Annotated in this window: 103 protein-coding genes and 1 tRNA gene (2 of these 104 cut by a window edge); 49 read left to right on the forward strand and 55 right to left on the reverse strand. The window is 63.2% G+C overall.

The genetic code is table 11. From position 1 onward, the window contains the following. The 5 genes from EJ079_RS14790 to EJ079_RS14810 form a co-directional block, all read right to left on the reverse strand. Positions 1-444, reverse strand: partial view of a DUF992 domain-containing protein gene (locus EJ079_RS14790; RefSeq protein ID WP_127290636.1) — the 5' portion only. 33 nt of this gene lie to the left of the window's left edge; 444 of the gene's 477 nt are visible here — the first part of the coding sequence; the start codon lies at positions 442-444; the stop codon falls past the left edge of the window. 203 nt (positions 445-647) lie between these two features. After that, complete coding sequence (locus EJ079_RS14795; RefSeq protein ID WP_127267752.1) at positions 648-1,490, reverse strand: tetratricopeptide repeat protein; 843 nt, start codon at positions 1,488-1,490, stop codon at positions 648-650. A gap of 138 nt (positions 1,491-1,628) precedes the next feature. Then, positions 1,629-1,907, reverse strand: coding sequence for a 30S ribosomal protein S21 (rpsU, locus tag EJ079_RS14800; RefSeq protein WP_023810129.1), 279 nt, complete (start codon positions 1,905-1,907; stop codon positions 1,629-1,631). A gap of 201 nt (positions 1,908-2,108) precedes the next feature. Further along, a complete protein-coding gene (locus EJ079_RS14805; RefSeq protein ID WP_127395264.1) occupies positions 2,109-2,495 on the reverse strand; it encodes an SET domain-containing protein-lysine N-methyltransferase in 387 nt (128 codons plus the stop codon). A gap of 108 nt (positions 2,496-2,603) precedes the next feature. After that, positions 2,604-3,362 (reverse strand): SDR family oxidoreductase, encoded by a 759-nt coding sequence (locus EJ079_RS14810; protein ID WP_127809351.1) that lies wholly within the window; start codon positions 3,360-3,362, stop codon positions 2,604-2,606. A 268-nt stretch (positions 3,363-3,630) separates the two neighbouring features. On the opposite strand from EJ079_RS14810, the gene EJ079_RS14815 reads away from it, so the two are divergent. From EJ079_RS14815 to EJ079_RS14850, 8 genes are all read left to right on the forward strand, one after another. After that, positions 3,631-4,884, forward strand: coding sequence for a sarcosine oxidase subunit beta (locus EJ079_RS14815; RefSeq protein ID WP_127809352.1), 1,254 nt, complete (start codon positions 3,631-3,633; stop codon positions 4,882-4,884). Then, positions 4,884-5,324: a hypothetical protein gene (locus EJ079_RS14820; protein ID WP_127395266.1), complete on the forward strand. Its 441-nt coding sequence runs from the start codon at positions 4,884-4,886 to the stop codon at positions 5,322-5,324. Before EJ079_RS14815 ends, EJ079_RS14820 begins: the two co-directional genes overlap by 1 nt. 11 nt (positions 5,325-5,335) lie before the next feature. Beyond that, positions 5,336-5,632, forward strand: a complete 297-nt coding sequence (locus EJ079_RS14825) for a sarcosine oxidase subunit delta (protein WP_015315781.1) — start codon at positions 5,336-5,338, stop codon at positions 5,630-5,632. Further along, entirely contained in the window at positions 5,629-8,622 is a 2,994-nt protein-coding gene (locus EJ079_RS14830) for a sarcosine oxidase subunit alpha (protein WP_127809353.1), read from the forward strand. The genes EJ079_RS14825 and EJ079_RS14830 overlap by 4 nt, the downstream gene beginning before the upstream one ends. After that, complete coding sequence (locus EJ079_RS14835) at positions 8,615-9,199, forward strand: sarcosine oxidase subunit gamma (protein WP_127809354.1); 585 nt, start codon at positions 8,615-8,617, stop codon at positions 9,197-9,199. The genes EJ079_RS14830 and EJ079_RS14835 overlap by 8 nt, the downstream gene beginning before the upstream one ends. A gap of 59 nt (positions 9,200-9,258) precedes the next feature. Next, complete coding sequence (locus EJ079_RS14840) at positions 9,259-9,489, forward strand: hypothetical protein (protein WP_127809355.1); 231 nt, start codon at positions 9,259-9,261, stop codon at positions 9,487-9,489. A gap of 78 nt (positions 9,490-9,567) precedes the next feature. After that, entirely contained in the window at positions 9,568-10,353 is a 786-nt protein-coding gene (locus EJ079_RS14845) for a ThuA domain-containing protein (protein ID WP_127809356.1), read from the forward strand. Positions 10,354-10,401: 48 nt separating this feature from the next. Further along, complete coding sequence (locus EJ079_RS14850; protein WP_127809357.1) at positions 10,402-11,451, forward strand: Gfo/Idh/MocA family oxidoreductase; 1,050 nt, start codon at positions 10,402-10,404, stop codon at positions 11,449-11,451. A 42-nt stretch (positions 11,452-11,493) separates the two neighbouring features. Here EJ079_RS14850 and EJ079_RS14855 read toward each other — a convergent pair whose 3' ends face one another. From EJ079_RS14855 to EJ079_RS14875, 5 genes are all read right to left on the reverse strand, one after another. Continuing rightward, positions 11,494-11,742 carry a DUF680 domain-containing protein gene (locus EJ079_RS14855; protein ID WP_127268964.1) on the reverse strand — a complete coding sequence of 83 codons (249 nt, stop codon included), beginning with the start codon at positions 11,740-11,742 and terminating at the stop codon, positions 11,494-11,496. Positions 11,743-11,935: 193 nt separating this feature from the next. Beyond that, positions 11,936-12,574 carry a TetR/AcrR family transcriptional regulator gene (locus tag EJ079_RS14860; protein ID WP_127268963.1) on the reverse strand — a complete coding sequence of 213 codons (639 nt, stop codon included), beginning with the start codon at positions 12,572-12,574 and terminating at the stop codon, positions 11,936-11,938. A gap of 164 nt (positions 12,575-12,738) precedes the next feature. Next, positions 12,739-13,770 (reverse strand): phosphotransferase family protein, encoded by a 1,032-nt coding sequence (locus EJ079_RS14865; protein ID WP_127809358.1) that lies wholly within the window; start codon positions 13,768-13,770, stop codon positions 12,739-12,741. Beyond that, the gene (locus EJ079_RS14870; RefSeq protein WP_023810115.1) at positions 13,767-14,252 is read right to left on the reverse strand and encodes a MaoC family dehydratase; all 486 of its coding nucleotides are present in this window, start codon (positions 14,250-14,252) and stop codon (positions 13,767-13,769) included. The genes EJ079_RS14865 and EJ079_RS14870 overlap by 4 nt, the downstream gene beginning before the upstream one ends. 39 nt (positions 14,253-14,291) lie before the next feature. Beyond that, a complete protein-coding gene (locus tag EJ079_RS14875) occupies positions 14,292-15,107 on the reverse strand; it encodes an SDR family oxidoreductase (protein WP_127398842.1) in 816 nt (271 codons plus the stop codon). A 115-nt stretch (positions 15,108-15,222) separates the two neighbouring features. Between EJ079_RS14875 and EJ079_RS14880 the strand changes: the two genes are divergently transcribed. The 6 genes from EJ079_RS14880 (at position 15,223) to EJ079_RS14905 (ending at position 21,128) form a co-directional block, all read left to right on the forward strand. Further along, positions 15,223-16,464, forward strand: a complete 1,242-nt coding sequence (locus EJ079_RS14880) for an acyl-CoA dehydrogenase family protein (protein ID WP_127809359.1) — start codon at positions 15,223-15,225, stop codon at positions 16,462-16,464. A gap of 52 nt (positions 16,465-16,516) precedes the next feature. Continuing rightward, a complete protein-coding gene (locus EJ079_RS14885; protein WP_127809360.1) occupies positions 16,517-17,554 on the forward strand; it encodes a zinc-binding dehydrogenase in 1,038 nt (345 codons plus the stop codon). A gap of 215 nt (positions 17,555-17,769) precedes the next feature. Then, positions 17,770-18,933, forward strand: coding sequence for a glycosyltransferase 87 family protein (locus tag EJ079_RS14890; protein ID WP_127809361.1), 1,164 nt, complete (start codon positions 17,770-17,772; stop codon positions 18,931-18,933). Then, a complete protein-coding gene (locus EJ079_RS14895; RefSeq protein ID WP_127329411.1) occupies positions 18,926-19,915 on the forward strand; it encodes a glycosyltransferase family 2 protein in 990 nt (329 codons plus the stop codon). The genes EJ079_RS14890 and EJ079_RS14895 overlap by 8 nt, the downstream gene beginning before the upstream one ends. After that, the gene (locus EJ079_RS14900; protein WP_127809362.1) at positions 19,912-20,721 is read left to right on the forward strand and encodes a ChbG/HpnK family deacetylase; all 810 of its coding nucleotides are present in this window, start codon (positions 19,912-19,914) and stop codon (positions 20,719-20,721) included. Before EJ079_RS14895 ends, EJ079_RS14900 begins: the two co-directional genes overlap by 4 nt. Then, positions 20,718-21,128 (forward strand): GtrA family protein, encoded by a 411-nt coding sequence (locus EJ079_RS14905; protein ID WP_127809363.1) that lies wholly within the window; start codon positions 20,718-20,720, stop codon positions 21,126-21,128. The genes EJ079_RS14900 and EJ079_RS14905 overlap by 4 nt, the downstream gene beginning before the upstream one ends. A 62-nt stretch (positions 21,129-21,190) precedes the next feature. On the opposite strand, the gene EJ079_RS14910 is transcribed toward EJ079_RS14905, so the two are convergent. From EJ079_RS14910 to EJ079_RS14920, 3 genes are all read right to left on the reverse strand, one after another. Next, complete coding sequence (locus EJ079_RS14910) at positions 21,191-24,322, reverse strand: efflux RND transporter permease subunit (protein WP_127809364.1); 3,132 nt, start codon at positions 24,320-24,322, stop codon at positions 21,191-21,193. Further along, entirely contained in the window at positions 24,319-25,482 is a 1,164-nt protein-coding gene (locus EJ079_RS14915; protein WP_127809365.1) for an efflux RND transporter periplasmic adaptor subunit, read from the reverse strand. Before EJ079_RS14915 ends, EJ079_RS14910 begins: the two co-directional genes overlap by 4 nt. Before the next feature lie 193 nt (positions 25,483-25,675). After that, a complete protein-coding gene (locus EJ079_RS14920) occupies positions 25,676-26,503 on the reverse strand; it encodes a MurR/RpiR family transcriptional regulator (RefSeq protein WP_127398961.1) in 828 nt (275 codons plus the stop codon). Between the two features lie 143 nt (positions 26,504-26,646). On the opposite strand from EJ079_RS14920, the gene EJ079_RS14925 reads away from it, so the two are divergent. The 13 genes from EJ079_RS14925 (at position 26,647) to EJ079_RS14985 (ending at position 41,413) form a co-directional block, all read left to right on the forward strand. Further along, on the forward strand, positions 26,647-27,465 hold the full coding sequence (locus EJ079_RS14925) for an N-formylglutamate amidohydrolase (protein ID WP_127809366.1): 819 nt from the start codon (positions 26,647-26,649) through the stop codon (positions 27,463-27,465). A 21-nt stretch (positions 27,466-27,486) separates the two neighbouring features. Beyond that, positions 27,487-29,049 (forward strand): amino acid permease, encoded by a 1,563-nt coding sequence (locus EJ079_RS14930; protein WP_127809367.1) that lies wholly within the window; start codon positions 27,487-27,489, stop codon positions 29,047-29,049. 86 nt (positions 29,050-29,135) lie between these two features. Then, the gene (locus EJ079_RS14935; protein ID WP_127809368.1) at positions 29,136-30,506 is read left to right on the forward strand and encodes a glutamine synthetase family protein; all 1,371 of its coding nucleotides are present in this window, start codon (positions 29,136-29,138) and stop codon (positions 30,504-30,506) included. Positions 30,507-30,508: 2 nt separating this feature from the next. Continuing rightward, positions 30,509-30,871, forward strand: coding sequence for a hypothetical protein (locus tag EJ079_RS14940; RefSeq protein ID WP_127809369.1), 363 nt, complete (start codon positions 30,509-30,511; stop codon positions 30,869-30,871). A gap of 17 nt (positions 30,872-30,888) precedes the next feature. Beyond that, on the forward strand, positions 30,889-32,274 hold the full coding sequence (locus tag EJ079_RS14945) for an aldehyde dehydrogenase family protein (RefSeq protein WP_127809370.1): 1,386 nt from the start codon (positions 30,889-30,891) through the stop codon (positions 32,272-32,274). A gap of 17 nt (positions 32,275-32,291) precedes the next feature. Further along, positions 32,292-33,464: an iron-containing alcohol dehydrogenase gene (locus EJ079_RS14950; RefSeq protein WP_127809371.1), complete on the forward strand. Its 1,173-nt coding sequence runs from the start codon at positions 32,292-32,294 to the stop codon at positions 33,462-33,464. A gap of 242 nt (positions 33,465-33,706) precedes the next feature. Then, a complete protein-coding gene (locus tag EJ079_RS14955; RefSeq protein WP_127809372.1) occupies positions 33,707-34,813 on the forward strand; it encodes an ABC transporter substrate-binding protein in 1,107 nt (368 codons plus the stop codon). 63 nt (positions 34,814-34,876) lie between these two features. Then, the gene (locus EJ079_RS14960) at positions 34,877-35,791 is read left to right on the forward strand and encodes an ABC transporter permease subunit (protein WP_023810098.1); all 915 of its coding nucleotides are present in this window, start codon (positions 34,877-34,879) and stop codon (positions 35,789-35,791) included. Next, complete coding sequence (locus EJ079_RS14965; RefSeq protein ID WP_027037623.1) at positions 35,788-36,579, forward strand: ABC transporter permease; 792 nt, start codon at positions 35,788-35,790, stop codon at positions 36,577-36,579. Before EJ079_RS14960 ends, EJ079_RS14965 begins: the two co-directional genes overlap by 4 nt. A gap of 16 nt (positions 36,580-36,595) precedes the next feature. Beyond that, the gene (locus tag EJ079_RS14970) at positions 36,596-37,660 is read left to right on the forward strand and encodes an ABC transporter ATP-binding protein (protein ID WP_023810097.1); all 1,065 of its coding nucleotides are present in this window, start codon (positions 36,596-36,598) and stop codon (positions 37,658-37,660) included. 282 nt (positions 37,661-37,942) lie between these two features. After that, positions 37,943-39,493 carry a sodium:proton antiporter gene (locus EJ079_RS14975; RefSeq protein ID WP_127809373.1) on the forward strand — a complete coding sequence of 517 codons (1,551 nt, stop codon included), beginning with the start codon at positions 37,943-37,945 and terminating at the stop codon, positions 39,491-39,493. A 164-nt stretch (positions 39,494-39,657) separates the two neighbouring features. Continuing rightward, positions 39,658-40,560 (forward strand): endonuclease/exonuclease/phosphatase family protein, encoded by a 903-nt coding sequence (locus EJ079_RS14980; RefSeq protein ID WP_127809374.1) that lies wholly within the window; start codon positions 39,658-39,660, stop codon positions 40,558-40,560. A gap of 7 nt (positions 40,561-40,567) precedes the next feature. Beyond that, positions 40,568-41,413, forward strand: a complete 846-nt coding sequence (locus EJ079_RS14985; protein WP_127329389.1) for an EamA family transporter — start codon at positions 40,568-40,570, stop codon at positions 41,411-41,413. Between the two features lie 7 nt (positions 41,414-41,420). On the opposite strand, the gene EJ079_RS14990 is transcribed toward EJ079_RS14985, so the two are convergent. The 13 genes from EJ079_RS14990 to EJ079_RS15060 form a co-directional block, all read right to left on the reverse strand. Next, positions 41,421-42,638, reverse strand: coding sequence for an MFS transporter (locus EJ079_RS14990; RefSeq protein WP_027037618.1), 1,218 nt, complete (start codon positions 42,636-42,638; stop codon positions 41,421-41,423). 171 nt (positions 42,639-42,809) lie between these two features. Then, entirely contained in the window at positions 42,810-43,118 is a 309-nt protein-coding gene (locus EJ079_RS14995; RefSeq protein ID WP_127809375.1) for a Dabb family protein, read from the reverse strand. Between the two features lie 17 nt (positions 43,119-43,135). Then, a complete protein-coding gene (locus EJ079_RS15000) occupies positions 43,136-44,764 on the reverse strand; it encodes a choline dehydrogenase (RefSeq protein WP_127809376.1) in 1,629 nt (542 codons plus the stop codon). Between the two features lie 12 nt (positions 44,765-44,776). Next, on the reverse strand, positions 44,777-45,538 hold the full coding sequence (locus EJ079_RS15005) for a 3-ketoacyl-ACP reductase (RefSeq protein ID WP_127809377.1): 762 nt from the start codon (positions 45,536-45,538) through the stop codon (positions 44,777-44,779). Positions 45,539-45,737: 199 nt separating this feature from the next. Then, positions 45,738-47,240, reverse strand: coding sequence for a GMC family oxidoreductase (locus EJ079_RS15015; RefSeq protein ID WP_127809378.1), 1,503 nt, complete (start codon positions 47,238-47,240; stop codon positions 45,738-45,740). An 88-nt stretch (positions 47,241-47,328) separates the two neighbouring features. Further along, positions 47,329-48,444 (reverse strand): ABC transporter ATP-binding protein, encoded by a 1,116-nt coding sequence (locus tag EJ079_RS15025; RefSeq protein WP_023810089.1) that lies wholly within the window; start codon positions 48,442-48,444, stop codon positions 47,329-47,331. A gap of 4 nt (positions 48,445-48,448) precedes the next feature. Further along, positions 48,449-49,393 (reverse strand): carbohydrate ABC transporter permease, encoded by a 945-nt coding sequence (locus EJ079_RS15030; protein WP_127319170.1) that lies wholly within the window; start codon positions 49,391-49,393, stop codon positions 48,449-48,451. Then, entirely contained in the window at positions 49,390-50,346 is a 957-nt protein-coding gene (locus EJ079_RS15035) for a sugar ABC transporter permease (RefSeq protein WP_024502750.1), read from the reverse strand. Before EJ079_RS15035 ends, EJ079_RS15030 begins: the two co-directional genes overlap by 4 nt. 103 nt (positions 50,347-50,449) lie before the next feature. Beyond that, entirely contained in the window at positions 50,450-51,703 is a 1,254-nt protein-coding gene (locus EJ079_RS15040; protein ID WP_127267247.1) for an ABC transporter substrate-binding protein, read from the reverse strand. A 57-nt stretch (positions 51,704-51,760) separates the two neighbouring features. Then, complete coding sequence (locus tag EJ079_RS15045; protein ID WP_127809379.1) at positions 51,761-53,272, reverse strand: aldehyde dehydrogenase family protein; 1,512 nt, start codon at positions 53,270-53,272, stop codon at positions 51,761-51,763. A 10-nt stretch (positions 53,273-53,282) separates the two neighbouring features. Beyond that, positions 53,283-54,059, reverse strand: coding sequence for an enoyl-CoA hydratase/isomerase family protein (locus tag EJ079_RS15050; protein ID WP_127809380.1), 777 nt, complete (start codon positions 54,057-54,059; stop codon positions 53,283-53,285). Next, the gene (locus EJ079_RS15055) at positions 54,052-55,653 is read right to left on the reverse strand and encodes an acyl CoA:acetate/3-ketoacid CoA transferase (RefSeq protein WP_127809381.1); all 1,602 of its coding nucleotides are present in this window, start codon (positions 55,651-55,653) and stop codon (positions 54,052-54,054) included. The genes EJ079_RS15050 and EJ079_RS15055 overlap by 8 nt, the downstream gene beginning before the upstream one ends. Continuing rightward, positions 55,650-56,708: a LacI family DNA-binding transcriptional regulator gene (locus EJ079_RS15060; protein ID WP_027037607.1), complete on the reverse strand. Its 1,059-nt coding sequence runs from the start codon at positions 56,706-56,708 to the stop codon at positions 55,650-55,652. The genes EJ079_RS15055 and EJ079_RS15060 overlap by 4 nt, the downstream gene beginning before the upstream one ends. Before the next feature lie 239 nt (positions 56,709-56,947). Between EJ079_RS15060 and EJ079_RS15065 the strand changes: the two genes are divergently transcribed. Next, entirely contained in the window at positions 56,948-58,102 is a 1,155-nt protein-coding gene (locus EJ079_RS15065; protein WP_127809382.1) for a dihydrodipicolinate synthase family protein, read from the forward strand. 157 nt (positions 58,103-58,259) lie between these two features. On the opposite strand, the gene EJ079_RS15070 is transcribed toward EJ079_RS15065, so the two are convergent. Then, positions 58,260-60,527 (reverse strand): alginate lyase family protein, encoded by a 2,268-nt coding sequence (locus EJ079_RS15070; protein ID WP_127809383.1) that lies wholly within the window; start codon positions 60,525-60,527, stop codon positions 58,260-58,262. A gap of 407 nt (positions 60,528-60,934) precedes the next feature. Here EJ079_RS15070 and EJ079_RS15075 point away from each other — a divergent pair, with 407 nt between their 5' ends. The 3 genes from EJ079_RS15075 to EJ079_RS15085 all read left to right on the forward strand — a co-directional run bounded on the left by EJ079_RS15075 (position 60,935) and on the right by EJ079_RS15085 (position 62,222). Continuing rightward, complete coding sequence (locus EJ079_RS15075) at positions 60,935-61,141, forward strand: hypothetical protein (RefSeq protein WP_127267240.1); 207 nt, start codon at positions 60,935-60,937, stop codon at positions 61,139-61,141. Positions 61,142-61,452: 311 nt separating this feature from the next. Continuing rightward, on the forward strand, positions 61,453-61,812 hold the full coding sequence (locus EJ079_RS15080; RefSeq protein WP_127272393.1) for a lysozyme inhibitor LprI family protein: 360 nt from the start codon (positions 61,453-61,455) through the stop codon (positions 61,810-61,812). Positions 61,813-61,826: 14 nt separating this feature from the next. Continuing rightward, positions 61,827-62,222: a hypothetical protein gene (locus tag EJ079_RS15085; protein ID WP_127270519.1), complete on the forward strand. Its 396-nt coding sequence runs from the start codon at positions 61,827-61,829 to the stop codon at positions 62,220-62,222. A 194-nt stretch (positions 62,223-62,416) separates the two neighbouring features. On the opposite strand, the gene EJ079_RS15090 is transcribed toward EJ079_RS15085, so the two are convergent. Next, positions 62,417-62,491 (reverse strand) — tRNA-Val (locus EJ079_RS15090). 116 nt (positions 62,492-62,607) lie between these two features. Beyond that, positions 62,608-62,970, reverse strand: a complete 363-nt coding sequence (locus EJ079_RS15095; RefSeq protein ID WP_006199474.1) for a response regulator — start codon at positions 62,968-62,970, stop codon at positions 62,608-62,610. Positions 62,971-63,133: 163 nt separating this feature from the next. Between EJ079_RS15095 and EJ079_RS15100 the strand changes: the two genes are divergently transcribed. Next, positions 63,134-64,075, forward strand: a complete 942-nt coding sequence (locus EJ079_RS15100) for an N-formylglutamate amidohydrolase (protein WP_127329367.1) — start codon at positions 63,134-63,136, stop codon at positions 64,073-64,075. A gap of 325 nt (positions 64,076-64,400) precedes the next feature. Further along, entirely contained in the window at positions 64,401-65,174 is a 774-nt protein-coding gene (gene hisN / locus EJ079_RS15105; RefSeq protein ID WP_127290528.1) for a histidinol-phosphatase, read from the forward strand. 98 nt (positions 65,175-65,272) lie between these two features. On the opposite strand, the gene EJ079_RS15110 is transcribed toward hisN, so the two are convergent. After that, positions 65,273-66,250 carry an alpha/beta hydrolase gene (locus tag EJ079_RS15110; protein WP_127809384.1) on the reverse strand — a complete coding sequence of 326 codons (978 nt, stop codon included), beginning with the start codon at positions 66,248-66,250 and terminating at the stop codon, positions 65,273-65,275. A gap of 480 nt (positions 66,251-66,730) precedes the next feature. On the opposite strand from EJ079_RS15110, the gene EJ079_RS15115 reads away from it, so the two are divergent. Beyond that, positions 66,731-67,198, forward strand: coding sequence for an Hsp20 family protein (locus EJ079_RS15115; RefSeq protein ID WP_013529716.1), 468 nt, complete (start codon positions 66,731-66,733; stop codon positions 67,196-67,198). A gap of 72 nt (positions 67,199-67,270) precedes the next feature. Here EJ079_RS15115 and EJ079_RS15120 read toward each other — a convergent pair whose 3' ends face one another. Next, a complete protein-coding gene (locus EJ079_RS15120; RefSeq protein WP_127329363.1) occupies positions 67,271-68,320 on the reverse strand; it encodes a low specificity L-threonine aldolase in 1,050 nt (349 codons plus the stop codon). A gap of 509 nt (positions 68,321-68,829) precedes the next feature. Here EJ079_RS15120 and gltB point away from each other — a divergent pair. Then, positions 68,830-73,566, forward strand: a complete 4,737-nt coding sequence (gene gltB, locus EJ079_RS15125) for a glutamate synthase large subunit (RefSeq protein WP_127809385.1) — start codon at positions 68,830-68,832, stop codon at positions 73,564-73,566. A gap of 141 nt (positions 73,567-73,707) precedes the next feature. Beyond that, positions 73,708-75,249, forward strand: a complete 1,542-nt coding sequence (locus tag EJ079_RS15130; RefSeq protein WP_127809386.1) for a glutamate synthase subunit beta — start codon at positions 73,708-73,710, stop codon at positions 75,247-75,249. Between the two features lie 21 nt (positions 75,250-75,270). Here the strand turns inward: EJ079_RS15130 and EJ079_RS15135 are convergent, their stop codons facing one another. Continuing rightward, positions 75,271-76,479 (reverse strand): DUF459 domain-containing protein, encoded by a 1,209-nt coding sequence (locus tag EJ079_RS15135; protein WP_127809387.1) that lies wholly within the window; start codon positions 76,477-76,479, stop codon positions 75,271-75,273. 98 nt (positions 76,480-76,577) lie between these two features. Continuing rightward, entirely contained in the window at positions 76,578-77,798 is a 1,221-nt protein-coding gene (locus tag EJ079_RS15140) for a lytic murein transglycosylase (protein ID WP_127381663.1), read from the reverse strand. 208 nt (positions 77,799-78,006) lie between these two features. Between EJ079_RS15140 and galU the strand changes: the two genes are divergently transcribed. Then, positions 78,007-78,912: a UTP--glucose-1-phosphate uridylyltransferase GalU gene (gene galU, locus EJ079_RS15145; RefSeq protein WP_127270261.1), complete on the forward strand. Its 906-nt coding sequence runs from the start codon at positions 78,007-78,009 to the stop codon at positions 78,910-78,912. Between the two features lie 71 nt (positions 78,913-78,983). On the opposite strand, the gene EJ079_RS15150 is transcribed toward galU, so the two are convergent. Beyond that, the gene (locus tag EJ079_RS15150; protein WP_164873792.1) at positions 78,984-80,774 is read right to left on the reverse strand and encodes an outer membrane beta-barrel protein; all 1,791 of its coding nucleotides are present in this window, start codon (positions 80,772-80,774) and stop codon (positions 78,984-78,986) included. Positions 80,775-81,023: 249 nt separating this feature from the next. Here EJ079_RS15150 and EJ079_RS15155 point away from each other — a divergent pair, with 249 nt between their 5' ends. Next, entirely contained in the window at positions 81,024-82,025 is a 1,002-nt protein-coding gene (locus EJ079_RS15155; RefSeq protein WP_127272680.1) for a KpsF/GutQ family sugar-phosphate isomerase, read from the forward strand. A gap of 166 nt (positions 82,026-82,191) precedes the next feature. Here the strand turns inward: EJ079_RS15155 and EJ079_RS15160 are convergent, their stop codons facing one another. From EJ079_RS15160 to EJ079_RS15195, 8 genes are all read right to left on the reverse strand, one after another. Beyond that, positions 82,192-82,656, reverse strand: a complete 465-nt coding sequence (locus tag EJ079_RS15160) for an NfeD family protein (RefSeq protein ID WP_023810067.1) — start codon at positions 82,654-82,656, stop codon at positions 82,192-82,194. 11 nt (positions 82,657-82,667) lie between these two features. Continuing rightward, entirely contained in the window at positions 82,668-83,618 is a 951-nt protein-coding gene (locus tag EJ079_RS15165; protein WP_127809389.1) for an SPFH domain-containing protein, read from the reverse strand. A gap of 121 nt (positions 83,619-83,739) precedes the next feature. Next, on the reverse strand, positions 83,740-84,945 hold the full coding sequence (locus EJ079_RS15170; RefSeq protein WP_127809390.1) for an FAD-binding oxidoreductase: 1,206 nt from the start codon (positions 84,943-84,945) through the stop codon (positions 83,740-83,742). A gap of 51 nt (positions 84,946-84,996) precedes the next feature. After that, complete coding sequence (gene hemH, locus EJ079_RS15175; RefSeq protein WP_127396644.1) at positions 84,997-86,061, reverse strand: ferrochelatase; 1,065 nt, start codon at positions 86,059-86,061, stop codon at positions 84,997-84,999. Positions 86,062-86,296: 235 nt separating this feature from the next. Continuing rightward, complete coding sequence (locus EJ079_RS15180) at positions 86,297-88,369, reverse strand: bifunctional UDP-sugar hydrolase/5'-nucleotidase (RefSeq protein WP_127809391.1); 2,073 nt, start codon at positions 88,367-88,369, stop codon at positions 86,297-86,299. 188 nt (positions 88,370-88,557) lie between these two features. Further along, positions 88,558-88,935 carry a hypothetical protein gene (locus tag EJ079_RS15185; protein WP_127259982.1) on the reverse strand — a complete coding sequence of 126 codons (378 nt, stop codon included), beginning with the start codon at positions 88,933-88,935 and terminating at the stop codon, positions 88,558-88,560. Between the two features lie 183 nt (positions 88,936-89,118). Then, a complete protein-coding gene (locus EJ079_RS15190) occupies positions 89,119-90,564 on the reverse strand; it encodes a homospermidine synthase (RefSeq protein WP_127272620.1) in 1,446 nt (481 codons plus the stop codon). A gap of 231 nt (positions 90,565-90,795) precedes the next feature. After that, positions 90,796-91,827 carry a substrate-binding domain-containing protein gene (locus EJ079_RS15195; protein ID WP_164873793.1) on the reverse strand — a complete coding sequence of 344 codons (1,032 nt, stop codon included), beginning with the start codon at positions 91,825-91,827 and terminating at the stop codon, positions 90,796-90,798. A 209-nt stretch (positions 91,828-92,036) separates the two neighbouring features. Here EJ079_RS15195 and EJ079_RS15200 point away from each other — a divergent pair, with 209 nt between their 5' ends. Both EJ079_RS15200 and EJ079_RS15205 read left to right on the forward strand, forming a co-directional pair. Continuing rightward, entirely contained in the window at positions 92,037-92,366 is a 330-nt protein-coding gene (locus EJ079_RS15200; protein ID WP_127396832.1) for a hypothetical protein, read from the forward strand. A gap of 127 nt (positions 92,367-92,493) precedes the next feature. Beyond that, positions 92,494-92,937, forward strand: a complete 444-nt coding sequence (locus tag EJ079_RS15205) for a hypothetical protein (protein WP_127268297.1) — start codon at positions 92,494-92,496, stop codon at positions 92,935-92,937. Here EJ079_RS15205 and EJ079_RS15210 read toward each other — a convergent pair. The 5 genes from EJ079_RS15210 to EJ079_RS15230 form a co-directional block, all read right to left on the reverse strand. Next, entirely contained in the window at positions 92,934-93,875 is a 942-nt protein-coding gene (locus tag EJ079_RS15210; protein ID WP_127396831.1) for a DUF3445 domain-containing protein, read from the reverse strand. The two genes, EJ079_RS15205 and EJ079_RS15210, sit on opposite strands and share 4 nt — an antisense overlap. 12 nt (positions 93,876-93,887) lie before the next feature. Continuing rightward, positions 93,888-94,550, reverse strand: coding sequence for an aminotransferase class IV family protein (locus EJ079_RS15215; RefSeq protein WP_127809392.1), 663 nt, complete (start codon positions 94,548-94,550; stop codon positions 93,888-93,890). Next, positions 94,499-95,644, reverse strand: a complete 1,146-nt coding sequence (locus EJ079_RS15220) for an aminodeoxychorismate synthase component I (protein WP_127809393.1) — start codon at positions 95,642-95,644, stop codon at positions 94,499-94,501. The genes EJ079_RS15215 and EJ079_RS15220 overlap by 52 nt, the downstream gene beginning before the upstream one ends. Positions 95,645-95,823: 179 nt before the next feature. After that, positions 95,824-96,606, reverse strand: a complete 783-nt coding sequence (locus EJ079_RS15225) for a proton-conducting membrane transporter (RefSeq protein WP_127809394.1) — start codon at positions 96,604-96,606, stop codon at positions 95,824-95,826. 361 nt (positions 96,607-96,967) lie between these two features. Next, the gene (locus tag EJ079_RS15230) at positions 96,968-98,800 is read right to left on the reverse strand and encodes a M3 family oligoendopeptidase (RefSeq protein ID WP_127809395.1); all 1,833 of its coding nucleotides are present in this window, start codon (positions 98,798-98,800) and stop codon (positions 96,968-96,970) included. Between the two features lie 177 nt (positions 98,801-98,977). On the opposite strand from EJ079_RS15230, the gene EJ079_RS15235 reads away from it, so the two are divergent. Both EJ079_RS15235 and EJ079_RS15240 read left to right on the forward strand, forming a co-directional pair. Then, positions 98,978-100,513 carry a sigma-54 dependent transcriptional regulator gene (locus EJ079_RS15235; protein ID WP_127809396.1) on the forward strand — a complete coding sequence of 512 codons (1,536 nt, stop codon included), beginning with the start codon at positions 98,978-98,980 and terminating at the stop codon, positions 100,511-100,513. Between the two features lie 409 nt (positions 100,514-100,922). Continuing rightward, positions 100,923-102,749, forward strand: coding sequence for a DUF882 domain-containing protein (locus EJ079_RS15240; RefSeq protein ID WP_127809397.1), 1,827 nt, complete (start codon positions 100,923-100,925; stop codon positions 102,747-102,749). Between the two features lie 7 nt (positions 102,750-102,756). Here the strand turns inward: EJ079_RS15240 and EJ079_RS33305 are convergent, their stop codons facing one another. Then, the gene (locus EJ079_RS33305; protein ID WP_164873794.1) at positions 102,757-103,002 is read right to left on the reverse strand and encodes a hypothetical protein; all 246 of its coding nucleotides are present in this window, start codon (positions 103,000-103,002) and stop codon (positions 102,757-102,759) included. A gap of 176 nt (positions 103,003-103,178) precedes the next feature. Then, complete coding sequence (locus tag EJ079_RS15250; protein WP_127809398.1) at positions 103,179-103,817, reverse strand: 2-dehydro-3-deoxy-phosphogluconate aldolase; 639 nt, start codon at positions 103,815-103,817, stop codon at positions 103,179-103,181. A gap of 300 nt (positions 103,818-104,117) precedes the next feature. On the opposite strand from EJ079_RS15250, the gene EJ079_RS15255 reads away from it, so the two are divergent. The 3 genes from EJ079_RS15255 (at position 104,118) to EJ079_RS15265 (ending at position 106,907) form a co-directional block, all read left to right on the forward strand. Beyond that, positions 104,118-105,038, forward strand: coding sequence for a rhodanese-related sulfurtransferase (locus tag EJ079_RS15255; protein ID WP_127809399.1), 921 nt, complete (start codon positions 104,118-104,120; stop codon positions 105,036-105,038). Between the two features lie 117 nt (positions 105,039-105,155). Further along, positions 105,156-105,893, forward strand: coding sequence for a tellurite resistance TerB family protein (locus EJ079_RS15260; RefSeq protein ID WP_127809400.1), 738 nt, complete (start codon positions 105,156-105,158; stop codon positions 105,891-105,893). A 258-nt stretch (positions 105,894-106,151) separates the two neighbouring features. Continuing rightward, complete coding sequence (locus tag EJ079_RS15265) at positions 106,152-106,907, forward strand: SDR family oxidoreductase (protein WP_127809401.1); 756 nt, start codon at positions 106,152-106,154, stop codon at positions 106,905-106,907. Here EJ079_RS15265 and EJ079_RS15270 read toward each other — a convergent pair whose 3' ends face one another. Both EJ079_RS15270 and EJ079_RS15275 read right to left on the reverse strand, forming a co-directional pair. Next, on the reverse strand, positions 106,908-107,273 hold the full coding sequence (locus EJ079_RS15270; RefSeq protein ID WP_127395929.1) for a YciI family protein: 366 nt from the start codon (positions 107,271-107,273) through the stop codon (positions 106,908-106,910). A 152-nt stretch (positions 107,274-107,425) separates the two neighbouring features. After that, complete coding sequence (locus EJ079_RS15275; protein WP_127268080.1) at positions 107,426-108,610, reverse strand: pyridoxal phosphate-dependent aminotransferase; 1,185 nt, start codon at positions 108,608-108,610, stop codon at positions 107,426-107,428. Between the two features lie 83 nt (positions 108,611-108,693). On the opposite strand from EJ079_RS15275, the gene EJ079_RS15280 reads away from it, so the two are divergent. From EJ079_RS15280 to denD, 4 genes are all read left to right on the forward strand, one after another. Next, the gene (locus EJ079_RS15280; protein WP_127809402.1) at positions 108,694-109,380 is read left to right on the forward strand and encodes a GNAT family protein; all 687 of its coding nucleotides are present in this window, start codon (positions 108,694-108,696) and stop codon (positions 109,378-109,380) included. 10 nt (positions 109,381-109,390) lie between these two features. Next, positions 109,391-110,374: a cation diffusion facilitator family transporter gene (locus EJ079_RS15285; protein ID WP_127809403.1), complete on the forward strand. Its 984-nt coding sequence runs from the start codon at positions 109,391-109,393 to the stop codon at positions 110,372-110,374. An 89-nt stretch (positions 110,375-110,463) separates the two neighbouring features. Next, positions 110,464-110,676: a hypothetical protein gene (locus EJ079_RS15290; RefSeq protein WP_127811341.1), complete on the forward strand. Its 213-nt coding sequence runs from the start codon at positions 110,464-110,466 to the stop codon at positions 110,674-110,676. Positions 110,677-110,692: 16 nt separating this feature from the next. Then, positions 110,693-111,670, forward strand: coding sequence for a D-erythronate dehydrogenase (denD, locus tag EJ079_RS15295; protein WP_127809404.1), 978 nt, complete (start codon positions 110,693-110,695; stop codon positions 111,668-111,670). Between the two features lie 23 nt (positions 111,671-111,693). Here denD and EJ079_RS15300 read toward each other — a convergent pair whose 3' ends face one another. From EJ079_RS15300 to EJ079_RS15315, 4 genes are all read right to left on the reverse strand, one after another. Next, entirely contained in the window at positions 111,694-112,902 is a 1,209-nt protein-coding gene (locus tag EJ079_RS15300) for a nickel/cobalt transporter (RefSeq protein WP_127809405.1), read from the reverse strand. After that, entirely contained in the window at positions 112,899-113,567 is a 669-nt protein-coding gene (locus EJ079_RS15305; protein WP_127809406.1) for a DUF1007 family protein, read from the reverse strand. The genes EJ079_RS15300 and EJ079_RS15305 overlap by 4 nt, the downstream gene beginning before the upstream one ends. An 82-nt stretch (positions 113,568-113,649) precedes the next feature. Beyond that, positions 113,650-114,549 (reverse strand): LysR family transcriptional regulator, encoded by a 900-nt coding sequence (locus EJ079_RS15310; protein ID WP_127272432.1) that lies wholly within the window; start codon positions 114,547-114,549, stop codon positions 113,650-113,652. Positions 114,550-114,551: 2 nt separating this feature from the next. Further along, positions 114,552-115,343 carry the 3' portion of an amidase gene (locus EJ079_RS15315; protein WP_127809407.1) on the reverse strand. Its footprint extends 405 nt past the window's final position, so only the last 792 of its 1,197 coding nucleotides appear in the window; the start codon falls outside the window, past its right edge; its stop codon occupies positions 114,552-114,554.

The raw sequence follows: 115,343 nt of genomic DNA on the forward strand, positions 1-115,343 counted from the left end.
CACAGCCACGGCAAGGTTGACGCCGGTCTGCGCTTGGACGCTGAGCGGCTCCAGCATGACGGCGCTGTCCAGGCCGCCAACCAGCAGATTGGCGCCGCCGCCGGTCACCACGCTCGCCTCGGCGTTGACACCGTAGTAGCTGCCGGCGAGATCGCCTCCGTCACGATCCCGGGTCGCGGCCAGCACGGCCCAGACGAGCTGGCCCTGATGCGTCTGGCCGACATCGAGGCCGATCTTGGAGATGACGCCTGTGTAAATCTCGGACGGCCCGTGATGATGAGGCCGGAAGACACAGGACACGCCCTTGTTGGAAGCTACGATATAAGCGGTGCCGCCGTCGATGGTGCAATCGAGCGTGCCGAGTTGCAGCTTGCCGGCGCTGGCCGGAGCCACCGCGAACATCGTCGTGGCGAGGGCAGCGGCGCAGGCGAGTTTCTTGATCATGGGAGGGTCCTTTCGCAAAATACTTTCAACAACGGCTTGGGTGGGTAGACCGTTCCGCTGAAAACTTGGCGCGATCAAGGCAGGGGCCGAAAGCCTCCTGCCGGGGTTAATGCGCGGTTGCGAAGTGCGTCCTTTTCGGACACGCAAAGGATCCCGCGGCACTTGGATGTCACGCGGATTTGTATGGGAAGCCGAAACCGAGATCAGCTGACGCGGGCGAGGCCATCCTTGGCCGGCTGGTAGGTAGGGTCGAGGCGAACGGCTTCCTTATAGGATTTCGCGGCCTTCGCCTTGTCGCCGCGCCGCTCATAGATCAGCGCCTGGTTGGACCAGGCCTCGGCATTCCTGCCGTCGAGCTTGATCGCCATGTTGAAATCGGAAAAGGCGTTGTCCTCGTCGTTGGTCGCCAGATAGGAGAGGCCGCGGCCGTTGTAGGGCTCGGCGGCGTCCGGCGCCAGTGAGATGGCGGTCGAGAAGTCCTCGATGGCGAATTTGTGCTGGCCCTGGCTCTGATAGATCAGGCCTCGATTGTGGTAGGCGCGCGCGTCGGTCGTATCGAGCTGGATTGCCTTCTGGAAGTCGTTGAAGGCGTCCTGGGTGCGACCCGCCTTGCGGTAGAGATTGCCGCGGCCGATATAGGCGGCGTCGTAGTTGCCGTTGATCTGGATCGAACGGTTGTAGTCCGCGAGCGCGGCTTCCTGATTGCCGAGGAAGCGCTGGATGAGCGCGCGGTTCGAATAGGCCTGGAAGAAATTCGGGTTGAGCTGGATGGCTTGATTGAAATCCTTGAGCGCCGCCTGGTACTGACCGCCACGGCCATAGGCCGAGCCGCGCACATTGTAGCCTTCGGGATCCTGGGGATTGCGCTGGATGACCGCCGACAGCGAGGAAATGTTCTCGCTCGACCCTTGCGCCTTGTCGATGTTGTTGAATTCACCGGTCGGGCCCGCCGTTTGGCAGCCGGCAAGCGCCAGTCCGGAGAGCAGGGCCGCTGTCAGGGCGAAACCACGCAATGCGGTCCCGCGCTCCACGCTTGTTGCGTTCATGTCTGCCCTGTCCTCACTTCAAGCCGCGTCGTTCAGGTCCGGCTCCCCCTCCGGACCGGTCACATCAAAACAAAAAGGTGGCGGCGATTCTACATCGCGCCACCTCTGATATCCTTCGAAAAGGACGAAAAATTGGCGTTAGAACCGCGGCGGACGCGGAGCGCCACCTGCACCGCCGGCGGCGCCAGCAGCGACCGGGCGCGGCGTCATCGGCAGCAGGCCTTCGCGCTGGGCGCGCTTGCGGGCCAGCTTGCGGGCGCGGCGGACGGCTTCAGCCTTTTCACGGGCGCGCTTCTCGGACGGCTTCTCGTAGTGACCGCGCATCTTCATTTCGCGGAAAATGCCTTCGCGCTGCATCTTCTTCTTGAGAGCGCGAAGCGCCTGATCAACGTTATTGTCGCGGACGAGTACCTGCACGGGCAATCCTGTCTTTCGGGTTTGATATCAACAGGCAAGCGGCCATAGCCACTAGCCTCCGCGGCGGTTTACACCACGAATTGGGGCGGCTGATAGCAGAATCATGCCGCGCTGTCCACAGTGGAAATGAATTTGCGGGGCCAGCCGCCGTCTGTTTGCCCTGGGACAAGTGTGCCACTTGCCCATGATATAAGGAGCCGACTAGGCCGTCGCGAGGTGCAGCAGCTCGAAATCCTCGAAGAACTCGCCGTAGTCGCAGGTGATCTCCTCGCCCACGGCGATGTCGCGGGTCGCGGTGGCTCCGCCATATTGCGAAAAATCCGTATTCGGATTGCTGGAATGGTTCATGAAGCGGCCATTGTCGACTTCATAAACCATGAAACCCGGCCGGTCCGGGCTCGGATAGGCATAGCGGTCGAGCAGTTCCCTGAGATGCGGGGGTGCCGTCTCGTATTTGTCCATGGGGATCAGCCGGTCGAAATCCGGATCGAGCCGCCAGATCGAAGCGCCTTTCCCGATCGGCTCCGCGGCGAACACGCCGACGCCTTCGATCGCGCTCGCAGTCACATAGGTTCTGATCAGCATCATGGTTCCAGACCCGCTTTTAGACAGGAACGGAATCGCCAAATCGCGGCGAAAAATCAAGAGCGGCTGTTTGCCTGGCGGCTATGAACATGCATCCCGCCGCTGGAATCTTCACGTCCGATTGATCGACACGCCGCCATCGGCAAACAGAGCCGCTCCGGTGGTGAAGCTCGAGGCGTCGGAGGCGAGATAGAGTGCCGAGCGGGCGATCTCCTCCGGCATAGCGATACGCTTCAAAGCATGCAGGCCTTCGACGAAGGTCCGCGATTCCGGAGTCTTGAAGGTTGCCGCCGGCGTGTCCGTGCCGCCGGGCAGCAGCGCGTTGACCCGCACACCTTTCGGGCCGTATTCGGCGGCAAGCACCTGTGTCAGTCCGATCAGGCTGGCCTTGCTCGCGGCATAGCTGGTCATGCCTGGCATGCCCACGGTGTGGCCGACGAAGGTGGAGGTGAAGATCAGCGAACCACCGCCACGCTCGATCATTGCCGGCACCTGGTATTTGGCGCCGAGAAACGCGCTGGTGAGATTGGTGTCGAGCGTCTCGCGCCAGCCTTCCAGCGGCAGGTCCGAAATCGGCCCCATCCGGCCGACGGCGCCGGCATTGTTGAAGGCGATGTCGAGCCCACCGAACTTTTCGACCGCCAGATCGACCAGGGCTTTTGCGTAGGCTTCGTCGCGAACATCGCCGGCAAGCGCGATGGCGATGCCGTCGGCGTCCGCGATTTCGGCGACGAGCGTATCGAGCTCGGCCTGACGGCGGGCGGCGACGATGACCTTGGCGCCTTCCTCGGCAAAGAGTTTTGCCGAGGCCCGGCCGATGCCGGAGCTGGCGCCGGTGACGATGGCGATCTTGTTGGCGAGTGCGAACATTTTTGCATCCTTTCTTCGCGCCGGCCTGACCGGCAGTTGGGATGCTTGGTCGCAGATCGAGGCAAGGCGAGCCACCCGATACGTGCCAAGATGCTGGAAAGCGCCGACGCGCCGGATGCGTCTTTTCCGCCACGGCGCAAAACGGCAAGCGCCGTCGCAAACAGCGCAAGGGTGGAAGCGCTGTTTCGCTAGTGATACACCTCGCGCGCCGGGACCGAATGAACGCCGGCCGCCATTCGCGAAGCCTTTTTGGGGCGAGGTTGGGACGTTGAAGAAATATTCGGTATTCGCCATCGCCCGTGAAGCCATGCGCGGTCACAAGGGCTGGGAGGAACAGTGGTCCTCGCCTGAGCCCAGGAAAGAATACGACGTCATCATCGTCGGCGCCGGCGGCCATGGCCTGGCCACCGCCTATTACCTCGCCACCGTGCACGGCATCACCAATGTCGCGGTGCTGGAAAAGGGCTGGCTCGGCGGCGGCAACACCGGCCGCAACACCACCATCATCCGTTCCAACTATCTCTATGACGAGAGCGCCGGCATCTACGACCATGCGCTGAAGCTGTGGGATGGCTTGAGCCAGGAACTCAACTACAACGTCATGTATTCGGCGCGCGGCGTCATGATGCTCGCCCACAATGTGCACGACGTCCAGGTGCTGAAGCGCCACGTGCACGCCAACCGGCTGAACGGCATCGACAATGAATGGCTGACGCCGGAGCAGGCGAAGGAATTCTGCCCACCGCTCAACACCTCCAAGGATGCGCGCTATCCGGTGGTCGGTGCGTCGCTGCAGCGGCGCGGCGGCACGGCCCGTCATGATGCCGTTGCCTGGGGCTATGCGCGCGGCGCCTCGGCGCGCGGCGTCCACATCATCCAGAATTGCGAGGTCACCGGGGTCAAGCGGGCGCCAAATGGCGCGGTCATGGGCGTGGACACGACGCGCGGCTTCATCGGCGCCAAGAAGGTCGGCGTCGTTGCCGCCGGCCATTCCTCCGTCATCATGAACATGGCAGGCGTGCGCATGCCGCTGGAAAGTTACCCGCTGCAGGCGCTGGTGTCGGAACCGGTCAAGCCGGTGGTGCCCTGCGTGGTGATGTCGAACACGGTGCACGCCTATATCTCGCAGTCCGACAAGGGCGAGCTGGTGATCGGCGCCGGCACCGACCAGTATGTCTCCTATTCGCAGACCGGCGGCTTGCACATATTGCAACATACGCTCGACGCCATCTGCGAGATGTTCCCGATCTTCACGCGCATGAAGATGCTGCGCTCGTGGGGCGGCATTGTCGACGTCACGCCCGACCGCTCGCCGATCCTGGCCAAGACGCCGGTGCCGGGCCTCTATGTCAATTGCGGTTGGGGCACGGGCGGCTTCAAGGCAACGCCGGGTTCGGGCCATGTCTTTGCCCACACCATCGCGAAAGACGATCCGCATCCGATCAACTCGCCCTTCACCATCGAGCGTTTCCGCACCGGCCGGCTCATCGACGAGGCGGCGGCGGCGGCGGTGGCGCACTGATGATGGCTGAGATGGCTGTCGCGATGCCGCTGATGCTGGCGGGGGAGCAAGTGCTGGCGGGAGAACGGGGCATGTTCCATTTTCCCTCGCCGGATGAAGTGCGCACGCAGCCGATCAGCCGTGCCGGCAACGAAGCCGGCTGGCCGTTTTCGGTCGATGACGGCACGTTGGCCTGCGTCTGGAGCGGCGGCCAGAGGGTGGTGATGTTCTTCGAGGGACGACCCGAAGGGCTCGAAGAAGACGAGACATTCCAGCCGCGTCAAGTCATCGTCACAACCGATCCGATCCAGCTCACCCTCGGCAACATGGCGTCCCGCGATCTTTTTCGTCCCGCTGCAAGCGTGGAAGAGCGCATCCGGCTCGTCGCACCGTTCGCGACCCTGGGACAGAAGCTTTGCGATCAACCGGCGGGCGCCCGCGTCGGCCACGGCGAATTGTAGGAACGAACCAAATGCTTCTCATCCGCTGCCCCTATTGCGAGGAAGAGCGTCCGGAACTCGAGTTCCGCAACGCCGGCGAGGCGCATATCGCGCGCTCGGCCAACATATCAGGCGAGAGCGACGACGATTTCGAAAAATTCTTCTTCATCCGCTCCAACCCCAAGGGCATCATTTATGAGCGCTGGCGGCACATGCATGGCTGTGCGCGCTTCTTCAATGCCGTACGCGACACCGTCACCGACAAATTCGTCATGACCTACAAGGCCGGCGAGCCGAAGCCGTCGAAGCTCCCGGGAGTTGCCAAATGAGCGGCGCGTTCCGCATTCCCGGCGCTGGCCGCTTCAGCCAAGCCAAGACCGCGCGGTTCAGCTTCGATGGCCGGTCCTATGCCGGCATCGAGGGCGACACGCTGGCCTCGGCGCTGCTCGCCAATGGCGTCCATCTCGTCGGCCGTTCGTTCAAGTACCACCGTCCGCGCGGCATCCTGTCGGCGGGCGCCGAGGAGCCGAACGCCCTGGTCGAAATCAAGCGCGACGCGGCACGCAAGACGCCGAACGTGCGGGCGACCGTGCAGGAGCTCTATGACGGGCTTGATGGGCAGTCGCAGAACCGCTGGCCGTCACTGTCCTTCGACCTCGGTGCGGTCAGCGATATCGCCTCGCCGCTGCTTTCGGCCGGCTTCTACTACAAGACCTTCATGTGGCCGAAAGCGGCGTGGAAGAGGCTCTACGAGCCAAAGATACGCGCCGCAGCCGGTCTTGGCGTTTCCCCGGACCAGCCGGATCCCGACCATTATTCATCGCGCTATGCGCATTGCGACGTGCTGGTGCTGGGCGGCGGTGCGGCAGGCATCGCGGCAGCGCTTGCGGCGGCTGAGACCGGCGTGCGCGTCATCCTCGCCGACGAGCAGGCCGAGTTCGGCGGCAGCCTGCGTTTCGAGAGCGGCGCGAAAATCGACGGCCAGGACGGTTTTGCCTGGGCGCAAGCTGCCGTGGCGAAGCTCGCCGCAATGGACAATGTCCGCGTGCTGTCGCGAACGACGGCGTTCGGCTACTATGCGCAGAATTTTGTGGGGCTGGTCGAGCGTGTCAGCGAGCATCTGAGGACCCCCGGCCACGATCTGGCGCGCGAGCGGCTGTGGCAGGTCCGGGCCAAGCGCGTGGTGCTGGCCTCGGGCGCGATCGAGCGCCACATGGTGTTTGCCGACAATGACCGGCCGGGCATCATGCTGGCGGGTGCCGCGCGCACCTATCTCAACCACTATGGCGTCGCGGTCGGCAGGAATGTCGGCGTCTACACCGCCAATGATTCTGCTTACGCGGCGGCGATCGACCTGAAGAAGGCCGGCGTCAACGTGGCGGCGATCGTCGATCTGCGCGAAAATCCGACCGGACCGGTGATCGACGAGGCGAGGGCGCTCGGCATCGAGATCAATTTCGGCCGCGCGGTGATCCGCGCTGGCGGTAAGCTCAGGGTGTCGTCGATGACCGTGCAGCCGAAGAATGGCGGCGGCGAACGCACCATCGCGGTCGATGCGATCCTGATGTCGGCCGGCTGGACGCCGTCGGTGCATCTGTTCTCGCAGTCGCGCGGAAAGGTCGCCTTCAACGACGAGACCAAGCGCTTCGTGCCGGGCACCTATGCGCAGGACTGCGTCTCGGTGGGCGCCTGCAACGGCACCGACGGGCTGTCGGCGACGGTGGACGAGGCCTATGCGGCGGGCGCCAAGGCGGCGAAAGATGCCGGCGCCAAAGCCGCCAAGAGCAGTAAGCCGAAGGTCGATGCGTCGGAGAGCTGGTCGCGCGGTATGTTGGGCGCGGCGCCCGGCGCCGGGCCGGACACGACTGTGAAGGCGTTCGTCGATTTCCAGAACGACGTCACCGCCAAGGATATCCGCCAGGCGGTGCACGAAGGCATGCGCTCGATCGAGCACGTCAAGCGCTTCACCACCAACGGCATGGCGACCGACCAGGGCAAGACCTCCAACATGCACGGCCTGGCGATTGCCGCCGAGACGCTGGGAAAGCCGATCCCGGAGGTCGGCCTGACCACGTTCCGTGCGCCCTATACGCCGGTCACCTTCGGCGCGATCGTCAGCCATGCGCGCGGTCCGCTGTTCGACCCGACGCGCAGAACCGCGATCCATCCCTGGGCCGAGGCGCAAGGTGCCGTGTTCGAGGATGTCGGCCAGTGGAAGCGCGCCTGGTATTTCCCCAAGGCGGGCGAGGACATGCATGCCGCGGTCGACCGCGAATGCGTCGCGGTGCGCAAGACGGCGGGCCTGTTCGATGCCTCTACGCTGGGCAAGATCGAGGTGGTTGGGCCGGATGCGGCCAAGTTCATGGAACTGCTCTACACCAACCCATGGGAGAAGCTGGAACCCGGCCGCTGCCGCTACGGCATCATGCTGCGCGAGGACGGCTTCATCTATGACGACGGCGTCGTCGGCAGGCTGGCCCCCGACCGTTTCCACGTGACGACGACGACCGGCGGCGCGCCGCGCGTCATGAACCACATGGAGGATTATCTCCAGACCGAGTTCCCGCATCTCAATGTCTGGCTGACCTCGATCACCGAGCAGTGGGCTGTTATCGCCGTGCAGGGGCCCAAGTCGCGCGACATCATCGCGCCACTGGTCGAAGGCATCGACATGTCCGACGAGGCGCTGCCGCATATGTCGGTGCGTGAAGGCAAGATCTGCGGCGTGCCGACGCGGTTGTTTCGCATGTCGTTCACCGGCGAGCGCGGCTTCGAGGTCAATGTGCCGGCCGACTATGGCCAGGCGGTCTGGGAAGCCCTGTGGGCCGAGGGCCAGAAGCATGGTGCGGCCGCCTACGGCACCGAGGCGATGCACGTGCTGCGCGCCGAAAAAGGCTACATCATCGTCGGCCAGGACACGGATGGCACGGTAACGCCGAACGACGCCGGGCTCGACTGGGCGGTCGGCAAGAAGAAGACCGATTTCGTCGGCATCCGCGGCCTGACGCGGCCGGATCTGGTCGCCAAGGGCCGCAAGCAGCTGGTCGGCCTCAAGACCAGGGACCCCAAAGTGGTTCTGGAAGAAGGCGCGCAGATCGTCGAGGATCCCAAGCAGGCGATCCCGATGAAGATGATCGGCCATGTCAGCTCGAGCTATTGGTCGGAAAATTGCGGCCGCTCGATCGCATTGGCGCTGGTCGCCGGCGGCCGCGACCGGATGGGCGAGACCCTCTATGTGCCGATGCCGAATGGGGTGATCGAAGTGGAGGTTACCGGCATGGTGTTCTTCGACGAGACGGGAGGGCGCCTCAATGGCTAAGGCCGCTGCAAGGAAGACGGCTCCGGCCGCATCGCCTTCGGTCGAACGCCGTCCGGCGCTGGCTGGGCGCAGCACCACTGCCGCCGGCGCCAAGGTCGAGGTATTGCCGCCGGCCGAGCGCATGTCATTGCGTGCGCCGGAAGCCTCGGCCGCAGCGCTTTCGAAGGCGCTCGGCGTGACCTTGCCGAACAAGCCGAAAACCTCTGCCGCGAAGGGCGGGCGCACCGTCTTGTGGCTCGGTCCCGACGAATGGCTTGTGATCGATGAGGCCGGCAACGATCCGCTCGCCGATTGCGCCAAAGTATCCGCGCTGCATTCGGCGGTCGGCGTCTCGCATCGCAACATCGCGATATCGGTGACGGGCACTGGGGCAGCGGCGACGATCAATGCTGGCTGCCCGCAGGACCTGTCGCTCGACGCCTTCCCGGTGGGCGCAGCGTCGCGCACCATCCTGGGCAAGACCGAGATCGTGCTGCTGCGCACAGCCGCCAATGCCTTCCGGGTCGAATGCTGGCGTTCCTTCTCGGACTATGTCTTTACTTTCCTGTCCGAGGGATCGCGCGACGCGGCGGTCTGAACTCGGAACGTTTTGCAGGGCACGCTCGTTCTGCATCCGCACGCCGAGGGAGAATGCCGATGCCGTCGAATTCCGCACCGAAGTCGCCGGTCATAAAGACATCGGCCGTCCGCTCGCTCGAACATGAGCGACATGAAGCCCCGAGCGCCGAAGAGGAACTCGAGGAAGGCCTCCAAGACACGTTCCCGGCCAGCGATCCGATATCCATTACCGGAACCGCCATCCCCGGCGCACCGGCGAAACCGGGCAAGGCCAAGACCGTGCCGGGGCGCAAGAAGCGCAAGACGTAGTATTCCATCGGGCCAGGCGGCATCGGGACCTTCTCAATCCCTTTTGACATGCTATTTAAAGCGCTTTGGGAGATGAAAATGCCGACAAAAGCGATCGTTTGGGGCGAGAATGTCCACGAGCAGACCAATGAAGCCGTGCGCGACCTCTATCCCTTGGGCATGCATGGCACCATTGCCGCCGCCCTCAACCAGGACAAGGGCATCGAGGCGACCACCGCCACCTTGCAGGAGCCCGAGCACGGCCTGAGCGAAAAGCGCCTGGCGGCCACCGACGTGCTTTTGTGGTGGGGCCACGCGGCGCATGGCGAGGTCAAGGACGAGATCGTCGAGCGGGTGCAGAAGCGGGTGTGGGAAGGGATGGGCCTGATCGTGCTCCATTCCGGCCACTACTCGAAGATATTCAAGCGGCTGATGGGCACGCCCTGTTCGCTGAAATGGCGCGAGGCGGGCGAGCGCGAGCGCGTCTGGGCGATCAACCGCGGCCACCCGATCGCGCAAGGCATCGGCGAGTGCCTGGAGATCGGCGAGACCGAAATGTATGGCGAGCCCTTCGCCGTGCCGGAGCCGCTGGAGACGGTGTTCGTCTCCTGGTACGAGGGTGGCGAGGTGTTCCGGTCCGGGCTGACCTACCAGCGCGGCGCGGGACGGATCTTCTACTTCTCGCCCGGTCACGAGACCTATCCGATCTATCACAACGAGGGCGTGCAGCAGGTGCTGCGCAACGCCGTGCACTGGGCGCACAACCCGGCGCCGGCATGGTCCGGCATCACCAATGCGCCGAACGTGCCGACGGATGCGGCCAAGGAGAAGATCGTGCAGAAGGGGCCGCGCCTGCATGCCGACGGCGACAAGGGCCTGAGTTGATTCGGGCCTGAGTTGATTGGGGTGTGAGGTGGCTGGGGGCCTGAACTGATGCATCGAATTCTTCTGCTCGGCACCGGCGGTATCGCCGGGCATCATGTCGAGGAGTTTGTCGGGATCCCGGGCTGCAGCATCGTCGCTTGCGTCGACCAGGTGCCTGGCCGCGCGGCGGCGTTTGCCGCCGTCAGCAAGATCGGCGAATCTTTCGAGAGCCTGGAGGCGGCGATCGCCTGGGGTCAGTTCGATGCCGCCATCAACGCGACGCCGGATGGTGCGCATATGGCAACGACGCTGGCGCTGCTTGCCCAGGGAAAGCATGTGTTTTGCGAAAAGCCGCTGGCGCCGAACCACGCCGACGCGCTTGATATGACCGAAGCGGCCGAGGCTGCAGGGGTGGTCAACATGGTCAACCTGACCTATCGCAACTCACCGGCGATCCATGAAGCGCGGCGCATGGTGCTGGCCGGCGAGATCGGCGTGTTGCGCCATGTCGAGGCAAGCTACCGGCAAAGCTGGCTGGTCAGCCAGTCGTGGGGCGACTGGCGGGTCGAGGACAAATGGCTCTGGCGCTTGTCGAGCCGGCACGGTTCGACCGGCGTGCTGGGCGATGTCGGCATCCATATCCTGGACTTCGCCACCTATGGCGCCGGCCAGGATATCGTCAGCCTGCATGCCGATCTGGTGACGTTTCCGAAGGCCGAGGGCGAGCGCATCGGCGACTATGTGCTGGACGCCAATGACAGCGTGGCAATGACGGCGCGGCTCAGTTCCGGTGCGCTCGCTACGATCGTGGCGAGCCGCTACATGACCGGCCACGCCAACGATCTGTCGCTGGCCCTGCACGGCACCAAGGGCGCCATCAGGGTCGAAACCGACGGCAAGGCATCGAACCTGTCGGCCTGTCTCGGCGGCGATGTCGATCTTCAGCGCTGGCAGATCTTGGCGCTGCCCAGTGTCAAGCGCAATGCGCGACGCTTTGCCGATGCGCTGGATACAGGCCGGAATGGCGATCCGTCGTTCCGGCGTGCCGCGGACATGCAAAAGCTGATCGACGCGGCCTTCGAGAGTTCAGCGGCGAAGCTGCCGGTTTCGGTCGGCTGAAGCTGGCCGGCTTGTGCCGGCCAGACGCGATCTTTGCTGATGTCAAAATGCGCTTGGTACAATCCACGGATTGATGCTGATGCCGAGCCGCGGGCCCTTGCCTTCAGCGGTATTTTGCGTGGCACCCTTCTTCTCGACCGAACCGGTCGAAGCGCAATCGAGCTTCACGTTGGTCCTGGTGTCAACGCAGGCCGCCACCGGCGCATGTTTGACGGGATGGGTGGTGTTGGCGGCGAAGGCCGAGCCCGAAAGTGCCAGCACGGCGGCGAGGGTGAGGAGTGTCTTTTTCATTGTCAGTCTCCGGTTTCCGGGTCGAATTCAATTCGTACCGACGGGTGAATTTATCTCGTACATGTACGATGCGCTGTACATATACGCCCGTCGATCGCGAAGTTCAAGGAAAACCGTACGCGTACAATAAATTTTTTGTTAACCAAGACCTCCCAGGTCTGGAGGAGAATACACAAACCAAAGGAAACGACGCTCAGCAGTTGACCGGTGTCTCGGTCAGCGGCGGGACGTTTTGCGTGCTGAGCGTGGCGAGCGTGAAATCGCACATCCGCTTCACGAAGGCCTGCGGATCGCCGAAGGGGTAGAACGGAAAGGTGATGAGCAGCGAGATCGTGCCGTGTCCGACCGCCCACAGCATGGTGGCGATGGCGCGCGGATCGCCCTGCAATTTGCCGGCGGCGACGCAGGCCTCGACCCTGCTGATCAGCACCTTCATAGCAGGGTTGCTCTCCTCCATTTCATTGTAGCCTTCCGGCAGCTTGGTCTTTTCGGTCATGAACACGGTGCGGTATTCGTTGGGATTGCCGAGTCCGAAAGCGGCATATTCGGTCATCACCGCCTGCAAGGCCTCGATTGGATCATCGGATGGATGCTCCTCGATGCGGCGGGCCAGCGTCTCGAACGCATCCTCGGCCAGAGCGAACAGGATGTCCTGCTTGTCGGCGAAGTAGGAATAGACAGACATCGGGGCGTAGCCGACCCGTTTGGCCAGCTTGCGGATGGTCAGGCCTTCATAGCCTTCTTCCTGGACGAGCTTGTGCGCGGCCTCGACCAGTTCGGAGCGCAGTTCTGCCTTTTGCTTCTCGCGGCGTGTCTGGACGCTCTGCGGCAAGATCTGGTGCCTTTGGTTGGTTGGTGGCTGGCTAAATTATATACGCTGTACGGAAACGGACAAGGGCACGGGAAGTTCCCAGGCGGTATACTTCGGATCGTGCCGACGCTTGTCGAGGTTGGCGGCACCCGTGGTCAGCACCTTTGCTCCGTCAAAGCGGCCCATCACGCCTCCTTGTCGATCAGCTTCGCGGCAAGGCGCGAAAGCAGCTTTACCGCCTCGCCATAGGTCCGGGCCTTTTCCGGATTGGAGGCGTTTCCGTCCAGCGCCCGCTTGTAGACGCCCTGGCAAATCGCGGCCAGCCGGAAGAAGGAAAAGGCGAGATAGAACGTCCAGTTGCCGATACCGGTGAGCCCGCGCCGCCGGCAGTAGGCGGCGACGTAGTCCTCCTCGGAGGGCAGGCCGAGTGCGGAACGGTCGACGCCGCCCAGGCCGCGAAAGCCGGAAGCGTGCGGCAGCCGCCATTGCATGCATTGATAGGCGATATCGGCGAAGGGGTGGCCTGATGTCGACAATTCCCAGTCGAGCACCGCCAGCACCTTCGGCCGGTCCGGCGCGAAGATCAGATTGTCCAGCCGGTAGTCGCCATGCACCAACGAGATCCGGCCGTCATCGGCGGGCATATGCGTTTCCAACCAGGCAATCAGCCCGTCCATCTCGGCGACTGCGTCAGTCTCCGAGGCGCGGTACTGGCTGGTCCAGCGCGCCAGCTGGCGCTCGAAATAATTTCCCGGCCGCCCGAAATCGCCGAGCCCCACTGTCCCGACATCGATCTCGTGCAGCGCCGCGAGGGTTTCGTTCATGGCATCGTATATACCGGCGCGTTCTTCGTTGTCGCCTGCCTCCGGCAGCGCCGGATCCCAGAAAATGCGGCCGTCCAGGAAATCCATCACGTAAAACATGCGGCCGATGGGCGAGTCTTCCGCCGACAGGTGCAGCATGGCAGGCACGGGCACGGCGGTGCCGGCAAGCGCGCTCATCACCCTGAATTCGCGGTCGACCTGATGCGCCGATTTCAGCAATTGCCCCGGCGGCTTGGCGCGCAGCACGTAACGGCCGCTTGCCGCCGTCAAAAGGTAAGTCGGGTTCGATTGGCCGGATTTGAACTTCTCGACTGCTGCAAGCTCGGAAAAGCCCGGTATGTTCGCCTCGAGGTAAGGCGCAAGCGCTGCCTGGTCGAGTACGGGATCACTCATGCCGTCTCGGGCTGGCGTTCGATCAAGGTCAGCGTCAACCAGCGCGCGGTCAGTGCCGGCTTCTTCGAACCTTCGATTTCGATCGTCACGTCATGCGCGGTCTGCACCCAGCCCGACGGCCGAACCTTGACGTCGGCCAGCACGAAACGCGTGCGGATGCGCGCGCCCGTTTTCACCGGCGCCAGGAAGCGCAGCGAATCGAAGCCGTGGTTGACGCCCATCTTGCCGTTTTCCAGCGGCGGCATGGTCTCGAAGGTCATCGCCGACAACAGCGACAGCGATAGGAAGCCGTGCGCGATGGTGCCGCCGAACGGCGTTTCGCGCATGGCCCGCTCCGGATCGCAGTGGATGAACTGGTGGTCGTCGGTGGCGTCGGCGAACTGGTCGATCATGCGTTGCGTGACCGCCCGCCATGGCGACACGCCAACCTCCTTGCCGACACTGGCCAGAAGCACATCGAGACTGATCGGTTCCACGCTCATGTCCTCCAGTTCACCCCCGGCTTCTGTGGCCGGAAAATGTCATTCCTTGAACAGGGTCAGCCCATGCTGCACCGACTGTCCGCCGTCGATCGGCAGGATGGCGCCGGTGACATAGCTGCCTGCACGGCTGCACAAATAGAGCGTTGCGCCGGCAATGTCATCCGGTGCGCCGATACGGCCGATCGGAACATGGCTGCCGACGTGCCTGGCCTGCTCATCCGTACTGGTGGCGAATGCCGTCATCCGGCTCTGGAAGGGGCCGGGAGCGAAGGCATTGACCGTGATGCGGCGGCCGGCGAACTCGAGCGCAAGGGTGCGGGTCAGATGATGCACGGCTGCCTTGGACGCCGTGTAGGAATAGGCGTCGTCGGCCAGCGGCTGCGTGCCCATCACCGAACCGAGATTGATCACCCTGGCCGGATCGGCGTCGCTGGCGGCGGCATCGAGCAGCGGCAGCAATTCGCGGGTCAGATGGAAGACCGCGGTGACGTTGACGCCAAACACCTTGGCCCATGCCGAATAGGGGAAGCTTTCCAGCGGTGCGCCCCAGGAGACGCCGGCGTTGTTGACCAGAATATGCAGTTTCCCGGTCCGCGCTTTGACCTCGGCGACGAGTGCGGCAATGCCGGTTTCGCTGGAGACATCGCCGGCGAAGCCTTCGGCCCGGCCGGATGCGCCAAGCTCGTTCAACTCTTCGGCGACCTTGATGCAGTCATCGCCCTTGCGCGACGCGATCATCACGTTGGCGCCGGCCTGCACCAGCGCGGTCGCCGCCATGCGCCCGATGCCGGTCGCGGCACCCGTCACCAGCGCGGTCTTGCCGGCCACCGAAAACAGCTCGTCCAGATAGCTCATCACAATCCTCCGCGCTCGGCATGCGGGCAAACAGTTCGCGTTGACAAGGCTATCCGAAGTACGGTCATCCTTGCCACTGACAAAATGCCTGGCATGCATGAAGGGTTAGCGACCGATGACGGAGATGAATCTCGGCATGACCGAGCGGTTGAAGCCGATCCACGCGCGCGTCGCGGCCATGGTGCGCGACGAGATCATGCCGCTCGACCATGAATTCCTCAGCGAAGTGGGCAAGGCAGGCAACCGCTGGGTCTACAGTGCGCGCCAGAGCGAGATCCTCGAAGGGCTGAAGAAAACCGCAAGGGAGCGCGGCCTGTGGAACTTCTGGCTGACCGGCTCGGAACGCGGCTACGGCCTTTCCACCGTCGAATACGCCTATCTGGCCGAGGAAATGGGAAAGGCGCATCTTGGTGCGGAGACCTTCAACTGCTCGGCGCCCGACACCGGCAACATGGAGGTGCTGGAGCGGTACGGCTCGGCCGACCTCAAGAAAGCATGGCTCGAGCCACTGCTCGACGGCAAGATCCGCTCGGCCTATCTGATGACCGAGCCGGATGTCGCTTCGTCCGATGCCACCAACATTGCCATGCGCTGCGAACGTCAGGGCGACGACTATGTGCTCAACGGCGAGAAATGGTGGGCTTCGGGCGCAGGCGATCCGCGCTGCGCCATCTACATCGTCATGGTCAGGACCGGCGGCGATGACGAGCCGCAGCACCGCCGTCATTCGATGATCCTGGTGCCATCGGACACAAAAGGCGTGACCAAGGTGCGGGCCATGCAGGTTTATGGCGATGACGACGCGCCGCACGGCCACATGCATCTTCGCTTCGACAATGTGCGGGTACCGGCATCGAACCTGATCCTCGGCGAGGGCAGGGGGTTCGAGATCGCGCAAGGGCGGCTCGGCCCCGGCCGGATCCATCACTGCATGCGCGCCATCGGACAGGCCGAGATGGCGCTCGAGATGCTGTGCCAGCGTTCCTTGCGCCGCGAAGCCTTCGGCCAGAAGCTGGCAAAGCTCGGCGCCAATTTCGACATCATCGCCGAATGCCGCATGGAGATCGAAATGGCCCGGCTGCTCTGCCTCAAGGCGGCGTGGATGATCGATCAGGGCGACGCCCGCGCCGCGGCCCCCTGGATCAGCCAGATCAAGGTGGTGGCACCCCGCGTCGCGCTCAAGGTCACCGACGAAGCGGTGCAGATGTTCGGCGCGCAAGGCATCAGCCAGGACACGCCGCTGGCGCGGTCGTGGACGCATCTGCGGACCTTGCGCCTTGCCGACGGGCCGGACGCCGTGCATCGCCGTCAGGTGGCGCGCACCGAGCTGAAGAAATACACGCAGGAAAAGGTCTGAGCGCCGGCATCGTCATCCGGCGATGCCGACAGCCCAAGCACGGAGTGTTCCAATGGCCGTCCCCTCCGAAATGAAGGCGCTGCTGCTGGTCGGCGACGGCTACACCAGGACGCCGAGCGGCAGTGTGCTGGAGGCGATGGAGCCGTATCTCGAGCCGGGCAACATCGCGGTGCCGACACCCGGACCGACGCAGGTGTTGATCAAGGTCAACCTCGCCTCGATCAACCCCTCCGACATCGCCTTCGTCAAGGGCCAGTACGGCCAGCCGCGCGCCAAGGGCCAGCCGGCCGGCTTCGAGGGTGTCGGCATTGTCGTCGCCAGCGGGGACGAACCCTATCCCAAAAGCCTGATCGGCAAGCGTGTCGCTTTTGCCACGGGCGTCACCAATTGGGGCTCTTGGGCCGACTATGCCGTCGCCGAGGCCGAGGTTTGCATCCCGCTGCTCGACACCGTTCGCGACGAGGATGGCGCGGCGATGATCGTCAACCCGCTCACCGCGCTCGCCATGTTCGACGTCGTCAAGGAGGAAGGCGAAAAGGCCTTTGTCATGACCGCCGGCGCCAGCCAGCTCTGCAAGCTGATCATTGGCCTTGCCAGCGGGAAGGGCTTCCGGCCGATCGTCACCGTGCGCCGCGACGACCAGATCGCGGCGCTGAAAGCGCTCGGCGCGGCGCACGTCCTCAACGAAAAGGCGCCGGATTTCAAGGCGGCGTTACGCGAGGTGGTGAAGGCCGAGCAGCCGCGCATCTTTCTCGACGCGGTGACCGGGCCGCTGGCTTCCGCCATCTTCGACATTATGCCGAAGCGGTCGCGCTGGATCATCTACGGGAAGCTCGATCCCGAAGCCACCGTTATCCGCGAGCCCGGTCAACTGATCTTCCAGCATAAGCATATCGAAGGTTTTTGGCTGAGCGAGTGGATGCGCCAGTTCCGCGATCGCCGCGGCCCGGCGATCCTGGAAGCGCAGAAGCGTTTTTCCAATGGGCGCTGGTCGACCGACGTGACGGCGGTGGTGCCGCTTGCCGAGGCGATGGCGCGGGTGCCAGCGGAACTGGCTAAGCCGAACGGCAAGGTGTTCATCCGGCCTTAGGCCAATTCGAAAGATTCGAGAAGCTTGGACGCGAGGGGGCCTCGGAGTGCTTTGCGTCAGAGATTGCCGGTTATCCGCCGCCTCGGGACCGTCAGGCCGATATCCGCGTCCATCAAGCCCCCTATGCCATGCCGCTGCGTCCGTGATATGCCGCCGCCATCGAATGCCGGGACAGGCTGGACTGAGCTTGTTCCGGGATTGTGTGGGGTGCCTTGATGACGATTTCCAAGCCGGTTTTCGACCGTTTGGGGTTTGGCCTGTGGATCGGAGCGTTCCTGGTCGTTCTTGCCATGGTCCTGAGGTCGCCGTACACGCGGACGGTGTGGAAGGCCTATATAGATGGCAGCGAGGCGCTTCTGGCCGGTCTGCCGCTCTACGACACCCAATCCGAGATGGGGTATCTCTACGCGCCGGCCTTCGCCGCGCTCTACACTCCGATAGTCAAGCTCGGTCCGCATCTGGGCGGCGTGGTGTGGCACTCCCTCGGGTTTGCGGTGCTGACCTTTGCCGCGATGCGGCAGGTGCGCAAGCTCGGTGGTGGCGAGTTGATGTGGCTGCTTTCTTTCGGCCTCTTCCTCGCTTTGCCGATGGCGCTCGGCGCGATCCGCAACGGCCAGGCGACGATCCTTTTGACCGGCGCTTGCTGGCTTCTCACATTGTCGGCGCTGGAAGGGCGACGGGCGGAGACGTTCTTCTGGGCTTCGCTTGCCATCATCGCCAAGCCGACCGCGATCATAATGCTGTTGTTGGTAGGAGCCCTTCGGCTTCGGTTGATACCGGTGCTGGTGCTGGCGGTGCTGTTCGTGCTCGCACTGCCTTACGCTTTTGCTCCCGCCGGCTATCTCAACGATCAGTATCGTGTCTTCGCCCAGATGTTGACCTCCATGGCCGTCGACAATACCAGCCATTTCGTGTCCACCGATTTCACGGCACCGTTCACCACGGTAGGGCTGCCGATACCGGAATTCGGCGCAACGATCGTGCGCATGGTCATGGCCCTCCTTACGCTTTCAGCCGTCATCTGGTTCGACCGCAGGCTCGAAGGGGGAAAGGCAGCGCTGGCGATCTTCCTGACGGCCACCTTCTACATGTGCGTCTTCAACCCGCGCGTCGAGCCCAACACCTTTGCCATGATCGCGGTACCAGCCGGTCTTGCCATCGCCCTGTTGTGGCGCGAAGAACGAGGCGGCGTCCTCGCCTCGGTGCTGTCGATGACGCTGTTCGTGACCGGCCTGAGCGGCGTCGAGCGCCATGTGCACGATTTCCTCTTCCCCTGGTTCCGGCCGGTCGCCATCACTTTCATCGCCGGTTTGCTGATCTGGTGGTTCTGGGCCAAGGCACGGGAAAAGGTGGTGAATGCGGGAGTCGCGAATGGCTGAGTTGCGACAGAGCCTCGATATCGTTGCGCCATTCTTCAACGAGGCGGCTTCGGCATCGGCCTTCGCGCGCCTGCTCGGCGAGCTCGAAGCGGCCGTGGCACAGCGCTTCGGCATGACCGTGCACAAGATCCTGGTCGATGACGGCAGCCGTGACGATGGCGCCGGACGATTTTCGCAGGCGCTGACGGGATCGTGGGAGATCGTCCGCCTCAGCCGCAATTTCGGCAAGGAAGTCGCTGTGCTCGCCGGCCTCGACCAGTCGCGCGGCGACATGGTGCTGATCATGGACGCCGACCTCCAGCATTCCCTGGACATCAGCCTGAAGCTGATCGCCGAGCTGGTGAACCATCCCGACATCGACGTCGTCTATGCCCAGAACGACCGCCGCGAGGCGAGTTGGCGGCGCAGCCAGCTTGCACGGCTTTTCTACAGCCTGATCAACAGCAGCCAGCGTTTCGACATTCCTGAAAATGCCGGCGACTTTCGCGTCATGCGCGGCGCCGTGGCGCGCGCACTGACCAGCCTGCGTGACAAGCGTCGCTTCAACAAGGGCCTGTTTGCCTGGGCGGGCTTTCGCCAGAAAGCATTGCCCTATTCGCCGGAAGGCCGCGCCAGTGGCACATCGAAATGGAGCCGGCTCAACCTGATCGCCTTCTCGCTCGAAGGGTTCACCTCGTTCTCCGTCATTCCGCTGCGCCTGATCAGTCTTAGCGGGCTGCTCGCGGCGTTGGCCGGCGCGCTCTATGGTGCAAAGGTGTTCTTCGAGGTGATCTTCTACGGCATTGCCGTTCCGGGCTACCCCAGCCTGCTGGTTGCCGTCGTTCTGCTCGGCGGCCTCAACCTGACCCTGCTTGGGCTGATCGGCGAATATGTCTGGGTGACGCTCAGCGAGAGCAAGGATCGGCCGGTCTATCTCGTGCGCGATGTCGTGCGCAGCGATGCCCCCGCCGACCGGCCGGAGCCGGGCTCTTCGAACAGATGACGCGGCGCATTCGCCTGATCGCCGACGATTACGGCCTGGCGCCTGGCGTTTCCGCCGGGATTCTCGATCTTCTCGATCGGGGGCGCCTGACCGGCACCAGCTGCATGACCGGCTTTCCCGAGTGGGCAAAGGAGGCAGAGCGCATAAAACCGCTGTGCGGCCGGGCTGCGGTTGGGCTGCACCTCACCTTGACCGACCAGTTGGCCGTCACCGGCCGGTCGGCCCTGGCGCCGGAAGGCCGGCTGCCACCGCTCCGCGCACTGGCCTTGCCTGTTCTGCGCGGCCGCATCGGCGCCCGCCATGTCCATGCCGAGCTTGACGCCCAGTACAGCCGCTTCGTCGAGGCGCTTGGCCGCCGCCCCGATTTCGTCGACGGGCATCAGCATGTGCATTTCCTTCCTGTCGTGCGCACATGGCTGTGCGCACGATTTCCAGAAGGCGCCGACAGGCCGGCCCTGCGCGGCGCCCCGGCGCTGGCCGCGGGAGCGAAAGTCGCTGCGATTGCCGCGCTCGCCGCCGGGTTCAACCGCTCGATGCAGCGCGCGGGCTTCACCGTTTTCCAGCCGCTCGCCGGCATCTATGACTGGCGGCAACCCGAAAAGTTCGCTGCGGTTCTGCGGGCCGCCGTCGAAGGGTTGCCGGAGCGAGGGCTGTTCATGTGTCATCCCGGCCATGTCGACGAGACGCTGCGCGCGCGCGACATGATGCAAGGTGTGCGCGAGGTCGAATTCGCGGCCTTGGCATCGGACGCGTTCGGAGCCAGCCTGGCCCGCGCCGGCGTCGAGATCTTGGACGGCAAGAGATGAGCGACGCCGATCGGCCCCAGCGTTCGGCCGGCAGCAAGATCGTCCGCTTCGCCATTGTCGGACTGGCGAACACGGCCATCGACCTTGCCAGCTTTTTCCTGCTGCTCAAGCTCGGGGTTCCGCCGGTGCCGGCCAACATCGCTGCCTGGTTCGTCGCCGTCACCTTTTCCTTCGCGGCGAACGGCTTGTGGTCGTTTGAGCGCAATCGAGCCATCCGGCTGCATGACGCGTTCCTTCGTTTCGCCACGCTTGGAGTGCTGATTTCGCTCGGTGTCTCCAGCCTCTCGATCGCGCTGTTCGCCGGCATCATCGGGGTGTGGCCGGCGAAAATCGGCGGCGTCGTGGTGGCGGCGGTGCTGAATTTCCTCGCCGCGCGCTGGTCGATCGAAGGCCGGTTCTTGAGATAGGCAGAATTATTTTTCTTACGAAATTCCGGACGAAAAACCGCTACACACTTTTCCTGGGATTTCTATTCAGCCGGCTCCACATTGGTGTAGGCGGCTTCCTCCAACTCGCGCTTCAGTCGGGCTTCCTCGTGGGTCTTCGGCGTGACGAAGCGGCCAAGCAGGAGATAGGCGACCGGCGTCAGGAACAGCGTCGAGACGGTGGCCAGCCCCAGGCCGCCGACGATGACCCAGCCGAGCGCGACGCGCGCCTCGGCACCGGCGCCGCTCGCCAGCACCAGCGGCAGGCCGCCGAGCACGGTGCAGATCATCGTCATCATCACCGGCCGCACGCGGATGATCGAGGCCTGTTCGATCGCCTCGCGCACGCCAAGCCCGCGGTCGCGCAACTGGTTGGCGAATTCGACGATCAGGATGCCGTTCTTGGCCATGACGCCGACCAAAAGCACCAGGCCGATCTGGCTGTAGGCGTTGAGACTGGTGCCCGAGAGGAGAAGCGCGAAAATCGCACAGGCCAGCCCTAGCGGCACCGTCGCCATGATGATGACGGCGCTGACAAAACTTTCGAACTGGGCGGCCAGCACCAAAAGGATGATGACCAGCGCGAAGCCGAAAATGGTGACCATGGCGCTGTTGGTCTCGCCCAGCGTCGCCGCCTCGGCCAGCGGCAGGATGCGGCTGCCTGGCGGCAGCAGCGGCGTGGCGATTTGCTCGGCGCGGGTGAGCGCATCGCCAAGCGCTAAGTCGCCGCTGAGGTTGGACGTGATTGCGACCGAGGGCTGCTGCTGTTCGCGCGACAGCGACGGCGGCACGGCGCGTTCGGTCAGCGTGGCGATGGTCGACATCGGCACGAAACGTCCGTCGGCTGTTTTCAGAAAGATGTTTTCCAGATCCGTCGGATCGTTGATCGGATTGGTGGTCGAGACCAGCTTCACGCCGTAGCTGCGGTCGGCGATGTAGACGTCGACGACGTCGTTGCCGTCGAGCATGGCCTGCAAGGTGTTGGCCAGTCCTGATATGTCGATGCCGAGGTCGGAGGCCCGCTCGCGGTCGATGGCCACGGCGAGCTGCGGCTGCGTCGGGTCGATGGACAGGCGCGGTGTCTGGAAGCGCGGGTCCTTCTGCATCTCGGCGATGATCTTCACGGCGGCATCGCCGAGCGCCTTGCGGTCGTTGCCGACCAATGCGAACTGCAGGCCGTTGCCGGCGCCACGGATACCGAGGCTGTTGGGCTGCACCGGGAAGATACGCACGCTCGGCACCTGCCTGGTCAGCTGGCTGATCTCGGCCATGATCTCCTGCTGGCTGCGGCTGCGCTCGTTCCACGGCGCCAGCGTCATCACCATGAAGCCGGAGTTGTAGGAGCCGTTCTGGCCGGCGTTCTCGAAAGTGCTGCGGATCTCGCCGGAATCGCGCATCGGCTGGATCAGTCTCTCGATCTTCTGCATCTGCTGCGTTGTGTAGTCGAGGCTGACGCCTTGCGGGGCGCTGATGCGCAGAAGCACGGCAGCGCGGTCCTCGGTCGGCGTCAGTTCCTGGCGGATGGTGCCGAACAGAGTAAAGGCTGTGCCGGCAAACAGCACCGCGACTAGAAGCACGATCCATGGCGCGTCGAGGCACGCATGCAGGCTGCGCTTGTAGGCCGTATTGAGCGCGCCGCCGATGCGGGCGCCGATGCCATGGCCAACTTCGTGGTGGAGCGATGCGCCGGTCAGCATGCGCGAGGCGAGCATCGGGCACAGCGTCAACGCGACCACGCAGGACAAGAGCACCGACATGGCAAGCACGAAGCCGAATTCGCGGAACAAGCCGCCAGTCTGGCCGGGCAGGAACGAAATCGGCACGAAGACGGCGACCAGCGTCAAGGTGGTGGCAATAACGGCAAAGAACACTTCCTGCGCGCCAAGCACAGCGGCCGCACGCGGTCCCATGCCTTCGTTGCGTCGTCGCACGATGTTTTCGAGCACGACGATGGCGTCGTCGACGACCAGGCCGGTCGCCAGCACCAGCGCGAGCAGGGTCAGGATGTTGACCGAGAAGCCGGCCAGATAGATGGCGGCGATGGTGCCGATCATGGCGACCGGCATCGCCAGGCCGGGGATCAGCGTCGCGCGCCAGTCGAGGAGAAACACATAGATGACGATCAGCACCATTGTGACGGACAGGCCGAGCGCGATCTCGACCTCGTGCACCGCGCCCTTGACGAAGACCGCGTCGTCGCTGGTGATCTTGATCGACATGCCCTTGGGTAGGTTTTCCTGCAACTTGGCGACGGCGGACTGGACGCCGGTCGAGATGTCCAACGTGTTCGATTCCGCCTGGCGGATGATGCCGATGCCGATGCCCGTCTTGCCATCCGAGCGCAATGTGGTCTGGCCGACATCGGGGCCGAGCGTGACGGTGGCGACGTCGCGGATGCGCGTCGTGCCTCCGACGATGATGTTTTCGAACTCTCCCGGCGTGGTGACGTCGGCAGTCGTGCGGACGATCAGGTCCTGGTTGGTCGTGGTGATCGAACCGGCAGGGGAATCGAAGGCGACCGAGGCAAGGGCGGCCCTGAGGTCGGCAACCGTGAAGCCGAGGCTGGCCAGCTTGTTCTGATCGACGTCGATGCGGAAGATCTTGTCGCGGTCGCCATAGACCTGGACGTCGGCAACGCCGGGCACGGCGGCCAACTCGTCCTCGATCTGGTCCTGGACCACCACGGTCATGTCCTGGATCGACATGTTGCCCGAGGTCACCGCCAGCCGCATCACCGGGTCGGAATTGGCGTCGGCCTTGACGATGCGCGGCGGATCGGCGGTGTCCGGCATCTGGTTGGCGACGCGGCCGACGGCATCACGCACGTCCGAGGCGGCGACATTCAGATCGACGCCATCGTTGAACTCGATGGTGACGCGGCTTGAGCCGAATGAGGAAGACGACGAGATCGACTTGACGCCGGAGACGCGGGCGACGGCGCCCTCGATGGTGTCGGTCAACTCGCGATCGACGGTCTCGGCCGCCGCGCCCTCGAAGGTGGTGGAAACGGTGACGACCGCGCGATCGACATCAGGCAGTTCGCGGATCTCGACGCCGTAGAAGGCGGCCAGGCCGGCGACCGCAATCAGTGTGTTCAGCACGAAGGCCATCACCGGCCTGCGGATGAACAGGGCGGTGAAGCCGGTCTCGCTGGCAGTGTTGGCGGGGCTGGTCATGTGCCTGCGGCGGCGTCCGCGGCGCGCTGCTCTTCGCCGGCAAGGCGGACCGCACCGCCCTCGCTGACGCTCTGGGTGCCCTCTGTGACCACCATGTCGCCATTGTCGATCTCGGCGTCGATCAGCACGGTCTCGGTGTTGCGCTGTATGATGCGCACCGGGACCCGCCTGGCCTTGCCATCCTCGATCTGCCAGACATAGGCGCCGTCCGACCCCCACAGGATCGCCAGCGGGCTGACGGCCGGATAGATTTGCCCCGGAAATTTCATGGTGATGCCGAACGACATGCCGGCGCGCAACGAATCCGCAGGGTTGGCGATCTTGGCCTTGACCAGCAGGGTGCGGCTCTTTTCATCGATGTGGTTGTCGATGGCCGAAACGGTGCCGCTATAAGCGTTGCTGGGATTGGCGATCGGCGTCGCCGTCAATTGTGCGCCGACCTTGACGGCGGCAGCGAAGCGCTCGGGCACCAGGAAATCGACCAGGATCGAGGACCGGTCGTCGAGCGTGGCAATGGCCGACTGGTTGGTGACATAATTGCCGGCCGAGATCGGCAGGATGCCGACAGTGCCAGCGATCGGTGCCAGTATCGACCGGCGCTGCAGCGCCAGTTCCGCATCCTGAAGCGCCAGCTTGGCGCCGGCCAAGACCACTTCGGCATCGGCCACTGCGACTGGTGTCGCGGCATTGGAGGCACGAAGCGACCTGACGCGGTCGAGTTTGGCCTGCGCATCCTGCAAGGCGAGCTTGGCGCGGTCCTGAGAGATCACTTCGGTCTCGGAATCCAGGGTGGCGAGGATCTGTCCCTTATCGACATGGCTGCCGGATGCGACCAGCAGTTCGGCGAGGCGGCCGGAGCTGTAGGGATTGACGGTCACCGAGGCGTTGGCACGGCCGGTGCCGATTGCCTGCAGGCGATCGTTGATAACAGCCGAAGTGGCCGCAAGGGCGACCACGTTCACCCGCTGGTTGCCGCCATTACGGCCGTTTGCCTGCTTCGCGTTGGCGGTGCCGGTCTCAGCCGGGGGCGTTGCCGCGGAGGCCCAGTCGATGCCCCAGCGTGCCAGCACGTCCGGCGCGCCGGGATAAAAGCGCAGCCAGGCGGCTGCCGCCACCACCAGCACCAAGAGTGCAAAAAGTATCTGTTTCCAGGCGGCCATCGGCACTCCGGTTGGTAAAACAATCCTTCCGTCTACCGGTTTCCCGAAATGAAGCAGACGCAGCGAGGCTATTGTAAGGCAAAGAAGCCGCCTCGATATCGCGTCTTTATGACAATTCTCCGGGGGCTGCGCACATTAAATATATGTAACCTTTGAGAAAATATGCGTAACGCTTTGGATCGTCGCACAGGCACTAACGCAGACTTTCCATCTCGCGAATGCGTTTGGCGCCTTCTGCTTCCAGTTGCCTGGTGACGGCGCCGATCAGCGTTTCGGCGACAACGAAAAGGGCAGCCGAAGAGTCCCATGCCGACGGCACCGCGGTTCGTCCGGCGATAACATGACGAGCAAAGCGGGCGATCGGCGACAGCCACTGGTCGGTGAACAGCACGATCTGGACGCCACGCTGATGCGCCTTCTCGGCGAAGCGGACGAGGCTGTCCTGGTAGCGCCTGATGTCGAAGATCACCAGCACGTCGCGCTTGCCCATGTCGATCAGCCGGTCGCGCCACATGCTCTCCTGCCCGGCGAGGTGAAAGACATCCGGCTGGATGACGGCGAGGTGGGCGGCCATGTAGCGCGCCAGCGGATCGGTGAAGCGACCGCCGATCAGGAAGGTCTTGCCGCGCCGGTCGGCGAGCCGGGCGGCGATGTCGGCAAGCTGCCTGTCGGAGAGGTGTCTGAACGTCTCGCGCATATTGTCGAGCGTCGCTTCCAGCATCGGCGACACCGTGCCGCCGCCGGGCGAGGGCGGGTTGAGCGTCCTTGTTGCCGGCGATTGCAGTTGCGCGGCCAGCTCGTCCTGCAGGCTCGACTGGAATTCCGGATAATTCTGGAAGCCGAGCCGGGCGACGAAACGCAAGATCGTCGGCGAGGAGACGCCGGCCGCGGCCGAAAATTCGGCGACCGTCTTCAGGCCGATCATCGGATAGTTGGCGATCAGCGTCTGGGCCGCGCGCCGTTCGCTGGCCGGCATCGCGCCGATACGGTCGGCGATCAGTTCGGCAATGCTGGAAATCATGTTTTCCCCACCCTGGCTCGGTCGACGGTCTTTTCCGAAATCGCATTTGACAAAGCCGGACAAACTGTATGAAATCATCCACAGGGACGCAATGAGGCAAAATACGTAACATACGATACAGCGCTCCCCGGGGACGGCAGACTATGGAGAAAGCACGGCCCGCCAGCCTTGCATCGTCTGATACCGTGAGGGTGACGAACCCCGGCGGATCGAGCCCTTTCGTGCTGACCTGCGATCACGCCTCGAACTTCCTGCCCGCCGAATTCGGCACGCTCGGCCTTGCCGCCGAGGACCTCTCCCGCCACATCGCCTGGGATCCAGGCGCGCTGCCGGTAGCGCTGCGCATGGCCGAGGCGCTCGACGCGACGCTGGTCGAAACCCGTATTTCGCGTCTCGTTGTCGACTGCAACCGGCCGCTCGACGCGCCCGACCTGGTACCGCCGGTCAGCGAGACTACAGCCATACCGGGCAATGCCGGCCTGTCGGAAAGTGAGCGTGCGGCCCGTGTCGCCCTGTCGTGGCAGCCGTTTCATGCCACCATCGAGCAGATTGTCGATGACCGGCTGGCGCGTGGACAGGCGACCCGCCTGGTTTCGGTGCATTCCTTCACGCCGGTCTACAAGGGACGCAACCGGCCCTGGCATATAGGCATCATCCATGACGAGGATCGCCGGCTGGCGGCACCGCTGATATCAGCGCTGAAGCGGCTTGCCGGCGTCACCGTCGGCGTCAACGAGCCCTATTCGCCGGCCGACCGTGTCTATTTCACGCTGGAACGGCATGCGCGCTCGCGCGGCTTGCTCTGCGCGATGATCGAAATCCGCAACGACGAAATCGCCGGCGAGACCGGGCAGCGGAAATGGGCGGATCTGCTCACGGGCATTTTTCTGGATCTGGAGCCCGAGGAGGCCAGGGGCTCCCGACAACGTGCAATGGGAAAGTCAGTTCAATCGGCCAGCTAAGAACTTAAAAAGGGGACAAAAATGTCAGCGCAAGACTATTCGGATGTCGACAAGAAGGAGGATCTGAAGGTCCTCCACGGAATGGGTTATGCCCAGGAACTGTCGCGAAGCATGAGCCGCTTCTCGAATTTCGCCATCTCATTTTCGATCATCTGCATCCTGTCGGGTGGCATCAATTCATTCGCGCAGGCGACGTCGTCGATCGGCGGCGCGGGCGCCGGCATCGGCTGGATCGTCGGCTGCGCCGTTTCCGGATTTTTTGCGCTCGCCATGGCGCAGATCGCCTCGGCATTCCCGACCGCCGGTGGCCTTTATCATTGGGCGTCGATCCTCGGCAACCGTTTCACCGGCTGGCTCACCGCCTGGCTCAACCTGTTCGGCCTGATCACCGTGCTCGGCGCGATCAATATCGGCACTGCGTTCTTCTTTGTCGGAACGTTCGGCAGCTGGTTTGGCATCACTGGCACGCCGGGCGAAATCGTCGGGTTCGTCGCCTTCATCACCGTGCTGCAGGCGCTGTTCAACCATTTCGGCATCAAACTGACGGCAATGCTCACCGATGCTTCGGGCTTTCTTATTCTGGGCGCAACAGCAGTGCTGATCGTGGCCTGCCTGGTGTTCGCACCGGCAATCGACATCAGCCGGCTGTGGACGTTCACCAACTATTCAGGCGATGCGGGCGGCGGTGTTTTTCCGCAAACCGACTCCATGAGCTACCTGTTCCTGCTCTGCCTGCTGCTGCCGGTGTACACCATCACCGGCTATGACGCGTCGGCACATACCTCCGAAGAGACCCTCAAGGCGGCACACTCGGTTCCGCGCGCGATCGTTTCGTCCGTGCTCTGGTCGTCGCTGATCGGCTGGGTGATGCTGTGTGCGATCGTTCTGGCCATCCCAGACCTGGCGGCCGGCGCCAAGCAGGGCTGGAGCGTGTTCTTCTCGACCATGGACGCGATCCTGCCGGTGTGGCTGAAGGAACTGCTTTATCTGGCGATCCTGATCTCGCAATTCCTCTGCGGCCTCGCCACAGTGACGTCGGCCTCGCGCATGCTGTTTGCCTTCTCTCGCGACGGCGGCATGCCGATCGGTTCGGCTTCGCTCGCCAAGGTCAACCCGACCTGGCGCACGCCGGTCAATGCGATCTGGACGGCCGCGATCCTCGAGATCCTTTATGTGTTCCTTGCCCAGTTCATTTCGATCGGCGGCACCAACATCTACACCATCGTCGTCAATTCGACGCTGGTGTTCCTGTTCCTGTCGTTCATCATCCCGATCGTGCTCGGCATGCTGGCTTTCGGAACGGCGAAATGGCCGACTCCAGGCCCGTGGAATCTCGGCGCTGGGCTGTTCAAGCTGTTCTGCGCGCTATCGATCGTCGGCATGGTAATCATCTTCTACATCGCCATCCAGCCGCCGAACGACAAGGTGCTTTACATCACCATAGGCTTCATCGTGCTGACCGCCCTGCTTTGGTTCGGTTTCGAGAACCGTCGCTTCCAGGGTCCGCCGATCGGTGACCAGATTGCCAAGCGCCAGGCCGCGATCAAGGCAGCCGAGGTGGCTATCGGCGAAGCTGGCGCCTGATATCGCCCTTTGTGGCCATGGCCGGCCTCGCGCCGGCCATGGCTGCGTTTTCCCTTTCAATCGACAAGCGCTGGAGTGCCAAAGGAATGGCCGGAAATTTTTCGTTCGATCAGTTGAAGAAGGCGGTCTCAAGCGGTGAGATCGACACCGTGCTGGCCTGCATCGTCGACATGCAGGGCCGGCTGGCGGGAAAACGCTTCCTGGCACAGTACTTCGTCGATTCCGCGCATGACGAAACGCATGGCTGCAACTATCTGCTGGCCGCCGACATCGATATGGAACCGGTGCCCGGCTACAAGGCGGCGAGCTGGTCGAAGGGCTATGGCGACTTCGTCATGAAGCCGGATCTCGCCACGCTGCGGCGCATTCCCTGGCTGGAAAAGACCGCACTGGTGATCTGCGACGTGCTCGACCACCACACGCATGACGACCTGCTGCACTCGCCGCGCGCCATCCTCAAGAAGCAGGTCAAGCGGCTGACGGAGCGCGGCTATATCGGTTATTTCGCTTCCGAGCTCGAATTCTACCTGTTCAACGAGACCTACGATTCCGCCCGCAAGAAGCACTGGCAAGGTCTCGATACGGCTTCGCCCTATATCGGCGACTACCAGATCGGCATCACCACCAAGGAAGAGGGCGTGATGCGCCGGCTTCGCAACGAGATGGAAGCGGCCGGCATTCCGATCGAGAATTCCAAGGGCGAATGGGGTCCGGGCCAGGAAGAGATCAATGTGCGCTATGCCGAGGCGCTCGACATGGCCGACCGCCACGTCATCCTGAAGAACGGCGCCAAGGAAATCGCCGAGTCCGAGGGCAAGGCGATTTCCTTCATGTCCAAGTACAATTATGGGCTCGCCGGCAATTCCAGCCATATCCACAATTCGCTGTGGAGCGCCGACGGCAAGACGCCATTGTTCTTCGACAAAAAGGCCGACTGGACGCTGTCGACGCTCGGCCAGCAATGGGCCGCCGGCCAGCTCAAATACGCCAAGGAATTCACCTGGTTCCTGGCTCCCTACATCAACTCCTACAAGCGCTTTCAGGCAGGCACTTTCGCGCCGACCAAGATCATGTGGAGTGAGGACAACCGCACCGCGGGCTTCCGCCTGTGCGGCGAGGGCACCAAGGGCATCCGCATGGAATGCCGCATCGGCGGCGCCGATCTGAACCCGTATCTTGCTTTCGCAGCGCTGATCGCCGCCGGTCTTGCCGGCATCGACGAGAAGTTGGAATTGCAGAAGCCGTTCGTCGGCGATGCCTATCAGGCGTCTCGTCTGCCGGAGATCCCGAAGACGCTGCGTGATGCCACCGAGACGCTGGCGAAGTCGAAGATGCTGAAGCAGGCGCTCGGCGAAGACGTGCTCGAACACTATGTCCACACGGCCAAGTGGGAGCAGTTCGAATACGACCGCCGCATCACGGATTGGGAACTGCACAGAGGGTTCGAACGGTACTAGAGATGGACTGGAACAAGCGCCATCGCAGCCACGAGATATCGGCAGCAGAATGGGTTGCGCTTGCTCCAAACGAACTGGATGTCGATGCGGTCGGCCTATGGCAGATTATTCCTGTCGGAAGGCACGAATTCGGTCTCGACGGCGAGGATATTGAGACGTTCACCAGGACGGTTCTCAAAGGCCTGCTGGCAAAGGGAGCAAGCCCGATAACCGGCCGGGACAAGATCTGGGTCGCGGAGCAGAAGTACGGAACAGGACCAGAAGAGATAATCGAGACTGTCGTGAAAGTTTGGCTATCGAAAGGTATGCGCGATCCAGACATTGGAGACGTCTGGTTCGGCACGACAGCTGTGTTGGAAGAATGAAGTTCAGGAGCGTTTAATTGGAAACCGTAAAACTCATTACCCCCGTCGATGGCTCGATCTATGCCGAGCGGCCGATCGCGACCGACCAGGCAATCAATGCCGCAGTCGAACGCGCCAAGGCGGCGCAGGAGAAGTGGGCCGAGACGCCGATCGTCGAGCGCGGCAAGTATATGCTTGCCATGCTAGAAGCTCTGGTGGCGATGACCGACGAGATCGTGCCGGAGATTGCCTGGCAGATGGGCCGGCCCGTGCGCTATGGCGGCGAGTTCGGTGGCGTCAAGGAACGCACCAACTACATGGTCGAGATCGCCGAGCAGGCCCTCAAGTCCGTGCCAGCCTCCAACCCGAAGGACGGATTCCGCCGCTACGTGAAGAAGGATCCGCTCGGAGTGGTCATGGTGATCGCTCCGTGGAATTATCCTTACCTCACCGCCGTCAACACCATCGTGCCGGCGCTGATGGCCGGCAACACCGTCATCCTCAAGCACGCGGCGCAGACGCTGCTGGTCGGCGAGCGCTTCCAACAGGCCTTCGACAGAGTGGGCCTACCCAAGGGCGTGTTTCAGAATGTCGTGCTCAACCATGCCCAGACCGAAAAACTGCTCGGCTCGGGCAAGATCGACCATGTCAATTTCACCGGCTCGGTCGGCGGTGGCCGCGCCATCGAAAAGGCGGCGGCCGGCACCTTTATGACGCTCGGCCTCGAGCTTGGCGGCAAGGATCCGGCCTATGTGCTGCCGGACGCCAAGATGGATCATGCGGTCGCCAATCTGGTCGATGGCGCCTTCTACAATTCCGGTCAGTGCTGCTGCGGCATCGAACGCGTCTATGTGCACGAAAAGGTCTATGACGAATTCGTCGAAGGCTTCATCGCCGAGACCAAGAACTACGTCGTCGGCAATCCGCTCGACCAGGCGACGACGATGGGGCCGATGGCGCAGGCGCGCTTCGCCGACCTGATCCGTGAACAGAAGGCCGAGGCGCTGCGCAAGGGCGCCAAGGCGCACATCAACATGAAGGTGGCTAACGACAAGGCCGGTTCGCCCTATCTGGCGCCGGAAGTGCTGACCAACGTCGATCATCAGATGAGCGTCATGCGCGAGGAAAGCTTTGGCCCGATCGTCGGCATCATGAAGGTGCGCAACGACGAAGAGGCAATCGCGCTGATGAATGACAGTCCTTACGGACTGACCGCTTCGATCTGGACGCGCGATACCGAGCACGCGGTGGCGATCGGCAACCGCGTCGAGACCGGCACGGTGTTCATGAACCGCTGCGACTACCTCGACCCGGCCTTGGTCTGGACCGGCGTCAAGGATACCGGCAAGGGTGCGGGCTTGTCGGCCATCGGCTACGACAATCTGACGAGACCGAAGTCATTCCATCTGCGCGAAGCCATCTGATTTATTGAAAGACAAAAATGTCCAAGCTGATCTCCAAATGGAACTACCCCACCACCGTCCGCTTCGGCGCCGGGCGCATCAAGGAATTGCCCGATGTGTTGGCGGCCACCGGCATCAAGCGGCCGCTGTTCGTCACCGATCCGGGCCTGGCGAAACTGCCGGTCGTCGCCTCGACGCTGAAGATCCTCGACGACGCCAAGGTTCCCTACGGCGTCTTCTCCGAGGTCAGGCCGAACCCGGTCGAATCCAACCTGACCGCCGGCATCGCCGTGTTCAAGAAGGGCAAGCATGACGGCGTCATCGCCTTCGGCGGCGGCTCGGCGCTCGATCTCGGCAAGCTGATCGCCTTCCAGGCCGGGCAGGTCAGGCCGGTGTGGGATTTCGAGGATGTCGACGACTGGTGGACGCGCGCCAATTCGGATGCCATCGCGCCGATCATCGCCGTGCCCACCACCGCCGGGACCGGATCGGAGGTCGGCCGCGCCGGCGTCATCACCAATGAGGCGACGCACACCAAGAAGGTCATCTTCCATCCCAAATTGTTGCCGGCTATCGTCATTGCCGATCCGGAGCTTTCGGTCGGCATGCCGGGCTTCATCACCGCCGGTACCGGCATGGATGCGCTGGCCCATTGCCTCGAAGCCTATTGCGCGCCCGGCTACCATCCGATGGCCGACGGCATCGCCGTCGAAGGCGTGAGGTTGGTCTTCGAGAACCTGCCGAAGGCCTATGCCAACGGCGGGGATCTCGTTGCGCGCGCCCATATGATGAGCGCCGCCGCCATGGGCGCCACCGCCTTCCAGAAAGGGCTCGGCGCCATCCATTCGCTGTCGCACCCGGTCGGCGCGCTCTACGACACCCATCACGGCATGACCAACGCGGTGTTCATGCCCTATGTTCTGGCCTTCAACCGGGACTCCATCGAGGAGCGTATCGGCCGGCTCGCCGCCTATTGCGGCATCAAGGGCGGCTTTGACGGCTTCGCCAAAGCCATCATCAAGCTTCGCAAGGAACTGAAGGTGCCGCATGCACTGCCCGGCCTTATCAAGGGGCTCGACATGGACAAGAAGCGTAAGACGCTGATCGCCGATATGGCGGTGGTCGATCCGACTGCCGGCGGCAACCCGGTCAAGCTGACCAAGAAGGCGGCGCTGACCTTGCTCGAAAACGCCATCGCCGGCACGATCTGAGGCGTTTTCCGCGCCGCAAAGTGATCTGAAAAGGGGCTATGAAAACAAGGGGGAGGATGACGGGCAAGGCAAAAACTAATTAGCCGGAAAAAGAATCGCGGAGCGATTGCTACATCAGGTTAAAAAGAGTTTACTTTTTCGCACTGCGAGCAGCCGCTTTCACAAAGCTTTCATCTGGCTGTCACATGAAAACGATACCGCATCGCAGGCGTCCAACGGCGTCAGTTCAACGGAGAGAACACATGTTCAAATTCACGGGGAAAGTGCTTTCCCTTTCGGCCGCGGCGCTTTTCGCGTCGACGGTGATTTCGTCCGCGGATTCGCTGGACGATCTCGTCAAGGCCGCCAAGGCGGAAGGCCAGCTCACCACCATCGCGTTGCCGCATGACTGGTGCGGCTACGGCGACGTCATTGCAGGCTTCAAGGCGAAGTATCCGGAAATCACCGTCAACGAACTCAATCCCGATGCCGGTTCCGGCGACGAGATCGAGGCGATCAAGGCCAACAAGGACAACAAGGGCCCGCAGGCGCCCGACGTCATCGACGTCGGCCTGTCCTTCGGCCCGACCGCCAAGGCTGATGGCCTGATCCAGCCCTACAAGGTGTCGACCTGGGACTCGATCCCCGACAGCGCCAAGGATGCCGAAGGTTTCTGGACCGGCGACTATTACGGCGTGCTTTCCTTCCAGGTGAACAAGGATCTCGTCAAGGAAGCTCCGGCCGACTGGGCCGACCTGCTGAAGCCGGAATTCGCCAACTCGGTGGCCCTTGCCGGTGATCCGCGTGCCTCGAACCAGGCGATCCAGGCGGTTTATGCCGCCGGCCTGTCGTCAGGCGCCGCCGCTGGTGAAGCTGCCGGTACCGCTGGCCTCGACTTCTTCAAGAAGCTCAATGCCGCCGGCAATTTCGTGCCGGTCATCGGAAAGGCCGCGACGCTCGCCCAGGGCCAGACCCCGATCCTCGTCACCTGGGACTACAACGCGCTCGCAGGCCGCGACACGCTGAAGGGCAATCCGCCCGTCGACGTCGTCGTGCCGAAGACCGGTGTTGTCGCCGGTGTCTACGTGCAGGCGATCAGCGCCTACGCGCCGCATCCGAATGCAGCCAAGCTCTGGCTCGAATACCTCTACTCGGACGAAGGCCAGATCGGCTGGCTGAAAGGCTATTGCCACCCGATCCGCTTCAACGATCTCGCCAAGAACGGCAAGATCCCGGCTGACATCCTGGCCAAGCTGCCGCCGGCCGAAGCCTATGCGTCCGCCGTGTTCCCGACACTCGAGGAGCAGGGCAAGTCCAAGGAAGCCATCACCAAGAACTGGGATGCCGTCGTCGGCGCCAACGTGAAGTAACTCACACCATGCCGGGCGGCTTCGCGGCCGCCCGGTCCTTCTCTCGAAGACGGTAGCCGGCGCATGACCGATATCTCATTGTCCGACCACGCTGTTACCGGGAAGACTGCGCCTCCCGCCGAAGCACGCAGCATGCGGCTGCCGACACAATGGCTTGGTGTCGCGCCTTTCTTCATCTTCGCCATCATGTTCCTCATCCTGCCCACGCTCTATCTGATGCTGGGTGCATTCCAGAACGATGCCGGCGAATTCACGCTCGAGAACATCGCAGCGCTGGCGCAACCGTCCATCGTTGCCGCCTACTGGATTTCGATCAAGATCAGTCTTGCGTCATCGCTGATTGGCGCATTTGCGGGCCTGGCGATTGCCATCGCCATCGTGCGCGGTGGCCTGCCGGACTGGATACGTTCGGCGACACTGACCTTTTCCGGCGTGGCCTCCAATTTTGCCGGCGTGCCGCTGGCCTTTGCCTTCCTCGCCACGCTCGGCCGCCTCGGCCTTGCGACGGTGATCCTGAACACCGTGTTCGGCCTTAACATCTACGCACACGGCTTCAACATCCTGTCATTCTGGGGCCTGACACTGACCTATGTCTATTTCCAGATACCGCTGATGGTGGTGATCATCGTGCCGGCCATCGACGGGCTGAAGAAGGAATGGGGCGAGGCTGCCGCGACGCTGGGCGCGACCATGTCCCAGTACTGGCGCATGGTGGTCATTCCGGTGATCTGGCCGAGTTTCCTCGGCACCGTGATCCTGTTGTTCGCCAACGCCTTCGGCGCCATCGCCACCGCCTATGCGCTGACCGGCTCGTCGCTCAACATCGTGCCGATTTTGCTCTATGCACAGATCCGTGGAGATGTGCTGCACAATGCCCATCTCGGTTATGCCATCGCCTTCGGCATGATCGTCATCACAGGTCTTGCCAATGTGTTCTACATCTGGTTCCGGACCCGTTCCGAGAGGTGGCTGAAATGAAGTCGGGAAAGTTCTGGGCCTGGCTCGTCTTTGCTCTTGGCGCGGCCTACTTTTTCATCCCGCTGATCGCGACCGTGGAGTTCTCGATGCGCATGCGGCGCGGGGAGTACTCCTTCGACGCCTACAAGGTCGTGTTGGGCGATGCCCGCTTCCAGGCCACCTTCGGCTATTCGGTACTGGCCGCCGTTTTCACCATCATTCTCGGCGTGCTGATCGTGGTGCCCGCCGCTTATTGGATTCGGCTTCGGCTGCCGCAATTGCGGCCGATCGTCGAATTCATTACCCTGCTGCCGCTGGTCATTCCGGCCATCGTCATCGTCTTCGGCTACATCAGAATGTACGGGTCGAATTCGCCGCTGCCGTTCCTGGCGACCGATACAGGCACCAATGCCTTGCTGGTCATCGGCTATGCAACACTGGCGCTGCCGTACATGTATCGCGCCGTCGACACCGGGCTTCGCACCATCGACGTGCGCACACTGACGGAGGCGGCACAGATCCTTGGTGCTGGTTGGGGGACGATCATCACCCGTGTCATCCTGCCCAACGTGCTGATCGCGGTGCTCTCGGGCGCCTTCCTCACCTTCGCCATCGTCATCGGCGAATTCACCATGGCCAGCCTGCTCAACCGGCCGGCCTTCGGCCCCTATCTGCAGAATATCGGCGCCAACCGCGCCTATGAGCCGGCGGCACTTGCCATCATCGCCTTCGCCATCACCTGGGGCTGCATGTCGCTGATCCAGATACTGTCCCGCTTCGCGCCGAAATCGGCGAACCGCCCAAATTGATCGAGAGAACCACGCCATGGCCGACCCATTCCTCTCCATCCAGCACGTTCGAAAATCCTTCGGCGCCACAACGGTGGTCGAGGACTTCAATCTTGACGTCGAGCGCGGCGAATTCGTCTCCTTCCTCGGCCCGTCCGGCTGCGGCAAGACCACCGTGCTGCGCATGGTGGCGGGCTTCGAGGAGCCGAGCGCGGGCACGATCGTCGTCGGCGGCAAGGACATTACGAGGTTGAAACCCAACCAGCGCAATGTCGGCATGGTGTTCCAGGCCTATGCGCTGTTTCCGAACCTGACCGTGGCGCAGAATATCGGCTTTGGCCTGAAGGTCGCCGGCATGCCCAGGGCGGACATCGATGCTCGTGTCGCCGAAATGCTCGGCATCATCAAGCTGCCGCAGATGGCGGATCGCTATCCCTACCAGCTCTCGGGCGGCCAGCAGCAGCGTATCGCATTGGCCCGCGCTATCGCGCCGAAGCCGAAGCTGCTGCTGCTCGACGAGCCGCTGTCGGCGCTCGACGCCAAGGTGCGCGTGTCGCTGCGCGAGGAAATCCGCTCGATCCAGAAGAAGCTCGGCATCACCACTATCTTTGTCACGCACGACCAGGAAGAGGCGCTGTCGATCTCCGACCGCATCGCCGTCATGTATGGCGGCAAAGCCGAGCAGGTCGGCACGCCGTTCGAGATCTACAACCGTCCGGCGACCAAGTTCGTCGCCAATTTCGTCGGCACGCTGAACGTGCTGGAAGGCACCGTCACCGATGCGGCTGCAGGCACGGTGCGGGTCAATTCCGAACAGGTTTCGCTCAAGGGCAAGCTCAACGGCTCCAAATCAGGTGACACGCTGTCGCTGGCGCTGCGTCCGGAAGCGATTTCGCTGGGCCGTCAGCCCGGCCGTGACTCCAGCCTTTCGGGAGAAATCTCCGAAGTGCATTTTCTCGGCTCGGTCATCCGGGTTCGCGTCGGCATCGGTGGCAACACGGTCTCGCTCGACACCTTCAACAGCCCGGCAACCCCGCCACCCGCAGTCGGTGAAAAGGCCGAGATCTCGTTCTCGTCGAGCGACATGCTGGTGCTGCACTAGGCTGATGCGCTTGCTCAAAATGAATGGCTGCATCCCGGTCTGCGAAGACGGGAGATGCTTCCGTCCGCGTGGCAATGGGCTGCAATGCAGGGAAGTCCGTGTTTAAGCGAGCCCTCTATCGGTGATTTCGATGTCGGTGCGGTCGGCGCATTTGTCGATTTGGCAGGGCATCGGTGGAAGGCAATTCGAGGCATATTCCCATCGGCTCGAGCTTGCTGGCCAATCAACAGTTTCCAGCCGCTTTGCCACTGCCAGCGTCTCGCATCCCGGCTATAACAGGCCATGGCGCTTTTCGAACTGACACTCGTTCTGCTGTTGATCGCCGTTGCGCTGACGGCGCTGTCGCGGCGCGTACAGGTTCCCTATCCCTCTTTGCTGGCGCTGGCCGGGGTGGCCATCGCCTTCGTGCCTGGCGTGCCGACCATAGAGATCGATCCGGAACTGGCGCTAGCCCTGTTCATCGCGCCGGTGCTGCTCGATGCCGCCTATGATACCTCGCTGCGCGATCTTAACCGCTACAGGGTGCCGCTTGTGCTGCTGGCGCTTGGTGCCGTCCTGTTCACGACAGCGACGGTCGCACTTGCCGGCTGGGCGATGGCAGGCCTGCCGATCGCCGCGGCCATAGCGCTTGGCGCCATCGTGGCGCCGCCCGATGCGGTTGCGGCATCGGCCGTGCTTGGCCAGTTCAAGGTGCCGCACCGCATCACTGCCATTCTGCAAGGCGAGAGCCTGCTCAACGACGCCACCGCCTTGCTGATCTACCGGATGGCGATTTCGGCGGCAGCAGGTTCCATTCTGCTGAGCAGCGCCGTTCCGATGATCCTGCTGTCCACGCTCGGCAGCCTTGCCGCCGGCTACCTGCTTGGCCGGGTGTCTCTGATGACGCTGGGCCGGATCGAGGACCCGGCGAGCGGCACTGTGGTGCAATTTGCCGGCACATTCGGGGTCTGGATCCTGGCTGACAGGATCGGACTATCGGCCATCATCACCATAGTCGTCTATGCCATGACGATCGCCCGCACCGCACCGCGCCGCATGCCGGCCAGAAACCGCATCAGCTCCTATTCGGTCTGGGAGACGGCGGTCTTCGTGCTCAATGTTCTGGCTTTCGTGCTGATGGGCCTGCAGGCGCGTACGATCGTCGGCAGGCTTGCCGGGCAGGGGCAGACCGATGCGTTCGTCCTGGCCGGGACAGTGCTTGCCATCGTCATCGTCTCACGCCTCATCTGGGTGCTGGGGTGCGGAGCGATCATCAGGTGGTTTGGCCGTTTCGGCGTGGCTGATCGTCAGCGTGACGCTCCGTCGTTTCGTGGCGGCGTGCTGATCGGCTGGTGCGGGATGCGAGGTTTGGTGACGCTTGCGGCGGCATTCGCCCTGCCGGCTGAATTCCCGGCCCGCGACCCGATCGTGCTCGCTGCTTTCACGGTCGTGCTCGGCACGCTGGTGCTGCAAGGCATGAGCTTGAAGCCGCTGCTGCGCCTGCTGAACCTCGACCCTGACGAAACCGTCGACCGCGAGGTTGCGCAGGCGCGTGTTGTGGTCATGCAGGCCGCCCTCGACATATTGAGCGGCAAGACATCGGACGCGGCGGCCGCGGTGCGCGAGCAATATGCCGCTCAACGCAAGATCGCCAAAAATCCCGACGATGCCCAGGCGGCGACCGAATATGACCGCTTGCGTCTTTATGCGATCAAGAGCCAGCGCGACGCGCTGGAGGAATTGCGCCGCAACGGGACGATTGGCGACGAAGCCTATCATCGCCTGGAGGAAGAGATCGACTGGACCGAACTGGCGGCGTCGCCACCCGGCCGGTTCCAGCCGCTGAATACATAAGGCATCGCACGCCGTTTTCCGGCGCACGGAAGATATCGAAGTGCTTCGGGATCGGTGCATGATCCCGGTGAAGCAAGGCTGGTCCAAGCCACGTCCATTCTCCTGCACATTGCAACCGTGGCATCGAACCGCTACTGCCAACACGAAATTGAGCCGGATAAGCAATGAAGCTGGTCAGCTACAACATCCAGTACGGGTTCGGCGGCGACGGCCGCTACGATCTTTCGCGCGCCGCGCGCATCGTTGCCGGTGCCGACATCATTGCGCTGCAGGAAGTCGAGCGGCACTGGCAACGCAGCAATTACGACGACCAGCCGGAGCTGCTTTCCCGTCTGCTGCCCGAACATCACTGGGTCTACGGCCCGGCCTTCGACATGGACGCCAGCGAAAGGCGCGACGGCCGTCTGGTCAATCGGCGCCGCCAGTTCGGCACCATGGTGCTGTCGAAACTGCCGATCGTCTGGTCGCGGCTGCATGCGCTGCCAATGCGCCGAACGCAGCGGCCGCTCAACACCCGCAACGCCGCGCTTGAATGCATGATCCGCACGCCGGCAGGGCCGGTGCGGGTGTTGTCGCTGCATCTCGCCCATATCGCGGCCGAGGAGCGGCTGGAGCAGATCGACTACCTCATGGCCGAGCATCGCCGGGCACCGTCCGATGGCGGACCGTGGAGCGGCGTCGACGACGAGCCCACGCGCAATTGGACCAGCGGCGAAGCGGAGCCGGAAAACCCGCTGGCGGCGATCTGGATGGGTGATTTCAACATGGAGCCGGACAGCGCCGAGTATCGCCGCATCGTCGGCAGCACGCCCTACCATCGAGGTGCCGCCTATCTCAGCGGTTTCGTCGATGCCGCCGCCGTTGCCGGGGAGCCGGTTCCGGACTTCCACACCCATGTGAAGACCATCGACGTCAGACTGGCAAAGCGCCGGCTCGACCATTGCTTCGTCGGCGGCATGTTCGCCGGGCGGGTGCGTTCGATCAGTGCAGACATCGGCGAGGTTGCCTCGGATCATTTTCCGCTGCGGGTGGACATAGACCTGGAAACGCCGGGCATCGCCACATGAGCCGCGCATGACGCTTTTCGTCTTCTTTGCAGTGCTTGCCGCCGCTGCCATGCACGCGATCTGGAATGCGCTGGTCAAGGTTCATCTCGACCGCTTCCTGTCGATCACGCTGATGACATTAGGCATGGGCGCGGCGGCACTCGTGGTGCTGCCCTTCGTCGAAGTGCCGAAGGCGGAGGTGTGGCCCTACATCATCGCCTCCGTCGTTTTCCACATGGGCTACCGGACCTTCCTGATCGGCGCCTACAAGGCCGGCGATTTCGCCCAGACCTATCCGCTGGCGCGCGGCACCGCACCTCTGCTCTCAGCCTTCGGCGGCATGTTCGTCGTTGCCGAGATTCCCGGCCCGTTCGCCATGCTCGGCATCTTCCTGTTGTCGGCCGGCACGCTGGTGATGTCGTTTCGTGGCGGCGCGCATCTGGAAAAACTCAATCTGCGCGCGGTTGGCTTCGCGCTCGGCACTTCCATCTTCATCGCCAGCTATACGCTGTCGGACGGCAGTGGCGCGCGGCTGGCGGCAACCGCGCAGAGCTATGCCGCCTGGCTGTTCATCTGCGATGCTTTAGGCGCGTTGGTGCTGTGCCTCATCTTCCGCGGGCCGAAGGCGCTGCCGGTGTTGGCGCGCGACTGGAAGGCAGGGCTGTTCACCGGCGTACTCAGCGGCGCCGCCTATTGGATCGTCATGTGGGCCATGACCAAAGCACCGATCGCTTCGGTGGCCTCGCTGCGCGAAACCTCGATCCTGTTTGCCATGATGATCTCGGTCTTCGCTCTCGGCGAAAAAATGACCGGCTGGCGCGGTGCCGCCGCGCTCAGCATCGTGGCCGGCGTCGTCGCGCTGAGGCTTGGTTAGGCGCCGCTCAGGTCAGGACGGTCATCACCTGGCCACGTCGTTCCGGGCTGAAGCGGATGACGACGATGATGCAGACGGCGACCACGCCTGCGAACAGCGCCAGGGCATAGCCATAGCTGCCTCCGGCGCTTTCAGCGATTCCTGCCTGATAGGGGCCGCCATAGGACGCGGCGAGATTGCCCGCCTGATAGATAAAGCCGGGCAAGGTCGCCCGCACCGCTCCGGGCGAAAGCTCGTTGAGGTGCACGGGGATGACGCCCCAGGCACCCTGGACCGCGACCTGCATGACGAAGGCGCCGATGGCGAGCATGAACGGCGTGGTCGAGTAGGCCCATAGCGGGATGGACGGCAAGGCGATCAGGCATGCCAGCGTGATGGCGTTAACGCGGCCGATCTTCTCCGACAGCGCGCCGAAGGCCAGGCCGCCGACGATGGCGCCGATATTGGCGACGATGGTGATCCAGCTCACCGTATGCGGATCGAAGCCGTGCTGCTTCTTCAGGAAGGTAGGGTAGAGGTCCTGCGTGCCATGACTGAAGAAATTGAAGAACATCATCAGCACGACGGCATAGAGCGCGACGCCCCAGTGCTTCTGCAGCGTTTCCCACATGCCAGGTCGAGCCGTCTTCTGCGCTTCGACGAAGGCCGGCGATTCCGGCACATGCGAGCGGATAAAGAGCACGATCAGCGCCGGCACGAAGCTGAGCAGGAACATGGCGCGCCAGCCGATCGTGTAGCCGCCGATCGTCTGCTGATAGAGCAGGCCATAGACCACCGCCGCCAGCAGATAGCCGGCCGGATAGCCGCATTGCAGGATGCCGGAGACCATGCCGCGTGCGCTCGGCGGAATGGATTCCATGGCCAGCGAACTGCCCAGCCCCCATTCGCCGCCCATGGCGATGCCGAACAAAGCACGCAGGGCGAGGAATATGCCGAGATTGGGCGAGAAGGCGGCCAGCGCGCCGATCACCGAATAGCTGACGATGTTGAGCATGAGGATCGGCTTGCGCCCGTATTTGTCGGCAAGCATGCCGAAGAAGAACGCGCCGATGAAGCGTGTCGCCAAGGTCAGGAACAGCGCCTTGGAGACCGCGGGCACGTCGGCGTGGAATTCGGTCGCGATATCGGTGAGCAGGAATGTCAGAAGGAAGAAATCGAAAGCATCGAGCGTCCAGCCCAGGAATGAGGCGAGGACGGTCTTCTTCTGCTGCGAATTAAGGGGCAAATCTTCCTCCATCATCATCGATGGGGGAATTATCGGCCAGTTCAGGGAAGACCGGTGGTCACGTTTTCGCGTGGCTCATTTGATCGAACGCCCGCTGGAATGGCGGAAGGTGCGATGAGGAGCGACCGGTGCGATCTGTCGATGAACTCGATCGTGGCTTGAGAATGAGGTCTAGATTTCGAGATCAAACACCAGCAGTCCGTCCGTGCCGCCTTCCAGGGCAGCGACCAGGCGCGCGCCGGCGCGCTGGTGCGCTTCATGCACAAGATAGGCATCGCGCGCGGCAGCATCGCGGAAATCGATGGTGAAGCCGTGGGTGAAGCCGCGTGCGAACGGCTCCGGGCTGACATTGGCGCTGAATTTTACGGCGTCCATGCCGTCGATCACCTGTCGAAGCGCCTCGAGATCGGAATGGATCGCCTTGCGCTCGGCGGCGGCAACATCGTTGCGAAACTTGGCGAAAACACAGTGCCTGATCATGTCTTACCCCTCAGTGGCTAAGCAGCCCGGTTTCCGGAAAACACCGCCGGCGGCAGCGGCTCGCGGCCAAGGACGAGGTCGGCGCCCTTTTCACCGACCATGATAGTCGGTGCATTGGTGTTGGATGAAGGCACGCGCGGCATCACCGAGGCGTCGCAGATGCGCAGGCCCTCGATGCCGCGCAGCCGCAGATCCGGCGTCACGACAGCCATCTCGTCATGGCCCATGCGGCAGGTGCCGACCGGATGGTGGTCGGTCTTGGAACTGCGGCAGGCATAGTCGAACAGCTCGTCGTCGCTGGCGAGTGACGGGCCGGGCAGCACCTCGCGCAGCACGTAAGGGGCAAGCGCCTTCTGCCGCATGATCTCGCGGGCCAGCCGCAGCCCCTTGATCGACATGGCGCGGTCATAGGGATCGGACCAGTAGTTCGGATCAATCAGCGGGTGGTCGGCCGGGTCGGCGCTCTTCAGCCGCACCGTGCCGCGCGAGCGCGGCCGCAGGAAGGCCGAGTTCAAAGTGACGCCGGGATTGTTCAGCTTCTCGACGCCGGCCTCGATACCCGAGCCCAGACCGAGATGGAACTGGATGTCGGGCGAGGCGGCTGTCGGGTCGGCGTACCAGAAGCCGCCGGTCTCGAACAGGCTGGAGGCCGCCGGCCCCTTCTTCAGCAGCAGATATTGCAGGCCGGCCCAGGCCGTGCGGTGCAGCTTGGCGTAGTTGTCATAGGTGTGATCGCCTGTGCATTCGGCGATGACGAACAGATCGAGATGGTCCTGCATGTTGGAGCCGACGCCGGGCAGGTCGTGCACCGGTGTGATGCCGACCGACTTCAGATGGTCCGCGGGGCCGATGCCCGACTGCATCAGAAGTTTCGGCGAGCCGATGGCGCCGGACGAGACGATCACCTCGCGTTCGGCGCGCAGGATTTTCTTCTCGCCGCCCGGCCTGTCGACCACCTCGACGCCGATGGCGCGGCCCTTCTCGACGACGATGCGCGTCACCAGCACGTCGGTTCGGACGGTCAGGTTCTTGCGGGCGCGGATCGGCTTCAAATAGGCGACTGAAGCGGACGAGCGCCGGGCATCCTTCTGGGTAAGCTGGTAGTAGCCGACGCCTTCTTGGGCAGCGCCGTTGAAGTCCGGGTTGAAGGGGATGCCCATCTCCTGGCCGGCACGGAAGTAGGCCTCGCAGATAGGCAGCGGCGCGATCGGGTTGGACACGCCGAGCGGGCCCTGGTCGCCGTGAAAATCGTTGGCGTAGCGCTGGTTGTTTTCGGCTCGCTTGAAGTAGGGCAGCACGTCGCGATAACCCCAGCCGGTGAGACCCTCTTCCTTCTCCCAGGCATCGTAGTCGCGGGCATTGCCGCGCGTGTAGATCTGGGCGTTGATGGAGGAGCCGCCGCCGACAACCTTGGCCTGCGTGTACCAGAAGACGCGATCCTTCATGTGCTTCTGCGGCACGGTCGACCAGCCCCAGGAGGCGATGCCTTTGGTCATCTTGGCGAAGCCCGCCGGCATGTGGATATAGGGATGCCAGTCCTTGCCGCCGGCTTCGAGCAGCAAGACCGAGTTGCCCGGATCCTCGCTCAGCCGGTTGGCCAGAACGCAGCCGGCCGGCCCGGCGCCCACGATGATGTAGTCGGTCATGAAACCATCCATTTACAGTCGCGCCACGGAGAGCGCACCGTCGACATTGATGATCGAGCCGGTCGAAAAGCCGAGCTTGCCACCGGCGAGCGTCGCCACCACCGCACCGATATCCGATGCTTCGCCCCAGCGCTTTGCCGGCACCAGACCACCGTCGATGAGGGCGTCGTATTTGGCGGTCACGCCTGAGGTCATGTCGGTGCGGATGATGCCGGGCCGCACCTCGAACACGCCTATGTTTTCGGGAGCCAACCGCAGCGCCAGGTTCTTCACCCACATCGAAAGTCCGGCTTTCGAGATGCAGTAGTCCGGCCGCTCCGGCGATGCCATTTCGGCGCTGACCGAGGTGATGGTGATGATTGATTTCGGGGGATCGCCTGGCGCGGCCAGCATCGCCTTGGCCACGGCCTGGCTGAGGAACACAGTGCCGCGCAGATTGATGCCGAGCGTGCGGTCGAAATTCTCTGGCTTGAGGTCCAAGAGGTCACCGCGCACCACGGCGCCGACGCCGGCATTGTTGACCAGGCAGTCGATGCGGCCGAAGGCGCGCATCGCGGCATCGACAAGTACGGTGTGGCTGGCGAGATCGGCGATGTCGGACTGGACGTAGGCGAATTTCGCGCGGCGCTTGGTGATGTCGGTGGCAAGTCTGTCAGCGGCCGTTTCGGCAAGGTCGACGACCAGAATATCGAAGCCGGCATCCGCCAGTGCCTGGGCGCAGGCAAGGCCAATGCCGCGCGCGCCGCCGGTGACGATGGCGGAGGGGCGGGTCATTGGAAGCTAGCCTTGCGGATGTCAGCGCCGCCCCTCATCGCCCTGCCGGGCACTTCTTTCCGTATAGTGACGGGGAGAAGGACGCTGTCGCCGCTGGCTTTGCCAATCGACAAAGAAGCGCCGCGGTTGCGGTCAGCATTCTTCTCCCCGTTTACGGGGAGAAGGTGCCGGCAGGCGGATGAGGGGCGGCGCGAACCTCTCATGTTGCTAACTCCGTCTTGCGGATGTGATCGGCAACGCGCAATGCCTGGGCGGCGATCGACAGCGCCGGGTTCACGGCGGCCGAATTGGGCAAGAAGCTTCCATCGACGACGAAGAGGTTCCGGTGGTCGAAGGAGCGGCAGTAAGGGTCGAGCGCCGCGGTCGCCGGATCGTCGCCCATCTTGACCGTGCCGCATTGGTGCGACGGCGTGCGTTTGTCGAAGGGGCGCGACAGCACTAGGGGATAACCGCAGGCGCGGAAGTTCTCGCGCATCACCTTGGTCAGCCCGTCGAGCGACTGCATGTTGGAGCGCCGCCACTGCATGACGATGTCCTTGCCGTCGACCATGATGCGGCTTTCCGGATCGGGCAGGTCCTCGCACATCAGGTACCAGTCGACGGCGTGGCCGGCCATGAAGTCGAGCGCGAATCCGGGCGTGTATTTGACATTGGCCCGCAGCATGTTGCCGTCGATCTTTCCCAGAAGCTGGACATTGCCGAGCGGCTTGCCGCCCTTGCCGTCGGACAGGTAATAGTCGTTCAGCATCAAGGTCTTCTGATAGACGGCATCGTTGCGGCGGCGCGGGTCGATCGCCAGCATGGCGCTTGAATTGTGGTTCATGAAATTGCGGCCGACCTGGTCGGAGCGGTTGGCTAGGCCTTTGCCATCCGATGTCGGCGAGCGCAGCAGGATGACGGCGGAATTGACCGCGCCGGCCGACAGGATGACCAGCTTCGGTGATACTTTCTTCAGCTCGCCGTTCTGCCGGTAGTGAATGGCTGATATCGTCGTGCCGTCTGGCGAGGCTTCGAGATATTCGACGTAAGCGCCGGTCTCGAGCTTGATGTTCTGATCGGTCAGCGCAGCCGTCAGCGGACCCGTCTGCGCGTCGACCTTGCCCTGGCCGGTGTTGGGAAAAGCATCCCAGCCGGTCTTGCCCTCTTTCAGCCAGGTGTCAATGTCGACGCCGAGCGGCAGCGAGGCTGGATGCAGGCCGAGGCCCTTCAGCTCGGCGCGGGCGCGGGCGATCGGTGCCTCGTCGGGCACCGGCTTGTAGGCGTAGGGGATCGAGTGGAACGGCTCGGTCGGATCCTCGCCCAGTGCACCGCGCACGCGAAACAGCTGTTCGGCTTTCGAATACCAGGGCTCGAATTCGTCATAGGTGAACGGCCAGGCCGGAGAGACGCCGCCGAAATGCTCCATGGCCGCAAAGTCCTCCTTGCGGTAGCGGATCAGCACCGCGCCATAGAACTTCGAATTGCCGCCGACATAGTAATAATTGCCGGGGTTGAAGGCGGCGCCGCCGGCCTCACGCCACATCTCCTTCGGCCTGTAATGGCCGTCGACGAAGATCGAGCGCGTGTCGCGCGCGTGCGGCGTCGCCGGCAACGGCTCGCCGCGCTCCAGCATCAGGATCGAGGCGCCGCTGCCGGCAAGGCCGGAGGCGATCGTGGCGCCGCCGATGCCGGAGCCGATGATGACGATGTCCGGATTTGTCATGGCCTAAATCGCGTCCCGACGCGCTTTAGTTTTTTGTTTTGATGCATGTCGTTGCCCCAAAACCGGATCCACTTTTGGGCGACATACATTAGCGAATACGGGTCTCGGTCGCCGGGTCGAAGAACACCGCCTTGGTCAGGTTGAAGGCAAGCGGCGTGTTGGTGCCCGGCTGGATGTTGGCGTCGGCGCGCAGCCGCGCCACCACGCCCTTGCCGCCGAGATTGGTGACGGCGAAAGTGTCCGAGCCTGCCGGTTCGACGACCTCGATGTGACAGTCGGCGGTGGCGATGTGCGAGGCGTTGCGCTCGGCACCTTCCGGATCGGTCAGGGCTTCGGGGCGGACACCGAAGATGATCGGTTTGCCCTGGAATGCCGACAGGCCGGCCGGTGCATTGGCCATCGGCAGCGAGATCGGCTCTCGTGCTTCGCGCTGCAGCACGACGGACAGCGCGTTGCCTGACGTGCCGATCGTCGCCGGGATCAGGTTCATCGCCGGCGAGCCCATGAAATCGGCGACGAAGAGATTGCTCGGGTTGTTGTAGATTTCGGCCGGCGTGCCGAACTGCTGCACCTCGCCATCGCGCATGACCGCGATCTTGGTGGCCAGCGTCATCGCCTCGATCTGGTCGTGTGTGACGTAGACGATGGTGGTGCCGGTGGTGGCATGCAGGCGCTTGATCTCGATGCGCATGTCGACGCGCAGCTTGGCGTCGAGGTTGGACAATGGCTCGTCGAAAAGGAACAGTTTTGGGTCGCGCACCAGCGCCCGGCCCATGGCGACGCGCTGGCGCTGGCCCCCTGAAAGCTGGCTTGGCTTGCGTTGCAAGAGGTGGCCGATCTGCAGCACCTTGGCCACCTTGTCGATCGCCTTCTGGCGCTCCGCCGCCGGCACGCCGCGCATCTCCATGCCGAACGAGATGTTTCCGGCCACCGTCATGTTGGGGTAGAGCGCGTAGCTCTGGAAAACCATGGCGATGTCGCGCTTGGAGGGGTGCAGATCGTTGATGGTGCGGCCGTCGACACGGATTTCGCCCGAGGTGATCGTCTCCAGGCCGGCGATGGTGTTGAGCAAGGTCGACTTGCCGCAGCCGGAAGGGCCGACCAGCACCAGGAAGCCGCCTTTCTCGAGCTCGACATCGATCCCCTTCAGGATCTCGACCTGGCCGAAGCGCTTCCTCAAACCATCAATTTCCAGAAAAGCCATCGGATTATCCTTTGACGGCGCCCGCCATCAGACCGCGCACGAAATAGCGGCCGGCGAGCACATAGACGAGAAGGGTGGGCAGTGCCGCGATCATCGCGGCCGCCATGTTGACGTTGTATTCGACGACGCCGGTCGAGGTGTTGACGACGTTGTTGAGTGCCACCGTCATCGGCATCGCATCGCCGGTGCCGGCGTATGCCGAGGCGAACAGGAAGTCGTTCCAGATGTTGGTGAACTGATAGATGACGGTGACGACGAAGATCGGCATCGAGTTCGGCAGCATGATGCGGCGGAAGATCTGGAAGAAGGATGCGCCGTCGACCTGTGCCGCTTTGACCAGTTCGGTCGGGAACGCCTCGTAGTAGTTGCGGAAGAACAGCGTGGTGAAGCCGATGCCGTAGACGACGTGGACGAAGACGAGGTTGACCGTCGGGTTGCCGAGGCCAAAGCTGGTTCCCGTCGCATTCTGCAGCGTGACGCCGAAGCGGCCAAGGCTGCCGAGGATGGTCGCCATCGGCAGCAGCACCGACTGGAACGGGATGAAGCAGGCGAACAGCATCAGCCCGAACACCAGCGTTGCCCCGCGAAAACGCCATTTGGTCAGCACGTAGCCGTTGAGCGCGCCGAGCATCGTCGAGATCAGCACGGCCGGAACCACCATCTTGATGGAGTTCCAGAAATAGCCCTTGATGCCGGCGCAGGTGAGGCCGACGCAGGTCTCGCCCCAGGCCTTCAGCCAGGGGTCGAAGGTCGGCGCCCTGGGCAGCGCCAGCATGTTGCCGTTCTGGATCTCGTCCATGGTCTTGAACGAGGTCACCAGCATGACGAACAGCGGCATCAGGTAGAACAGCGCAAACAGCGCCAGCAGCCCGTAGATGACGATGCGGTTGATAACCTTGACGTTGACGCCGCCGGAGGCCTGGCGGGCGGGAATGGTGACGGCGCTCATCGCGGCTTCTCCCGCAGTTCCGAATAGAGATAGGGCACGATGATTGCGACGATGGTCATCAGCATGATCACCGCACTGGCCGAGCCGACGGCCATTTCGTTGCGCTTGAACGTGTACTCATACATGAAGTTGGAGGGCAGCCAGGCCGAGCCGCCGGGGCCGCCGCTGGTCAGCGCCACGACCAGATCGTAGGATTTGATGGCGAGATGCGCGAGTACGATGAAGGCCGACAGGAAGATCGGCCGCAGCAGCGGGATGACGATGCGGCGATAGAGCTGGAAGGTGGTGGCGCCGTCGATCTGCGCCGCCTTCATGATCTCGCCGTCGATGCCGCGCAGGCCGGCCAGGAACATCGCCATGATGAAGCCGGAGGCCTGCCAGACGCCGGCAATGACCACCGTGTAGATGACGAAATCCTTGTTCTTGATCCAGTCGAAATGGAAGCTCGTCCAGCCCCATTGATGCAAGGTCTGCTCGAGGCCGAGGCCGGGATCGAGGAACCATTTCCAGGCGACGCCGGTGACGATGAAGGACAGCGCCATCGGGTAGAGATAGATCGGCCTCAGCACGCCTTCGCCGCGGATCTTCTGGTCGAGCAGGATGGCCAGGAACAGGCCGAGCGCCAGGCAGATTGCGATGTAGAGGAAACCGAAAATACCCATATTGGTTATCGACGTGTACCAGCTCGACGGCGGGTCGGTGTCGAAGGTCCAGCCCCACAGCCGCTGATAGGCGCGCGAGCCGGTCAGGACATAGGACGGGAAGGTCTTGGAATTGGTGAAGGACAGATAGATCGTCCACAGGATGAAGCCGTAGACGAAGACGATGGTGATAGCGAAGCTCGGCGCCAGCACGATCTTCGGCAATGCGTCCTGCAGGCGTGAGCGCACCGAGGCGCGTGGCCGCGCATGCTCCGGCGTCAGCTTGATCTGGCTTGTCGCTACCGTGCTCATGGGGCTCCTCCCGTCGACTCGCGGCCAACCAGCTTCGCGGATCTAAGTTCGCGGATCTGGGCCTTCCCCGCCGGAGCGGGGAAGGGTTTTTGGCGCGTGGCGCTTACTTGGCGTCGTCGATTGCCTTGACCAGTTCGGTCACGGCCTCGTCCGAGGTCTTGATCTGACCATGGACGAATTTGGAGACGACATCCTTGTAGGCATTGGCGACCGCCGGAGGCGCGCCATAGCCCTGGGCCAGCGAGCCGAACAGCGTGCCGCCTTCGTTGGCCGCCTTCAGATCGGCGATGCCCTTCTTGCCGCAAGCGTCGAAGTCGGTGTCCGGAACGTCGGTGCGGGCCGGAACCGAACCCTTGACGACGTTGAAGGCCGACTGGAAGCTCTTCGACAGGGTGGCGGTGGCCAGCGCGACCTGGGCGGCCTTGCGGTCGTCCGGAACGTTGAACATGCCGAACATGTCGGAGTTGTAGATCACCGAGCCGTCGGTGCCCGGGAAGCGATAGCAAAGGAAGTCGGTGCCCGGCGTTTTCTTGGCGGCGTTGAACTCGCCCTTGGCCCAGTCACCCATGACCTGCACCAGGGCGTCGCCCTTGATGACCATGGCGGTGGCAAGGTTCCAGTCGCGGCCGGAGAAGTTGGGGTCGACATAGGTGACGAGCTTGGCCAAATTGTCGAACGACTTCTTCATCGTGTCGGACTTCAGCGACTCGTCATCGAGGTCGTTGAAGGCCTTCTTGTAGAACTCAGGTCCGCCGGTCGACAGCACGACCGAGTCGAACATGGTGGCTTCCTGCCAGTTCTGGCCGCCGAGAGCGAGCGGGATCACGCCTGCCGCCTTGGCCTTGTCGAGCAGGGCAACGAAGTCGTCGAAGGTCTTCGGCTCGGTGCCGCCGATCTTGTCCAGCACGGCCTTGTTGATCCACAGCCAGTTAACCGAGTGAACGTTGACCGGCGCCGCGACCCACTTGCCGTCATAGACCGAGAACTTCTGCAGGGCCGCCGGAACGGACTTGTCCCAGCCTTCCTTCTTCGCCGTTTCGGTCAGGTCGCCCATGACGCCGGCAGCGGCGTAGTCGAGCACGGTGTAGCCGAGCATCTGCGAGGCGGTCGGGTAGTTGCCGGCCGCGACCATCGCCTTCAGCGCGGTCATGGCGGCATCGCCGCCGCCGCCGGCCACCGGCACGTCCTTCCAGGCATAGCCTTCCTTGGCCAGATCGCCCTTAAGGACGTTGAGAGCAGCCGCTTCGCCGCCCGACGTCCACCAATGCAGCATCTGCACTTCCTTGACGTCCTCGGCGTGGGCCGCGAAAGCCAGGCCGGATGCGAGAGCGGTTCCTATTAGCAGTTTGCGCAACATGTACTACCTCCCTTGTTGCATTACACGACCGGTGAAGCCCACCGGGTTCTTCTCAACTCAGCCGACCCACCACCCGGTGCGCAGGCCGCGATGAAACTGGATTGTCTTTTCCTCGGTATAGTCCTCGACGGCGCGTTTGCCGAGTTCGCGTCCGAGACCGGACTGCTTGTAGCCTCCGAAAGGCAGCTCGGGATAACCTTCCATGAATGTGTTCACCCAAACGGTTCCCGAACGCACTCCACGCGCCACCGACATGCAAGTGTCGATGCTGGCGCTCCACACGCCCGCCGACAAACCATAGGGCGTGTTGTTGGCGATGTGCAACGCCTTTTCAATCGATTCAAAAGTCAACACCGAGAGCACCGGTCCGAACACTTCCTCGCGCGCTATGGCCATCTCCTCGGTGACGCCGCGGATGATGGTGGGATCGAGGTATTGGCCGACATTGGAGGCCAATTGCTTGCCTCCGCTGTAAACCTGGCTGCCGTCGCCTTCAGCGGCAGAAACATAGCCGGCCACCTTCTTCAGATGGTCGGACGAGATCATCGCGCCGACCTTGGTTTGGTCATCGAGCGGATCGCCGACCGTGACCCTGGCGGCAAGCGCCTTGACGGTGCTGAGAAAATCGTCGGCGATCGCCTCATGAACGATCAGCCGGCTCCCGGCATTGCAGCACTCGCCGGCATTGAAGAAGCCGCCGAACACCGCCGCATCGGCGGCCGCTTCGAGGTCGGCGTCCGGGAAGACGATCTGGCCGTTCTTGCCGCCGAGCTCCATCGAGACTTTCTTCAGCGACTGCGCGGCGGACGCCATCGTCATCTTGCCAACGCGGGTGGAGCCGGTGAACGAGACCATCTCGACCAGCGGGTGGCTGACCATCGGCGCACCGACATCGGCGCCAAGCCCGGCCAGGATATTGACGACGCCGGCGGGCAGGCCGGCCTGCATCAGGATATCGCCGAGCACGAAGGTCGAGGCCGAGGTCATTTCGCTAGGCTTGACCACCGCCGTGCAGCCGGCGGCGAGCGCGAAGGGCAGTTTCTGGCTGACGATCAGGAACGGGAAATTCCATGGGGTGATGATCGAGACGACGCCGATCGGCTCGCGCAGGACGACGCCCAGCATGGCATCGCCGAGATTGGCGTAGGATTCACCATGCAGCGTGCGGGCAAGCGAGGCGGCATAGCGCCAAATGTCGACGGCGCCGCCGATCTCGCCGCGCGCCTGGGCGATCGGCTTGCCCGATTCCAGTGCATCGAGCCGGGCGATCTCTTCCAGCCGCGCCTCGATCAAGTCGGCCGCCTTGAGCAGGATCGCGGCACGCTCGGCCGCCTTCATCCGGGGCCATGGACCGGTCTCGAACGCCTTGTGGGCGGCCTGCACAGCGGCTTCCACTTCGGCCACGCCGGCCTGTGCGTAGTGCGAGACGGTGAAGCCGTGGCCGGGGCTATTTCGAGCAATCGTGCGGCCGTCGCGGGCATCGACATGCTTGCCGTCGATCAGCAGTCTGTACGCTTTCGGCGCCGCGGACGCATCGGCCGGCATGGCGATCTTGAGTGGGGCGTTCATCTGTTTTCCTCTAGGATCTCGAAAAGGCCGGCTTCTGCTTGGCCTTGAAGGCGTCGACGCCGGCCTTGAGATCTCCGGTCAGGGCGATGAAGCCGCTGGCCAGCGCTTCGGTGGCGGCGGCACTTTCCTCGCCTTCGGCGACCGCGATCATCAGCTTGGCGGCTTCGGTCGCCAGCGGGCCGCGCTCGGCGATCTTTTCCGCCCACGCCCTTGTTTCGTCGTATGCCTTGCCAGTCGCGACCACCCGGTCGACGATGCCCAGAGCGAGTGCCTCGGGGGCGAGAAAGATCTCGCCGCCGAGCGCCATGCGGCGCACCGTCTGCGCGCCGAAGCGGCGCACGGCGCGCTGCGTGCCCGACCAGCCGGGTACGACACCGATCGAGGTTTCGGGGAAGCCCAGTTTCACCTGTGTTTCCGCCACGCGAAAATCACAAGCCACAGCCAGCTCCAGCCCGCCGCCCAGTGCATGGCCCGACAAAACAGCGATGGTCGGCTGCCTGAGCCGCGCCAGCCGGTCGAAGACGCGGTGGCCGTAGCGTACCCATTGCACCTGGAAATCGGCGGCACTCATCCGCGCCCAGGCCTCGACATCGCCACCGGCGCAAAATCCCTTGCCTTCGCCGCGCAGCAGCACGACGCGGACGCCCTCGGCCATCTCGGCCGCGTCAAGCGCCGTCTCCAACGCGCGCAGCATCGGAATGTCCAGCGCGTTGAATTTCTCCGGCCGGCGCAGCGTGACGACGCCGATGGCGCCGTCGGTTTCAAAGGTGACGAGGTGCTCAGCCATGCGCGCCTCCAAGCGAGGCGCCGCCATTCAGCGACAGGCCTATCGGTTGCTCCTGATAGAGGGCTGCCGGTGTCGTCTTGAGGTCCTTGGCAATGCCCAACAGAATTTCCGACTGCGCCAGCACATCGCGCTGCAGATCGATGCCGGGTGCGAGTTCTGTGACGACCAGGCCCTCCGGCGTCAGCCTCATCACGCAGCGTTCGGTGACATAGGTGATGTCCTGTCCCTGCGCGACTGCGCGCTTGCCCGAAAACGAGATGTGCTCGACTTCGTTGACCACCTTCTTGACCTTGCCCTCCTGATCGATGCGGATGCCGCCATCGGCCAATGAGAGTTTTGCCCCGGCGTTGAAGAAGCCGGAAAACACGATCTTCTTCGCTCGCGCGGTGATGTCGACAAAGCCGCCGGCGCCAGCCGTGACATGCGGGCGCGCCGAAAGCTTCGAGACATTGACCGAGCCATGGCGGTCGATCTGCAGGAAGGACAACAGCGAGGCGTCGAAGCCGCCCGCCTGGAAATAGATGAACTGGTGCGGCGAGGGCATGAAGGCGTCGGCGTTCGACGAACAGCCGAATTTGAAGTCGAGCAGCGGCACGCCGCCGACCGCGCCCTGTTCGATCACCCAGGTAATCTTGCCATGCTGTCCTTCCTCGAGAAGGATGCGCGGGACATTGGCGGAAATGCCGAAGCCGATGTTGACGGCCATGCCGTCGCGCAACTCCATGGCGACGCGGCGCGCGATCACTTTCTGGACGTTCATCTCCGGCGTGCGGAAGCTCGACAGCGGCCGGAAGATTTCTCCGGAGATCGCCGGGTCATAGGGTGTCAGCGTCGTCTGCAACTGGTCGGGCGCGACGACGATATGGTCGACCAGGACGCCCGGCACGCGCACGTCATGCGGTTTCAGCGTACCGTTTTCGACGACGCGCTTGACCTGCGCGATAACGATGCCGCCATTGTTACGGGCGGCGAGCGCCTGTTCGAGGCCACCGAGATAGGCGCCCTCATGCTCGTAGGTGAGGTTGCCGCGCTCGTCGGCTGACGTGGCGCGGATGATCGAGACCTGCGGCACGATGGAGCGGAAATAGAGCCATTCCTCGCCGTCGAACTGCTGCACCGAAACGATCGGCTCGCTGGCGGCGGCGTTCATGGCGCAGCCCTGGTGGCGCGGGTCGGCGAAGGTGTCGAGGCCGACCTTGGTCAGCACGCCCGGCCGCTTGGCGGCCGCTTCGCGGTGCATGTCGAACAGGATGCCGGACGGCACGTTGTAGGCGGCGACCGAATTGTCGCCGATCATCTTCCAGATCTGCGGCGGTTCGGAAGAGGAGGGGCCGGACGGGTAGGAGCCGCACAAAGTACGCTTCAGCAGGCCGGGCTTGGCCAGATGGTCGATGCCTTTGATGCCGTACATGTCCCCGGCTGCGATCGGGTGCAGCGTCGTGATGTTCTTCGGATGGCCTTCCCCGTCGAAGCGTTCGCCGATCGCGGCAAGCACGGCGTCGGGGCAGCCGAGGCCGCTCGACGACGACACGGATACGACCATGCCGTCCTTGATCAGGCCCGCTGCCTGCGCTGCCGAAACGACCTTGCTCAATTCGTGCTCCCCGAACCGGCCGTCCTGTTTCGGGTGCGGCGATCCGGGCCACAGCTTTCCCTGACGACCAGATTGACCGCGCCGATATGGTCTTCGGCGCGTGTGGTGCGCGACTGGATCATTTTCAGCATGACATGGGCGGCGCGTTCGCCGAGGCCGGCCGAATCCACCGCGACGCTGGTCAGAGCCGGCATGTAATGTTCGGCCTCGGCCACATCGTCGAAACCGACGATGGCGAAATCAGTTCCCGGCTCAAGCCCGCGCTTGCGCAGCGCCAGCATGGCGCCAAAGGCGACAGCGTCGTTGAAGCAGAGCGCCGCGGTCGGCGGTTCAGCCATAGCGAGAGCGGTTTCGAGGCACGCGATACCGCCTCTGCGGCTGGTCTCTCCCTCGACGACCAGTGCGTCGCGGTCGGAGATGCCCTGCGTCTCGCAGGCTTCGCGAAATCCGCCAAGCCGATCGTGATAGACCACCAGGTCGGACGAACCGCCGAAGAAGACCAGCCTGCGATGTCCCTTGCCGATCAGATGGGCGGTGGCGAGATAGGCGCCGCGATGATTGTCGGGCGCGATAACCGGAATACGGCTCTCGGGAAGCCGGCGCATGGCGAAGACCACCGGCAGACCTGCCGTCTCGATCCGCCTGAAGGCGCCCGGCGTCGTGCCGCGAGCCGGCGACACGATGAGGCCGGCGACGCCTTGCTCCATCAACGACTTCAGCACTTCTTCCTGGCGTACCGGATTTTCCGCCGTGTTGGCGATGAACGGCACGATGCCCGCCGACTGGAAGACCCGCTCCATGCCAACCGCCAGCTCTGCGAAGAAAGGATTGGTGAGATCGTTGATGACCATGCCGATCACATTGGAGTGCGCCTTGCGCAGATTGGCGGCGCCGCGGTTGTAGACGTAACCGACATCCTCGATCGCCTTGCGCACCTTGCTCGCTGTTTCGGGCCGGATCAGCCCGCTGCCCTGGAGCACGAGCGATACCGTCGATTTGGACACGCCTGCTTCGCGGGCGATGTCGAATATTGTCGCCTTGGCCCGGTTGGCCATCCAGATGCATCCTCCCCGAGTGCAGGCCCAAAGTTATTGGAACGTTCTAATCTCTGCTCCGCTCGTAAGTCAATCGGGATTTTTCCCGCGCCTCGAACGCCGATTGTGCGTACTCAAATGGCTTGCCCCACAAGGATTTGTGTTGCAATGCAGCATTCTTCCTGCCGTGGAGCCGGAATCTTAAAGGTTCTTGATTTATTGGAACGTTCCATTTAGTAGCGTTGAGAAGGGAGAGATCGATGGACATTTCCTTGCCTGGTGAGGGTGGCGGCAGCACCCGGTACACGCTGGTTGGCGAGCCCGTGCAGCCTGACATCGGCGCGCGATTTTCGCGTATCGCCTATGCCGCCGCGCACGTCGTTGCCGATCCGCTTGCCATGACCGATCCGTGGTCCAGGCCGGTGGTCGACTGGGACAGGACGATGGCGTTCCGTCACCATCTGTGGCGGCTGGGCTTCCGCGTCGCCGAAGCGATGGACACGTCGCAGCGCGGCATGGGTTTCGACTGGGCGAATGCACAGGAATTGATCCGCCGTTCGATCGCCGAGGCGCGTACCGTCGATGGCGCCGATCTCGCCTCGGGTGCCGGGACCGACCATCTGGCGCCCGCCGCCGCCAGGACGCTGGACGATGTGGTCACCGCCTATGAGCGGCAATTCGCTTTCATCGAAGGCTTGGGCGGCAAGGCGATCATGATGGCCAGTCGGGCACTGGCGGCTGTGGCCAAGGGGCCGGACGACTATGTCAGCGTCTACGACCGCATCCTGTCCCAAGCATCCGGCAAGGTCATCCTGCACTGGCTGGGCGACATGTTCGATCCGGCGCTCAGGGGCTATTGGGGCAGCGAGAATTTCGAGACTGCTCTCGATACAGTTGTTGCCATCATCGAACGCCACGTTGGCAAGGTGGAGGGGATAAAAATCTCGCTGCTCGATGCCGGCAAGGAGGTCGCGCTGAGGAACCGTCTGCCGGACGGCGTCGTCATGTTCACTGGCGACGATTTCAATTATCCCGAACTGATCGCCGGCGACGAGAAAAGACACTCGCACGCACTGCTCGGTATTTTCGACGCGATTGCGCCGGTCGCCAACGCGGCGCTGTCGAAACTGGCGGAGGGTGACCGCGCCGGCTATGACACATTGATGGCGCCGACCGTGCCGCTATCGCGAATAATCTTCGAGGCGCCGACCGAGTACTACAAGGCCGGCATCGTCTTTATTGCCTGGCTGAATGGCCATCAGGACCATTTTGCGATGGTCGGCGGCATGCAGTCGGCGCGCGGCATCCGTCACTATGCCGACGTGTTCCGCCTTGCCGACCAGGCAGGATTGCTCGCTGATCCCGATCTGGCGGTGGCCAGAATGAAGAGCCTTTGCACCGTCGCGGGCGTTTGATTTCGGGAAAGTGGTTCTCATCATCGACGTGACAGGCCAGGAATGCCGGATGTCCCTAGAGCAATTCCAGGAAAAGTGTGAAACGGTTTTCCGTCCGGAATTGCGTAAAAACAAGGAGTTAGAGCGGGTCGCCGTTTCCGTGAAACGGTGAACTGCTCTAACGTCTTCGCCACAGCCAAAAAGGCGCGATTGCCTCGTCTGGATGAAAAATGGGCTTGGCCGCCCTTCCCAGATCGGCAGGTGGCATCCCTGCGGGATCATGATGCGTCAGGTCGAGAAGCAGCGGCCCAAGCCGATCCGGATCGACAGTTTCGGCCGACATGGTGTGTGGCTTGTTCTCGTGCGCAACAAGCCAGTGCAGCGCCTGGACCAGTCCCAGTCCCTCGGCTGTCTTGTGCTGCCAGAGATTGTCACCAACCGAAGACAGGACACGGGCCAGCGACGTCCAGCCTTGCAAGGTAAACATGGCGTAGTGCCTGGGGCGCGTGCGGGACAGTTCCCTGGGCAAGGAGCCGTCGGCTGCGATCTGGGTCGCCAATCTCTCCCGAGCATAGAGGCTGATCTTGGCCAGGGTGGCGCTGTCGCCAAGAAATGTGGCGATCGATGCCCGCTGCAAATCGTAGTACGTTCCTTGGTTGCTGCTGCTGCAGAAGGCCGTCGCGGCTGCCGGCGCGGTGTCCAGCCATTCACAGTAGGAACCGAGCCAGGCTCTGAACGCCTCGCGATCCTCGTCGCCCAGTACTCCTGTTCGCTCGATCAAGCGTACGGCATCCAGGAAGAAATAGAAATCCTTCAGCTCGATGATGCCGTAGCCGGCCCCTTCATTGTTGTCGTGGCCCGACCGCACCTGCGCATAGCGCAAATGCGGGTTCATTCTTGTCTTGGGATCGACAAACCATGCGCGAATGAGCCTCGCGGCGTGGACGGCGTAATGACGTCCATCAAGCACGGTTGCGGCGAGCGCAAGCACGGTTGTGTCGTCGAAGACGCGCTGTAAACGTGTGCGATCGTAGGTTTCGCTTCCTGCTGCATACAATGCCGTGCCGGGCACGCGTTCGCCATCGCGCCTGATATAGGGCAGGCCATCGGGTCTGTCGGGGTCGGGCCACCAGTAAGGCGCCGGGTGAAAATAGTCCTGGGGATCCCCGCTGGGGGCTCGGCCAGTCTTGTCGAGCACGCTGAATGGACCGCGGGCGAGTGCCTGACCGGCCGCGGTTTCGAGATAGCGCAGGATGGGTCCGTCCTTTACCGCGTGGGCGAGGGCGTCTTCGTCATAGAAAGCCAGGCGGGAGGTATCAAGCCGAGCGGCGACTGCCTTGGCGTCACATTGATCGACCATATCGACGATCGCCTGGTCGCGGCTGACCAGACGCGCGACGAAGCCGGCCTTGCCGATCTCCAGATGCGAACGTCCTGAATCCAGGCGCGCCACCCAGCCCGCTTTCTGGAGCAGCCCGGCATCCGCTGCCCGGACCGGGCGTGGAAAATCCCAGGCGTCGTCGCGGTAGCGATCCCAGGGGCCGGGAACTGCCAACCGCCACAGCATCTCGATTTTTGGCCGCCTTCCGTAGCCATAGTTTTCGTCGAACAGTTGCGTGGTATCGGCTCGAAATATGATCTGCGGCTCTTCCTCGGCCGGCGGCTGGAAGCTCTGGTCCAGCAGAAGCGCATTGTCGACAATACGCGCCATGGGCACCACAGCGTAGGGAAGGTGCGGGTTTCTCTCGATCGCGGACCGTATCCGCTGGAACGCAGAGCCTGTCAGGTAGCAGTTCCCGTCCCAGGGCATCAGCCATTTTGCCCTGCCGCGGGCAATCGCGAGCGCGGCGTTGCGAGCCCCATTGTTGTTCATCACATAGAGGTTCTTGCTGCGGCGGATGTGCGTTTCGTGACGCGCGGACTTTCCGCTCGCCCGGCCCTTCTCTGAGAATCTGAGGTCGCCGGCAACAAGCTGGTCGACGTCCCAGGATATCTTCCGGTACGCATCGAGTTCGAAGGGGATTGTGTGAAAATTCTGGCGGCGGCTTTCGAGCAGGCCGATGATCCGGGCTTCCTCGTCGGTGTCGACTATCCGATTGACGATCCAGAATTTTTCGCAGGCGTCGAAGACCGGTTCGTTGTCCAGAATGAACAGCACGTTGTCGAATGACTGGCCCTTGCGGTGTCGCGGTTCCAGATCATTGCCGATGATCCGGACGAGCATGAAGCTGTCGGCAATCTGCGAGATCGGCGACGCCGTGTAAGTCTCGCGGGCGGCTTCGATCCGCTTGCCGAGTTCGCGTCGGTATTCAGCGTTCTGCTTTGCGGAAATGAGCGCGTTGCCCAATGTCGACCACGGCGACTGCAATTGCGTGCGCACACGGTTCAGTTCGCGATGTATCTTCGGCCAAGGCGACAGTTTTTCCCTTCTGGACTGTGAACTCATGACGGCACGCAAGGAGACCCGATCACCGCCTCGGGAATGCGCGCAGTTTCGCCAACCATTCCGGCTTCGATCCTGGACCATTTCTGAGTGTGAGGCGACCAAGCCCTGAATTGTCCAACGCGATCAATCATGGAAAACGTCTCTCGCCTGCAATGTTGCGAATGTCCTGTTACGGTTCTGCTGCATCGGTCACGGCAGGTTGCAGGCAACGCCGACAAGACAATGCGATAAATCAAATCCGAAAACCACATAGCATGGCAAATGCCCCGGCATCGGCGATGCGCCTTCACGCGAAGGCAAGCTCGCAAAAAGATTCCGCCGGTGATCGCAATTTTCTTGTGAACCAATTTCTCCCGAGGCGCGACCAAGCGATGTGTCCAAACATGGTCCATCAAGGAGAACGTCTGATGTTTACTGTTTCAAGAAACGTCCTTTTGGCCGCCATCGCCGTTTCGGTGCTGGCCGGCTGCAAGACAACCGCTCCCAGGGAATGCGACAAGCTGAAGCCCGGCGTCACCTACAACGGCAAATGCTGCGGCATCGGCGAGCCTTGCCGTGAAGGCAAGGGCGGCGGCGACAGGCCGGGAAATACGCCTGATCCAGAGCCGCAATGATCTGATTGCCTGTCGCCCGTCCCGGTCAGCACCGGGACGGGCGCACAGCTTTCCGCGACGGCGTTTGCGTCCGGCGTCCGGTCTGTCAGGACCGGGTTGCGAAACTCGCCGGCGCCGCCCACGACAATGGTGAAACGGCAAATCTCAACGTCAGCTTGTGGCGGCCATTCACCGCATATCACCTCACGGCCCCAGCCTCGTCCGTCCTGCGTTGTTGAACCCGACAACCCTTTGCTTACTAATTTTTCGGTGCTTGTCGGCTGCCCCCATGCGTGCTTACTTGTGGTTGTTTTCATTCCGGGGATACAATCATGCGTTTTCTACTTGCTGGCGTCGCCATGCTGTCGTTCGCCGCCACCGCGGCTCTGGCTGATCCAGCTTCGGACTTCAAAAGAGCCGATCAGGCGTTGAACCAAACCTTCAAGCAAATCCAGAAGCGGCTTACGGATGATTCCGACGGCAAGGCACGGTTGGTGAAAGCGCAGAGAGCGTGGATTGCGTTCCGCAACGCCGAATGCACGTTTCAATCCAGCGGTGACGATGGTGGCTCCGCGGCGCCGATGGTTGCCGCTGCTTGTCAGGCTGAACTGACCAAGGCTCGCACCAGGCAGTTGAGGGCCTACCTGAACTGCCAGGAGGGTGACCTCTCTTGCCCGGTGCCATCAGAATGATCTGGAGTGACAAAATGCCGAATTTCAAGATGAGATATGTGCTGATCGCGCTTGTGCCGTTGGCGGTTGCTGGTTGCGTCAGCGCTGAGGATCAGCGCGCAATGGATCAGCAACAGTGCGCTTCTTACGGCTATAGGCCAGGAACCAACAGGTTTGCCGACTGCATGATGCAACAGACCTCACAACGTTCAGAAGACGAGCAGCGCTCAATGGATCGCATAGCCGCGCAGGAACAGAGAGACAAGGATCGCAAGGAAGCGCGTCGAAAGAACGACAGCTACATCGACCCAAGGCCGAGTTACGACAAGGACGGCAATCCGAATTTCGACACTCAAGGCAATTACCAAGGGTGTCACGGCGCGGGATGTTTGGTCGACAATCCAGACAATGGCGATGACGATGACCAGTAGGCTGGCTTCGCAAGGGCTCTTCTTCCTGCCCCTATAGTCCGGACCTCAGCCCAAATCGACAAACCGTTCGCCAAGCTCAAGCACTGCATGCGGCGTTGCGCCAGGTGCAGGCTATAAGTCAACCTATGCGAACCTCTCTACCTCTGGGGAACCAGCCGGGAAATGCCGATGCAAGATCTGCTTGTCTGGTTGGATGGTGGGCGTGACAGGGATTGAACCTGTGACCCCTGCAATGTCAATGCAGTGCTCTCCCGCTGAGCTACACGCCCATCCGAAGCCGCGCATACACCATTTTTGATCCAGCGCGTCAATAGCAGGAAAAAGGAAAGAAGGCGTCGTCTCGCCGCAGTGGCGAAGAGGTGCGGCGCCTCGCCTAGAAAAGGGCTCAGGCCGCCTGCAGCATCTTCTCGACCTCGTTGACGAGGTCGCGCAGGTGAAAGGGCTTCGACAGCACCTTGGCGTCTTTCGGCGCCTTGGAATCCGGGTTCAGCGCAACGGCGGCGAAACCGGTGATGAACATGACTTTCAGATCAGGATCGATCTCTGTGGCACGCCGCGCCAGTTCGATGCCGTCCATCTCCGGCATGACGATGTCGGTCAACAGCAGCGAGAAAGGCTCCTCGCGCAGCCGCTCATAGGCGCTGGCGCCATTGTCGAAATCGCTGACCTGGTAACCGGCGCGCTCCAGCGCCTTGACGAGGAACCGACGCATATCGTCGTCGTCTTCCGCCAGAAGAATGCGTGCCATGATATCCCGTCCGAATCACCCGCCCGAGGTTGCCGTTGGGCAAGCCCGTTAACCATCCTGTATATGAGGAGGTGAGGGTAAACATCAAGTGAACGCTGACGGGGATGATCCATATTTGCCGGGCGTGTGCTGCGGCCGAAATGCTGGACACGAGGCTTGCAAGGTGGCACTTTCACATCATGATGCACTGGTGTTTTCGGGTTCGTTCAAATTGAAGACGGCAGCCGAGGATTTTTCGGTCTTTCCACCCTTCGAAATCCGGTCGGGCGTCGAGCAGCGCGTCCCCTTCCTCTTCAACTCACCGCATAGCGGCCGCTACTATCCGGAGCGCTTCCTTGCCATGGCAAGGCTGGACCGCAACGCCATCCGCCGGTCCGAGGACTGCTACGTCGATGAGCTGTTCGGCGGGACCGTCGCGCTCGGCGCACCGCTGCTGGCGGCGAATTTCCCGAGGGCCTATCTCGACGTCAACCGTGAACCGTGGGAGCTTGATCCGCGCATGTTCGCCGAGCCGGTGCCGTCCTTCTGCAACATCCGCTCGGCACGGGTGGCCGGCGGGCTGGGCACGGTGCCGAAGCTGGTCGGCGAGGGGCTCGACATCTATTCCGGCCGCTTGCCGCTGGCCGAAGCGGTCGCCCGCATCGAGGCCGTCTACAAGCCCTATCACGAGACGCTGAAGCGGCTGTTGACCAGAACCCATGCGCGGTTCGGCTTTGCCGTGCTGATCGACTGTCATTCGATGCCGGCGAGCATCAGGGTCGGCGACAGCGGCCAGCGGCCCGACTTCATCATCGGCGACCGTTTCGGCATCTCGGCAACGGCCGCCCTGACCGACACCGCGATCGGCCTGCTCAGCGCCATGGGCTATTCGGTCGCCCACAACAAGCCCTATGCCGGCGGCTTCATCACCGAGCACTATGGCCGCCCGGCGCGCCATCTGCACGCGCTGCAGATCGAGGTCAACCGGGGGCTCTATATGAACGAGCGGACATTCGAGAAGGCTGCCGGCTTCGATGCGCTGGCCGACGATCTGACGCGGTTCTCAGCCGACCTGATGTCGATGCCCGATCATCATTTCATCGACTTGCCACTGGCCGCGGAGTGAATAACCTGCCGCTGGCCGCGGACTGAATGGCGCCATAAAAAAAGACCGCATCGTTTGCACGATACGGTCGAAGTCTAGGGAGGAAACGCCCAAGGAGGGCATGGACAGGAAACCCTGTCCGAGATTGAGGGTATTGTGCGTTGCACAAATGTCAAGCGACCTTCAGCCTTTTTTAATTCACTCTGATGTGGAAATTGCGTTTCGAAGGCGCCTGTGTGACATCCAGGCAACAGATGCCGTCGCGGAAAAATCCTCGACACCCTTGTTTTGGCACGAAATTGGCGGCAAAGCCGGGCTCGGGCATGCTGCAATGCGGGAGAATCAGTTGGACATCAGCATCGATTTCATGCGTCGCATCGCGCAGGCGGCAGCGGCGGAGACCTTGCCGCGCTTTCGTGCCCAAGGTGCGGTCGCCAACAAGGAACAGGGCAGTTTTGATCCGGTCACCGAGGCCGATCGCGAGGCCGAGCGCGCCATCCGGGCTCTGATATCGGCTGAGTATCCCGATCATGGTATTCTAGGCGAGGAGCATGGCAGCGAGAACATTTCGAGCCGGCACGTCTGGGTGATTGACCCGATCGACGGCACGCGCGCGTTCATTTCCGGCCTGCCGGTGTGGGGCACACTGGTCGGGCTGACGATCGACGGCGACGCCGTTGCCGGCATGATGGCGCAGCCCTTCACCGGCGAGCTTTTCTACGCCAACGGCTCGGGCTCCCATTATGAGGGGCCAGGCGGGCCGCGAAAACTGACGACCCGCAAGACGACGAAGTTGGACCAGGCGACGCTGTTCACCACCACGCCGGCCCTGTTCAAGGGCGAGGCGCGCAACCGTTACGATGCATTCGAAAGACAGATCCAGCTCGCCCGCTATGGCGCCGATTGCTATGCCTTCGCCATGATCGCCTCGGGAAGCGTCGACATCGTCGCCGATCCCGGATTGAAGCCCTACGACATCGTGGCGCTGATCCCGATCATCGAAAAGGCAGGCGGCGTCGTCACCACATTCGATGGCGGGCCGGCGGAACAGGGCGGCGATGTACTCGCCGCGGCGACGCCGGAACTTCATGCCGCCGCCATGGCCGCCCTGCGCGGCTAAACGAGCGTCCGCCGCCATTCAGGTGATGCCGACCGCTTGAAGCAGTCGTTTTACTGCCGGCGGCACCCCTTGGGGAGCGGGCCAGCGACCGGCGCCCGTCAGGCTGTGGGGTCGTCGCTGCCGGGAATGAAGGCGTCGAAGGCGGCGAGCAATTGCTCGCGGTAGATGTCGGCTTCCTGCAGGATTTCGTGACGGGAGCCATCGATCATCAGCAATGAACCGAGCCGCAGACGTCTGGCGTAGGCTTCCACGGCCCTGGTCGAGACGACCTGGTCGGCGCCGGCGGCGATGATCAGCAGCGGGACCTGGATCCGAGCCATGAAATCGGGGTCGCTGACGGCTTCCGATGCTTTCGCGGCTGCCTGCAGCCAGCGGATCGTCGGCCCGCCAAGCGCCAGTTGCGGGTATTCTTCGTAGATCCGCGTGTTGCGCCGATAGCGCTCCGGGTCCGATGTCAGCTTGTTGGTCTCGAAAGGGGCCGTTGCCCTCGGCCGCGGACCCCAGGCGGCGTAGAGCCGGCCGAGGCCGATAGCGCAGAACAGGGAACAGACGCGGCGAACCGTCGAGATCGAGACCGGCAGGTCGGGCAGCGTCAGGAAGGGCGCGATCAGCACCATGCGCCGGATGCGGTTCACCATCGATGGGGCGGCAAGCAGGGTGATCAAGGCACCTGCCGAATGGGCGAGGATGTAGTACGGTCCGCGGCAATCGGGCAGCACGATCTCCTCGAAGAACTGTTCGAGGTCGGCGGTGTAGTCGCGGAAGCTGCTGACGTAGCCGCGCTGGTGATCGTGGATCAGCCGGTCGGAATCGCCCTGGCCGCGCCAATCGAGCGTGGCGACGCCAAAGCCGCGATCGGCAAGGTTGCGGATGGTTTCGAAATATTTCTCGATGCACTCGTTGCGGCCGGTGAGCAGGACCACGGTGCCCTTCATCGGGCGAGCGACCGCGCCGAACAGGCCGTAGCGGATATTCTTGCGGTCACGCGTGGTGAAGAAGCCGCCGGTGGCATTTTCCGGCCGCGGATTGCCCTCGACTTCGTGAAAAAGGGAGTTTTCGGTGAAAAGATCCGTCATTCGGCGCTTCGTGCTCGGCGTCTCGCATGCCCGCCTGCGCTGGCCGGCTCCGCTAAGGTGATAGACGCCCATGCGCCAAAAGCCAAGGAATTCCCGGTGAAGGGGAGGCTGCATCAGGGAAGGCCGGAAGCCGCTCGAAAGCGTGCTTCCGGCCTCTGTCGATCCGGGAGGAAGGGACGTTACACCCGGTCGGCCTCGTTGCGGTGCCTGTTGTGCAATCGGCGCCGCCAGTCCTTGATCCTGGAATAGACTTTAGCGCCGGCCGCCTGAACGCGCGCCGAAGTGCCGGTTCATCTGCCGTTCATCAAGGGTCCGGGCGCCGTGGCTTTTGCCGCCAGGTGAAATCTTGAAATGCTTTCCAGCGCTCCCCAAATGTCTCGTGCGGTCGCCAATGTCGGGGCCGCTGGCCCACCCGAAACGCCGCTCAAGGGTTTCGCACCGGCCATACGCAAACCATGTTGCTCAACAGGAGAACACCTCATGCGTCACGTTGATTTTTCCCCGCTTTATCGCTCGACAGTCGGCTTCGATCGTCTCTTCACGATGCTCGATTCGCTCGCGCAGCCGGATGGCGCGCAGACCTATCCGCCCTACAACATCGAGCGCACCGGTGAGGATTCCTACCGGATCTCGATGGCGGTTGCCGGCTTCTCGGACGAGGAAATCTCGATCGAAGCCCATCGCAACGTGCTGACCGTGAAGGGTGAGCGCAAGGACGAGGGTACCGGCGAAGGCTCCGAGCTGCTCTATCGCGGCATTGCCTCGAGGGCTTTCGAACGTCGCTTCCAGCTTGCCGACCACGTCGAGGTCGTTGGCGCCTCGCTGAAGAACGGCCTGCTCTTCGTCGACCTCAAGCGCAACATCCCCGAGGAGCTGAAGCCGCGCAAGATCGCCATTACGGCGTCTTCGGCCAAGGCCAAGCAGATCGAGGCCAAGACCGCTGCCTAAAATACAAGTCTCCTCCCGAGACGGAAGCGGCGCCGAAAGGCGCCGCTTTTTTGTTGTCGGGGAAATGCGTTATCAGGCGATCAGCTGGCCAAAACGGTCGACTTCATCGGCTGTCGTCGCAAAGCTGGTGACGAAGCGGTAGAGCAACTCGTCCTCGCCGATGTGGCCGTCAAAGCCATGCGGCTTGTGCCAGTCGTAGAACGCGGCACCCGCGGCTTGCAGCCTCTCGGCCTCGGCTTTCTTGATCACCGCGAAAACCTCGTTCGCCTGCGGCAGCCATGCCAGCTTGGCCGTTGCCGAATCCTCGATCGCGGCGGCAAGGCGTGCGGCCATGGCGTTGGCGTGGCGGGCGGTGTCCAGCCACAATCCGTCCTTGAAATAGGCTTCGAACTGCGCCGCGACGAAGCGCGATTTCGAAAACAGCTGGGCGGCGCGCTTGCGCAGGAACGCCAATTCCCTGGCACGATCGAGGTCGAACAACACGATCGCTTCGGCGCACCAGCAGCCGTTCTTGGTGCCGCCGAAGGAGAGGATGTCGACGCCGCGTTTCCAGGTCATTTCGGCCGGTGTCGTGTCGAGTGCGACCAGCGCATTGGCAAAGCGGGCGCCATCCATGTGCAGGGGCACCGAATATTGTTTGGCGATCGCCGAGATCGTCTCGATCTCATCCAGGCCGTAGATGGTGCCGACCTCGGTCGACTGGGTGATCGAAACGGCCATCGGCCGTCCCCAATGGACAATTTCCGGTGCGAAACGGCCGATGGTCCTTTCCAGATTGTGCGGATCGATCTTGCCCAGCGCGCCATCGATCTCATGCAGGCGAGAGCCGCCGGAAAAATATACCGGCGCGCCGCATTCGTCCTCGATGACATGCGATTCGCGATGGGCAAAGGAAATGCCGCCCGGCTTGTTGTAAGCGGTGAGCGCCAGCGAGTTGGCGGCCGTGCCGGTGGCGACGAAGAACACCGCGACCTCGCGTTCGAAAATCTCACTGAAGCGCTGGTAGACTGCCCGGTCGAGCGCACCGTCGCCATAGGCGGTGGAAAAGCCGCCGGCATTGGCCGACAGGCCGGCGGCAATATTGGGATGGGCGCCTGCCCAATTGTCGGAAGCGAAGAACATGCATCTGCCTATGTCTTGGGAGGTCGGGGGGTTGGGGAGATCGGGTTTTGGGGAAATCAGTCTGAAGTTGACCGGTTTCGCGAGCGGACCGCAAGGGGCCAGGCGCCGGAAAAACAGTAAAGCCAGCCAACCGACAAAGCCCAGGTCGACGACTGAAGCTTACGTTTTTCCCGGACTTGACGACATTTTCTGTCGCGAAAAGCCCAAGTTTTTTGTGAATCGGTCTTGTGTGCGTCCCGGATTTCTGCCATAAAAATTTAGGACAGTAGTGCTGTCTTATTTTGTCGCACAAAACGAGCCGGATTGGCGTATCATTGGGCCTCTCCGGCTGTTGCCGCGAGCGACAGGTGGACAGCCAGACTCTGGCCTGTACGATTACCAGATGCGATCCATGCGGAAAGCCGCCTGGTTCGGCAAGGATTTCGCAAGACGTGCCACAAGGATCAGGGTGAGCCAAGCGCTTGCCGAGGCAAACCAGCGCCTGAATGGCTGGGAATGGAGGACAGGAGATGACGGACATGACGCACTCTGCGACGAACGGCCAGGCCGCGCAGACGAAAGCGGCAACCGTCAAAACCACCTTGCGATCCAATATTAGCCGAACCGCCAACGGCTTTTCCGCCCAGGGCCTCTACGATCCGCGCAACGAGCATGACGCCTGCGGCGTCGGCTTCATCGTCAATATGAAGGGCGTGAAGTCGCATCAGATCGTCAAGGACGGGCTGGCTGTGCTCGAAAACCTGACGCATCGCGGCGCCGTTGGCGCCGATCCGCTGGTCGGCGATGGCGCCGGCGTGCTGGTGCAGCTTCCCGACCAGTTCTTCCGTGAGGAGATGGCGGCCCAGGGCATCGACCTGCCGCCGGCGGGTCAGTACGGCGTCGGACACTGGTTCATGCCGCAGGACGCGGCCCTTCGCGCCCATATCGAGGACATCATTGTCGAATCGGCGCAATCCGAGGGGCTTCCGCTCATCGGTTTCCGTGACGTGCCCGTCGACAATTCGTCGCTGTCGAAGGCGCCTGACATCGTGGCATCCGAGCCGTTCCACCGGCAGATCTTCATCGGCCGCACGCCAGACATTACCGATGACGAGGAATACGAGGCCAGGCTCTATCTGCTGCGCAAGGTCATATCGGGCCGCATCTACGCCGAGAACGACAACAAGGACATCGGCGCCTATTGCGTGTCGCTGTCGGCGCGCACCATCGTCTACAAGGGCATGTTCCTGGCCTACCAGGTCGGCGCCTATTACAAGGACCTGATCGATCCGCGCTTCGAGACCGCGCTGATCCTCGTCCACCAGCGCTTCTCGACCAACACCTTCCCGTCTTGGAAGCTGGCGCATCCCTACCGCATGGTCGCCCACAATGGCGAGATCAACACCGTGCGCGGCAACAACAACTGGATGGCTGCGCGCCAGGCGTCGGTCGATTCCGAACTGTTCGGCAACAACATCTCGAAGCTGTGGCCGATTTCCTATGACGGCCAGTCCGACACCGCCTGCTTCGACAATGCGCTCGAGTTCCTGTTCCAGGGCGGGTACAGGCTCAGCCATGCCATGATGATGCTGATCCCGGAAGCCTGGGCGGGCAACAAGCTCATGGATGCCGATCGCAAGGCTTTCTACGAATACCATGCGGCACTGATGGAGCCGTGGGACGGGCCGGCGGCGGTGGTTTTCACCGATGGCCGCCAGATCGGCGCCACGCTCGACCGCAATGGCCTGCGCCCGGCACGCTACATCGTCACCGATGACGACCGCGTCATCATGGCCTCGGAAGCCGGCGTGCTGCCGGTGCCCGAGGAGAAGATCGTCAAGAAGTGGCGGCTGCAGCCCGGCCGCATGCTGCTGATCGACCTCGAGAAGGGGCGCATCGTTTCCGACGAGGAGCTCAAGTCGGAAATCGCGACCAAGCATCCCTACAAGACCTGGCTCGCCAACACACAGCTCATCCTCGAAGATTTGAAGCCGGTCGAGCCGCGCGCGCTGCGCAAGGATGTCAGCCTGCTCGATCGCCAGCAGGCATTCGGCTACAGCCAGGAAGACACCAAGCTCTTGATGTCGCCGATGGCGACGACAGGCCAGGAAGCGGTGGGCTCGATGGGCACCGACACGCCGATCTCGGCGATGTCGGACAAGTCGAAGCTGCTCTACACCTACTTCAAGCAGAACTTCGCCCAGGTCACCAACCCGCCGATCGATCCGATCCGCGAGGAGCTGGTGATGAGCCTGGTGTCCTTCATCGGGCCGCGGCCCAACATCTTCGACCTGGTCGGCAATTCGCGCCGCAAGCGGCTCGAGGTGCGCCAGCCGATCCTGACCAATGGCGATCTCGAAAAGATCCGTTCCATCGGCCACACCGAGGACCGCTTCGACACCAAGACGATCGACATCACCTATGGCTCGGCCGAAGGGGCCGCGGGCATGCAGGGCGCCATCGACCGGTTGTGCGAGCGGGCGGAGGCGGCGGTCGCCGGCGGCTACAACATCATCATCCTGTCCGACCGCCAGGTCGGGCCGGACCGCATCGCCATCCCGGCGCTGCTGGCTACGGCCGCGGTCCATCATCACCTGATCCGCAAGGGGCTGCGCACCTCGGTCGGCCTCGTCGTCGAATCAGGCGAGCCGCGCGAAGTGCATCATTTCTGCTGCCTTGCCGGCTATGGCGCCGAGGCGATCAATCCGTACCTTGCCTTCGACACGCTGCTCGACATGCACAAGCGTGGCGAACTGCCGAAGGAAGTGGACGCCTACGAGGTCGTTTCGCGCTACATCAAGTCGATCGGCAAGGGCATCCTCAAGGTGATGTCCAAGATGGGCATCTCGACCTACCAGTCTTATTGCGGCGCGCAGATTTTCGACGCCATCGGCCTGAAGACCGATTTCGTGCAGCAATACTTCACCGGCACCGCGACACTGATCGAAGGCGTCGGCCTGGACGAGATCGCGGCCGAGACGCTCAGCCGCCACAATGACGGTTTCGGCAACGACCCCGTGCTGCGCAACAGCCTCGAGGTCGGCGGCGAATACATGTTCCGCATGCGGGGCGAGGCGCATATCTGGTCGCCCGACGCAGTCGCCACCTTGCAGCACGCCGTGCGCCAGGGGTCGTGGGAAACGTTCAAGGACTATTCCGCCCAGATCGACAGCGAGACGGCCCGCGCCCAGACCATTCGCGGCCTGTTCAAGATCAAGCTGGCCGGAGAGACCGGCCGCAAGAAGGTGGCGCTCGACGACGTCATGTCAGCGGCCGACATCGTCAAGCGGTTCTCGACCGGGGCGATGTCGTTCGGGTCGATCTCGCGCGAAGCGCATACCACGCTGGCGCGCGCGATGAACCAGATCGGCGGCAAGTCGAACACCGGCGAGGGCGGCGAAGAGGCCGACCGCTATCTGCCGCTGCCTGGCGGCGGCAAGAACCCCGAACGCTCGGCGATCAAGCAGATCGCCTCGGGGCGTTTCGGCGTCACGGCCGAATACCTCGTCAATTCCGACATGATGCAGATCAAGGTGGCGCAGGGCGCCAAGCCCGGCGAGGGCGGCCAGCTGCCCGGCCACAAGGTCGACGCGACCATCGCCAAGGTCAGGCATTCGACGCCGGGCGTCGGCCTGATCTCGCCGCCGCCGCATCACGACATCTATTCGATCGAGGATCTGGCACAGCTGATCTACGATCTGAAGAACGTCAATCCGGCGGCCGACGTGTCGGTCAAGCTGGTGTCGGAAGTCGGCGTCGGCACGGTCGCGGCGGGTGTCGCCAAGGCACGCGCCGACCACATCACCATTTCGGGCTATGATGGCGGCACTGGCGCCTCGCCGCTGACCTCGCTCAAGCATGCCGGCAGCCCATGGGAAATGGGCCTTGCCGAGACGCACCAGACGCTGGTGCTGAACGGCTTGCGGTCGCGCGTCGCGCTGCAGGTCGACGGCGGCCTGCGCACGGGGCGAGACGTTATCATCGGCGCGCTGCTTGGCGCCGACGAGTTCGGCTTCTCGACCGCGCCGTTGATCGCGGCCGGCTGCATCATGATGCGCAAATGCCATCTCAACACCTGCCCGGTCGGCGTCGCGACGCAGGATCCGGTGCTGCGCAAGCGCTTCAAGGGCACGCCCGAGCATGTCATCAACTTCTTCTTCTACGTGGCGGAAGAGGTGAGGGAGCTGCTCGCCGAGATGGGTTACACCCATATCGACCAGATCATCGGCGACAGTGATCTTCTGGAGAAGCGCGACCTGATCGTGCACTGGAAGGCGCGCGGGCTCGATTTCTCGAAGATGTTCTTCAAGCCGGATGCGCCGCATGAGGCGGTGCACTGGACCGAGCGCCAGAAGCACCCGATCGACGACGTGCTCGACCGCAAGCTGATCGAGCTGGCAAAGCCTGCGCTCGAGAGCAAGCTGCCGGTCAAGATCGAGGTCGATATCCGCAATGTCGACCGCTCGGCGGGCGCCATGCTGTCGGGTGAAGTGGCCAAGCGCTTCAAGCACAAGGGCCTGCGCGAGGACACGATCCAGGTGAAGCTGACCGGCACTGCCGGCCAGTCCTTCGGCGCCTTCCTGGCGCGCGGCATCTCGTTCGAGCTTGTCGGCGCCGGCAATGACTATGTCGGCAAGGGCCTGTCGGGCGGCCGCATCGTCATCCGGCCACCGGAAGAGGCCAAGATCGTCGCGGCGGAGTCCATCATCGTCGGCAATACGGTGCTCTATGGCGCAACCGAAGGCGAGGCCTACTTTGCCGGCGTCGCCGGCGAGCGTTTCGCCGTGCGCAATTCGGGTGTCGCCGCCGTCGTCGAAGGTGTCGGCGACCATGGCTGCGAGTACATGACGGGCGGCATCGTCGTCGTCATCGGCAAGACCGGCCGCAACTTCGCCGCCGGCATGTCGGGAGGCGTCGCCTATGTGCTGGACGAGGCGGGTGATTTCGCCGAGCGCTGCAACATGGCGATGGTCGAGCTGGAGCCGGTTCCCGAAGAAGACGATCTGATGGAAAGGCTGCTGCACCATGGCGGCGACCTCGATCACAAGGGTCGCGTCGACGTCTCCGGCGACATGACCAGCCATGACGAGGAGCGGCTCTACCAGCTGATTTCCAACCATGTGCATTACACCGGGTCGGTACGTGGCCGCGAGATTCTCGACGACTGGACGATTTTCCGGCCGAAATTCCGCAAGATCATGCCGGTCGAATATCGCCGCGCCCTGATCGAGATGGAGCGCATGCGCATGGGCGTCGCGGCGGAATAGGGTTTGCAATTGCCGGGGAGCCCAAGCTTCCCGGCCCATCTTCATCGACGGTTTGACCTCCGGCGCAAGGTTGCCATGGCTGCCTCAAGGGGTTAACGGGCGCGGCGAAAACCGCACCATCTGGACAGCAGGAACTGGACTATGGGCAAGGTAACAGGCTTTCTCGAAATCGACCGGCAGGTGCACAAGTACCAGCCGGCCTCCGATCGCATCCGGCATTTCCGTGAATTCACGCTGCCGATGTCTGACAAGGAGGTCGAGAAACAGGCCGCGCGCTGCATGGATTGCGGCATTCCGTTCTGCCACGGGCCGACCGGCTGCCCGATCCACAACCAGATTCCAGACTGGAACGACCTCGTCTACAATGGCGACTGGGACAACGCGATCCGCAACCTGCATTCCACCAACAATTTCCCGGAGTTCACCGGCCGCATCTGCCCCGCGCCCTGCGAGGAAGCCTGCACGCTGAACCTCGAGGACATTCCCGTCGCCATCAAGACGGTCGAGCAGGCGATTGCCGACAAGGCCTATGAAACCGGCCACATCAGGCCCTATCCACCGGAGAAGAAAACCGGCAAGCGCGTCGCCGTCATCGGCTCCGGCCCTGCCGGCATGGCGGCTGCCCAGCAGCTTGGCCGCGCCGGCCACGATGTCCATGTCTACGAGCGCGAAAGCCGGCCCGGCGGGCTGATGCGCTACGGCATTCCCGACTTCAAGATCGAGAAGCACTATATCTGTCTCTTATACACNGAGCGCGAAAGCCGGCCCGGCGGGCTGATGCGCTACGGCATTCCCGACTTCAAGATCGAGAAGCACTATATCGACCGGCGCATCGAGCAGATGCAGGGCGAGGGTGTGACCTTCCATTGCGGCGTCAATGTCGGTGTCGACAAGCCGGTTGCCGAGCTGCTCGCCGAGCATGATGCCGTGCTCTATTGCGGCGGTTCCGAAACGCCGCGCTCGGCCGGCATTCCCGGCGACGATCTCGGCGGCGTGCATGACGCGATGCCCTATCTGGTGCAGCAGAACAGGCGGGTCGGCGGCGAACCGATCCAGTCGGTGGCGTGGCCGTCGCATCCGATCATCGCCGGCGGCCAGCATGTCGTCGTCGTCGGCGGCGGCGATACAGCGTCCGACTGTGTCGGCACGGCCTTCCGCCAGGGCGCCGTGCGTGTCACCCAGCTCGACATCCGTCCGCAGCCGCCGGAGAAGGAAGACAAGCTTTCGGTCTGGCCCTATTGGGCGACCAAGATGCGCACCTCGTCCTCGCAGGCCGAAGGCGCGGAGCGCGAATTCCAGGTGGCGACACTCGAATTCATCGGCGAGGAAGGCCAGCTGACCGGCGTCAAGTGCTGCGAGGTCGACGACAAGCGCAAGCCGATCGCCGGCACCGAATTCGTCATCCGTGCCGATCTCGCCTTCATCGCCATCGGCTTTGCCGGGCCGGCCGCGGCCGGTGTGGCGAAGGAATTGGACGGTGAGATGAAGATCGCCACCGACAGCCGCCGCTCCAGGAATGTCGAGGCCAATGACCGCGACTACAAGACCAGCGTCGACAGGCTCTATGCGGCCGGCGACGTGCGTCGTGGCCAGTCGCTGGTCGTCTGGGCGATCCGCGAGGGCCGCCAGGCGGCACGCTCGATCGACGAGGCGTTGATGGGGTCGAGCGTTCTCCCGCGCTGAACCCAGGAGCGTGCAGCGATACTAACGATTGATCGCGGTCGTGGTATCGGTCGCGGCCTTTGGCGGCCATGAGAAATCGTCGGCGCGGCCGGGCGATGCAATCGGTGCCTTGCCCTCGACCACAAGCTTTTCACCGGGCAAGTCCGGATTGGCCTTCGCCGGCGGTGCCGCGCCCAGCAATTCGGAGCCACCGTCGAGTGCCGGATCGCTGAGCAGCATCGGCGCGGTGCGGTCGATAACGATGGGGGCCGCGGCCGGCGCCGGCGCCTCGACAGGTGCGCCCGCCGGAGCGGACGGTGTAATCACGCTTCCAGGCGCGGTCAGGCCGAGGATCTTCAGCAGCGGTTTTTCGGTGTAGAAGGCGAGTTTGCGCTTGCCCGCCCTCGAGACGTTGATGCCGTCATCGGCGCGCAGCCGCACCGGCTGGCCGTTGATGTCGGGGCCGCTGGTGACGAAAGCACCGTTCTCATCGACAAAGCCGTCCCAGACGTCGACGAATTCACCGCCGTGGCTTTCAGCGGCCTGATGATAGATGTCGTTGAAGGCCAGCATATCGGAGGTCATCTTCGACACCCGGAACGCCGGCATGCCGACCCAGAGGAAGGGTACCTTTGCCTCCGCGACAGCTTTGCCGAACGCCTCGGTCCGAAGCTCATATTCCTTGGTCCAGGTTGCAGAGCGGGGCTGCTCGCGCACGTCACCCACCTTCATCTGCTGGCGGTCGTTGGAACCCAGCATGACGATCACGGCGGCAGGTTTTTCGGTCTCGATCAGCAATTTGATCTGTTCGGGCCAGTTGTAGAAATCATCGCGTACGAAGCCGGACGAGCCATTGCTGCGAACGACGATCCTGACGCCGGCATTCTCGGCAAAGGCGGTGTCGAGGCCTTCGGCGAGGCCGGCCGCCATGAAGTCTCCGACCACCAGCACGGTGCGAGCGTCCGGTGCCTTGTCGACCACCGGGATTTCCGGTTCCGCGGGCGGGCGCGGGGCGCGGGGTTTTTTCGCCTTGGGCCTGGGCCTCGGCTTCTGGATGTCCTGCGGCGGCTCGATCCGCTCGCTGCGGCGTGGGAACAGAAGGTCGCGCAGCGACCAGCCGCGGTTTTGCTGCTCCTGCGCCATGGCCGGCGCATGAAAGGCGCCAGCCACACCGACGGTGAGCACGATCACGGCCAGGATGAGCACCGGCATGCGACGAACAAGCCCTGCGATGCGCGCAGCCGAAGCCAATCGTTTCCTCCATCCCTTGGCGCAGCAAATGCCGCGCCAACCAGATTGCTACAGCGTCCTTTGCGCGCCCGAAAGGCCGCGCGGCACCGCAGGCGGCTCTATTTCTGCCGGAGCCACTTCAGCACTTCCATGCTCGGGTAACCGTCCTGGGTCAAGCCGGCCTTGGCCTGGAAGGCCAAGATGGCTGATTTCGAGCCGTCGCCGATCTTGCCGTCGAACTTGCCGTCATAAAGGCCATGTTGGGAAAGCCGCTGCTGCAGCTCCTGCCTTTCCTCGAAGGTGAGCTTGGTGAAAGGCCGCTTCCAGTCCTGCACGAGACCGCTGGAGCCGGCGATTTCGTCGGCAAGAAGGCCGACGGCCAGCGCATATTTGTCGGCGTTATTGTAGGCTTTGATGACCGTGAAATTCTTGATCATCAGGAAGGCCGGCCCGTTGCGGCCGTCCGGCACCTTCAGCGTCGCCTTGTCGGAGCCGTTCTTGAACGGCTTGCCGTTGGCCCTGACCACGCCGAGCGCCTGCCATTGCGACAGTGTTTTCGAGCCGCCGGGAAGCTTTCCAGCGGGCAAAGCAACCTCGTAGCCCCAGGTTTTGCCGGCCTGCCAGCCATTCTTCTTCAACAGGTTGGCTGAGGTCGCCAGCGCATCGGGAATCGAATTCCAGATGTCGCGTTTGCCGTTGCCGTCCATGTCGACGGCATAGTGGAGATAGCTGGTCGGGATGAACTGGGTATGGCCCATGGCGCCGGCCCAGGATCCGCTCAGATGGCTTTCGTCGATGTCGCCGGTCTGCAGGATCTTCAGCGCGGCGACCAGCTGGGTGCGGGCGAATTTCGCCCGCTTCGGATCGGCATAGGCCAAGGTCGCCAGCGAGCGCACGACATTGCGCATGACGTCGTCGCGCTTGAGGATCTCGCCATAGTTCGATTCCATCGACCAGATGGCCAGCAGGATGTAGCGGTTGACACCGAACCTGGCCTCGATCCGGTCCAGCCACGGCTTCCATTTCCTGGCCATCTGCTGGCCGACGGCGACCGACTGGTCATGGACGCGATTGTCGAAATAGTCCCAGGCAGGGGCCGTGAATTCAGGCTGCGTACGCGCCTTCTCCAGCACCACCGGATCGATATCCCTGATGTTCCTGAAGGCCTGGTCGTAGAGGGCGCCGGAAACGCCGCTCTGCACGGCGGTGGCGCGGAAGCCGGCGACCCACTGCCGGAAACCGGCATCGGCGAAAGCGGGGCCAGGCATCAGCAGAGCGAGCGATAGGCTGGCTGCCGCCATGACGCTGGTAAAAATTTTTGCGGCATTGCGAACGGACATCTTTTCCTCCTTCTCTGTCTCAGGAAGACCATTCATCGCCGAACCAGGTTAGGAATTAGTTTACCATAGGCGCCACCGGGAACGAAAAGACGCTTCGAAGCTTTACCGGTGGACATTCCTCTCAGTTGCCCAGTAGTCCCGAATTCCGGCGTGAAAATGTCTTGGAACGGGGATTGCGGAGCTGGCCCTCAAACGGATAATTGAAAGCATGAAGAGAGTTCGCAAGGCAGTCTTCCCGGTCGCCGGTCTCGGCACACGGTTTCTCCCGGCCACCAAGGCTGTCCCCAAGGAAATGCTGACCGTCGTCGACCGGCCGGTGATCCAGTATGTGGTGGATGAGGCACGCGAGGCCGGCATCGAGCATTTCATCTTCGTCACCGGCCGCAACAAGGCCGTCATCGAGGACCATTTCGACATCCAGTTCGAACTCTATGACACGCTGGCCCAGCGCGGCAAGGACGACCAGCTCGCCCGCCTGCAACGGCTGCAGCCGGCGCCGGGGCAGACCAGTTTCACACGCCAGCAGGTGCCGATGGGACTTGGCCATGCCGTCTGGTGCGCCCGCGAACTCGTCGGCGACGAGCCCTTCGCGCTGTTGCTGCCCGACATGATCATGCAGTCGGAGAAGAGCTGCACGAAGGCAATGGTCGAGCTCTACGAGGAGACCGGCAACAACATCATCGCGGTGCAGGAATGCGCTCCCGCCGAAACCCACAAATACGGCATCGTCGGCCGCGGCGAGGACACGCATCACGGTTTCCGCATCACCGAGATGGTGGAAAAGCCGAAGGCCGGCACCGCGCCGTCCAATCTTTACATCAACGGCCGCTACATCCTGCAGCCGGAGATCTTCAAGATCCTTGAAGGCCAGGAAAAAGGCGCCGGCAACGAGATCCAACTCACCGACGCCATGCTGAAGCTGGAAAAGCAGCAGCCTTTCTACGGCTACCACTATCGAGGCCGCACGTTCGACTGCGGATCGCCGGAAGGCTTCGTCGAGGCCAACGTCGCCTTCGCGCTGTGGCGCAGCGACATGAACGAGAACATGGCCGGTGTGATCCGCACGCTTCTCGATGAGATGAAGCCATCCGAGCGCCGCGGCGCCGCATCTTAAGTCGATGTCGATGTTCAGCCGGTCCGCGGAAGGGCCGGTCTGATCTCAACGCACGTTTGGCACGCAAGCCCTCAGCGCTGCACTTTCACGCCGAGGAAGATGCTGTTGGCGGTGTAGTCCCGGCCCGGCAGATTGCTGGTCAGCTTCTCGGTCCTTACCCTTGTGGTGAGGCCGGCGTAGCGGTTCAGCCACCAGGTCAGTCCGGCCTCGGCGCTCAACACCCTGTCATGGCCATCGATGCCGATGTAATCACGCCAGTCGAGGCCCAGAGCCGCATTGGCGGTGAGGTTGGCGCGAATCTGGCGTTCGCCGGTCAGGCGACCGGAATAGAGGATGTCGCCGCTTTCGCCTGATGTGGTCGTGGGCTCGACGGTGGTCCGCCCGGTCAGGCCGATCGTGGTGCCGCGCTCCGGTGACCATTTGAGGTCGGCGTTGACGGTGGCACCGGAGATTGCATCAAGGTTTTTGTCGTCGATCGCTTCCCTGAGCCAGCCGGCCGAGAATTCGCCCGACAGCTTCTCGCCCATGTCGAGTGCAAGGCCAGCGCGGGCGCCGAGCCGCGTCGACGAGCGCTCGAAGCCTTCATTGTCGATGCGTTGATCATAGGTCCGGCGGCCGACCTCGATTTCAGTGAACGGGGTCAGGGCAGGGGAGATCTCGTAGCCGGTGCGCAACGTCGCGGTGTAGAGCGTCGAGTCCTGATCCTTCTGCGACAGCGAGGTGCCGTCCGAGAGCTTGGCGTCGCCGTAAAAATCGTGCGAGACCGCGCCGGTTAGCGTGTACTGCATCTTGCCGAGATGCTTTTCGACGGCGAGGCTGCCATCGATGGTCTGCCGCAGCGGTTGCTTGCTGACGCCGGCAATGGCGTCCGGTGATGATGCCGATTCCGGCACGGCCTCGTAGCCGAGCTTGGCGATGGCGCGCAACTCATTGTCGAGGTCGACATTGAGCTGGCCTTCGATGCGCCCTTGCTCGTCGTGAACCGGGTAACCGGAGACGGTCTCGCGAAACAGGCCATAGCCGTCGATCGTGGCGGAGTTCTCGCGCCAGTCGGATGCGGCGGAAAAGCGCAGCGCCGTCTCGGACAGCAGCGCCGACGTGCCGGCACTGCTCGAATCGCCGTTCGAGGTGGCGGTCAGGCCCTGTTCGATCGTCGGCCGGATGACGAAGGAGCCCCATTTGACGCCGGTGGCGGCAAACGGATCATCCTCCAGCTTCTTTTTCTGGCCTTCGATGGCGTCAGTGCGCTCCGCGCCTGGGTCGAGCTTCTGCCTGTCGGCACTGTCGATGGTGAGGGCGCGGCGGTTGGCTGTGTCCTCGTCTGTCTCTTCACCTTCGGTGGCATCCGTCGTGGAGGCGGTCGTGGAAGCGGTGATGTCGGAGGTGCCGGCCGTCGATTTCTTTTTCTTTTTCGACTTGTCGGCAGCCTTGTCCTTGGCCTGGTCAGCCGCATTCTGCCCGGCGGTCGATGAGCGGCGGCGAGGCTTGGGCGGCGCCGCGATGTCGGCGGACGTGTCGTCAGTGGCTGCCGGCGGGTCGAAAAGGCTGCCGGTCGCGGTGGCGTCGCCAGTGTCGGCGTCGTCTGGCACGGCACCGGCGCTGGCCGGCAGATAGGTGCGGGCCGGCGCATTGTCCTGCGCGGCATTGGCCGGCTGTTGACCCTGCGCTGCCAGGGCCAGCTGTCTCGCCTTGCGCTGCTGGTCGGACAGGATCGCCGATTCCGAAACCTCGCCGCGCAGTTCGGTTTCCTGGGCATGGAGCGCAGTCGGGCGCAGCAAGGCAAACATGCTGGTTGCCAGCAGCAAGGCGCAGACAGCCTTGCCCTTTCTTCCTGTCGAATTTTCTGGCTGGGCCCCGGACATCGCCACCACTGCTTGCGCGGCGCACGCGCGCCATACTTACCGAACCGTAAATGGGGATGGTTAACGGAGGGTTGAGGCGGCGGCCCGTCAACCAGCTGAAGCGCTGATTTCCAAAGGGATTCATACCGCCTGCGTTAAGCTTTTGATTTTCGCGCCTGCCGTCGTCAAAACCACCGCGCACGTTCGGGCAACATGCCTTGGGCCATTTCTGTTGGACAGCGCGCCGGCAAAGCGCTAATCGCATCAGCCATGCATGCGGGATCCCTGGATAAGAAGCCTTCGGACAGGCAAGCCTCGATCGCTTCGGCGCTGAGGACGGTGGCAACCGAACAGGCTGGGGTTGCAGCCCTTGCCGAGGCCTTGGAGAACGGATTGGCCGCGCCTTTCGCGCAGGCGGTCGAGATGATCTCCGGGATTGAAGGCCGGCTCATCGTCACCGGTGTCGGCAAAAGCGGCCATATCGGTTCGAAGATCGCGGCGACGCTGGCCTCGACCGGCACGCCGGCTTTCTTTGTCCATCCCGCAGAAGCCAACCACGGCGATCTCGGGATGATCGCCAGGGACGACGCCATCATCGCCATGTCGTGGTCGGGCGAAAGCAAGGAACTGATGGGCATCGTCGCCTATTCCAGGCGCTTCTCCATCCCGCTGATCGCCATCACCGCCGGAGAGACATCGGCGCTGGCGCGGGCGGCGGACGTGGTGCTGTTGCTGCCGCGCGCGCCTGAAGCCTGCCCGCACGGCTTGGCGCCGACGACATCGACGCTGCTGCAACTGGTGATGGGCGACGCGCTGGCGATCGCGCTGCTCGAAGCACGCGGCTTCACGCCGGATCATTTCCGCACCTTTCACCCGGGCGGCCAGCTCGGCGCCAACCTGACGCAGATCCGCGAGATCATGCATGTCGGCGACAGGCTGCCGCTGGTGGTTGCGGGCACCGGCATGCATGACGCGATCCTGGAACTGTCACGCAAGGGATTTGGCTGCGTCGCGATCACCGACGCAGACGGTGCGCTGGTCGGCATCATCACCGATGGCGACATCCGCCGGCACATCGGCAGCAACCTGCTGGCGATGACGGTGGATCAGGTGATGACAAAAGGCCCGAAGACCGCGACGCCGGACACGCTGGTCGCAACGGCGCTGCAGACGATCAACAATTCAGCCATCACCAGCCTGATGGTGGTGGAGGGCCGGAAACCAGTCGGCCTCATCCACCTGCACGACCTGCTGCGTATCGGCGCCGCCTAAGGTGTGCTGATCTTAAGGTGATGCCGGCCTGCAAACGACGGTTTCCTGCGCTTCCGGTGCTCACGTACCCAAAGTACGCTCCGCTCCGGTTCTCGGAACCCACCGTTTTCGACTCGGCCTGACCTGAATCTCAACACACCTTGTCCAAGCGGTGGGTTTCAAGAATTCAGACCGCCTCGACGGTCAGTTCCAGATCCGTGTCGGCCGCGCCCGTCACGCGCACTTGCGTGCCGGCCGGCAAATCCGGGCCGGAGACACGCCACAGCGTATCGCCCAGCTTGATGCGCCCGCGCCCGTCACGGATCGGCTCGGCAAGTGTCGCCATCCTGCCGACCATTTGCGCGCCGCGCCGGTTGAGCAGCGGCTGGTCGGTCGGGTCGTTGCGGCTGCCGACCAGTTTCTTGCCGACATAGGCCGAGACCAGCGACAGCGCCAGGAAGGCGAGGACCTGGACCTGCCAGGTCCAGAAGCCGGCGTCCCAGATCAGCAGCGACACAGCGCCGATGATCAGCGCGGCGATGCCGATCCACAGCATGAAGATACCCGGCGCGATGATTTCCATCACCAGCAGGACGAAGCCGAGAACCATCCAGTTCCACGGGCCGAGTTCGGAAACGATGCGGTCGATCATTGGTTTCGACCTCAGTTGTCGGTTGGGCGAACGACCGGCGGGCGCGCGGCCTGCCTCTGCGAGCCGGTCGTGCCTTCGCTGCGGAAGACTTCCTTGGCGATCTCGCCGATGCCGCCGAGCGAGCCGATCAGCGACGACGCCTCGAAGGGCATCAGCACGATCTTGCTGTTGGTGGCCGTGCCGATCCTGCCAAGCGCTTCAGTGTATTTCAGCGCCACGAAGTAGTTCAGCGCCTGCACATCGCCTTTGGAGATCGCTTCCGACACCACCTGGGTGGCGCGGGCTTCCGCCTCGGCCGAACGTTCGCGCGCCTCGGCATCGCGGAAGGCGGCTTCCTTGCGGCCCTCGGCCTCGAGGATCTGCGACTGCTTGAGGCCTTCGGCGGCAAGGATCTGGGCACGCTTGTTGCGTTCCGCGGTCATCTGCCGGCCCATCGATTCGATAAGGTTGGCCGGCGGGTTGATGTCCTTGATTTCGACGCGGGTGATCTTGATGCCCCACGGGTGGGCTGCCTCATCGACGACACGCAGCAGGCGCTCGTTGATGGCGTCGCGGTTCGACAGGAGTTCATCGAGATCCATCGAACCCATGACGGTACGGATGTTGGTCATCGTCAGATTGAGGATGGCGTTCTGCAGGCCGGAAACCTGGTAGGCGGCCTGCGCCGCGTTGAGGATCTGGAAAAAGGCGATGCCGTCGACACCGACAATGGCGTTGTCGCGGGTGATGATTTCCTGGCTCGGAACGTCAAGCACCTGCTCCATCATGTTCATCTTGGCGCCGATACGGTCGATGAACGGGAAAATGAAATTGAGGCCTGGGCTCAGTGTCTTGGTGTAACGGCCAAAGCGCTCCACCGTATAATTGTAACCTTGCGGGATTGTCCTGATGCCTTTGATCAGCAGCACCAATACCAGAAGTGCAAGTGCACCAACCGCAATATCGAAACCACTGAAATCCATTTGGCTCTCCCTCAGACGAAGGCCGCACAAGCCATTCTCGCGCCGCCGACTTCACCAAAGACTTAAGTGTATTTCAGATGCGTTACAATCAGGTGATGATGGATTGTTTATAGGGTTGCACTCAGCGGTTGAAGGCAAACAGCCTTGCATCCGTGTCGTCCAGCCCGTTGATCGAAGCCGGGACAATCTCGGAAGCGACCTGCGAGAAGGTGATGCCGTTGCCGCCGTAGCCCAGCACCGCATGGATGCGCGGGTGGCGGGGAATGGCGCCGATATAGGGCAGGCCGGTGGTCGTGGTGCCGAACGAGCCGGTCCAGGCAAAATCGGGCCTAGTGTCGAGATGCGGAAATATCAGGCCGAGTTTCTCGGCGATGCGTGTGCTCTTGTCGGCGATCAGCGCGTCGCGCCGCGCTTCGTCGATAAAATCCTCGTCCTCGCCGCCGCAAATGACCCGGCCGTCGACCGTCGTGCGCATATACAGATACGGCTCCGACGCTTCCCAGATGAACGCTGCGTCCGGCCAGAGCTTTCGCGGTTGCGGGCGTGTCGCAATCGCCCATGTCGAGATGATCCGGTGGGCGGTGGCCGGCACGATGTCGACAAGTTCGTAGCCGGTGGCCAGAACAACATGTCGTGCGGTTATGGTCGGGCCATCCCTGGTCGCGACGACAACAGCTTCGGCGCCGTCCTCGATCATTGTGGCTTCGACGGGGACATAGAAGCGTGCCTTGCGCTCCACGGATTTCAGCAGCAGCCCAGCCGTCAGCTTGCGTGGGTCGAGGGCGATATTGCCGTGGCCGAGAATGGCGCCTTCGCGGTCGATGCCGAATTTCTCGGCTAGCTGTTGTCGGGTTAAGCAGATGGCGCCGATGCCGGCTAGACGACGTGCCTCGGCCTCGTCGCGCAGTTCCGGCGGACCAAGCATCGTGCCGGCCAGATAGAGTGACGGCATGCGGCTCAGGCCACAGTTGATGCCGAGTTCGGCAATGCGTCCGGCGAGATTGGAAACGGCGAGCCGCGAGCGTCGCCAGGCCTGCTGGGCCGAAGCTCTGCCGACCATCTTCGAGAGCGTGGAGAGAGGCTGGTCTATTTCGAATGCCACCAGTGCGGTGGTTGCGGCCGTCGAGCCCTTCAGCGGGCCGCGCCGGTCGATGCAGATCACCCGATGGCCATCGGCCGTCAGCGCCTCGGCCATCATGGCGCCGCTGATGCCCATACCGACGACCAGCACATCCGTGTTGACGTCCAGGCCGTCCGTCGGCACCGCAGGCGCGCGATAGGCCGACCTGACGGGCTGGCCAGTTCGGAGGTCGAGTTTGCGGGGCATCGCATTCTCCGGAGGCGCGGCTTAACGCCCCGGAGCTTGTGTTGTTCCGGTTCAGACCCAGCCGGACAGTTCGCGCCGCACCATCGCCTCGATCACCGCCATCCCTTCCGCGCTATCGTTGAGGCAAGGGATATGGGCGAAATTCTTGCCGCCGGCATGGTGGAAGGTTTCAGCCGCCTCGCGGCCGATCTCGTCCAGCGTCTCGATGCAGTCGACGGAAAAGCCGGGATTGACGATAGCGATCGACTTGACGCCGTCCTGCGCGAGTTTTTCCACCGTCTTGTCGGTATAGGGCTGCAGCCATTCCTGCGCGCCGAAGCGCGACTGGAAGGTGATGATCAGTTTCTTGTCATCCCAGCCGAGCCGTTCGCGCAACAGCCGCGTCGTCTTCTGGCAATGGCAGTGATAGGGGTCGCCCTTCTCGAAATACGGTTTTGGAATGCCGTGATAGGAGGTGATGACCACCTCCGGCTCGAAGTCCAGTGTCGCCAGATGCCGTTCGATCGAGCGCGCTAGCGCCTCGATATAGACCGGCTCGTCATAGTAGGGCGGCACGCTGCGGACGGCCGGTGCACGGCGCATCTTCATCAGCGCGCGAAACAGCTGGTCGTTGGCTGTTGCCGTGGTCGTCGCCGAATATTGCGGATAGAGCGGAAAGGTAAGGATGCGATCGCAACCCTGGTCGACCAGACGCTGGGCAATGCTGGCGGTTGAAGGGTTGCCATAGCGCATTGCCCAGTCGACGACGACATCAGGCAGGTCGCGCAGCGCTTCGGCCAGCTTTTCGGCCTGGGCGCGGGTATAGGTGCGCAGCGGCGACTCGTTCTTTTCCCGGTTCCAGATCCGTGCGTAGTTGGCGCCCGACTTCTTGGGCCGCGTGGTGAGCACAAGGCCATAGAGGATCGGATACCAGATTGCCTTGTTGAGTTCGATGACGCGCGGGTCGGACAGGAATTCACGGAGATACCGCCACATCGGCTTGAAATCGGTGCCGTCGGGCGTACCCAGATTGACCAGCATGACGCCGATCTTGCCCGCCTTGACCGGCGGATGCCCAGCGGGCAACGGGCCGGGCGCCTTTGCGGCCTTGGGTTCGGCAGGGGTGGGAAGCGTCATAAGGGTTCTCCGGAAGACGCGAACCTAACCATCTTGCGCGCGCATTCAATGCAGCGTCTGGCCGCACCTTAAAGCGGATTGTCTGAATGGATTCAGACGACCCGCTTTAAGCCTTTGTTTTTATGCACCTCGTTCTCCGAAAACCGAGGTCACTTTGGGGCGACATGCATTAGCCCGAAAACAGGACGCCCGTCCGGTTTTCGGACGGGCGGTGTCATTCAGGCATATAGCGGGGCTATTGCGGCGGGATGGTCAGCGTTGCGCCAACAGGAAGCCGGCGCGGCTCATAACCCTTGTTGGCGCCCGAAATGACCTTCCATTTGGCACCGTCGCCATAGGCCTTCTTGGCCAGATCCCAATAAGTGTCGCCGGCAACGATGACATGGCTGGCTTCGGCCGGTGCGGCCTCCGCTGGCTTTGCCGGCTCGGCGGCGGGAGCCGGTGCCGCCGGGGCGGGGGCTGCTTCAGCCGGTTTTGCCGCCTCTGCCGGTGGCGCCGGCGGGGGTGGCGCTCCCTCTGTCGATATGGCCGGGGGCGTGTTGGCGATGTCGCCCGAGTTGGCCGGCAATTCGGGCATTGCCGGCGCCGCATCGGCAGGCTTGGCGGCTTCAGCCGGTGCGGGCGCCGGCGTGGCCGGCGCTGCTTCGGCTGGCTTGGCCGGATCGGTTGCCGGGGCCGCAGGCGCCGCGGCGACGGTCGCGGCTATTTCGGTGATGCGGCCGTCGAGCTTCGGCGTGTAGGGACGATGGGCGCCGAGATAGTCGGCGACCACCTGTTCGAGGCCGGGGCCGTAATCGTAGGCATTCTTGGCCTTGTCGGCGAAGATCTTGTAGCCGTCGCCGCCCTGGCGGACATAGTTGTTGGTTGCGACCAGATAGTCCTTGTCCGGCTTGATCGGTGTCCAGGCGCCGCCTTCCATGACTTCCACCGACTTGACGCGGCCGGCATTGGGCGCGACGGATTTGTCGAAGGAATATTTCAGGCCGGCGATCTGGGGGAAGCGCCCGGCGCCGTCCTCGACCTGGCTGAGGCCGCCCTCGAGGCTGGCCACCAGATCCTTGCCCGAAATCTGGAAGGTCGCCAGCGTGTTCTGGAACGGCAGCACGGTCAGCACTTCGCCCATGGTGACGGTGCCCTTGTCGATCGAGGCGCGCAGGCCGCCGCCATTGGAGATGACGATCTCGACGCCCTGTCCCTTGACGCGGTCGAGGATGGCGTCGGAGACGAGATTGCCCATCGCGCATTCGCGGGTGCGGCAGCTCTCGCGACTGCCGTCGATGACGTCGGTGGTTTCCGCCACTTCCTTGTTCTTCAACGCCTCGATCGGCGCCCCAAGCTCCTTGATGCGGGCGAGCACGGCCGGGTCGGGGGTGATCGACTTGTCGAGATAGACCGGGTCGCCGCTGGCCGATTTGACGACGCCGTTGTCGTCGAACACCACCTTGAACTCGCCGAGATATTTCGAGTAGGACGCCGCCTGCACCACCGGCACCTTGTAGCCGTCCGGATTGTCGACCATCGTCGGGTAGGGGCCTTCCGCCTTGGGGTCGGTGTTCGACAGCAGCGAATGGCTGTGGCCGCCGACGACGACATCGATGCCCGGGATCTTGGCAATGACGTCACGCTCGCGCCTGTAGCCGATATGGGTCACGGCGATGATCTTGTTGACGCCTTCGCCCTTGAGCTTCTCGACTTCGGCGGTGATCGACTTGACGTCATCCTCTATTGCGACGTTGGGTCCGGGGGAAGCGAGGTCCGGCGTGTCGTTGGTGATCGCGCCGATGATGCCGATCTTCTGGCCGCCGACTTCGACGACAACAGATGGCTTGACTCGGTCGCCGAGCTTGGATTGCGCGTTGGCCTTCACATTGGCGCCGAGCACCGGGAACTTGATCATGTCGAGGAACGGCGCCAGGGCCGCCTCGCCGTCGTCGAATTCATGGTTGCCAAGGGCCATGGCATCGAACTTCATGTCGTTGAGGAATTCGCCTTCGACCTTGCCCTTGTAGGTCGTGTAGAACAGCGAGCCCTGGAAATTGTCGCCTGCGCTGAGCAGCAGCACGTTCTGGCCTTGCAGCTTCTTGCGCTCCTGGGCGATCGCGGTGATCAGCCGGCCCGCGCCACCGATGCACTCGCCCTTGGTTTCCTCGTCCGCCGAGCAGGTCGATTCATATTTGTTGTTGCCTTCGATGCGGCTGTGCCAGTCGTTGATATGCAGGATGTTCAGCGTGTAGTCGGCAAAGGATGCGCCGGCCGACAGACCGAGGGCTGAGGCTGACAGGGCTGCAATGGCGGCAAGCTTCTTCATCTTCGTCTCCCGGAAAGCCGATCAGAGGCCATTAGCGCTCTTGCTTGACTGGAACATAACAGCCGGCGCTTCGGCCATGTTCCCATCGCGTTCCCGATGACGCAAGCGGAATCCGGGACCCCTTTGCCGGCATAAAAAAGGACGGCGGCCAACCGGCCGCCGTCCTTGGAAAACGAATGGTCGCGGGTTCAGACGCGCCTTGTCAGCACGAAATTCTGACCGCTGGAGCTGGTGCAGTTGAGCTGGCTTGTCGACACCATCAGGCAGTTGAAGCTGACCGCGGTCTGGCGGATCAGCGAGGTGCCGTTGATCTGCACCGATGTGGCGCCTGTCATCGTGTAGCTGCCGTCGGCAAGCTTCTGGCCGGTGTCGGTGGCGACCGTCGTGAAGGTGCCGCCGGCGAAGGTCGACAGGCCGGTGCCCTTGGCGTCGATCCACGAGCCCTCGACGCCTTTCGGCGCCGCTGCCATCGGCGGTTCATCAGGGCCGCTGGTCGCACAGGCGGCGAGCATCGTCGCAATGGCGCCCGCCACGCTCATCGAAAGAATTTTGCGCGCAATGATCATGTGAAAATCCTCTCCTCTCGCATCGGCCCGAAAATCGGAATCGATTTTCGACAAGCACGAGGCGTGCATCCAAGTTTCCAGAGCGACATGCGTCCAGATGAATGCGTGTCGTTGTGGTCCGCATCCCTTCAATCGCCCGATTTCCGGGCGATTGCAAGGCGGTGAGGCAGGTAGGCGGTGCTGCTATCGCACAAGGATGTTGCGGAACTGCCACGGGTCGTTCCGGTCGAGGTCTTCCGGGAACAGGCCGGGGCGGTTATCGAGCGGCGTCCAGTCGGTGTAGTAGCCTTTGACCGGTCCGAGATACTGGGACTGCACTTCCAGGCACCGCCTGTAGTCCATCTCGTCGGCTTCGACGATGCCGGCCTCGGGGTTTTCCAGCGCCCAGACCATGCCCGAGAGCACCGCCGAGGTGACCTGCATGCCGGTGGCGTTCTGGTAGGGCGCCAGCTTGCGCGCCTCGGCGAGCGACAGTTGCGAGCCGTACCAGTAGGCATTCTTGTCGTGGCCGTAGAGCAGCACGCCGAGTTCGTCGACGCCGTCGATCAACTCGTTCTCGTCGAGCACATGATGCACCGGCTGAGGCTTGCCGGCGGCGCCGAACATCTCGTCGAGCGACAGCATCGCGTCGTTGCAGGGATGATAGGCATAGTGGCAGGTCGGGCGGTACTGGACCTTGCCCTTCTTCGAACGCACGGTGAAGAAATCGGCGATCGAGATCGCCTCATTATGCGTCACCAGCAGGCCGTATTGCGCGCCGGGAGTCGGACACCACGAGCGCACGCGCGTGTTGGCGCCCGGCTGCTCCAGATAGATGGCTGCCTTCGAGCCGTGCTTGTGCTTCTTGGCGTTCTTCGGCATCCATGTCTCGTGTGTGCCCCAGCCAAGTTCCGCGGGCTGCAGGCCCTCGGAGATGAAGCCTTCGACCGACCAGGTGTTCCAGAACACATCCATCGGTTTCGGCTTCTTGGCGCGCTGGGTGTCGCGTTCGGCGATGTGGATGCCCTTGACGCCGGCCTTCTTCATCAGCTTGGCCCAGCCCTCGCGGTCGTCCTGCGCGGGCTCCGAGAACTCCAGGCCAAGATCGGTGGCGAGATTGACCAACGCCTGCTTGACGAACCACGAGACCATGCCTGGATTGGCGCCGCAGGTGGAGACCGCCGTGGCGCCGCCGGGCTTGTCGTGCTTTTCCTTGAGCAGCGACTCGCGCAACGCGTAATTGGTGCGGCTGGCGTTGTCCGCCTTGGCGTCGAAATAGAAGCCGAGCCACGGCTCGACGACGGTGTCGATGTAGAGCACACCGAGCTTGCGGCAGAGCCGCATCAGATCCACCGAGCCGGTATCGACCGACAGGTTGATGCAAAAGCCCTGGCCGCCGCCATTGGTCAGAAGCGGGGTCAAGAGCTTCTTGTAGTTCTTCTCGGTCACCGCTTCCTGGACGAAGGCGATGCCGCGCTCGTCGAGCAGCTTGCGGTCGGTGTCGCGCGGGTCGATGACCGTCATGCGCGACTTGTCGAACTGGAAATGGCGTTCGATCAGTGGCAGCGTTCCCCGGCCGATCGAGCCGAAGCCGATCATCACGACAGGGCCGCTGATCTCACCGTAAACGGGCCAGTTTTCATTCGCCATTTTATCGAGCACTCCTTCAAAACCCAGGAAACTGGGAAAACATGCGCAAGCCGGGGATTTTTGCCCGGCGGCCATGCGCTACATCACAGATCATTGTCACAAACCAGCGAAAAGCGCCAACCAGCGGCTAGCTGCGTTGGCTACGTGGTTAAGGCTGAAACCGTGGATGAATGGCTCTACCCGAACCAAAGTTAGCTCATTTGCCAAGCGCAAGCGACGTGCCCCGTCCGTTCAACGGATTTTTGCCCTCGGCGCAGCTGTGGACGCCCGAACCACCAACTCCACGGGCAGAACGACTTGGCGGGGCGGTTGGTTGTCAAGAACCATGCGGGCGGCGAGCCTGCCTTTTCCGATCACGTCTTGCGCGACAGTCGTCAGCGGAGGTGTGGTGCGCGCGGATTCAGCAGTGCCATCGAAGCCAATGACCGACACGTGGCCCGGCACCTCTATGCCGCGACAAACCGCCTCGTCGAGTATTGTGATCGCCTGCCAATCCGACATGGTCAGGATCGCGGTTGCTTCAGGCACATTGTCGAACACCACCGCTCCAGCAGATGGATCGCCGGGCGTCGTCTCGATAATCGGGACATCGTCGATCGATAGGTTCGCCTCCGCCAAGCCCTGTTTGAAGCCGTCGAGCCTCTCGTTGTCGAGCGAGAAGCCGGCTAGAAGCGGGCGCTTTGCCTGTCCGGGCATGTGCACGATCGGAGGGCCTGGAGTTCTCCGTATAGACAGGATGGCAAAATGTCGGTGTCCCAGCCCAGTCAGATGCCGGACGGCAGCGACCGCGCCCCTCCTGCCGTCGATCTTTATCGAATTGATGTCGGGACCTGCGTCGCTTTCGAGAATGACGAAGGGCAGGCGCCGCCGTTGTGCCGATGTTATGAGACCGATGTCCCCGCTGTGACCAAGGATGAAGCCGTCAACGAGGGCCTCGCGGATGCTGGCGAAGCGGGTATTATCGGTGCCGTTTACAAGGCTGAGCGTCGTTCCGGCCTCGTCGCAGGCGAGCGAAACGCCCAGCACCAGCTCGCGGCCATAGGGACTTCTCATCACCTCGGCGATGGCGTAGGCGCCAGGTGGCATGAACCCGATGGCATTGAACTTGCCATCCCGCAGCAATCGACCCTTTGGATCGGGGCCGCCAAATCCAAGCGCTCGCGCAGCCGCTTCGACACGTTGGCGCAACTCAGGCCTGACCAGTTCCGGCCGGTTGAAGACGTTGGAAACAGTGCCCCGGGAGACACCGGCAGCCTTGCCCACGTCGGCTAGCGTTGGCATTGCGATTCACCCATTTCCCTTCAGTTAGACCATTTTTTGGAGCGCTCCAAGAATTTTGTTGACTCGAAAGTGGAAAGGGCGGATCGTATCACTTGGAGCGCTCCAAGTAAGCGTATCTGGCATTTTCGCGACTGAAACATCGAAGATCGTCAAATGGCTTGGTCGCAACGGCCACGCCCAGGGAGGGTGTTATGGCAGAAAACAATGTTTTTCCCGCCTCGCTTGTCGGTAAGACTTTCGACTGCGTTTTCGGCCCGTTCGTACCCCGGCTGACGTTTTTCTCGCCGGACGAACTACATGTGCAGGCGTCGATCGGAGCCACCAAAATTGACGAGGTGGTCAAGATCGACATGACCAGCGTACGCCCGAACCTCGTGCTCATGAGCTGGACGGAGCAGAGCGGCAACTTCATCGTGCAGTTGCAGGATCATGAGAAAGGGATCGTCCACAACTATGCGCGGCTGGCCGACGGGCAGCTCTTCTGTGCCCAAGGCGCCATTCAAGCCGTGTCGCCTGCGTGACGCTCCCGCGTCGGGGCCGGCAAAGTGCGGCATCGACCGGCATACTGCTGTTTCCTAGGTGAAGTACTTCGGATTACGATCTGCTGAATTGCCGTCATCGATTTCCCTAGTGAAGGAGGAAAGTGCGATGGAACTCGCTTACGACAGTCATCTGCTTGCCCGAATTCTGCTGAGCGTCGCGACCGTGGGTTACGGTGTGGTGACGATCAAAGCCGACCTCAACGCCACCCACGCCACCAATCCGCTGTGGACTCCGCACGCCCGGTTTCACGTCGTTTGGCAGGTGCTGAGCTATACCGGAGTCGCGCTGATTGCGCTGGGGCTTATCTGGATTGGAGGCCCACTCCAAGCCGAGCGGCTCTATCTCGCCGGGGGATTGGGCGTGGCCATGTATGGAGCGTTCTTCGTGGCCATGCTCTCACGACCGATCTATGGCGGCGTGCTCTACGACGAGAACGGCTACCTGCCATTCCGACCGCCGTTCGGACCGGCGGGTTGGCGGTGGGATGTCAACGTCACCGTCTTTACCGCGATGTCCGCGATCCTGCTGCTGGGCTTGGCCGCGATTTAGGACAGCGCCAGCCCCCCGAGCCGGTCGACCAGCCGATCGCGGTCTGCGGTCAGGCCCTTGTAATCGAGCTGGGCGAGATCGAGAGCTTCGAGCTGGGCGGCGAAAGACGCCGCGAGCTTCGCCCGATCAGGGTGCCTGGCCAGCACGGCGAGCGGGTCGAGATGGATGCGGATGGTGAACAGGATATCGCGTGAAACAGGCAGTTTGCGCAGGGTCTGCCGCTCGACGCGGATGAACGCATGGGCGTCGATGTCGCCATCGGGAAAGCGCGACGGCCGGTTGGTGGCGCGGTCGATGCGCTGCAGGTCGGAGAGCGGATGGTAGAGCGCGTTGTCGGACTGGATCGACCAGTTGTAGCGCTCGACCGCCTGCCCCTGGAGGCCATCGAACATCCGGTTGATGAGTTCCGCCGGACGCGTGCCCGGACCGAAACCCGGCACCGGCGCGTGGATGTCCTGCAGCGGCTTGCCGAATTTTTCCAGGAGCGACCAGGACGAGGGAAAGCAGAGCGAGCCGGCAACCAGCCGCCAGCCGCTGTCGCCACGGCGCATCAGGATGAGGTCTTCCTGGACGAGCAGTGAGGCCCTGGCCAGCGGCGCCTCGGCGAGGGCCGCAGGCAGACGGCTCGCCGCGCCCACCACCTCGATGCCTGATCCGCCGAGCCGATGGGTTTCGGGGAACCTCTCCAGGAGATGCGCAGCGAGCAAGTCGAGCACTTCCTGCTGGGCATCGCGCGTGCCGTCCTCCTCGACGAAAACGCGCTCTGGGATTTCGGCATAGAGCCGGTGCTTTTCGGCGAGATACGGCAGCAGATGGCCGTCGATCTCGATCCAGTCCGCCGGATCGAGCGGCTTCAGCCCGATACTGAACAGTTTCGACGAGCCGTCATAGGGCGTGTGGGTGGGGAGCGTATGCTCTGGGGGTGTGTGAGTGGGCACAGTCGTCCTGTTTCAGGTCAGTCTTGCGGGGATCAGTCCGCGCAGCGAATTGCCGACGAACAGGGACTTGGCGGATTTCAGATCGTCCAAGCTGTAGATCGCTTCGCGGGCGCGGCCTTCATCCAGAAGCTGCGCGCGCAATACACCAGGCAGCAGGCCGCAGTCGAGCCGGGGCGTGGCCAGCACGCCGTCGCCGAGATCGGCAAAGACATTGGTGATCGTGCCTTCACAGATCTCGCCGCGCTGGTTGGCCATAAGCACCTCGTCGGCCTGGGTGATGAGGTGTTCGGCGCGGGCACGCGTGTAGAGCTGTCGCCGGCTAGTCTTGTGGCGCAGCAGCGTGTCGTGCGAATCGAGCTTCGTCCGCGCCAGCCGCAGCATCCAGACCTTGTCGGCGGCGAGCGGTTCATAAGGTTGCGCCGAGGCCGTCACCTCACCATCGTGCGACAGGACGAGCCGCGTGCGCATGGCAACGCCGGAACCGCTGACCGCGGTGCTCAGTGCCTCGCCGACCGTGCCTGGATCACAGTGGAAGCCGAGCTCCGCCGCCGAGCCATAGAGGCGCGCAAGATGGCGATCGAAGCGCAGGAAGCCCGGGCCGGGTTCCCAGCGCATGGTCTCGATCAACTGAAAGTCGGCGGTGTTCCCGTCGCGAAGCGCGCTTTCAGCAGACACTCCTGATACTCCTCCTGCGCCGTCGAATCGAAGACGACGCCGCCTCCGACATTGTAGACGGCCTCGCCGCCCGAAAAGAGCGAGATGGTGCGGATCGCCACGGAAAAGCGCATCGGGCCGCCGGGCGCGATCCAGCCTATGGCGCCGCAATAGGCATCGCGGGGCGTGCCTTCCAGGTCGCGCAGGATCTCCATGGCCCGGATCTTAGGCGCGCCGGTGATCGAACCGCAAGGAAACAGCGCCGCGAAGATCTGGCGGATAGAGAGACCCGGCAGCAGTCTGGCCCTGACGTCGCTCACCATCTGGTGCACGGTAGGGTAAGTCTCGATGCGGAACAGCGCCGGCACGTCCAGCGTGCCGACCTCGCTGATCAGCGAGATATCGTTGCGCAGGAGATCGACGATCATCCGGTTTTCGGCCTGGTTCTTTTCGTCATTGCGCAGGAAGATCTTCTGCCGCTCGTCTTCGGCCTTGGTCGCGCCGCGCGGCGCCGTGCCCTTCATCGGATGCGTCTCGATCATGCCCTCGGCGTCGATCTCGAAGAACAGTTCGGGCGAGCGCGACAGCACGATGGGTTCACCGAGCGCGATCAGCGCGCCATATTTCACCGGCTGACGTTCCGTCAATGCATCGAAGGCGGCCAGCGGCTCGCCTGACCATTGCGCATGCACGGGAAAGGTCAAATTGCCCTGGTAGCAATCACCTTGCCGGATGTGCTGGTGCAGCCGCGAGAAGCGTTTTTCATAATCCTCGGGCGACCACGTCGCACGGGCGTCGAAGATCGGGCCGTTGGTCGCCGTGGTGTCGCGCGGCGGCACCGCCTCTTCGACCGGGGCATCGAAAACCCCAAGGCACACGAGTGGGGCGCGGCGTCCGTTCGGCAGCAGGGGAACGAGCTTGGGTTCGAGCAGGTAGCCCGCCTCATACGAGAAATAGCCGGCAAGCCATTTGCCTGCATCATGCGCGGCTTGTGCTGCTTCCAGAGCCGGCCCGAAATCCCCTGCTTCGTGCGCCACGATGACATCGGCCGGCCGGTCGAAAACGAGCTGGCGCGCGCTTTTGTCATTGCGAAAAATTGCGGCGGGCAGGGACATGGGACTCGTGCTGCGGTCTATGAAGCATCAACCGCTCTATATGGGGTGCCGCCCGCGCGCAATCGAGGGAACGGCACGCTGCCTCTTAAAGCCGACGTTTGGGCCAACTCAGGAACCAAGAGAAAACGGCGGCGCCGATATGGCGCCGCCGCTTGCAATCTTCAGGTCTCGCCTGGCGATCAGCTGTTGCTGGAGGTTCCGGCTGTTGGAAACTGCTTGGCGAATTCCTTCTCGTTGCCGGCTGCGATCAGCTTGGCCTGCTCGATCCAGCGTTCGCGCGCGATGCGGCCGTCGAAATTCATGACGTCCTCGATCCGTTTGATATCGGCCGCGGTCCAGGACGCGATCTGCGCGAAGCTGGTGACGCCTTGCGCCTTGAGCAGCTTCTCGTTGACCGGACCGATACCGATCAGCCGGCGCAGATTGTCGGGCTTTCCGGATGCTGGGCCGGCTGCTGGCTTGGCTGTTGCAGACTTGGTTGTTGCAGACTTGGCTGTTGCAGGTTTGCTCGTTGCAGGTTTGCTCGTCGCGGATTTGGCTGGAGCCGAGGTTTTGGTGGCGGCGGGTTTCGCCGCCGGCTTGGCAGGGACCGCCTTGCCAGGGACCGCTTTCGCAGCGGCCGGTTTGGCCGGCGCCGGCTTTGTGGCGGCGGATTTGGCTGTCGCGGGGGTCGACATCAGGGCCGCCGGCGCCTGGCTTGCCGGCTTTGCCGCGCTGCTTCCGGCGGCAGGTGCGGCCGACGCTTCACGCAGCCGGCGCTCGAGGTCGGCGCGGGTCTTGCCGCATGCATCGAGTTCGCCGGTCAGGCGGTCGCCGTCGGTGCGCAGCCTGTCGCGTTCGCTGCGTGTGCGGTCTAGGTCGCCGCGCAAGCTGTCGAGTTCACCGCGCAGGCGCCCCCAAAGGAACCAGCCGACCAACACGCCTATCAGGAACGCCAGGACCACGTAGAAAAAAGTGCCCATTGTCTCTCTCCAGTCAGATCCGTCTGCCGTGGGTCATGACCTTCGGCGAAGGACTACTCTTGGTGGTTCCGCGGTAAGCAGAACAGCCGGCTTCGGTTCGAGCTGCGGCGATCGGCTTTGCTTGCCCATGGCCAACGGCCGTTGTCGCGTTCGCCTGAGCGACACGGCCGGCTGAGATTTCTCCTCGCCGATCCGCATGCGCTCCGGCTGAGCTTGGAGCGAAGGCTATCATAGAGCTTGTGGAAAGCTATCGGAAAACTTCGGTGGAGAGTACTTCAAGAACAGATATTTAGGGTGATAGTAGAGCTGTCCCAACATGCATTCCGGCTAAACTGTTAGAGCGATGCCTGAGGGACGCGTTTCAAGCGTCGAGCGCTTCCAGCTCGTCGATCAGGCCGCTGACGACGCCAAGTCCGATCTGCCAGAAGGCGGGATCGGTGGCGTCGAGCCCGAAGGGCGCCAGAAGCTCGGAATGATGTTTGGTGCCGCCGGCGCGCAGCATTTCGAAATACTTGTCCTGAAAGCCGCGTTCGGCGTTCTGATAGACCGCGTAGAGCGAGTTCACCAGACAGTCGCCGAAAGCATAGGCATAGACATAAAAGGGCGAATGGATGAAGTGCGGGATGTAGGTCCAGAACACCTCGTAGCCTTCGCGCAGCTTGATCGCGGGACCCAGACTTTCGGCCTGCACTTCGAGCCAGAACTGGCCGAGCCTGTCGGAGGTCAGTTCGCCGTTCTTGCGTTCGGCATGCACCTTGCGCTCGAATTCATAGAAGGCAATCTGGCGCACGACCGTGTTGATCATGTCCTCGACCTTCTGGGCGAGCATGGCCTTGCGCTCGCGCCGGTCGGTGGTCTGGTCGAGCAGCGAGCGGAAGGTCAGCATCTCGCCGAAGACCGATGCCGTCTCGGCCAGCGTCAGCGGCGTCGAGGCCATCAGTGCGCCCTGGCCGCCGGCCAGCACCTGATGCACCCCATGGCCAAGCTCGTGTGCCAGCGTCATCACATCGCGCGGCTTGCCCATGTAGTTGAGCAGGACATAGGGATGCGCCGACGGTACGGTCGGATGCGCGAAGGCGCCAGGCGACTTGCCGGGCCGCACCGGCGCGTCGATCCAGTTGCGGTCGAAGAAGGTTCGCGCGATCTCGGCCATGTCGGGCGAAAAGCGCTGATAGGCGGACAGCACGGTGTTCCTGGCCTCGTCCCAGCCGATGATCGCCTGGGGCGTATCCGGCAACGGCGCGTTGCGGTCCCAGTGGTTCATCACCTCCATGCCGAGCCAGCGTGCCTTCATCGCGTAATAGCGGTGCGACAGGCGCGGATAGGCATCGCGAACGGCGGAAGCCAGGGCGTCCACCACGCTGCGCTCGACGCGGTTGGCGAGATGGCGTGAATCGGCGATGTCCTCGAAGCCGCGCCAGCGGTCGGATATCTCCTTGTCCTTGGCCAGCGTGTTGGTGATCAGCGTGAAGGTGCGCAAATTTTTGCGGAAGGTCGTGGCCAGCGCCTCGGACGCCCGGCGGCGCACCTCGCCGTCGGCGTCCTGCAAACGGTTCAGCGCCGGCTCCAGCGTCAGTTCCTCGCCGTCGATGTCGAAGCGAAGGTCGGTCATCGTCTCGTCGAACAGGCGGTTCCAGGCGCCGCGCCCGGTGATCGACTTTTCGTGGAAGAGCTGCTCGACGCGGTCCTCAAGCTGGTAGGGCTTGTCCTTGCGCAGATCGAGCACCCACGGCCGGTAGTGACCAAATGCGGGATCGCCGGCGAGCGCGCCTTCGATCGACGCATCGTCGATCAGGTTGAGTTCGAGCGCGAAGAACAGAAGGTGCGCGCTGGCGTCGGTCATCTTCTCCTGGACGTCACCATAGAGCTTGGCGCGCTGGGGATCAGCGGTGTTTCCGGCATAAACCAGACCCGCATAGGAGACGATGCGGCCGATCAGTTCCTCCAGCGCTTCGTAGGCGACAAGCGCCTCGCCCAGCCTGCCGGCGCTGCCGCGCTCGGCCTCGGCGGCCAGCGTGCCCTTCCAGCGGCTTTCGAAGCTGACCGCGTCAGTGGCGGCCTTGGCGATGTCGCGCTTCAGTTCTGGCGCGTCCATGCCGGCATAGAGGTCGGCAAGGTTCCATTCAGGCAGGTCGCCCAACTCGGCCGCGCCCTGACCGGACGCCGGCGCCGCCAGCCGCCGTGCGGAACCCATGTGCCCAGAATCCTTATGCATTGCCGACACCTTCCGTGGCCAAGGTTCAAGGAGAAACGAGAAGCCGGTCAAATCCTAAGGAATTCATTCACCGGGTTTTTTGAAACCTTATTTAGAACCCTGTGCCAAGATGGTCCACAGGGCAGGATTCCTCGGGCGGGCATAGTCGTATCAGTCATGACAGGTTCCATACTCATAGTCGATGACGATCCGGTGCAACGCCGGCTGCTCGAAGCGGCGGTGACGCGGTTCGGCTACAGCGCAATCGTCGTCGACGGCGGCGCGGCCGCTCTCGATATCCTCGATGGACCCGGCGCCCGCGAGGTGTCGGTGGTCATCCTCGATCTGGTCATGCCCGGTCTCGACGGTATCGGCGTGCTGAAGGCGATGCGCGAGCGCGACATCAACGTGCCGGCCATCGTGCAGACCGCGCAGGGCGGCATCGAGACCGTGGTTTCGGCGATGCGTCATGGCGCCTTCGATTTCGTCGTCAAGCCGGCGTCTCCCGACAGGCTGCAGGCGTCGATCGGCAATGCGCTCAAGGTCGAGGCCGTCGAGGGCGAGGTCAAGCGCACGTCGCGCCGGCGCGGCGGCCTCCTGACCTTCAAGGACATGATCACGCACAGCCCGGCCATGGACAGGGTGATCCGCCTTGGCCAGAAAGCGGCGGCATCCAACATCCCGATCCTGATCGAGGGCGAGTCCGGCGTCGGCAAGGAACTGGTGGCGCGCGCCATCCAGGGCAGTGGCGACCGCCGCTCGAAACCCTTCGTCACCGTCAATTGCGGCGCTATCCCCGACAATCTGGTCGAATCGATCCTGTTCGGCCATGAGAAGGGCTCGTTCACCGGCGCCACCGACAAGCACACGGGCAAGTTCGTCGAAGCGCATTCGGGCACACTGTTCCTCGACGAGATCGGCGACCTGCCGCTCGACGTGCAGGTCAAGCTGTTGCGCGCGGCCCAGGACGGCGAGGTAGACCCGGTCGGCGGACGCTCGACCGTCAGGGTCGACATCAGGCTGATTTCGGCGACGCACCGCAACCTCCTGCAGCAGGTCAAGGACGGCAAGTTCCGCGAGGATCTGTTCTATCGGCTGAACGTCTATCCGATCTTCGTGCCGCCGCTGCGCGACCGCCGCGACGACATCCCCTATCTGGTCACCCATTTCATGGAGAAGGTGGCGCCGGCCGACCCGCACCGTCGCTTGCAGGGTATTTCGGCGGCAGCGCTCGCTGTGCTGCAAGCCTATGACTGGCCTGGAAACATCCGGCAGCTCGAAAATGCCGTCTTCCGGGCCTCGGTGCTTTGCGAAGGCGATGTGCTTTCCGCCGAGGACTTCCCGCAGATACGGGCGCAAGTGGAAGGCACCGTCAACCTGGATATGGACGGCGATGCGCCGGCGCCCTCCCAGTCTTTGCAGGAGCGCGATGACGAAGCCTTGCCCGGCGAGGGCGGCCCAGCAATCGCGTTCGATCCGCCGGCAAGGCTGCAGCCTCGCTTCGGCACGTTGCGGGCGCTCGACGAGCGCGGCAATGTGCGGGCACTGGCCGATGTCGAACTCGAGATGATCAAGCTTGCCATCGATCACTACAACGGAAAGATGAGCGAAGTCGCCCGCCGGCTCGGCATCGGCCGCTCGACGCTCTATCGCAAGCTCAAGGAACACGGCATCGATCCGGAGACAGGCCGCGTCGACCGACTCGCCTCCTAAGCACGAGGCCAGACTGAGCTTCGGCCCGGAATCCGGCCTTGCCATAAGGCCGGCGCCAGCTTGCAATGCCACAACAGCCCCTGTATCGCCGTTTCAGCGGCATTGTGGCTGTGTCATGGACAGCTCTGTTCACGCATTAAGGCTAACGGTAACAGATCGTGTTCGGGCCGAAGGCGGAAATCTGATCTAAACCAGCGGTTTACCAAGAAACCTTGTGAACAATTTTTGACGGGATATCGCCACGGTGTTACCGCATTTCGGCTTCAATAAGCGATGATTAACCATTAGGATCGATATTCGGGTGTGCTAATGCCACATCCGTTTGGACAAATCCGGGGACAAACGGCAGCCTGCAAGGCCTTTTGATTTGAACAGAATCGAACGACACACAAACAGGCGGCACCATCATTTGAGCGTCTGGCCGAAGTGGCTGGCAGTGTTGGTTGTCGCTTTTGGTTTTGTTGCCGCGGCTGCGAGCGGAGCCAGCGCCGAAACACGGTCGCTGAAGCTTTATCATCTCCACACCCATGAGAAGGCCGAGATCGTCTACAAGCGCAACGGCCGCTACGTTCCCGAGGGTCTCAGGAAGATCAACATCATTTTGCGCGACTGGCGTCGCAACGAGCCGACCAAGATGGATCCGCGCCTGCTGGATCTGGTCTGGGAAGCGTATCGGGAAGCCGGCGCCACGGACTACATCCAGGTCATCTGCGGCTATCGCTCGCCGTCGACGAACTCGATGCTGCGCGGCCGCAGCAGGGGCGTCGCCGAGAAGAGCCAGCATATGCTCGGCAAGGCGATGGATTTCTACATCCCCGGCGTGCCGCTGAAGAAGCTGCGCAACATCGGTCTCAAGATGCAGGGCGGCGGCGTCGGCTACTATCCGTCATCTGGTTCGCCGTTCGTCCACATGGATGTCGGCAATGTGCGCCATTGGCCCGGTATCAGCCGGCAGGAACTGGTCAGCCTGTTCCCCAACGGCAAGACGCTGCATGTGCCGAGCGACGGCAGGCCGCTGCCCGGCTTTGAGCAGGCGCTCGCCTCCTATAAGGCGCGCAAGGGTTCAGGCTCGCCGGCCATCGAGATGGCCAGTGCTGGCGGCAGCGGCAAGAAATCAGGTGGCTTCCTGTCGGCTTTCTTCGGTGGCGGCGGCGACGACGAGGCCGACGACAGCGCCGATGTCCAGACCGCTTCGGCCGCCCCTCCGCCCAAAGCGAGAAACCTGAAGCCGGCAGCGGCAGCCAAGACCAGCAACCTCCCGGGCATTGCCATCGTGGCGCCGGAGAATGCGCGGCGCGCCGAGATTCCGCAGGTGGCCGAGCAGCAGGCTCCGGAGCCGGAAGAGGACACGCCGGAGACGATCATCGCGGCATTGCCGGCCCGAAGCGTTCCGCTGCCGGATTTCGCACCGCGGCCAAAAGCCGATGTCGGCGCTCAGCAGCCTGAGAATGTTCCTTTTGCGATGGCGGAGGCGACAGCCACCACCGAGCAGGCCGTGGCGACCGCGCATGCGCCGGCGAGCGTTCCTTTCGGCTTGGCCGATGCAACGGCTTCGGCTAATCCGGCCCAGGTCGCGGTCAACAACATACCGTTGCCGACATGGCGTCCCGACAATTCGCTGCCGGCCGCTCTGGCTGCGCCACCCAGCAAGGATGTGCTGATGGCGCTGGCCGAGACGGCTGATCAAAGCAAGACCGCGACCGATGCGTTCTCGGTGCTGCCGACGGCGCGGCCCGAGATGGCCAGGCCGGATGCGGTCAAGGCCGTGCTCGACGAGGCCAATGCCCAGGTCGGTGCGGCCGATTACCAGCTTGCTTCCTTGTCCGGATCCGAGCCGCGTTCGGCGTTCAACGATCCAGGCACCAACGCCGCATCGCCGCGCGATGCTGTCGTTGCCCGCCCAGTCGGTTCCGATCCGGCCGCCGCGATCGGCGCCGGCGTCAAGACGACCCGCAAGGAATCGAGAGCCACTGCCCGCGACCTGAAGCCAGGCCCCAAGGCCATGGTGGTTGCAGCCGCACCGCAGGCCGCCCGCTGGGCATTGACCAGCGGCGAGCATGTCGCCACCGTTTCAAGCGCGACGACGGCGCCGGGCTACGCCTACAGCATCGTGCACACGCCGCCGAGCGAGGTCTACACGGCCGGCTTCCAGCCGAGCAGCCAGGTGGCCGATGCCAACCGCTTCACCGGCAACGCCGTCAAGTTCATGTCGGTGGCCCGCTTCCAAACCAAGTGACGGCAAATCAATCGACAAAGCCGCGCCGGGCAACCAGCGCGGCTTTTTGCTGTTCAGCGAACCGGCCAGCCTGCACGGTCACGCGCGGCTGAACTTCTCGTGAAGCCGGAACGGTCGGCCTATTCCCCGGGTTAACATAGGTTCGTTCAAACCCGGGGAGATCCATGAAGAACATCCTATTGGCATCGGTCATCGCATTGGCAACCGCTTCGGCGGCCATCGCCCCTACGCAGGCCGAGACCGTTGTCGTCAAGACTCATGACCATATGCACATGAAGAAGCACTGCCGGACCAAGGTGGTCACAAGCTGGAAGCATCACCACAGGGTGGTTGAAAAGGTCCGGGTCTGCAGCTGATCAGCTTCGGAGCCGATTTGGCAAACCCGGTCGACGCGAGTCGGCCGGGTTTTTTCATGCCGTGGCCGAGGCCTTATTTCGCAAGCTTGCTCGCCGCGCGCGCCAGGGCTTCGATCTCGTCCCACTTGCCGGCCTGGACGAGGTCATCGGGCGCCACCCAGGAGCCGCCGACGCAGACCACGTTGGGCAGGCTGAGATAGTCGGCCGCGTTCTTGGCCGAGATGCCGCCGGTCGGGCAGAATTTCACATCGGCGAGCGGCGAGGCGAAGGCTTTCAGCGAAGCGATGCCGCCCGACTGCTCGGCCGGGAAGAATTTCAGGAAGCGCAAGCCGGCTTCCCGTGCAGCCATGATCTCGCCGGGCGTGATGGCGCCGGGCAGCAACGGAACATCGCTGCCGGCGGCTGCCGACAGAAGCTCGCGGGTGATGCCGGGGCTGACGATGAAGCGCGAGCCCGCGGCAGCCGCCTCTTCGAACTGCCTGGCATCGAGAATGGTGCCGGCGCCGACGATGGCGTCCTCGACTTCACCAGCGACCCGCCGGATCGCTTCCAGCGCATCGGCGGTCCTCAGCGTGATCTCGATTGCCGGCAGGCCGCCGCGCGCCAGCGCGCGCGCCAGCGGCACGGCATTGGCGATATCAGAGATCTTCAGCACCGGGATGACCGGCTGGCCGTTGAGGAGCGACAGGAGTTTTTCGGTCTTGCTGGGCATGTGTCTCTCCGTGGCGTGGACAATTCAACCGATTAGCAGAAGGCCGTTTTCCTGTCCACGAAACCGGCCGTGTCGCGATGTCACGTGTCGCCCATGCTCGCCAAGCTTAGCGCGGCCGCCAGCTCGGCGGTGTCGGCAGTTTTGTGCCGGCAGTTTTGTCAGGATAGGAATTTTTTCTTGGCTCCCTGATCTCAGCTATGGTACAATTTCGCCCATGGTGCAGATTTGTGCCCGTGACCTCCGAACAGGATGCCTGCTTTGCCTTGAATAGGCTTTCGTGAGCGTCTAGTGGCTTCGGCAATGACATCACTTCCACCCTTCCGCGTCGCAGCGCTCTACCGGTTTGCCCGGCTCGACGCTTTCGAAGAACTGCGCGCGCCGCTCGCCGCCTTCTGCTGCGGGCGCGGCATCAAGGGCACGCTGCTGCTGGCGCATGAAGGCATCAACGGCACCGTCGCCGGCAGCGAGACCGCAATTGCCGAACTGATCTTGTATCTCGAAGCCATCGAAGGGCTGGCGGGCCTCGAGGTCAAGTACAGCGCAGCCGCGGAGATGCCGTTCCACCGCATGAAAGTGCGGCTGAAGCGCGAGATCGTCACCATGGGTGTCGATGACATCGATCCTTCGAAAAGTGCCGGCACCTATGTCGCGCCGGCCGACTGGAACGCGCTGATTTCGCAGCCCGACACTGTCATCATCGACACGCGCAACGCCTATGAGGTGTCGATCGGCACATTCAGGGGTGCGATCGACCCGGCCACCGCAAGCTTCCGCGAGTTCCCGGCCTGGGTGGAGGCGCACCGGGGGGAACTCGAAGGCCGCAAGGTGGCGATGTTCTGCACCGGCGGCATACGCTGCGAAAAGGCAACCGCCTATGTCAAATCGCTCGGCTTCGAGGATGTCTTCCATCTCAAGGGCGGCATCCTCAAATACCTCGAAGAGGTCCCGGCCGAACAGAGCCTCTGGCAAGGCGAATGCTTCGTCTTCGACGAGCGCGTTTCGGTGTCGCACGGCCTCGCCGAGGGCGAAGCGGAACTGTGCCGCGCCTGCCGGCACCCGCTGACACCGGGCGACCTGACGTCGCCCAAATTCGCCGCCGGTATTTCCTGCCCGCATTGTTTCGAGGCGCGTTCGAACGAGGACCGCCAGCGTTATGCCGAGCGCCAGCGCCAGGTCGAGCTTGCGCAGGCGCGGGGCAGGGGTCCGCATATCGGCTCCTGATCCGGGCATCAAGCTGCTGCAAAGCGGCCGCCTGTCATTGCAATGTCAAGTTTCGGGACCTACGTCTTCGACGTTCGAAACCTGCCCGTTCGGCCGGGCAAATCCTGGAGGCACTGAATGTTCGATCCCAAGAAGCTTCTCGACGATCTGCTCGGCTCGCAAATCCCCGGCACCAGCGGCACCGTTCGCGACAAGGCGGGGCAGGCCGTGCAGATGGCCAAGGACAATCCGCTGGCCGCCGGCGCACTGGCCGCCGTGCTGCTTGGAACTGGTGCCGGTCGTAACGTGACGGGCGCCGCGGTGAAGCTTGGCGGACTGGCTGCCATCGGCGGCCTCGCCTACAAGGCCTACCAGAACTACAAGGCCGGCAACGCACCCGCCGAAGCACCGGCGGCCGGCGAACCGGAATTGCTGCCGCCGCCCAAGGACACCGCCTTCCACCCGTCGCAGGCGCCGCAAGGCGAGGACGAATTCACGCTGACCCTGATACGGGCGATGATCTCGGCGGCAAAAGCCGATGGCCATATCGACGATGAAGAGCGCCAGAAGATCGCCGGCAAGCTCAGCCTGGCCGGCATAGACTCCGATGCTGAAAAGTTCCTGATGGCGGAGCTGGCAAGCCCGCTCGACCTCGACACGCTGGTCGCCGGCGCCAAGACCGATGCGCAGAAGCTCGAACTCTACACGGCGTCGCGCCTGACCATCGATCCCGACACCCGCGCCGAGCGTGGCTATCTCGACCTGCTTGCCGGCCGGCTCGGCCTGCCGGACGCGCTGGTCGACCATGTCGAGGCAACGGTTTCGGCGGCCAAGGTGCCGGCCAAGGCAGGGACTTCACCCAATCCGCGCTGGTAGGCCAAAACGGCACAGGAGGCGCTTTCCGGGTTAACCTCTCGTTAACCCAGCAAGCGCATCATTCAACATAGTCGGATCGGCTTTTCCTCCTCCCAAGCCCGGTTCAGATCAGGGGCGGTCGCCAATGGCCGCCCTTTTTGTCGGCCCGATCGGATGGACACGCTTGCCATCGCCGCCGTCATTTGCGATGCCTTCCTTTTTCGAGCCAAACCCCGAAAATCAGTCGAGCAAGCGCAGCGCTGCCGGAGGACAACAGCCATGACCGAACAAAGAACCGCCATCGTCACCGGGGCCGGCACGGGCATCGGCAAGAGCGTCGCCACGGCGCTGCTCAAGGCGGGCTGGAACACAGTGTTCTGCGGACGCCGCAAATCCGTGCTGGATGCAGCCGTGGCCGAGGCCGGGTCCACCGACGCCAAGGCCCTGGCGGTTGCCTGCGATATCAGCAAGGCAGGCGAGGTCGACGATCTGTTCGAGACCGTGGCGGCGGCCTTCGGCCGTGTCGACCTGCTCTTCAACAATGCCGGCATGGGCTACAAATCGACGCCGATCGACGAGATTCCGGTCGAAGTGTGGAACGATGTCGTCGGCGTCAACCTCACCGGTTCGTTCCTGTGTGCCCGTGCCGCCTTTGGCGCCATGCGCAAGCAGAAGCCGATGGGTGGCCGCATCATCAACAATGGTTCGGTGTCGGCCTATGCGCCACGCCCCGGCTCGGTGCCCTACACGGCGACCAAGCATGCCATCACAGGACTGACCAAGACGCTGGCGCTCGACGGCCGGCCCTATGACATCGCCTGCGGCCAGATCGACATCGGCAATGCGCTGACCGACATGGCGCAGCCGATGACGGTCGGCGTGCCGCAGGCCAACGGCTCGATATCAGCCGAAGCGGTGATGGATGTTCAGCGCGTCGCCGACGCCGTCGTCCACATGGCCAGCCTGCCGCTCGACGCCAACGTGCTGTTCATGACCGTCATGGCGACCAAGATGCCGTTTGTCGGGCGTGGGTAGTTATTCTCCCGGTAGCTCTGCGCCGGGCAGATAGAGCGCGATAGGACGGATCTCGTAGACGGCGGTCGGATTGACGCGACGAAAGTCGCGCGCGATAGCGATGGCATCGTCCCGCGTCGGGCAGTCGACGACATAGAGGCCGAGAAGCTGTTCCTTGGTTTCGGCGAAGGGGCCGTCGACGATCATGCCGTCGCGCAAGGTGCAGGCCGATTGTGTCGCGCCAAGCCGCGCCGACGGGCCAAGGCTGCCGTCGGCATAGAGCCCTTCATGGATCTTGAGCAAGTCAGCCATCAGCGCCGTATCTTCCTGCGGCGTCAGCGCCTTGATTGCGTCTTCCACATGATAGGCAAGGATTGCATAGAACATCCGATGTCACCCCCACTTCGATCCTGATCCGAGGACCGTAGCCGTTCTCGACATGCACGCCCAGTCTTGGCCGCGCGCCTCCGGACGGCTCATGACACCGTCATGCCACAGCCGCAAATTGTCCGGAAGAGGACAGCGGGCCGCTTTCAGGCTTACTTCGCCAGGAAGGCCCCGATCCGTTCCAGCGCCCGCAAGATGTTCTCCTCGGAATTGGCGTAGGAGAGCCTGATATAGCCTTCGCCGAGAATGCCGAAATCGGGACCGCCGATCAGCGCCACGCCGGCCTCGTCGAGCAGCGCCGAGGCGAGTTTCTTGGCTTTCCAGCCGGTCTTCGAGACGTTGGGGAAAGCGTAGAACGCGCCTTTGGGCGTGATGCAGGACATGTTGGGCAGGGCATTCAGCCCCTCGACGACGATCTTCCGGCGGCGGTCGAAGGCGCGCATCATATTGGCGACATCGTCCTGCGGGCCGTCGATTGCGGCGATGCCGGCGAACTGGCTCGGCGCGTTGACGCAGGACCAGCAGTTGACCGCCAGCTTGCGCACCTTGTCGTAGAGATGGGCGCCCTTGTCGCCATTCGGCCAGATCGACCAGCCCATGCGCCAGCCGGTCATCGCCCAGGTTTTCGACCAGCCATTGAGCACGATCAGCCGGTCACGGATTTCGGGAAAGCCGAGCAGCGAGCAATGCGTCTCGCCATCATAGGTCATGACGTCGTAGATCTCGTCGGAAAGGATGGCGACCTGCGGATGCGCCTCCAGCCCCTTGACCAGTTTCTCGATCTCGGCACGGGGCGTCACACCGCCGGTCGGATTGGCGGGCGAGTTGAGGATCAGCAGCCTGGTCTTCGAAGTGATCAGCGCCAGCGTCTCCTCGGCGGAGAAGGCAAAGCCGTTTTCCTCGCGCATCGGCACGGGAATAGGGGCTGCACCGGTGAACTCGATCATCGAGCGATAGATGGGGAAGCCCGGATCGGGATAGAGGATTTCGGCGCCAGGTTCGCCGAACATCAGGATCGCGGCGAACATGGTTGGCTTGCCACCGGGCAGGATCATTACCGTTTCGGGCGATACTTCGACACCGGTTGTGGTCAGCGTGCGGCGCACCACCGCCTCGCGCGTCGCCAGCAGGCCATTGGCCGGTGTATAGCCGTGATGGCCATCGCGCAGCGCCTTGATCGCCGCCTCGACGATGTGCTGCGGCGTCTTGAAGTCGGGCTGGCCGATGCCGAGATTGACGATGTCGCGGCCTTGTTGGGCAAGTGCTGTGGCCCTCGCGAGCACGGCAAAGGCGTTTTCCTCGCCAAGGCGGTCGAAGGCCGAAATCGTGTGGAGCATTTTTCCCGTCCGTGTGGTTCTTGCTGTTGGGTCGCGTTTTTGTGAGCTTCGGCTGGCAAAAGTCAAACGGATTGGAGCTTTCGGTGTCGGAAAATCTCAGGGATTGGCAACCGCGCCCGCGGCCCGAACGCAAGACCATCGACGGAAGCACTGTCCGGCTCGAACCGCTGAGTGCTGCAAAACATGGCGATGGCCTCTATGAAGCGTCCTCCGTGTCCGACATCGACGGCCGCTTCGCCTGGTTGCCCGATTATCCGCCGGAGACCCGCGCCGCCTTCCAGCCATGGCTGGACAAGGTCGAGGCCAGCGAGGATCCGCTGTTCTTCACCGTCATCGACAAGCCCAGCGGCAAGGTCGCCGGACGCCAGACGCTGATGCGCGTCGATCCGGCGTACGGCGTCATCGAGATCGGCAACATCTATTGGGGACCGCTCATCTCGCGCAAGCCGGGAGCAACCGAAGCGCAGTTCCTGTTCATGAAATACATCTTCGACGAACTCGGCTACCGCCGCTACGAATGGAAGTGCAACAACCGCAACGAGCCATCGAAGCGGGCCGCCGAACGGTTCGGCTTCAAGTTCGAAGGCATTTTCCGCCAGCATCTGATCGTCAAGGGTGAAAACCGCGACACTGCGTGGTATTCGATCATCGACAAGGAGTGGCCGGCGCTGCGCCGTGCGTACGAGGCATGGCTCGATCCGGCCAATTTCGATGGCGACGGCCAGCAGAAGCGACGGCTCGAGGATTGTCGCGCGGAATTCGGCGCCTAGGAGTTCGCCATTGGCACATACCCACGATCACAGCGGGCACGATCACATTGGGCACGATCATGGGCCCGGCCATGTCCATGGCTCGACCGACAAGAAACGCGTTCTGATCGCAGCCTGCCTGACCGGCGGCTTCATGGTCGCCGAAGCGCTTGGCGGCATCCTCACCGGCTCGCTGGCGCTGCTGGCCGATGCCGGCCACATGCTCGCTGACTCGATCGCGCTCGGCCTTGCCTGGTATGCGTTTCATCTTGGCGGCCGTCCGGCGACCGTTCGCCTCACCTATGGCTTCGGCCGGGTCAAGACGCTGGTGGCCTATACCAACGGCATCGCCATCTTCGTCATCGCGCTGTGGATCGTCTACGAGGCCTGGGGGCGCCTGCAGGCGCCGGCACCCGTGCTTGGCGGGCCGATGCTGGTGGTGGCGATCCTCGGCCTGTTGGTGAACATCGGCGCGTTCTTCGTGCTGCATGGCGGCGACCGCGAAAGCCTGAACATGCGCGGCGCCATCCTGCATGTGCTTGGCGACCTGCTCGGCTCGGCGGCGGCCATCGCGGCGGCGCTGGTCATCCTGGCGACCGGCTGGACGCCGATCGACCCGATCCTGTCGGTCTTGGTTTCGCTGCTGATCCTCTACACGGCGTGGTCGCTGATGCGCGAAGCCGCCCATGTGCTGCTCGAGGGCGTGCCGCCAAGCCTCGACCGCGATCTGATCGCCAGGGATCTCGAGGCGACCGTCCAGGGGGTGCGCGAAGTGCACCATATGCATGTCTGGTCGCTTGATGGGACCAGCAACATGGCGACGCTGCATGCCTGTCTCGACGAGGGCGTCGATGCGCATCAGGCGGTGAGTGCCGTCAAGAAGCGGCTTGCCAGCGAGCACGGCATCAGCCATGCCACCGTGGAACCGGAATTCGGCCAGTGCGCCGACGATGGCGACGAGCACGACCACGGGCACGGGCATGAAGCGGCTGCATATCACGACCATCATCACTAGGACCGATCGATCGATGTCGATTGGTTCTGCCTCGGGAGTTGCAAAACCTTGAAAACCAGCTTGATGAACACCCGCTGCCTTGGTGCGGCGTGATGGATCGTGACACCAGGAATGCTCTTGTCGCTGCCGTGTGGATCATGCTGCTGTTCGGTATCGGCGCCTACTTCCTGCCGACCGTGATGCTGGCACTAGGCAGCTTTTCGACCGTGCTGGCCGGCGCCTTTGGCATCGTCTTCGTGCTGGCGTTCTTCTCGGTGTTCTGGTTGCGGGCCCGCAACCAGCGTAAAAATCAGGGTAAATAGGCAAGGGATTTTCGATATGCGCATTCTGATCACTGGCGCCGCGGGTATGGTCGGCCGCAAGCTCATCGCCCGGCTGGCCAAGGACGGCACGCTGCGCGGCCGCAAGATCACGGCGCTTGATTTACACGATATCGTGCCGCCACAGGCCCCGAGCCTGGATGGCGTCAGCGTCACGCTGCACACTGGCGATCTCGCCGAAGCAGGGGCCGCTGAGCGCCTGGTCGCATCGCGCCCCGACGTCGTGTTCCATCTTGCCGGCATCGTGTCGGGCGAGGCGGAAGCGAATTTCGATCTCGGCTACCGCGTCAATCTCGATGGCACGCGGGCCTTGTTCGATGCCATCCGGCTGGCGGGCTTTGCGCCGCGCGTCGTCTTCACCTCGTCGATCGCGGTGTTCGGCGCGCCGTTTCCGGATATCATTCCCGATGACTTCCATCCGACGCCGCTGACCTCCTACGGCACCCAGAAGCAGATGAGCGAAGCGCTGCTGGCCGACTATTCCAGGCGCGGGTTCTTCGACGGCATCGGCATCCGGCTGCCGACGATCTGCGTGCGGCCGGGCAAGCCGAACAAGGCGGCGTCCGGCTTCTTCTCCGGCATCATCCGCGAGCCCTTGAGCGGCCACGAGGCGATCCTGCCGGTGCCGCGCTCGGTCGTGCACACGCATGCCAGCCCGCGCTCGGCGGTCAATTTCCTGATCCATGCGGCAGGGATCGACGGCAGCGCAGTCGGGTCGCGCCGCAACCTGACGATGCCTGGCGTCGCCGTCACCGTCGGCGAGCAGATCGAGGCGCTGGAACGCATCGCCGGGCCGAAGGCGGTAAGCCTGATCCGCGAGGTTCCGGATGACACGATCTGGGCGATCGTCAAGGGCTGGCCGACGCGCTTCGAGGCAAAGCGGTCACGGGAGCTCGGCTTCAGCGCCGAAAAGAGTTTTGACGAGATCATCCGCGCCCACATCGAGGATGAGCTCGGCGGCAAGATCGCGGGTTAAACTCCGAACCTCGTGGCGCCGGCCTATCCGCCGCTCGCCAAACTCGCCGACAGCAGCAGCAGTCCGAACAGGAACACAAACGCCGCGCCGCCGATCTCGACGATCGAGTGGATGCGGTTGCCCATGCGGCCGTCGCCGGCGAAATACACCGCCCAGTTCTTGGCGGTCACCGCCAGTGTCGCCAGTGCCGAAACGGTGATGGCCGTGCCAAGCGACATCGCCAGCACCGACAGCAGGCCGCCGAGCCAGAGCCCGTTGAGCAGGGCGAAGCTCAGCACGATCAGGGCGCCGGAGCAGGGGCGGATGCCGACCGCCGCCACCGCCGTCCACGCCGTGCGCCAGTCGAAGCGGTCGCCCGACAGCAGCGCCGGATCGGGTGCGTGCGAATGGCCGCAGGTATCGCAGACTTCGCCGGCCGCGTGATCGTGATGAGCGTGATCGTGTTTGGCATGATCGTGATGATCGTGCGAAGGGCCGTGCACATGGTCATGCGCGTGTAGCGCGTGCGAATGAGCATGCGCCGAATGGCTGTGAGCTGCATGGGAGTGACCGGCATGCGAATGCGCGCCGTGCGAATGGCCCCCATGAGAATGACCCCCATGAGAATGACCGGCGTGAGAATGGCCGGCATGAGCCGCCGACAGGCTGTAGGCCGGGCCCTTGCCGAACAGACGCAGGACGGCGGGGCCGAGTTTGCGCCACAGCAGCCAGGCGCCGAACAGGGTGACGAAGACAAAGCTCATGATCTCCATGAACCAGGCCGCGTCCGTCATCGAGACGGAGGTGCCGCGCAGGACGAAATAGGCGACCCCCATCACCGCGATCGCGGTCAGGCCCTGCAGCAGCGCCGAGACGAAGGACAAGAGGATGCCGCGCCGCAACGCCACCTCATTGGCCACCATGTAGGACGAGATCACCGCCTTGCCGTGGCCGGGGCCGGCGGCATGGAAAATACCGTAGGCGAAGGACAGGCCGACGAGTATCCAGATCTTGCTGCCGTCCTGGCGCATCGCCTTCATCGCCGTTGCCAGCGCGCGGTAGAATTCCTGCTGCCTGAGATTGATCCACATCAGGATATGGGCGAACGGGCCGGTGGTGGGCGCCATGCCGTCATTGACGCCGATGCCGAGCGAACTCTGGGCATGAGCGGCGTCGGCGAAATGCATCATGGCGACAGTGAGGGCCAACAGGCCGAATGCCAAACGCAGGGACGGTTTCGTCACCGGCTTCATCCTTCTGGCTGACAGGTCAGTTCGAGCTTGGTGGCGAAGATCTTGCTCATATCGGTGCCGGTCGGATCGTTGAAAAAGGCATCGGTGAGGGTCTTCTGGTTTTCCTTGATAGCCTCGTCCGGATCCGGACGGACCACCTTGCTGGTGCAGTTCGAGGGCAGGCCTTCAACCGTGATGTTGGAGTCCTCGGTGAAGTCGATCGCCGTGTAGAATGTCGGATCGTAGACGCCGATATCGATCTTGCCGTGGAGCTTGATCGGCACCTTCGGTTCGGACTCGAAAAGGATGATCAGCTGATCGTTGTCGAAATTGGCCATCAGATGCGGCGGCGGCGTCATCGCCACGTCCTTGCCGTCAACGGTGACGAGCTGGAAGTAATTGAACTCGGCCAGCGAGGCATGAACGGTGTCGGCGACCTCCTTCAGCTCCTTGTCGTCGAGCTTCAGGTCGGAGTTCTTGTCGAACTCCATCATCACGGTCGAGGAAAACAGATCGTCGAAGCGCCAGAGATGACGCAGAGCCTTCACGCTTTGGTGATCCGGGGAGAGAATCACATCGAGGCGGGCCTCGGCGAAGACATGCGGATGCACGTAAGCCGGTCCAGTGGCGGCAAAAGTAGCCGCCAAGGCCGAAGCCAGCATGATTGCGTGCCGTTTCAGGTGCATTCTCGGTCCATAGGCCTCGGAAGAGTTGCCGAGAGTTACCAGAAAGGGGGCGAAATTGGGACCATGAGACTATCGACGCCGGTCAGCCAGCCTCGCGCGTCCTGAACCACTGCACCAAAAAGTCGACGAAGACGCGGACTTTCGCCGGCAGATAGCGGCGGTGCGGGTAGACGGCGAAGATGCCGCCGCCCGACAGGATACGGTCATCCATCACCGCCACCAGCCGGCCGCTCGCGAGGTCGGGCGCGGCGATGAAATCCGGCAGGACGGTAAATCCGAGGCCCGCCACGGCCGCGGCTCTCGCCGTCATCGGGCTGTTGACCTCGACCGGACCGGACACCGAAACGCTCACCGGATCGCCATTGTCGCCCTTGAACGGCCAGTTGTTCAGTCCGCGGCCATTGGTGTCGACGATGCAAGGCATGCGGCTGAGATCCTGCGGCCTTGTCGGCATGCCATGCCTGGCGATCAGTTCGGGGGAGGCGCAGAGCTTTATCGAAAACGGCGCCAGCCGCCTGGCGATCAGCGACGAGTTCTCCAGCCGCGAGATGCGCACCGCAAGATCGAAGCCCTCCTCGACCAGATCGACGAAGCGGTCGTCGAGCTGGATGTCGAGCACGATGTCGGGATGCTGCTTGGCGAAGTCGATCAGCGACTGGCCGATCGGCGCGTCGGCGAAGGTGCGCGGCGCCGACAGCTTGATCCGGCCGCGCACGTCGCCGGAGGATTCACGCACCGCGTCGGCCAGGCTGTCGACCTCGCGCACGATCTCCGAGGCGCGCCGGTAATAGGTATGGCCGGCCTCGGTCATCGAGAACTGGCGCGTGGTGCGGTTGAGCAGCAAAGCGCCGAGTTCGTCCTCCAGCTCGCGCACATATTTCGACAGCAAGGCCTTGGAACGGCCGATCTTGCGCGCCGCCGCCGAAAAGCCCTCGGCCTCGACCACGTCGATGAAGGCACGCATGCGCGTCAGTGTGTCCATGGTCAGGCCTTTCGTGCCGCGTCGAGAAGTTTCCGACCGAGCCGTATCAGGGCAATGTCGCTGCCGGAAGGGCCAAGCAGCGACAGGCCGAACGGGGCGCCGGCGACCGAGCCGACGGGCAGCGTGATCTGTGGAAAACCAGACAGGCCGGCCAGGCACAGAAGTTGGAGCGCCCGTTCGCGATAGGCCTGGAACTGCTCCGGCGTGCTGTCCACGTAAGGCGCCGGACCAGGCACGGTCGGCAGGACAAGGAAGCCGTTCCTGCCGAGCAGGGCGTTCAGTTCGCCGCGAAAGGTCAGACGTCGCACCTTCTCGGCCTGGGCTGTCCTGTCATCGACGGCACGGCCAAAGCCGAAACGCTCCTCGACACCGGGGCCGAGGCCGCGCTCGCCGCTGGTGATCCATTCGCCATGCACCGCCCAGGCCTCCCTGGCCTGCAGCCGGCGAAAGCACCAATAGAGTTCATCGGGAGATGAGGAGAAGCGGATTGCCGGCGTCGCCGGCACGCCGAAGACCGCGCCCGCCAGCCCCTTCATTTCACCATATTCGGCCAGCGCCGGGCGGGCGACCAATCCATCCAGCCAATCCAGCGCCAGCGGCCGGTCCAACACGTGCTGGTGCGGATCGCGGCCGAGCAGCAGCTTGCCGACGGTCTCGTAGGTCTCGATGTCGTCGGCGAACCAGCCGAACGTGTCGAGGCTCGGCGCCAGCTTCATCGTGCCGTCGAGCGGAATGCGGCCATGCGTGGTGCGCAGCCCGATCAGTCCGCAAAAGCTCGCCGGGGCGCGGATCGA

The sequence above is a fragment of the Mesorhizobium sp. M7A.F.Ce.TU.012.03.2.1 genome, from assembly GCF_004006095.1.
GTDB lineage: Bacteria > Pseudomonadota > Alphaproteobacteria > Rhizobiales > Rhizobiaceae > Mesorhizobium.

Excerpts from the sequence above, each read along its gene's own strand:
- EJ079_RS14795 (WP_127267752.1), bottom strand. The coding sequence starts at position 1,490 with ATGAACGCAACAAGCGTGGAGCGCGGGACCGCATTGCGTGGTTTCGCC.
- EJ079_RS14805 (WP_127395264.1), bottom strand. The coding sequence starts at position 2,495 with ATGATGCTGATCAGAACCTATGTGACTGCGAGCGCGATCGAAGGCGTC.
- EJ079_RS14810 (WP_127809351.1), bottom strand. The coding sequence starts at position 3,362 with ATGTTCGCACTCGCCAACAAGATCGCCATCGTCACCGGCGCCAGCTCC.
- EJ079_RS14820 (WP_127395266.1), top strand. The coding sequence starts at position 4,884 with ATGATGGCTGAGATGGCTGTCGCGATGCCGCTGATGCTGGCGGGGGAG.
- EJ079_RS14825 (WP_015315781.1), top strand. The coding sequence starts at position 5,336 with ATGCTTCTCATCCGCTGCCCCTATTGCGAGGAAGAGCGTCCGGAACTC.
- EJ079_RS14830 (WP_127809353.1), top strand. The coding sequence starts at position 5,629 with ATGAGCGGCGCGTTCCGCATTCCCGGCGCTGGCCGCTTCAGCCAAGCC.
- EJ079_RS14835 (WP_127809354.1), top strand. The coding sequence starts at position 8,615 with ATGGCTAAGGCCGCTGCAAGGAAGACGGCTCCGGCCGCATCGCCTTCG.
- EJ079_RS14840 (WP_127809355.1), top strand. The coding sequence starts at position 9,259 with ATGCCGTCGAATTCCGCACCGAAGTCGCCGGTCATAAAGACATCGGCC.
- EJ079_RS14845 (WP_127809356.1), top strand. The coding sequence starts at position 9,568 with ATGCCGACAAAAGCGATCGTTTGGGGCGAGAATGTCCACGAGCAGACC.
- EJ079_RS14850 (WP_127809357.1), top strand. The coding sequence starts at position 10,402 with ATGCATCGAATTCTTCTGCTCGGCACCGGCGGTATCGCCGGGCATCAT.
- EJ079_RS14855 (WP_127268964.1), bottom strand. The coding sequence starts at position 11,742 with ATGAAAAAGACACTCCTCACCCTCGCCGCCGTGCTGGCACTTTCGGGC.
- EJ079_RS14865 (WP_127809358.1), bottom strand. The coding sequence starts at position 13,770 with ATGAGTGATCCCGTACTCGACCAGGCAGCGCTTGCGCCTTACCTCGAG.
- EJ079_RS14870 (WP_023810115.1), bottom strand. The coding sequence starts at position 14,252 with ATGAGCGTGGAACCGATCAGTCTCGATGTGCTTCTGGCCAGTGTCGGC.
- EJ079_RS14875 (WP_127398842.1), bottom strand. The coding sequence starts at position 15,107 with ATGAGCTATCTGGACGAGCTGTTTTCGGTGGCCGGCAAGACCGCGCTG.
- EJ079_RS14880 (WP_127809359.1), top strand. The coding sequence starts at position 15,223 with ATGACGGAGATGAATCTCGGCATGACCGAGCGGTTGAAGCCGATCCAC.
- EJ079_RS14885 (WP_127809360.1), top strand. The coding sequence starts at position 16,517 with ATGGCCGTCCCCTCCGAAATGAAGGCGCTGCTGCTGGTCGGCGACGGC.
- EJ079_RS14890 (WP_127809361.1), top strand. The coding sequence starts at position 17,770 with ATGACGATTTCCAAGCCGGTTTTCGACCGTTTGGGGTTTGGCCTGTGG.
- EJ079_RS14895 (WP_127329411.1), top strand. The coding sequence starts at position 18,926 with ATGGCTGAGTTGCGACAGAGCCTCGATATCGTTGCGCCATTCTTCAAC.
- EJ079_RS14900 (WP_127809362.1), top strand. The coding sequence starts at position 19,912 with ATGACGCGGCGCATTCGCCTGATCGCCGACGATTACGGCCTGGCGCCT.
- EJ079_RS14905 (WP_127809363.1), top strand. The coding sequence starts at position 20,718 with ATGAGCGACGCCGATCGGCCCCAGCGTTCGGCCGGCAGCAAGATCGTC.
- EJ079_RS14910 (WP_127809364.1), bottom strand. The coding sequence starts at position 24,322 with ATGACCAGCCCCGCCAACACTGCCAGCGAGACCGGCTTCACCGCCCTG.
- EJ079_RS14915 (WP_127809365.1), bottom strand. The coding sequence starts at position 25,482 with ATGGCCGCCTGGAAACAGATACTTTTTGCACTCTTGGTGCTGGTGGTG.
- EJ079_RS14920 (WP_127398961.1), bottom strand. The coding sequence starts at position 26,503 with ATGATTTCCAGCATTGCCGAACTGATCGCCGACCGTATCGGCGCGATG.
- EJ079_RS14925 (WP_127809366.1), top strand. The coding sequence starts at position 26,647 with ATGGAGAAAGCACGGCCCGCCAGCCTTGCATCGTCTGATACCGTGAGG.
- EJ079_RS14930 (WP_127809367.1), top strand. The coding sequence starts at position 27,487 with ATGTCAGCGCAAGACTATTCGGATGTCGACAAGAAGGAGGATCTGAAG.
- EJ079_RS14935 (WP_127809368.1), top strand. The coding sequence starts at position 29,136 with ATGGCCGGAAATTTTTCGTTCGATCAGTTGAAGAAGGCGGTCTCAAGC.
- EJ079_RS14940 (WP_127809369.1), top strand. The coding sequence starts at position 30,509 with ATGGACTGGAACAAGCGCCATCGCAGCCACGAGATATCGGCAGCAGAA.
- EJ079_RS14950 (WP_127809371.1), top strand. The coding sequence starts at position 32,292 with ATGTCCAAGCTGATCTCCAAATGGAACTACCCCACCACCGTCCGCTTC.
- EJ079_RS14955 (WP_127809372.1), top strand. The coding sequence starts at position 33,707 with ATGTTCAAATTCACGGGGAAAGTGCTTTCCCTTTCGGCCGCGGCGCTT.
- EJ079_RS14960 (WP_023810098.1), top strand. The coding sequence starts at position 34,877 with ATGACCGATATCTCATTGTCCGACCACGCTGTTACCGGGAAGACTGCG.
- EJ079_RS14965 (WP_027037623.1), top strand. The coding sequence starts at position 35,788 with ATGAAGTCGGGAAAGTTCTGGGCCTGGCTCGTCTTTGCTCTTGGCGCG.
- EJ079_RS14970 (WP_023810097.1), top strand. The coding sequence starts at position 36,596 with ATGGCCGACCCATTCCTCTCCATCCAGCACGTTCGAAAATCCTTCGGC.
- EJ079_RS14975 (WP_127809373.1), top strand. The coding sequence starts at position 37,943 with ATGGCGCTTTTCGAACTGACACTCGTTCTGCTGTTGATCGCCGTTGCG.
- EJ079_RS14980 (WP_127809374.1), top strand. The coding sequence starts at position 39,658 with ATGAAGCTGGTCAGCTACAACATCCAGTACGGGTTCGGCGGCGACGGC.
- EJ079_RS14985 (WP_127329389.1), top strand. The coding sequence starts at position 40,568 with ATGACGCTTTTCGTCTTCTTTGCAGTGCTTGCCGCCGCTGCCATGCAC.
- EJ079_RS14995 (WP_127809375.1), bottom strand. The coding sequence starts at position 43,118 with ATGATCAGGCACTGTGTTTTCGCCAAGTTTCGCAACGATGTTGCCGCC.
- EJ079_RS15000 (WP_127809376.1), bottom strand. The coding sequence starts at position 44,764 with ATGACCGACTACATCATCGTGGGCGCCGGGCCGGCCGGCTGCGTTCTG.
- EJ079_RS15005 (WP_127809377.1), bottom strand. The coding sequence starts at position 45,538 with ATGACCCGCCCCTCCGCCATCGTCACCGGCGGCGCGCGCGGCATTGGC.
- EJ079_RS15015 (WP_127809378.1), bottom strand. The coding sequence starts at position 47,240 with ATGACAAATCCGGACATCGTCATCATCGGCTCCGGCATCGGCGGCGCC.
- EJ079_RS15025 (WP_023810089.1), bottom strand. The coding sequence starts at position 48,444 with ATGGCTTTTCTGGAAATTGATGGTTTGAGGAAGCGCTTCGGCCAGGTC.
- EJ079_RS15030 (WP_127319170.1), bottom strand. The coding sequence starts at position 49,393 with ATGAGCGCCGTCACCATTCCCGCCCGCCAGGCCTCCGGCGGCGTCAAC.
- EJ079_RS15035 (WP_024502750.1), bottom strand. The coding sequence starts at position 50,346 with ATGAGCACGGTAGCGACAAGCCAGATCAAGCTGACGCCGGAGCATGCG.
- EJ079_RS15040 (WP_127267247.1), bottom strand. The coding sequence starts at position 51,703 with ATGTTGCGCAAACTGCTAATAGGAACCGCTCTCGCATCCGGCCTGGCT.
- EJ079_RS15045 (WP_127809379.1), bottom strand. The coding sequence starts at position 53,272 with ATGAACGCCCCACTCAAGATCGCCATGCCGGCCGATGCGTCCGCGGCG.
- EJ079_RS15050 (WP_127809380.1), bottom strand. The coding sequence starts at position 54,059 with ATGGCTGAGCACCTCGTCACCTTTGAAACCGACGGCGCCATCGGCGTC.
- EJ079_RS15060 (WP_027037607.1), bottom strand. The coding sequence starts at position 56,708 with ATGGCCAACCGGGCCAAGGCGACAATATTCGACATCGCCCGCGAAGCA.
- EJ079_RS15065 (WP_127809382.1), top strand. The coding sequence starts at position 56,948 with ATGGACATTTCCTTGCCTGGTGAGGGTGGCGGCAGCACCCGGTACACG.
- EJ079_RS15070 (WP_127809383.1), bottom strand. The coding sequence starts at position 60,527 with ATGAGTTCACAGTCCAGAAGGGAAAAACTGTCGCCTTGGCCGAAGATA.
- EJ079_RS15075 (WP_127267240.1), top strand. The coding sequence starts at position 60,935 with ATGTTTACTGTTTCAAGAAACGTCCTTTTGGCCGCCATCGCCGTTTCG.
- EJ079_RS15080 (WP_127272393.1), top strand. The coding sequence starts at position 61,453 with ATGCGTTTTCTACTTGCTGGCGTCGCCATGCTGTCGTTCGCCGCCACC.
- EJ079_RS15085 (WP_127270519.1), top strand. The coding sequence starts at position 61,827 with ATGCCGAATTTCAAGATGAGATATGTGCTGATCGCGCTTGTGCCGTTG.
- EJ079_RS15095 (WP_006199474.1), bottom strand. The coding sequence starts at position 62,970 with ATGGCACGCATTCTTCTGGCGGAAGACGACGACGATATGCGTCGGTTC.
- EJ079_RS15110 (WP_127809384.1), bottom strand. The coding sequence starts at position 66,250 with ATGACGGATCTTTTCACCGAAAACTCCCTTTTTCACGAAGTCGAGGGC.
- EJ079_RS15115 (WP_013529716.1), top strand. The coding sequence starts at position 66,731 with ATGCGTCACGTTGATTTTTCCCCGCTTTATCGCTCGACAGTCGGCTTC.
- EJ079_RS15120 (WP_127329363.1), bottom strand. The coding sequence starts at position 68,320 with ATGTTCTTCGCTTCCGACAATTGGGCAGGCGCCCATCCCAATATTGCC.
- gltB (WP_127809385.1), top strand. The coding sequence starts at position 68,830 with ATGACGGACATGACGCACTCTGCGACGAACGGCCAGGCCGCGCAGACG.
- EJ079_RS15140 (WP_127381663.1), bottom strand. The coding sequence starts at position 77,798 with ATGTCCGTTCGCAATGCCGCAAAAATTTTTACCAGCGTCATGGCGGCA.
- galU (WP_127270261.1), top strand. The coding sequence starts at position 78,007 with ATGAAGAGAGTTCGCAAGGCAGTCTTCCCGGTCGCCGGTCTCGGCACA.
- EJ079_RS15150 (WP_164873792.1), bottom strand. The coding sequence starts at position 80,774 with ATGTCCGGGGCCCAGCCAGAAAATTCGACAGGAAGAAAGGGCAAGGCT.
- EJ079_RS15155 (WP_127272680.1), top strand. The coding sequence starts at position 81,024 with ATGCATGCGGGATCCCTGGATAAGAAGCCTTCGGACAGGCAAGCCTCG.
- EJ079_RS15160 (WP_023810067.1), bottom strand. The coding sequence starts at position 82,656 with ATGATCGACCGCATCGTTTCCGAACTCGGCCCGTGGAACTGGATGGTT.
- EJ079_RS15165 (WP_127809389.1), bottom strand. The coding sequence starts at position 83,618 with ATGGATTTCAGTGGTTTCGATATTGCGGTTGGTGCACTTGCACTTCTG.
- EJ079_RS15170 (WP_127809390.1), bottom strand. The coding sequence starts at position 84,945 with ATGCCCCGCAAACTCGACCTCCGAACTGGCCAGCCCGTCAGGTCGGCC.
- hemH (WP_127396644.1), bottom strand. The coding sequence starts at position 86,061 with ATGACGCTTCCCACCCCTGCCGAACCCAAGGCCGCAAAGGCGCCCGGC.
- EJ079_RS15180 (WP_127809391.1), bottom strand. The coding sequence starts at position 88,369 with ATGAAGAAGCTTGCCGCCATTGCAGCCCTGTCAGCCTCAGCCCTCGGT.
- EJ079_RS15185 (WP_127259982.1), bottom strand. The coding sequence starts at position 88,935 with ATGATCATTGCGCGCAAAATTCTTTCGATGAGCGTGGCGGGCGCCATT.
- EJ079_RS15190 (WP_127272620.1), bottom strand. The coding sequence starts at position 90,564 with ATGGCGAATGAAAACTGGCCCGTTTACGGTGAGATCAGCGGCCCTGTC.
- EJ079_RS15200 (WP_127396832.1), top strand. The coding sequence starts at position 92,037 with ATGGCAGAAAACAATGTTTTTCCCGCCTCGCTTGTCGGTAAGACTTTC.
- EJ079_RS15205 (WP_127268297.1), top strand. The coding sequence starts at position 92,494 with ATGGAACTCGCTTACGACAGTCATCTGCTTGCCCGAATTCTGCTGAGC.
- EJ079_RS15220 (WP_127809393.1), bottom strand. The coding sequence starts at position 95,644 with ATGTCCCTGCCCGCCGCAATTTTTCGCAATGACAAAAGCGCGCGCCAG.
- EJ079_RS15225 (WP_127809394.1), bottom strand. The coding sequence starts at position 96,606 with ATGGGCACTTTTTTCTACGTGGTCCTGGCGTTCCTGATAGGCGTGTTG.
- EJ079_RS15230 (WP_127809395.1), bottom strand. The coding sequence starts at position 98,800 with ATGGGTTCCGCACGGCGGCTGGCGGCGCCGGCGTCCGGTCAGGGCGCG.
- EJ079_RS15235 (WP_127809396.1), top strand. The coding sequence starts at position 98,978 with ATGACAGGTTCCATACTCATAGTCGATGACGATCCGGTGCAACGCCGG.
- EJ079_RS15250 (WP_127809398.1), bottom strand. The coding sequence starts at position 103,817 with ATGCCCAGCAAGACCGAAAAACTCCTGTCGCTCCTCAACGGCCAGCCG.
- EJ079_RS15255 (WP_127809399.1), top strand. The coding sequence starts at position 104,118 with ATGACATCACTTCCACCCTTCCGCGTCGCAGCGCTCTACCGGTTTGCC.
- EJ079_RS15260 (WP_127809400.1), top strand. The coding sequence starts at position 105,156 with ATGTTCGATCCCAAGAAGCTTCTCGACGATCTGCTCGGCTCGCAAATC.
- EJ079_RS15265 (WP_127809401.1), top strand. The coding sequence starts at position 106,152 with ATGACCGAACAAAGAACCGCCATCGTCACCGGGGCCGGCACGGGCATC.
- EJ079_RS15270 (WP_127395929.1), bottom strand. The coding sequence starts at position 107,273 with ATGTTCTATGCAATCCTTGCCTATCATGTGGAAGACGCAATCAAGGCG.
- EJ079_RS15275 (WP_127268080.1), bottom strand. The coding sequence starts at position 108,610 with ATGCTCCACACGATTTCGGCCTTCGACCGCCTTGGCGAGGAAAACGCC.
- denD (WP_127809404.1), top strand. The coding sequence starts at position 110,693 with ATGCGCATTCTGATCACTGGCGCCGCGGGTATGGTCGGCCGCAAGCTC.
- EJ079_RS15300 (WP_127809405.1), bottom strand. The coding sequence starts at position 112,902 with ATGAAGCCGGTGACGAAACCGTCCCTGCGTTTGGCATTCGGCCTGTTG.
- EJ079_RS15305 (WP_127809406.1), bottom strand. The coding sequence starts at position 113,567 with ATGCACCTGAAACGGCACGCAATCATGCTGGCTTCGGCCTTGGCGGCT.
- EJ079_RS15310 (WP_127272432.1), bottom strand. The coding sequence starts at position 114,549 with ATGGACACACTGACGCGCATGCGTGCCTTCATCGACGTGGTCGAGGCC.